The sequence below is a fragment of the Paenibacillus solanacearum genome (genome assembly GCF_910593845.1).
Taxonomy (GTDB): Bacteria; Bacillota; Bacilli; order Paenibacillales; family NBRC-103111; genus Paenibacillus_G; species Paenibacillus_G solanacearum.
In genome coordinates, this window is sequence record NZ_CAJVAS010000002.1 from 292,035 (window position 1) to 407,377 (window position 115,343).

General features: G+C 55.2%; 108 protein-coding genes, 3 tRNA genes and 1 other annotated feature (2 of these 112 cut by a window edge). Of the genes, 22 read left to right on the top strand and 89 right to left on the bottom strand.

Annotation, left to right across the window (positions count from 1 at the left end; genetic code table 11):
- The 3 genes from KXG62_RS03710 to KXG62_RS03720 all read left to right on the top strand — a co-directional run.
- On the top strand, positions 1-64 hold the final stretch of the coding sequence (locus tag KXG62_RS03710; protein WP_218090567.1) for a cation:proton antiporter regulatory subunit. It extends 431 nt beyond the left edge of the window; only the last 64 of its 495 coding nucleotides appear in the window; its start codon lies off the left edge, out of view; the stop codon is at positions 62-64.
- A 5-nt stretch (positions 65-69) separates the two neighbouring features.
- Complete coding sequence (locus KXG62_RS03715; protein WP_218090568.1) at positions 70-1,299, top strand: cation:proton antiporter; 1,230 nt, start codon at positions 70-72, stop codon at positions 1,297-1,299.
- Positions 1,300-1,369: 70 nt separating this feature from the next.
- Positions 1,370-2,236 carry a YitT family protein gene (locus KXG62_RS03720; protein ID WP_218090569.1) on the top strand — a complete coding sequence of 289 codons (867 nt, stop codon included), beginning with the start codon at positions 1,370-1,372 and terminating at the stop codon, positions 2,234-2,236.
- Positions 2,237-2,257: 21 nt separating this feature from the next.
- On the opposite strand, the gene KXG62_RS03725 is transcribed toward KXG62_RS03720, so the two are convergent.
- A complete protein-coding gene (locus tag KXG62_RS03725) occupies positions 2,258-3,175 on the bottom strand; it encodes an ATP-dependent DNA ligase (protein ID WP_246627275.1) in 918 nt (305 codons plus the stop codon).
- 243 nt (positions 3,176-3,418) lie between these two features.
- Between KXG62_RS03725 and KXG62_RS03730 the strand changes: the two genes are divergently transcribed.
- Positions 3,419-3,640, top strand: coding sequence for a DUF2905 domain-containing protein (locus KXG62_RS03730; RefSeq protein WP_218090570.1), 222 nt, complete (start codon positions 3,419-3,421; stop codon positions 3,638-3,640).
- A 56-nt stretch (positions 3,641-3,696) separates the two neighbouring features.
- On the opposite strand, the gene KXG62_RS03735 is transcribed toward KXG62_RS03730, so the two are convergent.
- The 7 genes from KXG62_RS03735 to KXG62_RS03765 all read right to left on the bottom strand — a co-directional run bounded on the left by KXG62_RS03735 (position 3,697) and on the right by KXG62_RS03765 (position 6,124).
- Positions 3,697-3,897 carry a uracil-DNA glycosylase gene (locus KXG62_RS03735; RefSeq protein ID WP_246627276.1) on the bottom strand — a complete coding sequence of 67 codons (201 nt, stop codon included), beginning with the start codon at positions 3,895-3,897 and terminating at the stop codon, positions 3,697-3,699.
- A 7-nt stretch (positions 3,898-3,904) separates the two neighbouring features.
- Complete coding sequence (locus KXG62_RS03740; protein ID WP_218090571.1) at positions 3,905-4,294, bottom strand: VOC family protein; 390 nt, start codon at positions 4,292-4,294, stop codon at positions 3,905-3,907.
- Positions 4,295-4,453: 159 nt separating this feature from the next.
- Positions 4,454-4,831 carry a spore germination protein GerPE gene (locus tag KXG62_RS03745; RefSeq protein WP_218090572.1) on the bottom strand — a complete coding sequence of 126 codons (378 nt, stop codon included), beginning with the start codon at positions 4,829-4,831 and terminating at the stop codon, positions 4,454-4,456.
- 7 nt (positions 4,832-4,838) lie between these two features.
- Positions 4,839-5,018 (bottom strand): spore gernimation protein GerPD, encoded by a 180-nt coding sequence (locus KXG62_RS03750; protein WP_218090573.1) that lies wholly within the window; start codon positions 5,016-5,018, stop codon positions 4,839-4,841.
- Positions 4,996-5,622, bottom strand: a complete 627-nt coding sequence (gerPC, locus tag KXG62_RS03755; RefSeq protein WP_218090574.1) for a spore germination protein GerPC — start codon at positions 5,620-5,622, stop codon at positions 4,996-4,998. Before gerPC ends, KXG62_RS03750 begins: the two co-directional genes overlap by 23 nt.
- Before the next feature lie 15 nt (positions 5,623-5,637).
- Positions 5,638-5,877, bottom strand: a complete 240-nt coding sequence (locus KXG62_RS03760; protein ID WP_218090723.1) for a spore germination protein GerPB — start codon at positions 5,875-5,877, stop codon at positions 5,638-5,640.
- 10 nt (positions 5,878-5,887) lie between these two features.
- Positions 5,888-6,124, bottom strand: coding sequence for a spore germination protein (locus KXG62_RS03765; protein ID WP_218090575.1), 237 nt, complete (start codon positions 6,122-6,124; stop codon positions 5,888-5,890).
- Between the two features lie 127 nt (positions 6,125-6,251).
- Here KXG62_RS03765 and KXG62_RS03770 point away from each other — a divergent pair, with 127 nt between their 5' ends.
- A complete protein-coding gene (locus tag KXG62_RS03770; RefSeq protein ID WP_246627277.1) occupies positions 6,252-6,734 on the top strand; it encodes an Hsp20/alpha crystallin family protein in 483 nt (160 codons plus the stop codon).
- A gap of 83 nt (positions 6,735-6,817) precedes the next feature.
- Here KXG62_RS03770 and KXG62_RS03775 read toward each other — a convergent pair whose 3' ends face one another.
- The 6 genes from KXG62_RS03775 to KXG62_RS03800 form a co-directional block, all read right to left on the bottom strand.
- The gene (locus KXG62_RS03775) at positions 6,818-7,036 is read right to left on the bottom strand and encodes a spore germination protein (protein WP_218090576.1); all 219 of its coding nucleotides are present in this window, start codon (positions 7,034-7,036) and stop codon (positions 6,818-6,820) included.
- A gap of 143 nt (positions 7,037-7,179) precedes the next feature.
- Positions 7,180-7,265: transfer RNA gene (locus tag KXG62_RS03780), tRNA-Leu, on the bottom strand.
- Between the two features lie 10 nt (positions 7,266-7,275).
- Positions 7,276-7,352, bottom strand: a tRNA-Ile gene (locus KXG62_RS03785).
- A 12-nt stretch (positions 7,353-7,364) separates the two neighbouring features.
- Positions 7,365-7,441, bottom strand: a tRNA-Met gene (locus KXG62_RS03790).
- A 79-nt stretch (positions 7,442-7,520) separates the two neighbouring features.
- Positions 7,521-7,685 carry a hypothetical protein gene (locus tag KXG62_RS03795; RefSeq protein WP_218090577.1) on the bottom strand — a complete coding sequence of 55 codons (165 nt, stop codon included), beginning with the start codon at positions 7,683-7,685 and terminating at the stop codon, positions 7,521-7,523.
- Between the two features lie 115 nt (positions 7,686-7,800).
- Positions 7,801-8,364, bottom strand: coding sequence for a phosphatidylglycerophosphatase A family protein (locus KXG62_RS03800; RefSeq protein WP_218090578.1), 564 nt, complete (start codon positions 8,362-8,364; stop codon positions 7,801-7,803).
- A gap of 156 nt (positions 8,365-8,520) precedes the next feature.
- Between KXG62_RS03800 and KXG62_RS03805 the strand changes: the two genes are divergently transcribed.
- Positions 8,521-9,036, top strand: a complete 516-nt coding sequence (locus tag KXG62_RS03805) for a 2'-5' RNA ligase family protein (RefSeq protein ID WP_218090579.1) — start codon at positions 8,521-8,523, stop codon at positions 9,034-9,036.
- 105 nt (positions 9,037-9,141) lie between these two features.
- Here KXG62_RS03805 and KXG62_RS03810 read toward each other — a convergent pair whose 3' ends face one another.
- From KXG62_RS03810 to leuC, 16 genes are all read right to left on the bottom strand, one after another.
- The gene (locus tag KXG62_RS03810; protein WP_218090580.1) at positions 9,142-10,866 is read right to left on the bottom strand and encodes a hypothetical protein; all 1,725 of its coding nucleotides are present in this window, start codon (positions 10,864-10,866) and stop codon (positions 9,142-9,144) included.
- Positions 10,867-10,902: 36 nt separating this feature from the next.
- Positions 10,903-12,159 (bottom strand): efflux RND transporter periplasmic adaptor subunit, encoded by a 1,257-nt coding sequence (locus KXG62_RS03815; RefSeq protein WP_218090581.1) that lies wholly within the window; start codon positions 12,157-12,159, stop codon positions 10,903-10,905.
- A 69-nt stretch (positions 12,160-12,228) separates the two neighbouring features.
- Positions 12,229-15,339, bottom strand: a complete 3,111-nt coding sequence (locus KXG62_RS03820) for an efflux RND transporter permease subunit (protein WP_218090582.1) — start codon at positions 15,337-15,339, stop codon at positions 12,229-12,231.
- 334 nt (positions 15,340-15,673) lie between these two features.
- Entirely contained in the window at positions 15,674-17,875 is a 2,202-nt protein-coding gene (locus KXG62_RS03825) for a hypothetical protein (RefSeq protein ID WP_218090583.1), read from the bottom strand.
- 45 nt (positions 17,876-17,920) lie between these two features.
- On the bottom strand, positions 17,921-19,399 hold the full coding sequence (locus tag KXG62_RS03830; protein WP_246627278.1) for an ABC transporter substrate-binding protein: 1,479 nt from the start codon (positions 19,397-19,399) through the stop codon (positions 17,921-17,923).
- 39 nt (positions 19,400-19,438) lie between these two features.
- Positions 19,439-20,326 carry an ABC transporter ATP-binding protein gene (locus KXG62_RS03835; RefSeq protein WP_218090585.1) on the bottom strand — a complete coding sequence of 296 codons (888 nt, stop codon included), beginning with the start codon at positions 20,324-20,326 and terminating at the stop codon, positions 19,439-19,441.
- A 4-nt stretch (positions 20,327-20,330) separates the two neighbouring features.
- Positions 20,331-23,252, bottom strand: a complete 2,922-nt coding sequence (locus KXG62_RS03840; RefSeq protein ID WP_218090587.1) for an ABC transporter permease — start codon at positions 23,250-23,252, stop codon at positions 20,331-20,333.
- The gene (locus KXG62_RS03845) at positions 23,252-24,358 is read right to left on the bottom strand and encodes an efflux RND transporter periplasmic adaptor subunit (protein ID WP_425517327.1); all 1,107 of its coding nucleotides are present in this window, start codon (positions 24,356-24,358) and stop codon (positions 23,252-23,254) included. Before KXG62_RS03845 ends, KXG62_RS03840 begins: the two co-directional genes overlap by 1 nt.
- The gene (locus tag KXG62_RS03850) at positions 24,318-25,151 is read right to left on the bottom strand and encodes an ABC transporter ATP-binding protein (protein WP_218090588.1); all 834 of its coding nucleotides are present in this window, start codon (positions 25,149-25,151) and stop codon (positions 24,318-24,320) included. Before KXG62_RS03850 ends, KXG62_RS03845 begins: the two co-directional genes overlap by 41 nt.
- A gap of 451 nt (positions 25,152-25,602) precedes the next feature.
- Entirely contained in the window at positions 25,603-26,283 is a 681-nt protein-coding gene (locus KXG62_RS03855) for a DnaD domain protein (RefSeq protein WP_218090589.1), read from the bottom strand.
- A gap of 129 nt (positions 26,284-26,412) precedes the next feature.
- Positions 26,413-27,711, bottom strand: a complete 1,299-nt coding sequence (gene asnS / locus KXG62_RS03860; protein ID WP_218090590.1) for an asparagine--tRNA ligase — start codon at positions 27,709-27,711, stop codon at positions 26,413-26,415.
- 92 nt (positions 27,712-27,803) lie between these two features.
- Positions 27,804-29,018, bottom strand: coding sequence for an acetate/propionate family kinase (locus KXG62_RS03865; protein WP_218090591.1), 1,215 nt, complete (start codon positions 29,016-29,018; stop codon positions 27,804-27,806).
- Complete coding sequence (locus tag KXG62_RS03870; protein ID WP_218090592.1) at positions 29,015-29,887, bottom strand: 3-hydroxyacyl-CoA dehydrogenase family protein; 873 nt, start codon at positions 29,885-29,887, stop codon at positions 29,015-29,017. The genes KXG62_RS03865 and KXG62_RS03870 overlap by 4 nt, the downstream gene beginning before the upstream one ends.
- A 217-nt stretch (positions 29,888-30,104) precedes the next feature.
- Entirely contained in the window at positions 30,105-31,487 is a 1,383-nt protein-coding gene (locus KXG62_RS03875) for a UDP-N-acetylmuramoyl-tripeptide--D-alanyl-D-alanine ligase (RefSeq protein ID WP_218090593.1), read from the bottom strand.
- Positions 31,488-31,616: 129 nt separating this feature from the next.
- On the bottom strand, positions 31,617-32,222 hold the full coding sequence (gene leuD, locus KXG62_RS03880; RefSeq protein ID WP_218090594.1) for a 3-isopropylmalate dehydratase small subunit: 606 nt from the start codon (positions 32,220-32,222) through the stop codon (positions 31,617-31,619).
- A 32-nt stretch (positions 32,223-32,254) separates the two neighbouring features.
- A complete protein-coding gene (gene leuC, locus KXG62_RS03885; protein ID WP_218090595.1) occupies positions 32,255-33,673 on the bottom strand; it encodes a 3-isopropylmalate dehydratase large subunit in 1,419 nt (472 codons plus the stop codon).
- A gap of 221 nt (positions 33,674-33,894) precedes the next feature.
- Between leuC and KXG62_RS03890 the strand changes: the two genes are divergently transcribed.
- Positions 33,895-34,782 (top strand): LysR family transcriptional regulator, encoded by an 888-nt coding sequence (locus tag KXG62_RS03890; protein ID WP_218090596.1) that lies wholly within the window; start codon positions 33,895-33,897, stop codon positions 34,780-34,782.
- A 99-nt stretch (positions 34,783-34,881) separates the two neighbouring features.
- Here KXG62_RS03890 and KXG62_RS03895 read toward each other — a convergent pair whose 3' ends face one another.
- Positions 34,882-35,682 carry a carbon-nitrogen family hydrolase gene (locus KXG62_RS03895; RefSeq protein ID WP_218090597.1) on the bottom strand — a complete coding sequence of 267 codons (801 nt, stop codon included), beginning with the start codon at positions 35,680-35,682 and terminating at the stop codon, positions 34,882-34,884.
- 274 nt (positions 35,683-35,956) lie between these two features.
- Between KXG62_RS03895 and KXG62_RS03900 the strand changes: the two genes are divergently transcribed.
- The 8 genes from KXG62_RS03900 (at position 35,957) to KXG62_RS03935 (ending at position 44,463) form a co-directional block, all read left to right on the top strand.
- Positions 35,957-37,162, top strand: coding sequence for a pyridoxal phosphate-dependent aminotransferase (locus KXG62_RS03900; RefSeq protein WP_218090598.1), 1,206 nt, complete (start codon positions 35,957-35,959; stop codon positions 37,160-37,162).
- Between the two features lie 388 nt (positions 37,163-37,550).
- Positions 37,551-38,681 carry a glutamate 5-kinase gene (gene proB, locus KXG62_RS03905; RefSeq protein ID WP_218090599.1) on the top strand — a complete coding sequence of 377 codons (1,131 nt, stop codon included), beginning with the start codon at positions 37,551-37,553 and terminating at the stop codon, positions 38,679-38,681.
- Between the two features lie 45 nt (positions 38,682-38,726).
- Positions 38,727-40,001 carry a glutamate-5-semialdehyde dehydrogenase gene (locus KXG62_RS03910; RefSeq protein WP_218090600.1) on the top strand — a complete coding sequence of 425 codons (1,275 nt, stop codon included), beginning with the start codon at positions 38,727-38,729 and terminating at the stop codon, positions 39,999-40,001.
- Positions 40,002-40,033: 32 nt separating this feature from the next.
- Complete coding sequence (proC, locus tag KXG62_RS03915) at positions 40,034-40,903, top strand: pyrroline-5-carboxylate reductase (RefSeq protein WP_218090601.1); 870 nt, start codon at positions 40,034-40,036, stop codon at positions 40,901-40,903.
- Between the two features lie 15 nt (positions 40,904-40,918).
- Complete coding sequence (locus KXG62_RS03920) at positions 40,919-42,169, top strand: 2,3-diketo-5-methylthiopentyl-1-phosphate enolase (protein WP_218090602.1); 1,251 nt, start codon at positions 40,919-40,921, stop codon at positions 42,167-42,169.
- Positions 42,166-42,822, top strand: a complete 657-nt coding sequence (locus KXG62_RS03925) for a 2-hydroxy-3-keto-5-methylthiopentenyl-1-phosphate phosphatase (RefSeq protein WP_218090603.1) — start codon at positions 42,166-42,168, stop codon at positions 42,820-42,822. Before KXG62_RS03920 ends, KXG62_RS03925 begins: the two co-directional genes overlap by 4 nt.
- A gap of 1 nt (position 42,823) precedes the next feature.
- Positions 42,824-43,468: a methylthioribulose 1-phosphate dehydratase gene (mtnB, locus tag KXG62_RS03930; RefSeq protein WP_218090604.1), complete on the top strand. Its 645-nt coding sequence runs from the start codon at positions 42,824-42,826 to the stop codon at positions 43,466-43,468.
- Between the two features lie 173 nt (positions 43,469-43,641).
- A complete protein-coding gene (locus KXG62_RS03935; RefSeq protein ID WP_218090605.1) occupies positions 43,642-44,463 on the top strand; it encodes an ion transporter in 822 nt (273 codons plus the stop codon).
- Between the two features lie 106 nt (positions 44,464-44,569).
- Here the strand turns inward: KXG62_RS03935 and pyrE are convergent, their stop codons facing one another.
- The 7 genes from pyrE to pyrR form a co-directional block, all read right to left on the bottom strand.
- Entirely contained in the window at positions 44,570-45,226 is a 657-nt protein-coding gene (pyrE, locus tag KXG62_RS03940; protein ID WP_218090606.1) for an orotate phosphoribosyltransferase, read from the bottom strand.
- Between the two features lie 16 nt (positions 45,227-45,242).
- Positions 45,243-45,995, bottom strand: a complete 753-nt coding sequence (gene pyrF / locus KXG62_RS03945) for an orotidine-5'-phosphate decarboxylase (RefSeq protein ID WP_218090607.1) — start codon at positions 45,993-45,995, stop codon at positions 45,243-45,245.
- A 113-nt stretch (positions 45,996-46,108) separates the two neighbouring features.
- On the bottom strand, positions 46,109-49,324 hold the full coding sequence (carB, locus tag KXG62_RS03950; protein WP_218090608.1) for a carbamoyl-phosphate synthase large subunit: 3,216 nt from the start codon (positions 49,322-49,324) through the stop codon (positions 46,109-46,111).
- Positions 49,311-50,489, bottom strand: coding sequence for a glutamine-hydrolyzing carbamoyl-phosphate synthase small subunit (carA, locus tag KXG62_RS03955; protein WP_218090609.1), 1,179 nt, complete (start codon positions 50,487-50,489; stop codon positions 49,311-49,313). The genes carB and carA overlap by 14 nt, the downstream gene beginning before the upstream one ends.
- Positions 50,490-50,597: 108 nt before the next feature.
- On the bottom strand, positions 50,598-51,875 hold the full coding sequence (locus KXG62_RS03960; protein ID WP_218090610.1) for a dihydroorotase: 1,278 nt from the start codon (positions 51,873-51,875) through the stop codon (positions 50,598-50,600).
- Between the two features lie 75 nt (positions 51,876-51,950).
- Complete coding sequence (locus KXG62_RS03965; protein WP_218090611.1) at positions 51,951-52,859, bottom strand: aspartate carbamoyltransferase catalytic subunit; 909 nt, start codon at positions 52,857-52,859, stop codon at positions 51,951-51,953.
- Entirely contained in the window at positions 52,856-53,422 is a 567-nt protein-coding gene (gene pyrR, locus KXG62_RS03970; RefSeq protein ID WP_218090612.1) for a bifunctional pyr operon transcriptional regulator/uracil phosphoribosyltransferase PyrR, read from the bottom strand. Before pyrR ends, KXG62_RS03965 begins: the two co-directional genes overlap by 4 nt.
- A 538-nt stretch (positions 53,423-53,960) precedes the next feature.
- On the opposite strand from pyrR, the gene dapD reads away from it, so the two are divergent.
- Positions 53,961-54,674 carry a 2,3,4,5-tetrahydropyridine-2,6-dicarboxylate N-acetyltransferase gene (gene dapD, locus KXG62_RS03975; RefSeq protein ID WP_218090613.1) on the top strand — a complete coding sequence of 238 codons (714 nt, stop codon included), beginning with the start codon at positions 53,961-53,963 and terminating at the stop codon, positions 54,672-54,674.
- A gap of 120 nt (positions 54,675-54,794) precedes the next feature.
- The gene (locus KXG62_RS03980; RefSeq protein ID WP_218090614.1) at positions 54,795-55,931 is read left to right on the top strand and encodes an N-acetyldiaminopimelate deacetylase; all 1,137 of its coding nucleotides are present in this window, start codon (positions 54,795-54,797) and stop codon (positions 55,929-55,931) included.
- Between the two features lie 184 nt (positions 55,932-56,115).
- Here the strand turns inward: KXG62_RS03980 and KXG62_RS03985 are convergent, their stop codons facing one another.
- The 3 genes from KXG62_RS03985 to lspA are packed head-to-tail and all read right to left on the bottom strand — an operon-like array spanning position 56,116 to position 58,792.
- Positions 56,116-57,285, bottom strand: a complete 1,170-nt coding sequence (locus KXG62_RS03985; protein ID WP_218090615.1) for an aminotransferase A — start codon at positions 57,283-57,285, stop codon at positions 56,116-56,118.
- 14 nt (positions 57,286-57,299) lie between these two features.
- A complete protein-coding gene (locus KXG62_RS03990) occupies positions 57,300-58,268 on the bottom strand; it encodes an RluA family pseudouridine synthase (protein WP_218090616.1) in 969 nt (322 codons plus the stop codon).
- The gene (lspA, locus tag KXG62_RS03995) at positions 58,265-58,792 is read right to left on the bottom strand and encodes a signal peptidase II (protein WP_218090617.1); all 528 of its coding nucleotides are present in this window, start codon (positions 58,790-58,792) and stop codon (positions 58,265-58,267) included. Before lspA ends, KXG62_RS03990 begins: the two co-directional genes overlap by 4 nt.
- A gap of 111 nt (positions 58,793-58,903) precedes the next feature.
- On the opposite strand from lspA, the gene KXG62_RS04000 reads away from it, so the two are divergent.
- On the top strand, positions 58,904-59,665 hold the full coding sequence (locus KXG62_RS04000) for a TraR/DksA C4-type zinc finger protein (protein ID WP_246627279.1): 762 nt from the start codon (positions 58,904-58,906) through the stop codon (positions 59,663-59,665).
- 78 nt (positions 59,666-59,743) lie between these two features.
- On the opposite strand, the gene ileS is transcribed toward KXG62_RS04000, so the two are convergent.
- The 38 genes from ileS to KXG62_RS04190 form a co-directional block, all read right to left on the bottom strand.
- Complete coding sequence (ileS, locus tag KXG62_RS04005) at positions 59,744-62,518, bottom strand: isoleucine--tRNA ligase (RefSeq protein WP_218090619.1); 2,775 nt, start codon at positions 62,516-62,518, stop codon at positions 59,744-59,746.
- Between the two features lie 64 nt (positions 62,519-62,582).
- Positions 62,583-62,873 (bottom strand) — a binding site (T-box leader).
- Between the two features lie 197 nt (positions 62,874-63,070).
- On the bottom strand, positions 63,071-63,550 hold the full coding sequence (locus tag KXG62_RS04010) for a DivIVA domain-containing protein (protein ID WP_218090620.1): 480 nt from the start codon (positions 63,548-63,550) through the stop codon (positions 63,071-63,073).
- Positions 63,551-63,665: 115 nt separating this feature from the next.
- Positions 63,666-64,448, bottom strand: coding sequence for a YlmH family RNA-binding protein (locus KXG62_RS04015; protein WP_218090621.1), 783 nt, complete (start codon positions 64,446-64,448; stop codon positions 63,666-63,668).
- Between the two features lie 26 nt (positions 64,449-64,474).
- Positions 64,475-64,744, bottom strand: a complete 270-nt coding sequence (locus KXG62_RS04020; RefSeq protein WP_218090622.1) for a YggT family protein — start codon at positions 64,742-64,744, stop codon at positions 64,475-64,477.
- A gap of 34 nt (positions 64,745-64,778) precedes the next feature.
- A complete protein-coding gene (locus KXG62_RS04025) occupies positions 64,779-65,213 on the bottom strand; it encodes a cell division protein SepF (protein WP_218090623.1) in 435 nt (144 codons plus the stop codon).
- Positions 65,214-65,277: 64 nt separating this feature from the next.
- On the bottom strand, positions 65,278-65,967 hold the full coding sequence (locus tag KXG62_RS04030; RefSeq protein WP_218090624.1) for a YggS family pyridoxal phosphate-dependent enzyme: 690 nt from the start codon (positions 65,965-65,967) through the stop codon (positions 65,278-65,280).
- Between the two features lie 52 nt (positions 65,968-66,019).
- Complete coding sequence (gene pgeF, locus KXG62_RS04035) at positions 66,020-66,880, bottom strand: peptidoglycan editing factor PgeF (RefSeq protein ID WP_218090625.1); 861 nt, start codon at positions 66,878-66,880, stop codon at positions 66,020-66,022.
- A gap of 106 nt (positions 66,881-66,986) precedes the next feature.
- Complete coding sequence (locus KXG62_RS04040; RefSeq protein WP_218090626.1) at positions 66,987-67,292, bottom strand: YlmC/YmxH family sporulation protein; 306 nt, start codon at positions 67,290-67,292, stop codon at positions 66,987-66,989.
- Between the two features lie 186 nt (positions 67,293-67,478).
- Positions 67,479-68,261 carry an RNA polymerase sporulation sigma factor SigG gene (gene sigG / locus KXG62_RS04045; RefSeq protein ID WP_218090627.1) on the bottom strand — a complete coding sequence of 261 codons (783 nt, stop codon included), beginning with the start codon at positions 68,259-68,261 and terminating at the stop codon, positions 67,479-67,481.
- 173 nt (positions 68,262-68,434) lie between these two features.
- Complete coding sequence (gene sigE / locus KXG62_RS04050; protein WP_218090628.1) at positions 68,435-69,157, bottom strand: RNA polymerase sporulation sigma factor SigE; 723 nt, start codon at positions 69,155-69,157, stop codon at positions 68,435-68,437.
- A 71-nt stretch (positions 69,158-69,228) separates the two neighbouring features.
- Complete coding sequence (gene spoIIGA, locus KXG62_RS04055) at positions 69,229-70,131, bottom strand: sigma-E processing peptidase SpoIIGA (protein WP_218090726.1); 903 nt, start codon at positions 70,129-70,131, stop codon at positions 69,229-69,231.
- Positions 70,132-70,367: 236 nt separating this feature from the next.
- Positions 70,368-71,510, bottom strand: coding sequence for a cell division protein FtsZ (gene ftsZ, locus KXG62_RS04060; RefSeq protein ID WP_218090629.1), 1,143 nt, complete (start codon positions 71,508-71,510; stop codon positions 70,368-70,370).
- A gap of 50 nt (positions 71,511-71,560) precedes the next feature.
- The gene (gene ftsA, locus KXG62_RS04065; protein ID WP_218090630.1) at positions 71,561-72,814 is read right to left on the bottom strand and encodes a cell division protein FtsA; all 1,254 of its coding nucleotides are present in this window, start codon (positions 72,812-72,814) and stop codon (positions 71,561-71,563) included.
- A gap of 190 nt (positions 72,815-73,004) precedes the next feature.
- A complete protein-coding gene (locus KXG62_RS04070) occupies positions 73,005-73,916 on the bottom strand; it encodes a cell division protein FtsQ/DivIB (protein WP_218090631.1) in 912 nt (303 codons plus the stop codon).
- Between the two features lie 207 nt (positions 73,917-74,123).
- Positions 74,124-75,392 (bottom strand): UDP-N-acetylglucosamine 1-carboxyvinyltransferase, encoded by a 1,269-nt coding sequence (gene murA / locus KXG62_RS04075; RefSeq protein ID WP_218090632.1) that lies wholly within the window; start codon positions 75,390-75,392, stop codon positions 74,124-74,126.
- 15 nt (positions 75,393-75,407) lie between these two features.
- A complete protein-coding gene (murB, locus tag KXG62_RS04080; RefSeq protein WP_218090633.1) occupies positions 75,408-76,313 on the bottom strand; it encodes a UDP-N-acetylmuramate dehydrogenase in 906 nt (301 codons plus the stop codon).
- A gap of 195 nt (positions 76,314-76,508) precedes the next feature.
- Positions 76,509-77,582, bottom strand: a complete 1,074-nt coding sequence (locus KXG62_RS04085; protein WP_218090634.1) for an undecaprenyldiphospho-muramoylpentapeptide beta-N-acetylglucosaminyltransferase — start codon at positions 77,580-77,582, stop codon at positions 76,509-76,511.
- Between the two features lie 7 nt (positions 77,583-77,589).
- Positions 77,590-78,687, bottom strand: coding sequence for a stage V sporulation protein E (spoVE, locus tag KXG62_RS04090; protein ID WP_218090635.1), 1,098 nt, complete (start codon positions 78,685-78,687; stop codon positions 77,590-77,592).
- A gap of 112 nt (positions 78,688-78,799) precedes the next feature.
- Positions 78,800-80,218, bottom strand: coding sequence for a UDP-N-acetylmuramoyl-L-alanine--D-glutamate ligase (gene murD / locus KXG62_RS04095; protein ID WP_218090636.1), 1,419 nt, complete (start codon positions 80,216-80,218; stop codon positions 78,800-78,802).
- A gap of 2 nt (positions 80,219-80,220) precedes the next feature.
- Positions 80,221-81,183 (bottom strand): phospho-N-acetylmuramoyl-pentapeptide-transferase, encoded by a 963-nt coding sequence (mraY, locus tag KXG62_RS04100; RefSeq protein WP_218090637.1) that lies wholly within the window; start codon positions 81,181-81,183, stop codon positions 80,221-80,223.
- 125 nt (positions 81,184-81,308) lie between these two features.
- Positions 81,309-82,718, bottom strand: coding sequence for a UDP-N-acetylmuramoyl-tripeptide--D-alanyl-D-alanine ligase (locus tag KXG62_RS04105; RefSeq protein WP_218090638.1), 1,410 nt, complete (start codon positions 82,716-82,718; stop codon positions 81,309-81,311).
- 1 nt (position 82,719) lies between these two features.
- A complete protein-coding gene (locus tag KXG62_RS04110; protein WP_218090639.1) occupies positions 82,720-84,207 on the bottom strand; it encodes a UDP-N-acetylmuramoyl-L-alanyl-D-glutamate--2,6-diaminopimelate ligase in 1,488 nt (495 codons plus the stop codon).
- A 114-nt stretch (positions 84,208-84,321) separates the two neighbouring features.
- A complete protein-coding gene (locus tag KXG62_RS04115; protein WP_218090640.1) occupies positions 84,322-86,268 on the bottom strand; it encodes a stage V sporulation protein D in 1,947 nt (648 codons plus the stop codon).
- A gap of 207 nt (positions 86,269-86,475) precedes the next feature.
- Positions 86,476-88,788, bottom strand: coding sequence for a penicillin-binding transpeptidase domain-containing protein (locus KXG62_RS04120; protein WP_218090641.1), 2,313 nt, complete (start codon positions 88,786-88,788; stop codon positions 86,476-86,478).
- A 29-nt stretch (positions 88,789-88,817) separates the two neighbouring features.
- Positions 88,818-89,279 (bottom strand): cell division protein FtsL, encoded by a 462-nt coding sequence (gene ftsL / locus KXG62_RS04125; RefSeq protein ID WP_218090642.1) that lies wholly within the window; start codon positions 89,277-89,279, stop codon positions 88,818-88,820.
- A 19-nt stretch (positions 89,280-89,298) separates the two neighbouring features.
- A complete protein-coding gene (gene rsmH, locus KXG62_RS04130) occupies positions 89,299-90,249 on the bottom strand; it encodes a 16S rRNA (cytosine(1402)-N(4))-methyltransferase RsmH (RefSeq protein ID WP_218090643.1) in 951 nt (316 codons plus the stop codon).
- Between the two features lie 20 nt (positions 90,250-90,269).
- Positions 90,270-90,707 carry a division/cell wall cluster transcriptional repressor MraZ gene (gene mraZ / locus KXG62_RS04135; protein WP_218090644.1) on the bottom strand — a complete coding sequence of 146 codons (438 nt, stop codon included), beginning with the start codon at positions 90,705-90,707 and terminating at the stop codon, positions 90,270-90,272.
- 127 nt (positions 90,708-90,834) lie between these two features.
- Entirely contained in the window at positions 90,835-91,995 is a 1,161-nt protein-coding gene (locus KXG62_RS04140; protein ID WP_218090645.1) for a DUF4349 domain-containing protein, read from the bottom strand.
- A 115-nt stretch (positions 91,996-92,110) separates the two neighbouring features.
- Positions 92,111-93,376 carry an adenosylhomocysteinase gene (locus tag KXG62_RS04145; RefSeq protein WP_218090646.1) on the bottom strand — a complete coding sequence of 422 codons (1,266 nt, stop codon included), beginning with the start codon at positions 93,374-93,376 and terminating at the stop codon, positions 92,111-92,113.
- Positions 93,377-93,437: 61 nt separating this feature from the next.
- Positions 93,438-95,075, bottom strand: coding sequence for a bacillithiol biosynthesis cysteine-adding enzyme BshC (bshC, locus tag KXG62_RS04150; RefSeq protein WP_218090647.1), 1,638 nt, complete (start codon positions 95,073-95,075; stop codon positions 93,438-93,440).
- A gap of 165 nt (positions 95,076-95,240) precedes the next feature.
- Complete coding sequence (locus KXG62_RS04155) at positions 95,241-96,203, bottom strand: ABC transporter ATP-binding protein (RefSeq protein WP_218090648.1); 963 nt, start codon at positions 96,201-96,203, stop codon at positions 95,241-95,243.
- Positions 96,200-97,225 carry an ABC transporter ATP-binding protein gene (locus KXG62_RS04160; protein WP_218090727.1) on the bottom strand — a complete coding sequence of 342 codons (1,026 nt, stop codon included), beginning with the start codon at positions 97,223-97,225 and terminating at the stop codon, positions 96,200-96,202. Before KXG62_RS04160 ends, KXG62_RS04155 begins: the two co-directional genes overlap by 4 nt.
- 35 nt (positions 97,226-97,260) lie before the next feature.
- Positions 97,261-98,178, bottom strand: coding sequence for an ABC transporter permease (locus KXG62_RS04165; RefSeq protein ID WP_218090649.1), 918 nt, complete (start codon positions 98,176-98,178; stop codon positions 97,261-97,263).
- On the bottom strand, positions 98,175-99,110 hold the full coding sequence (locus KXG62_RS04170) for an ABC transporter permease (protein ID WP_218090650.1): 936 nt from the start codon (positions 99,108-99,110) through the stop codon (positions 98,175-98,177). The genes KXG62_RS04165 and KXG62_RS04170 overlap by 4 nt, the downstream gene beginning before the upstream one ends.
- A gap of 279 nt (positions 99,111-99,389) precedes the next feature.
- Positions 99,390-101,051, bottom strand: coding sequence for a peptide ABC transporter substrate-binding protein (locus tag KXG62_RS04175; protein ID WP_218090651.1), 1,662 nt, complete (start codon positions 101,049-101,051; stop codon positions 99,390-99,392).
- A 339-nt stretch (positions 101,052-101,390) separates the two neighbouring features.
- Positions 101,391-101,786 (bottom strand): DUF3397 domain-containing protein, encoded by a 396-nt coding sequence (locus KXG62_RS04180; RefSeq protein ID WP_218090652.1) that lies wholly within the window; start codon positions 101,784-101,786, stop codon positions 101,391-101,393.
- Between the two features lie 18 nt (positions 101,787-101,804).
- Positions 101,805-102,809: a ketopantoate reductase family protein gene (locus KXG62_RS04185; RefSeq protein ID WP_218090653.1), complete on the bottom strand. Its 1,005-nt coding sequence runs from the start codon at positions 102,807-102,809 to the stop codon at positions 101,805-101,807.
- A 109-nt stretch (positions 102,810-102,918) separates the two neighbouring features.
- Entirely contained in the window at positions 102,919-103,566 is a 648-nt protein-coding gene (locus KXG62_RS04190) for an RsfA family transcriptional regulator (RefSeq protein WP_218090654.1), read from the bottom strand.
- A gap of 299 nt (positions 103,567-103,865) precedes the next feature.
- Between KXG62_RS04190 and KXG62_RS04195 the strand changes: the two genes are divergently transcribed.
- Positions 103,866-104,096: a DUF2626 domain-containing protein gene (locus KXG62_RS04195; RefSeq protein WP_218090655.1), complete on the top strand. Its 231-nt coding sequence runs from the start codon at positions 103,866-103,868 to the stop codon at positions 104,094-104,096.
- 62 nt (positions 104,097-104,158) lie between these two features.
- Here the strand turns inward: KXG62_RS04195 and KXG62_RS04200 are convergent, their stop codons facing one another.
- Positions 104,159-105,295, bottom strand: coding sequence for a class I SAM-dependent methyltransferase (locus KXG62_RS04200; protein WP_246627280.1), 1,137 nt, complete (start codon positions 105,293-105,295; stop codon positions 104,159-104,161).
- 317 nt (positions 105,296-105,612) lie between these two features.
- Here KXG62_RS04200 and KXG62_RS04205 point away from each other — a divergent pair, with 317 nt between their 5' ends.
- On the top strand, positions 105,613-106,719 hold the full coding sequence (locus KXG62_RS04205) for a hypothetical protein (protein WP_218090656.1): 1,107 nt from the start codon (positions 105,613-105,615) through the stop codon (positions 106,717-106,719).
- 65 nt (positions 106,720-106,784) lie between these two features.
- Positions 106,785-107,303 carry a hypothetical protein gene (locus tag KXG62_RS04210; protein WP_218090657.1) on the top strand — a complete coding sequence of 173 codons (519 nt, stop codon included), beginning with the start codon at positions 106,785-106,787 and terminating at the stop codon, positions 107,301-107,303.
- A gap of 101 nt (positions 107,304-107,404) precedes the next feature.
- Here KXG62_RS04210 and KXG62_RS04215 read toward each other — a convergent pair whose 3' ends face one another.
- On the bottom strand, positions 107,405-108,739 hold the full coding sequence (locus KXG62_RS04215) for a PhoH family protein (RefSeq protein WP_218090658.1): 1,335 nt from the start codon (positions 108,737-108,739) through the stop codon (positions 107,405-107,407).
- 112 nt (positions 108,740-108,851) lie between these two features.
- Here KXG62_RS04215 and KXG62_RS04220 point away from each other — a divergent pair, with 112 nt between their 5' ends.
- On the top strand, positions 108,852-109,403 hold the full coding sequence (locus tag KXG62_RS04220) for a YhcN/YlaJ family sporulation lipoprotein (RefSeq protein WP_343223430.1): 552 nt from the start codon (positions 108,852-108,854) through the stop codon (positions 109,401-109,403).
- A gap of 106 nt (positions 109,404-109,509) precedes the next feature.
- On the opposite strand, the gene KXG62_RS04225 is transcribed toward KXG62_RS04220, so the two are convergent.
- The 8 genes from KXG62_RS04225 to KXG62_RS04260 form a co-directional block, all read right to left on the bottom strand.
- Complete coding sequence (locus tag KXG62_RS04225) at positions 109,510-109,962, bottom strand: pyridoxamine 5'-phosphate oxidase family protein (protein ID WP_218090660.1); 453 nt, start codon at positions 109,960-109,962, stop codon at positions 109,510-109,512.
- Positions 109,963-110,096: 134 nt separating this feature from the next.
- The gene (locus KXG62_RS04230) at positions 110,097-110,369 is read right to left on the bottom strand and encodes a hypothetical protein (RefSeq protein ID WP_218090661.1); all 273 of its coding nucleotides are present in this window, start codon (positions 110,367-110,369) and stop codon (positions 110,097-110,099) included.
- The gene (locus KXG62_RS04235) at positions 110,366-110,839 is read right to left on the bottom strand and encodes a hypothetical protein (protein WP_218090662.1); all 474 of its coding nucleotides are present in this window, start codon (positions 110,837-110,839) and stop codon (positions 110,366-110,368) included. Before KXG62_RS04235 ends, KXG62_RS04230 begins: the two co-directional genes overlap by 4 nt.
- A 20-nt stretch (positions 110,840-110,859) precedes the next feature.
- Positions 110,860-111,129, bottom strand: a complete 270-nt coding sequence (locus KXG62_RS04240; protein ID WP_218090663.1) for a YlaH-like family protein — start codon at positions 111,127-111,129, stop codon at positions 110,860-110,862.
- Between the two features lie 104 nt (positions 111,130-111,233).
- Positions 111,234-113,075 carry a translational GTPase TypA gene (gene typA, locus KXG62_RS04245; protein ID WP_218090729.1) on the bottom strand — a complete coding sequence of 614 codons (1,842 nt, stop codon included), beginning with the start codon at positions 113,073-113,075 and terminating at the stop codon, positions 111,234-111,236.
- Positions 113,076-113,275: 200 nt separating this feature from the next.
- Entirely contained in the window at positions 113,276-113,944 is a 669-nt protein-coding gene (locus KXG62_RS04250; protein ID WP_218090664.1) for a TerC family protein, read from the bottom strand.
- A 33-nt stretch (positions 113,945-113,977) separates the two neighbouring features.
- Positions 113,978-115,189: a tRNA uracil 4-sulfurtransferase ThiI gene (gene thiI, locus KXG62_RS04255; protein WP_218090665.1), complete on the bottom strand. Its 1,212-nt coding sequence runs from the start codon at positions 115,187-115,189 to the stop codon at positions 113,978-113,980.
- Positions 115,190-115,192: 3 nt separating this feature from the next.
- Positions 115,193-115,343 carry the end of a cysteine desulfurase family protein gene (locus KXG62_RS04260; protein ID WP_218090666.1) on the bottom strand. It continues 1,022 nt past the right edge of the window, so only the last 151 of its 1,173 coding nucleotides appear in the window; its start codon lies beyond the right edge, outside the window; its stop codon occupies positions 115,193-115,195.

The following is a 115,343-nucleotide window of genomic DNA, read 5'->3' on the forward strand; positions in this document are numbered from 1 at the left end:
CGTCGCCGGCGAACGAAGACATCTGAAATTGCTTAAAGACATTTTGTTGAACGGTGGTGATTGAACCTTATGGACCATGTTGTACTTGAAGTAGGCCTTGCCATTATATTAATTGCCATCGCCGGGCTATTGTCCGCCAAGCTGAGGTTCTCCGTCATCCCTTTCTACATTTTGATGGGGATGGCTGTAGGGCCGCATGCGCCGAAAATATGGCATTTCGATTTTCGATTTATCGAGAGCGCGCCGCTCATCGAGTTCATGGGCCGCATCGGCGTATTGTTTTTATTGTTTTACCTGGGACTGGAATTTTCAGTCGGCCGTCTGATCAAGTCCGGGCGTTCGATCGTGGTGGGCGGAACGATCTATATTTTGATTAATTTTACGCTGGGCATCTTGTTCGGCCTGTTCGCTTCTCTTCCGATCAAGGAGATTCTCGTGGTCGCCGGCATCACAACGATTTCATCCAGCGCGATCGTGGCGAAGGTGCTTGTCGACTTGAAGCGCACGGCCAATCCCGAAACCGAGATGATCCTCGGGATCATCATGTTCGAGGACGTCTTTCTCGCCGTATATATCTCGATCTTGTCCGGACTGGTGTTGAGCGGGTCAACATCTGTCGGCGGGGTCATCCTGTCCGCACTCATCGCTTTAGGCTTCATGCTGGTTTTAATCTTATTAGGCAGAAAAGCGGTACCGCTGCTCAATCGGCTGCTCAACATCCGCTCGAATGAATTATTCGCCCTCGTCATCTTCGGAGCCTTGTTCACGGTTGCCGGATTTTCTGAAACGATTCATGTCGCCGAAGCGATCGGCGCGTTATTGGTCGGTCTGGTGCTCGCGGAAACGGAGCATATGAAGCGAATCGAGCATCTTATTTTACCGTTTCGCGATTTTTTCGGAGCGATCTTCTTCTTCAGCTTCGGTCTCACCATCGATCCGTTCTCGCTGGGCGGAGCCGTTTGGCTGTCGCTTGGAGCGGTCGTCATTACGCTCATCGGCAATTTTGTGGCCGGCATGCTGGCGGGTCGAAGCGCCGGATTGTCGCCCAAAGCTTCTTCGAACATCGGGCTGACGATCGTATCCCGCGGTGAATTTTCGATCATTATGGCAGGCCTCGGCAAAGCCGGAGGGCTTCTGCCCATGCTGCAGCCGTTCGCCGCTCTCTACGTGCTGATCCTGGCGATTCTCGGACCGTTGCTTACGAAAGAATCGAAGATGATTTACAAAGCGCTTGACGGGATTTTCAAGTTTAAGGCGCCTGTGAAAGAAACGAAGCTGAAGACGCAAGAGGAAGGGTAACGCAAACGCAGCAATCGTTTCGCATTAGGCGACACCCATAGCAACATCAAGAGGACAGGGAGGGTCGGATATGGAGAAAATCGAATCGCGGACACCGCGTCCCGACGATCTTCACGGTTACGGAACGGAGAGCGCAAGATGGAAAAATATATGGCTTACCGTGCTTGGCGCCTCGCTTGCCGCTTTCGCGCTCGAGATGTTTCTTACGCCGAACCGCATCATCATCGGCGGCATGAAAGGCATTTCCGGACTGCTCGCCCATATGACGGAAATGCAGATGGGAATATTTCTGATGCTGTTGAATCTTCCGTTCATCCTGTACAGCTGCAGGAAAAGAAAAAACAGCAGCTTCGTGAAAGCCGCTTGGGGGCTGATGCTGCTATCCGGGTTGACGATGCTCCTCCACCCTTACCCGCCTCTGATCGAAAATCCGCTCCCTGCCGCTGTATGCGGCGGCGTGATTCTAGGCTGCGGCGTCGGCTTGATTATACGATACGGGGGCTTGACCGACGGCATGCAGCACATTGCCGGGTATTTGGCCAAACTGCGCGTCTCTCTGACCATCGCGGAAATCGTAACGCTGCTCAATATCGTCATCTTCGGTTTGGCGGGATGGGCGTTCGGCTGGGATCAAGCCATGTACTCCGCCATCGCCTACTATGCGGCGTTTAAATCGACGGAATACACATTGAACCGGTTTCGCTACCGGGTTATCCGCATCCATTCAGTCCGCGCGGCTGCAATCGAGAAAACATTGGCGGCGACGTTCGCCAATGCCTCGAAGTGGATGCAAATGCATGCCTACGCCGTCGACGAACTATTCGTAATCGTCCCGCGACAATACGAAAAAGACATACTGAGCATCGTTATAAGTATCGATCAGGAGGCCGGCGTGACCAGCACCTCGATCATGCAGAGCCATGAATCGTTCTCTTAGCTGGAAGTTCGCAGACTTATGTCACTGTAATCCGTAGGTCCAGACGCAATCCTCCGCCCGTTTCTCCGGCAAAAACGATACAAACCGCGTATGCCGCAATTGATGCGTGTCCGACCGGTCCTTATACTCAACGCGGCAGCACAGCCGCGGCTTCACCCAATGCGTATCCCCTTCTTGCCTGATGCTATCCTGACAAATACGCTCAATAATCCATTCCCGGTGCTCTGCCTCAAGACCGTCTTGCACCGTGCCGACAAACTTGTTTTTGACCGTCCGGAACTGTAACCCGAGCATCAGCTGGAACGGATGGTTCCGGTAACCGAGTATCGCCGCATCGATCGTTTGCGCATGCTTGATTTTCAGCCAATCGGAGCTTCGCGCATGGAGCCGGTACACGGAATGTTTCCGCTTGGCGATGATCCCTTCCATGCGCTGCCTGGCGGTTAATTCGAACAAGGCGTTTCCTTGGTTCTCCAGAGTGACCGTTTTGAGTAGAGCCGGGCTTGGCTCCAGCAGCTCGTCAAGGCGCCTCTTACGCTCCAGCAGCGGTTCATGTCCGTGCTCGCCGTCCGAAGTAAGGAGAACGTCGAACGCGATCCAGGCTGCCGGATGCGAGTGGAGCGCCTGCTTGATGGTATCGGCCCGCCCGAGGCGAAGACGGTGCATAATATCGTCGAATACCGGACGTTCCCCTCGCACGCAGACGCCTTCGCAGTCCAGTATCGCCGTATGCGCCCGAATGGATTGCGCAGCCTCCGCCAGCTCAGGGAATAGATTCGTGACGCGCAGGCCGCTGCGCGTATAGGCTTCGATTCGCGGGCCCTGCTTGTGCAGCAGCATGCGGACGCCATCCCACTTGGGCTCGAAGACATAGGCGTCATCGTCGAATGGCGCGTCGCACCAAACCGGAAGCATGGGATTCAATGGCTTGAACAACAAAAGGCATTCCTCCTCCGGCCTGGAGCAAGACTCCTGCCGCTATGCGATATGTCAACTCTTGCGCCACTGCTCCATACGCCGCGCGGGTTGTTACCGACAGTATTCAGCATAACCAACGAAAGCCGTCCGCATAAGCGCGCGGCTTCTTCGTATCGCAACCGTTCGCTGCCCTCTTGCGTCAGGAACGGTATCGTGTACAATAGACTCAGGATCTGGGAGCAAGCGATAGAACGGAGGATGCGCATGGATTCGATACCGAAGCTGTTGATCGGGGGAGGCGTCATTTTGATTGTGGCCGGCCTTCTTTGGGGCGTGGGCGGAAAATATTTGCAGCTTGGCAAGCTGCCGGGTGACATTGTCATACAAAAGGAGAACGTACGGTTTTATTTTCCAGTCGTGACCTGCATCGTCATCAGCGTCGTGTTGTCGCTGGGCATGTATGTGATCCGATGGTTTACGAAGTAGCAGCAGCGGCCGACAAGGCAGCCCCTCCGCATGAAACGACGGATACCGGGCTGCCTTTACTTCGTTAACCGGTCTTTCAGCGCAAAAGCCATGCAAGACTTTCCCGAAGCGCTCAGCACGGCGGCTGACGGCAGGGCGCTTGTCTTGATGCCGTACGATTTGCAGCCCCGGGGAAAGCTTGGATCCCATGTCACGTAATAATGTTTGCAATGAAAGCAATTCACCTTCCCGCCCGATTCCGCAAGCCGGTTCATCATCGGCTCCTCAGCGCGTCGATTGGAAAAATTCGATCCACTCTTCATCCGGCCCATAAAAGAAAAAGTAGCGCGAGCCGTTCGGCAGCGTCGTGATGTCCGCATCGATCAGACGAACGTCCAGCTTGCGGATGCGACCCCATTCTTCCTCAATATCGTCTACGGTAAACGCGACATGATGAACTTTGCCCTCGGGCGACAGCGAACCGTTGTATCCCTGGATCAGCTCCAGCTCGGTCTCCCCGGCTTGGTCGAATCCGAGGAAGGCAAGTTGGATCACCCCATTCGTATGCTCAAGCTTTCCTTTCAGCTTCAGCCCTACGACCTCTTCGTAGAAGCGCACGGATGCGCCGATATCCTTCACCATGATGCCGACATGCTCGATCTTTCTGCGTGCCATTGCGTCCGAACCTCCCTTTTGTTAATGCATTGTTACTGCGTCTCTAAGCTTATCCCTATTCATCTTCTTATATTTCCCCGGTTTTGGCAATACAACGTTGTGTTGGCATAACATGAAAACCTTCTATCGCATGGAGCCATGCAATAGAAGGTTTCGGGATTACCGCAGCGGCCTGGTGCCGGTGAGCAGCTGGCGTATATGCTTCAGCCTCGACTCGCATTGAATGTAGTCTGTCGAGCCAACTTGATACAAGGAGGAGGTCGATACCGATAACACCTGAATCGCCCCTACACGGATATAGCCATTATCGTTGGTAATTTCGGCAGGCACCGTATTGTTTTCCGAAGGAATCGGAATCGGGCTGCGAAAAACAAGGTACGGAGATAGATCGCCTTCATTGCCGTAATAAGTCGGAATTTCGCGCTGCACCGCAAAAATGTTGGCGGTCGGCTGAAACTGTTTCATATCTCCGATAAAGACAGCGGAAGCGTCGACAACGGCATGGACCTTGGACACATCGACCACAGAGACCCGCATTGCTTCGTTACCCTTCGGCGGTAAGCGGTTCGATAGGTCCGATAATGAGCGATTCCGGCGGCGTATCGAACACGGAGGAAAGATTAATGACCTGCGTATCGCCGACGATGAACACTGACGAGCTCGCCACACCGGTCACGCGAATACTGCCGACCACAAGCTCTTTATTGGTTACGTGCAAGTCCATTCAGCTCATCTCCATTCGCTTGCTTTTTACTTATATACGCTTCCATCCCGGCGCGAATATCGGCCTCGACACGAGCCGTAATTTCCTGCTCCTGCTCCGGCGTCAACTCCAGCTGATTCGGGTCGACCAAATGCTGGATATAGTGCTTGATTCGCTCACCGGTCTGTCTGCGCAAATCTTCGATCATCAGTTTCCGGAACGAATCGCCGAGCTGAATTTGAAAGTAATTTTCAAACTGCTGCAGCTCTTCGGGGGCTTGCGTGTCCAAATATTGGTCCACAGTCGACCGAATTCTTGCAAAGGCTTCGGACTTGGCCGTATTCGTCCGAATCACCTGCTCCCCTACGCTTACGTCGTCGAGCGATTTATCGCCGAGGCCTGCGGGGGACAAGCCTACATTGAGCGTGCCCTCCAGCTTATCCACCTTCAATTGATCGAAATTGTATTCAATTCGATCGATATGGACCGCCCGCTGGCTTTTGAGCACTTCCACTTCTTGCGCCAGTTGATTCAGCCTGGATTCCAGCAACCGGATCCGCTCCGTCTGCCACGCCAGGTAGTCGTTCAGCTTCTGAAAGTACGATTGCGGGTAAAATGCAGGCATCGATCATTCCTCCGTTCATCGCGTCGGCGCGGGAAGCGGCACATAAGCCAGCGGCGACTGACCGGCAGCCGTCGCTTCTGCCGCTGCTTCCGCTCCCGCAAGCGTCGGTGCAGGTCCGGTAAAACCGCCGGTATTGTACAGGTTCGTTAACGATCGGACGGTTCCCGCCGTTCCGATCTGCAGCACGGATGAATTGCTGACAGCCCCGACTTTAAGCTGGTGAATCACGATATTTTGATGGATCACCCACTGCATCATAGCGATTCTATAGCACACCTGCCTTGTCCGCGGATACATTGTTCGCATCGTTCACATCATTGTCGATGGTGTTCGTGTTGCTGACGACGCTGTATGTCCGCACATAATCTCCCGTATTAAACGACCCGGCCCCCGCAAATGTTTTGGTTGTACTCGTAGGCGCGAGTTGAATCGAATCGCCGATGTGCACAATCGAGCTGGGGCCGACACTTAGAATCTTGATCGCACCTACAACCGCTGGCATCGGATGCACCCTATTCGTCGATAGATTTGCTTCATTATATGACGGCTACGTACAAAGTATGTGTTGTAGCAATCATGCTTTTGCCACTCAGCTCATATAATCGTACTATCGTAAGGGGGAATGCCGAGTGGCCGATTCGAAAAACAACAACAATTCGTTTTTTGATATGAATTGGAAAAACTTCGAGCAATTTTTCGGTGGCAAGCTGCCTTTTCCCGGCATGATGAACGGCAGCGGCGCAAGCGGGGACGATCAAATGGCATGGGTGGAAGGCTATGTGAAGGACGTACTCAAGCAATCGATACCGAATTTTAATCCGACGATGCTAAAGCATCATTTTCAAACCGAGCTGTTCGAGACGCATAATAACGTCATTGTGAAAGTGCATATTCCCGACCGGACGCAGGCGCGCAAAATTAGAGCGCTGATCAGCGCGAGCCAGGTGCGTCTGGAAGGACTTCCGGAAAAAAGCGCCCAGACGATTCGGCTGGCCAGTCCAGTCGCTCCCGAAAGCTGCAAAGCCGTCTACAAAAACGGGATCATGCAGTTTCATATGCGGAAACAATCCGCCGACGAAAATTATTACGAAATCGATGTACGGTATTTGTAACACAATAAACGCACCTCTCCGTTCTCCGCAAGAGAAGGAAGGTGCGTTTTTTAACTTGTTCGGCCGATCTGCGCGCAGCCTGGCTAATTATTGCCTTGATTGCTGGAATCGTTCAAGTCCGGATCAAGCGTGTTCGTCAAGCTGATCAGTGAAAAGTTGGCGCAAAAATCGCCGGTGCTTCCCCCGCTGGCGCCCGAATTCGATTTGCTTGTGCTTTTGGGGGTAATTTGCAGTACATCGCCGAACGTGACTTCGCCGCTGACATCGAGTATTTTGATCGGAGCTAAAATGATGGAAGGCATCCTTTCCCCTCCTCCTTTACATAGATAGTAACCTAATATATGAAGCCCGATCCGTAATAATCCCTATGCGCAAAACTTTCCTATAACTAAAAAAATCCCCGTCGCGGGGATTTTCATAATTGACCGTATATGTACCTAGGAAGTGCCGAAGACCGGACTCGAACCGGTACGATAGTCACCTATCGCAGGATTTTAAGTCCTGTGCGTCTGCCAATTCCGCCACTCCGGCAAGTTCGCTGTGGTGGGCCCTGAGGGACTCGAACCCCCGACCAATCGGTTATGAGCCGACCGCTCTAACCAACTGAGCTAAGGGCCCCTGTAAAATTTTTGGTTGCGGGGGCAGGATTTGAACCTGCGGCCTTCGGGTTATGAGCCCGACGAGCTACCGGGCTGCTCCACCCCGCGACGTCATTTACAGCGACAAAAATAAATATACACCAACTGAAACCATCCAGTCAAGAAGTAATTTTACACAAGGGGTACATTACACGATGTAACGTACCCCGAAGCGGCCTTTGCGCGAGCGGAACACTTCGACCTCGGACGGACACTCATATCCATAAATCCACCAGTCTTCTTCCATTCGCTTGGCCAGACAGCCCGCCTGAAACTTGCTTTCGTATAATTTACCCCAGTAAATCCATCTCATAATCCTCACTCCGCTTTAATAATGAAAAGGAAGTTTGTGCTGATTGTAGCATAACCAAAAAGAAGCCTCCTTATTTGATAAGGAAGCTCTCCATAATCTAACAAGCGGCTGCCGCTTATGGCTGTGGTGGGTTCGATGTAGCATTGCTCTGTACAGACGAAGACGTTAGGCCGAGAGCTTCTTGATCGTCTCTTTCGTGATGCGCGATTCGGCTGGACGCGGAAGCCGCGATGCTCGCGACCAAATCATCGAGAAACGTATGAATTCCTTTGCCCTTTTTGGTATCCAATCGCTTGATTATGCCAATCTTATGTTTATCGAGATGTCCGAATGTCGTTACTCCGATACTTCCGTAACCGAACACCGAACCGAGCGCCAACGTCTCGTCGCAGCCGAACAATCCTTCGTCCGACTCGATGATCGACTGAATCGGCTCGGAGAGCATACCTTTCTCGGCCAGCACATCAAGCTCGATGCCGACGAGGATGGCATGCTGCAGCTCGCGTTTTTTCAGCACTGCATGAACCGATTCAATGCATGTATCCAGCGTAAGCGTCTGATGATAGGGCTGCTGCATTTTTTGGACGATCAGGGCAATTTCCTTAATTTCTACGCCGCGTTCCTTTAATTTGCGATATACGGCTTCTTTCACTTCGTTGCTGTTCACTTGTCGTATCATGATGCATCGCCCCTATGCTGAGAAGTGACCCTGTAAATTATCGTATGCATGTTCTTGTCTGGATGTCCTTGGATTGGTATCATTTGTCCATGCCCTTTTTCCAGTTGGAATCGGGAACCGTGAGACGGTATAATATATAGAAAGGAGGAGATGGATATGAACTACGGTATCGCTGTTTTTCCGTCGGCGGAGATTCAGGAGTTTGCGAATCATTACCGCCGCAGATATGATCCGCACTTTGCATTGATCGAGCCTCATTTGACCGTTCGGGAGAAGGAAGAATGGAACGATCAGCAGGTTCATACCGCCATCCAGGAGCTGGAACGCGCCGCGGAAGCATTGGAGCCGCTGGAACTGCAATTCAATCGCTTCTCTACCTTTTATCCCGTCAATAACGTCATTTATATGGCTTTGGCCGATCCGGCTCCGCTAGTGCGTTTGCACCAGAAGCTGTGTGCCGGCCCATTGGCGGAAGCAAGCAAGCTGTATGCCTATACGCCGCATTTGACCATAGCGCAATCGATGAATGACGACGAGCTCCACGACGTACTGGCCAGCCTGAAGAATAAACCGCTGTCCTTTCAATGCACGATCGACCGTATCGTATTATTGAAGCAAGAAGAGGACGGCCGCTGGAGCCGTCATCGCGAATTTTTGCTGCAGAAGGCTTGAATTTCATATAAACACGGCGTGAGATGAGGCAGTGCGCGAACGCGACAAAGCCGGCTTCGGTACAATCCGAGGCCGGCTTTATTCGCGATGAATGACGGATGATGGCTACTGCTTGTAGGTTCCGAGCAGCCGCTTGGATTCGCCGGTTGCCGTTGTAAACACTTCATACAGCCGTACGGTGAGTGTATGCTCGAACTGTTCGGTCGTCGCGTCGAACGTGATATTGTTCTCGCCGGTGACGAGGCGATTCGCACCGAGGAATGATCCTTTCGCCGTACCGATGAGGCGGCCCGAGGAATCGTAAAGCTCGAACAGAAGATGGGGGAAGCTTCCATCCACCTGTACTTGATCCTCCCGCTGAAGATCAAGATGAAACTTTCCTTTGTACGTATAGGCAAGCTTCGCGTTCTGGTTGAACATGACGCCGACGGTCCAGCTGTCTATTTTGACCCTGAACGGATATACACTGAATTCGTTCTCGCTGCTTGCTGGCTGCTGCAGCGCTACGCTGTACGCCGCAATGGTCGATTTGAACGGCGCCGCCGTCGTCGCATCCTGGATTTTCAACGCAAGTTCCGTACCGGTCTCCGATAGCGGAACCGGGAACGCATAGTTAACGGTTATTGCCGCATTCGGCAGCACGTTCGCCGCAGCGGCGCTTTGGCGGCTGCCGCTGTACTCATTGCCGTCCGAGCCGACGAGGTCGGCCTGGAATACGGGAACGGCCATCGGACGATCCGACTTGTTATACAGCTTGAACTTGGCGGTAACGGTCTGCGAGCCTTCCTCTTCGTTCTTGTGCATGTACAGCTCCACAACCGACACTTCCAGATTCGGATGAATCAGCTCGCTGCGCTTGTCGAATGTCATCGGCATCCCCAACCGGTACGCTTCGTATGTCAGGTTCGCCGCGCGGGCAGGCAGTGCCACATTCAACCGGCCTACGTTATATTTCACCGCCGGGCCTCCGGCTTGCGCGAACAGCTCCGGCGTCAGCACATTGATGCTGTTCAACACCGTGTCCTGGTCGGTCGCAATGGCATAATGAATATATTTCTCCTCGTTTGCGTCCAGCGTGACCGGTTGCTGCTCCACTCGTTTGCCCGCGTATACTTTACCGTCGCTCTTGCCCTCCACAATGAATTCGGGCACCGTCTCGCGCTGTCCGGCCGGATTATGGGCCAGAAGCTGCACGACGTAAACCGTCCCTTCCGCGGTCGATTCCTTATTCACAACGGCCGGGGTATATCGGATCGGCGAAGTCAGCGCCGGAATTTGGAACGGCTCGCCCCATGGCTTGACGGCCGAGGGATCGGCAAAAGCGGAATCGCTGCCTCTCCACGCTTCTCCGGCAATGGGAGCCGTGGCAATCCGCGTCTCTTTCTTCGGGTATACGTACAGATCGACATCGGTCCAGCTCAGCTCCGTCAACGAAAGCTCATCCGTCCGGTCGATGACGGTCATGAAGCTTAGCTCGGTGCTCGCCTTCGGCTGGATCGATTTGACGTTCAGCCCACTGGGCTGCAGCGTATATTCGATGCCGCCGCTTGTTCGCGCCCGAAGCTCATATTCCGGCACACGGGCGATCGTCGCACTGTTGTTCTTTATCCGCACGACGGCGCCCAGACGCGTGCCGTCCGCGATATGCTCGTTCAGCACGCCCTTCACTTCGAAATCGAGCTGATCGGTCAGCCGGTATACCGTGCTCGCCCGGACGCCCGCCTCCGACACGGTTTCGTCAGCGGCCAGCACGATATACCCGGCACCGGAAGTTGCTATGGAGGCGGTAATAACCAGCGCTGCCGCCGTTTTTTTCCATGAATGGTTCATTCGGTTCTCCTCCTGTCATCACGGCAAGCTGCCACCTTATTTGGCAAGCTGCACCTTTTCTTTGTCCTTCAACTGGTTTTGCCCGTACACGATCAGTTGCTCGCCTTCCTTGACCCCGGAAATGACTTCCTGGTTCGTCTCGTTCAAGCGGCCCATTTCCACCTTGCGCTTCTCGGCTTGATCGCCAACCAGCACGTATACGAACGTATCCCCGCCTTCGCGCACGACGCTGAGTGTCGGCACGGTAATGACCTGCTGGTCGCTTTCCTCCGTCAGCAAAACTTGCGCTTTCATGCCCGGTCTGAGCTTGCGGTCCGCATTAGGGACTTCCAGCTCAAGCACATACGATTTGGATTGAGAGCTCATGACGTCGGCCAAATAACTGACGGTCCCTTTCGCTTTGTCCGTCGTTCCCGGCACATAGAACGCCAGCTCCGTCTTTCCTCGGACCAGCTTCGCCGATTCTTCGGTCAGCTCCGCTTTAATTTTGATCGGGTCGAGCTGCTGGACCATCGCCGCTTTGAAGCCGGCCGGAAGTGTCATGCCCACCTCGATCGGCAGTTCCGTCAGTACGCCGCTGACCGGCGCCTTCACTTCCATATGGTTCAGCGTGCGGTCGGATTCGCGAATCGTGACGGTGGACGTTTGCAGCGACTGCTCCATTTGAGCGAGCGAATTGGTGTTCTCGAGCGTCTTCAGCTTGCTGCGTGACGTTTCCAGGTCGAGCTTCATATTGCTCAGCGTCGTTTCCATTTGCTCCAATTGGATTTTGCTGGCCAGGCCAAGATCATAATCGTTGCGCAGCTTGGCATAGTTTTTCTCGGTATCCTTGATCGACTGCTCCAGCTTGGCGATGCCGTTCCTCAGCTCCTGCTTGTTGTTGGCCAAATCCTCGCGCGCCTTCACCATTTGCTGCTGCGTGCTGTTCAGGTTGATCTGCGCTTTTTCCTTTTCCAGGCGGACGTCGGTCGGATCGAGACGGAACAGCACCTCGCCCTTCTCCACCATATCGCCGCGCTTCTTCAAAATTTCCTGCACGTCGCCTCCGGCTTTGTTGACGATGTCAAGCTGAATGGAGGAAATGACATCCGCGACTTGCTCCAGCGGCTCGCCGATTTTTTTCTTCTCGATCTTGCTGACTTTCACGGTCTTCAGCTGCGGTTCCGCCGTGCTGCTTGCCGCAGGCTGCGCCGCCGGGCTGCCCGTGCAGCCCGTCACAAGCGCGGTGCTGATGACAACCGCACCGATCACTTTCGTTCCATGCTTGAAGGTTTGTGCTAAAGTATGGTTCATTGAAGTTTCTCCTCTTCCCTGTTGATTTCAATGTTTCGCCGGATTTGCGTCCGCATGCCGCTGCGGATATTACGGGGCGATCGGCGCGGCCGGCTGGTCGGCAACCGGCTTTTCTTTTTTGCGAAGCAAGCGGCCGATGCTATTCTTCATATTTTCGATCATTTCATATACGATCGGTACGATGATCAAGGTCAATAAAGTCGATGTCGTCAAGCCGCCGATAACAACGACCGCAAGACCTTTGGAAATGAGTGTTCCCTTGGACAGTCCCAGCGCCAACGGCAGCAGCGCGATGATGGTGGCGCCGGCCGTCATAATAATCGGACGCATCCGGGTTATCCCCGCTTCGATCAGCGCTTCGCGAACGGTAGAACCGGCTTCGCGCAGCTGCTGCACGCGGTCGACCAAGACGATCGCATTCGTGACGACGACACCGATCAGCATCAGGAAGCCGATCAAGGACGTAATGTTGACGGATTCCTTCGTAATCAGCAATCCGAGCAGACCGCCGATCGCCGCCAGCGGCAGCGAGAACAAGATCGCGAACGGCGCGCTGCCGTTGCCGAATGCGAGCACCATGACCAGGTACACGATGAAGATGGATGCCCCCATCGCTACGAACATTTGATTAAAGCTCTCCTGAATATCGTCGGTAACCCCTTTAACTTCCGTACGGACGCCGGAAGGCAGTTGGATCGTCTTGAGCGCTTCGGTTAACGCTTTGCTGACGCCGCCTTTATCGACCGAGTCAATCTTCGCGGTCACTCTGACGTACTGCTCCTGTTTCTCACGCGTGATGGCAACCGGCGCATCGATTTGGCGCACCTTGGCGATTTCGTTCAAGCTGACGGTCGCTCCCGTCGGCGCCTTGATCGTGAATCGGCCGATTTTGTCAACGGAGTTTTTAAAATTCGGATCGATCATCACCTTCGTCTCGAACGTGGTGTTATCGAATTTCAAATCACCCAGCTTCTCTTCCGCAAGCCAGCTGCGGACGGTATCCATAATTTGGGCGGAGGATAAGCCGAATAGGCGCGCTTTATTTTGATCGACGGCGATTTCAACCTCGGTCTTGGATTCGCTCAAGCTGTCTTTAATGTCGGAAATCTCGGGAAATTCCTTCAATTTGTTGCGGACGATCTCGGCGCCTTGCTTCAAATGATCCAGATCGTCGCCTTTCAGCATATAGGAGAAATCTGCTCCTCCGGATGGCGGACCGCCGGCGGTAATGAGCATCCCTTCGGACTCGGAGCCTTTCGGCAGCAAATATAACATTTTCTCCTTGAACTCTTTGGCGACTTGCTTGGCGTCGGAATGCGCCGAAGCGGAGGCGAAGAACATGGTCCGGTACGCCACCCGGTCCGTTCCTCCGTTATAGCCGATCAGCGATTCCACATAATCGAAGGTCGGCTCCCCGGCCGAATCTTTCGATTCGCGCATCATCGCTTCGATCTCTTTGATTTTCTCGTTCATCGTTTCTATGGTCGTTTCACGCGGCATTTTGATCGTGAACTGCATCATTTTATCGGATTCGCTCTCCGGCATGAAAGACGTCGCCAAGAACGGAACGGTGCCTGCAATCGTAACGACAAATAGCAAAATCGCGATGAGTGCTGTCTTTTTACGGTTATTCAGCGACCAAAGCAGCGCATTCTTATACGTCTCGGCTAATTTGCCGACGGATGCTTCATCATGTGTCTTGATGTTTTTGCTGCGAAGCACCAGCAGCTTCGCCAGCAGCGGAATGACCGTTACCGCAACGATAAGCGATGACAGAAGCGCCACGGACAGCGTAATCGCGAACGGACGGAACACTTCGCCGAGCACCCCGCTGACGAAGGAGATCGGTCCGAACACGCCCACCGTCGTAATCGTGGAAGACGTAATGGCCGAGGCCACCTGCGCGGTAGCGAGCTTGACGACCGACTCGTTGCGCTCCTGGGCTCTGACGAGCTGGCTGTATATGTTCTCAATCACGACAATACTGTCGTCAACGACCCGTCCGACGGCGATCGCCATCCCCCCGAGCGTCATTATGTTGAGCGATATGCCCAGCGGGGCCATAACGAGCAGCGTAATCATGATGGATAACGGAATCGAGATAAGGACGATAAACGTCATACGGACGTTTCGCAGGAAGAGCAAAATCATAATCGATGCGAGAATCGCTCCGAGTCCACCCTCCTTCACCATGCCGCTGATCGACGATTTAATATCCGTCGCCTGATTGTAGACCGCATGGAATGTAATGTTCGGGAATTCTTGCTTCCATACGTCCATCAGCCTGTCGGCTTCGGCGGCAAATTCGACGGTGTTGGCGTTTTTCGTTTTGTACAAATGAATGCCGATCGCCGGCTGACCGTTGAGCCTGGACATGAATTCCGACTCCATGATCGCCTCGACCTTGGCGATTTGCTTCAGAAGCAGCGTATCGCCGCCTGGCGTCATGATCTTCATGTTCTCCAAATTATAAATCGTGTTCAAATCGCTCTTGACCCGGACCATCTGGGTATTGCCGTTAAAATCGACAGATCCGGCCGGGCTGGTCGTCAGCGCCGACTTGATGCTCTGCGATACTTGCGACGGCGTCATATTGTAATTGCTGATCGCGTTCGCATCCAGCTTCATCTTCAGCACGGCTTCCTGGTTGCCGATTGAATCGATGTGATCGACGCCTTTAATGCCATTGAGGCCCGGTAAAATCACATCCTTGTAGATTTTGTCCAGATCTTGCTGCGTCATTCCGTTGGTCGCATAAGCGGACAAATAATAGACCGGCTCCGACGCGAAGCCGAAGGTCGACGCTTTCGGCTTTTCCGCGCTTTGCGGAAGCTTGACATTCGCAATAAGACTTTCCACGTCTTTTTTGACGTCATCCGGCTTTTTATCCTGCTCCAGCTCGATGACAATCGAGGAATAGTTATCGCTGGAAGTGGAGGTCAAATTTTTGATGCCCTCGATGCTGGCCACCGCTTTCTCCAGCGGCTTGGTCACGTCCTCGAGCACATCTTTGGGCGGCGCCATATACTGCGTCGAGATGACAACGACCGGGAACGAGATGTCCGGCATGTTCTCTACCTTCAGCGTCGTCGATGCATAGGCTCCCCCTGCGAACAACAGCATGACGATAATGATCACTGCTGTGATGTTCTTCATCGAAAAATCGGTTAATTTATTCATCTCTCTGACTCCTCCATTACGAATTGCTGACTACTTAGACGACACGCTTCCCTGTACCCCTTCATTTTCCATAAAAATCTTTCTTCCGTCTCATGATGCCAGTCGAATCGCGCCAATAGGAAAAGAGGATGTACGCATGAAAAGAGAGTTCTATGTATGTGCCGTTAACAATATTGTTAACGTTATGAACATATCGGGTATGTAAAAAAGTGTCAATATCTCTACCGCAAAATTAATCAATTGTTCAAATATCGGCGCAGCCGACAAAACCGCTTCGGCGCAGCAAGTGCAGCGCCGAAGCGGTTTCCTGTGAGAATAACGATGATTATTCCGTTTATTCCGTTCTTTCGAACCATTCTACCTTTTGAGAGCCTAACAATCTTTTTTGACCTTGGAACGAATCGTACACATTTAATTTATAAGCTTTCAGGAAGCGCAGATCATAGATCAAATTGCTGTCATTCACGTCAATTTTGAAATCTTTATAGCTGCCGAGCTTGAACTTTCCGTCGCTCACGGAGCCGATATTCGTAGAGCCGCCTTGCGTCCCGGTCCCTTCAAAGTCCTTGAACTCGAACTCCTTCGAAATATCGATTTTTTCCGCATCGTCTTCAAGCGCGATAATCAGCTTACGCCCTTCCGTGTTCGTCTCCGCCATCAAGTTTTTGATCAAGTTGTAATCGAAGGTCAGATGCACGCCCTGGCTGTCCAGCTGCGTATAAATCCGGTTGATCGTCAGCTTGTACGGATCAAGCTCCAGCTCCTTCAAGTTCGGTTTGACCTCTTGCAACACCTCAGGGAGCCAAAATGCAGCGGCATTCACATAAGCATCCGGCGTCTTGTCCTTTTCCGACAGCTTATCTTCCGTTACCGCTTCGCCGATCGTTACAATCATCCCGGACGTATCGAGGTCTTTCGGGATCGTGCTCGACAAGAACAGCAGCGCCGAATTTCCGGGATTGATCTTGTTCTTAATCTGTGAGACGGTCGCAGGGTACACATTTCCGTCGGGCGTTTTGAAATGGGCGACCAGCTTGGCCACGTCGGCAGAGCGCTTTTCCTGGTTGACCGACTCCAGTTCAACGGCAAAGGTATTGTTCGCATTGCCGGTGTAGGTCATGACGCGATGAATTTTAAAGTCGGCTTTTCTTCCTACGTTGGCCGTTTTGTACGTATCGCCCACGTTGACGTGCGGCACTTGCATCATCTCGGAGCGGTGAACAAATTCAAGCAAATCGCTCGCATCGGCGGACGTTCCGGTCGATCCCGTGCCGCTGCCGGTTGACGCTTTCTCCTGCAAAATAAGCTTCATTTTGGCAAATTCGTACGTGTACGGAATTTTACCGATGAATTGAAACTGTGCGGAAGCGTTCGGCGACAACCCGATCACCTTGTCGGTTCGCACCAGCTTGGCTTCCACCTTTACCGCATCGTCCAGTTCAAAGTAACCGGCCAGCTCCGGAATCGGCAGCGCTTCGGGTCCCCGGTTGGCGAGCGTTAAACCCGCCGCCAAAACATCCTGATCTTCCCAAGGCAGCCGCTGCACGCTGTTCAGCATTGCGGTATAGGAGCCGTCCTCGACGGTAAAACCGAATTCTTTGCCTAGATCGACGGCGTCCGGTTCGGAAATTTGCGGCAGCGCGTAGAACGCGATCGGCACATTCATTTTCAAATCGGCGGCGTTTTGCACGATGACCAGCTGCCACCCGTCCGTAGACACAGAGACGGGGACGGATCCCGTCAAATCGATGTCCTTTTTCACCTGCGGATTGATGCTCAAATCTTTGACACCTTTGGCATCGAGCGGGTACATGTATCCTTCGGACGTACGGAGCATGTACTGGTAGCCGGGAATCGCCACACTGCGGCTGCCCACATTTTCAAGCGTCAGAACGACGGTCGGAATGTAGTTTTTCTCGTTGCGGCTCATGTACACTTTTTTAATGGTCGTTCGAATCGGATTGGAGGCGATTTGAATCGTATTCGCCTCGCCGGGGGCTGTAACGATCGAGTAGTCGTCCGGCACTTTCACTTCGCCAATGGTGCGTTCGAAGTTCGGCTGGCTGAAATCCCATCGGATGAACTCGAAAATCAAGTCTTGGAGTTCCGTCTCCGCATTGACCGTCGCGTAGAACGATATATCCTGGTTCGATTTCGGCGTGATCCGGTTTTTGTCCTTGTCCTGCGGCAGCACATGCACCGAAATTTGATTGCCGGTCGTCGTCTTGAGCCGGACCCAGTAGTCGATAAAAAGCAGATCACTGCTGCTGCCGTTGTTCACGGTAACCGTGAAGGTGACCGTTTTGTTGCCTTGCGCCGGAAGCATTGAGACGTTCTTCAGCTCGAAGTAGCTCGAGTCATTCAGCTTGATCGTGCCGATCGTCGGCGCGGTCCCGGTCGAGACCGCTGCGCCGGTATCGGGAGTCGTTGTCCCCCCGCCGTCCGCCGCAAAGGCGGGAACGGCGGTACTGAGCGTAAGCATGGCTGCAAGCAGCAGGATACGTGCTTTGGATCGGTTGCGTTTCGTTCTGTTCATCTGGCTGTTACCTCCCTGCATTATTGAAAAAACGCCATGTTCGGTCTAATACATAATCATTCCATTCGGTCCGCTCGGCCCATTCGGATTTTCCTTCAACTGCTGCAGCATCGTATTGCCTTCGGTCTGCCATTGCTTCAATCCGTCGCGAACCGGAGTTTTCCCTTGGACGACCTCCTGCAGCACGCGCTGTCCGATGCTGTTCACCTGACGGAGGCCCGGCATATCGCGGTACAGCTTATAGTCCATTTGCGGAACGGGCAGCAGTGTCGTGAACGCCTTGATGTTGATGGACAAGCCGTCCTTCTGCTTGATGTATTTTTGTCTGGAGACGATTTGATACGAGCTGCTGGCTTTTAACCGGGCCCAATCTTCACCGTTAATGAATTTGATGAATTTCCATGCGGCATCCGGATTTTGCGATTTGGCGTTGATGCCCATAATGCCGTCCATGCTGATATAGCCGCCCAGATCCGGTGCTTCCTGATGAACCGGCAGCGTAACGACGTCCCATTCGAACGGCGAGAAGCCTTTGACGTTCTGCGCATTCTTCATCGCGTTGGACACTTGATTGATCTGACTGTAGTTAATAATCGCCATCGCGACGCGTCCCGACAAGAAATCGTCATACTGGAACGGGTTGTAGTCCTCCCCGCCCCCCTGCATCATTCTTCCCTTCATGGTAGACGGATCCTGCTGCTCCGGAGTGAGCTTCTCGGTCTTCAGCTGCAGCAGCGACTTCCAGGCTTTCTCCCACTGATCGGAGTCGACGGTCATCTTCTCCGCTTTCTCGTCGAACATTCTCAGCTGCAGCGGGGCCATGAATAATTGGCTCGCATAATACATGTCTCCGCCCATGTTGTGCGTGGAAAAAGAAAATCCGTATTTACGATTTTCCCCCTCTCCCTTGCTCAGACGGCGAGCCAGATCGAACGTTTCCTCCCAAGTCATCTTGTCTTTCGGATACGGAACGCCGGCCTCGTCGAACATTCTCTTATTATAAATGACGGCGGAAGAGCTGAATGTCGGCGCCATCGCGTACAGCTTGCCTTCGCCTACCTTCTTGAGGCCGTCGATGACGGCGGGCACGAAGTCCGACGTATCGAATTTGTCTTTCGTGATCATCGGATCGAGCTGAGTGAGCATATTGTTGGAAATGAGGTCGGTCAACTGCTCGTACTGCACCATCACGACATCCGGCGGGTTATCGCCCTGCATCACTTCTTTCAGCTTATCCATCGGATCTTTGGGTCGCTCGCCCTGCTTCGGCGGCACGTACATATACCGGTCGTCGTTCGTGGCGATCATCTCGATCTTAATATTCGGATTGGCGAACTCGAATAAATCGGTGAACCGCTGGCGGAACCACTCGTCCTCCGCGCTGTAGCCCATGCTTGTAGCGATGCGAAGCACTTGCTCTTTCTTGTCGTTGGCGTTGCCCGCCTTGTTGCAGGCTGCAAGCGTCGGCGCCATGAGCCCGATGCAAGCGGATAGTAACACTGCGCTTTTTAAAGGTTTGTTCACTTGACAATTCCCCCTTGGGTTATGAAAAATAGCCTGCATTTATCCTAATGCTTTGGGCGGTCGAATGATGATCTTTTCCCCGTCGAATTCCATGGACGCTTTGCCCTCGATGCCGAGCGCCTGCAAATAGGTTCGAGGAATTTGCAGTCGTCCGGCCCGGTCAAGCACGACATATTCCTCATGCACGTCATGAATGGTGCTTTTTCCGGCGGCCGCCTGCGCCTCCGCTTCGCTCTGATCCAGGTTCGGGTTCCGTTTGATGAATTCAGTGCTCGTCATGCCGTCGCGAATCGCCACGACCCGGTCCACCTTGCTCACGAGCGTCATATCGTGCGTGACGATGACGATCGTGACGCCAAGCTCCCGATTAAGACGGCGGAATATGTCCATGATCATATCGGATGTGCGCGTATCGACCGAGCCCGTCGGCTCGTCGGCGAGCAGCATCGAGGGACGGTTGGCGAGCGCAATCGCAATGGCGACACGCTGCTGCTCCCCCCCGGACAGCTGCTGCAGCTTGTTGTTCACCCGCTCCTTCAGACCGACCCATTCCAGCAGCTGCTTGGCGTACGGCCGGTCATACTTGCCGCTCAGCATCATCGGCATCTCGACATTTTCCAGCGCGGTCAAGTAAGGAACGAGATTTCGCGCGTTGTTTTGCCAGATGAAGCCGACCGTTTCGCGCTTGTAGCGAACCAGCTCTTCATCCGTAATTTTCAGCAGGTTCCACTCCCCGACCTGCACCTGCCCGGCCGAAGGCCGATCAAGGCCGCCTAGGATGTTCAGCAGCGTCGATTTGCCGCTGCCGCTGTTGCCGATAATCGCCATCATTTCGCCTTTAGCTACCGTAATATTGAGACCTTGCAGGGCGACCACTTCAATTTCTTCGGTTTTATATATTTTGACGAGTCCTTCGCAATGAATCACTGCATCACTTCTCCTCTCCCAGCTTCACGGCTTGATGGACGCGCAAACGCCGGATGTGAAGGAACAAGAGGGCGGCGCCGGTCAGCATCATGACCGCAACGACCGCATACAGCTGGTCCGTGTCCCTGGAATCGAATACGACGCGAAACGGCGGCACTTGCGTTTTTACGTTTTCCGCCGTTTGCAGAAACGGCAGGAATAAGTAGCTCGTCAGCTTGCCGATGCCGAGCCCCAGGGCGATCGCAAGCCCCGCGGTAAACGCCTGCTCCAGCAGCAGCATGCCAGTCAGCTGTTTTCGCGAAAGCCCCATGGCCCGCAAAACGCCGAACTGTACAACCCGGCTCGATAAATTGAAGAACCAATATAAGATATAGCCGATCAGCGAGATGAGCACCGATACGAGAAAGCCGAGGCTCAAAATCCCGAACACGCCTCCCCGGGCCGGATGCTTCTTCTGCGATATCAACTCGTTGCGCACGTCTTTCACCGTAGCGATGTCGATCTTCTTCTCCTGCAGCGTCTCGATTAGCGGTGCCACCTTCGCTCCGTCCTTCATCTTCAGCCACACCTCGTAAGGGGTGACCGGCGCCTGGTCGTAAATATATTCCAGATTCGCAATGAAAAACGGCGTCTGCTCTGGATATTGGCTCGGCCAGTACGGTACCGTTGCGACGACGATAAATTCCACCGACTGCTGGGCGATCGTAATATTCATCAAATCGCCGACCTTGACATGATTTCTCTCGGCAAAGGAACTAGGCACAATGACTGCTTGCTCGTATTGGCCGAGCAAGTTCAAATACGTATTCGGATGCACTTTGAACAAGTCTTTGCGGAACCAGGCTACCTTGGCGAAATCGACATTGTCGATCCCCATCAGCATCCCTTGGCCGAGCGACTTGCCGGACACGACGATGTTGCTCTTGGACAGCATGACCCTGGCGGCGCTTTCTACGCCTTCCAGCTCGCGAAAAATCACGAAGGGCGGCTCGATGAAGCGCATCTTCGGCGGCGCTTCCGGACCGCCGCCTCCCGGCTGGCCTGGATTTCCTCCGCCGGTGCCCTGGCCCTGCCCTTGACCTTGGCCTGGCCCCTGGCCTTGACCGCCGCCTTGGCCGCCGTCTCCTTGGCCTTGACCCGGATTTTGCTGCTGCGGCAGCTCATCGGACACGGCCTCCCAGTCCGCCTGCATGATGACGTCCGTACCGTAGGCATACAGGATGCGGTCGGTTGAATTCAAATCGATCGTTCTTGCCGCCGAAGCGTTGTATACGCCTAAGCCAAGCGTCAAAATAAGAAGCAGCATCAACGGATAATACGACGACGCGGAACGCGACAGCTGCGTCAGCGTCAAGTAGACCGGGACAGGCAAGAAGCGCTTGCCCAGCCAGTTGCCGAGCTTAAGCAGCCAAGGAAAAATACGTAAAAAAAACAATCCAAGCGCAATAATCGATAAGGCCGGTATAAAAAACAACAGCGGGTGCACCTGTAGTTGATCGGTGGTCAGTCCCGTTTTGCCGAATAAATCTTGCCTATCGCTGAACAAATAATAGCCGTAACCGGCAACCGCGATGAGGGCGACGTCCAGGTACCATTTTTGCCAAAACGGTTTTTTATCGCCGCGAGCCAGCTTCTGCTTATGGCTGACGATGGACGATTTGGCGTACACGACCGCCGGAATGACGCTTGCCATGATGGCGATGACGACGGCCGCCGCCCCGTAGAGCAGCGCTTCCGTGGAGACGCCGACCGGCACGGCCTTGCGGTCGACAAACGTCAGAAACCCGCTCGAGGAGCCGATGCTCTTCGCCATGAACCAGCCGAGCAGCGGACCGATCACCATCGCGGTCGCGCCCAGAATAAGCCCTTCCAGCAAATACACCCATATGATCTGCTTCGTGCTGCCGCCTCGGCTGCGCATCACCGCGATGACGGTCCGCTGCCGGTCAAGCGACTGCTGCGCGTTCATCACGATATAATAGAACACCATCGCGATCATCGGCGCCGCCAGCGTGAACAGCATAATTTGCAGCTGCAGGCTCTGCACTTTGAATTCCTGCAAAAGCGGGACGAACGAAATATCGACTCTTGTGTTTTTCAGCTTCTGATACAGCGTAATGTCGAGGCGTTCCAGCTTTCTCTCGAGCGGAGACAGTTGGCTCGTCTGAATATCCTTCAAATCGAAAGCATAGTACCAGTTGCCGAGATTGAGCGGGATCTTTTTATTTTTGAGCAGCTCGTCATGAAACACGTTCTCGCTCATAAAAAATGAGCCCGTTAATCCTTCAAGCCCTTGGAACCAGTACGGGCTTGCGTCGTTCTTCGGCTTGAACGTCCCGGTTACTTTAATTTTCAAGGGAGGAATGCCCATGCCGCCGGCGATCGGGTAATTGAACACGTCGCCGACATGAATATCGTTGCGGTACATCGCTTCCTCATGGATAACCGCTTCGAACACGCCGCCTTGCGGCTGATCCTTGTACCACGTCCCTTGCGTCAGCTCGACTTCGTCCTTCAAGCCGCTTTGCGCGAACAGCGTCATCTGCCGGCGTTTGCTCGGGTCGACCTTGGAAGGGTCATCCGGCGACAGCTGCGTTCCCCTGATCGACAAGCTGCGGACGTACGTTTGTGTCGGGAACAAAATTTCCTTCGGGATCTCTTCCCGTATGTATTGATCGGCTTCATTCAGCGCATCGAGCTCGGCCTGGTCGCTCCCGGCCGCCTGATAACGAATCAGCACCGAGCCGGCGGGAAGGCCGCTGCTCTTCTCCTCGAGCGATTTGGAAACTACGCGCTTGAGCGAGCCGTCCGAGTACATCGGAATGCTCGTCGTAAAGGCGACGGCCATAATCAATCCGGCCAGCGTGCTGAGCGTCAGCCAGCGCGTATTCCACATTTTGCGGGTCAAAAATCGCAGCATCGGCATTAGCGGCCCACTACTTTCTGGCCTGGCGTCAGCCCCTTGACAATTTCCACATCCGTCGGCGTCTGCTGCCCGACTTCGACGTCGACTTCCCGTTTGTTGCCCTGTTCGTCAACGACCTGCACATAGTTTCTCCCCGCATAGGAACGAAGTGCAGCAAGCGGAATGACGACCGCGTTCTCCTTGCGCTGGGTAATGACCGATATGCTCAGCGGCGTGCCGCGATTCAAGCTAGGGGGGAACGAATCCAGCTCGACAAGCAAGTAGTTATCGATCGAATCCGGCGTTTTTTGCCCGTTGTTCCCCGGGAACGTCCCGCCTCCGCCGCCCGTGCTGCCGTCCGTCTTCGGATTTGGCAATTGAAGCACCTTGCCTTTATGCTGTCCGGCCGCATTAATGTCGACGACGGTTTCCATCCCGATGGCTACCCGCTTGAGATCGTCTTGACTCAGCGTCGCCGCTACGGTCAATTTGGACAAGTCGGCGATCGTCACGATGGCATCGTACGCTTTGACCGTGTCGCCTTTTTGCAAATAAACGGACACAATTGTCCCCGCGAACGGCGCCTTCAGCTTGGCATCCGTTACGGTCTTCATCAGCTTGTTCAGTTCCTCCCGCTTCAGCTCGAAGTCGATCTTCGCCAGCTCGACCTGATCCGCGCCCATCTCGTCGGCTTTGCGCAGCGTCTCGATCATTTGCAGTTCATCCTTGCGGGTTTGCAACTGCTTCTGCTTCAGCTGGCTTTCCAGCTCCGTCACGTCGAGCTCGGCTATCAACTGGCCTTGCTCCACCTTGTCGCCGACTTTCACCGCGACATTCTTCAGCCGCCGGCTCGTTTCGTCGGTAAAATACAAATCCTCCTCGACCGTCGCCATTAACCGGCCCGCTCCGCGCACCTTCGTCTCGAGCGTATCGGTCTTCACGACATACTCCGGCTTCTTGGACAGTTTCGGCGCCGTAATGACCGGCACGGCCTCTTCCTCGTCCTCCTTCGGCAGTAAAGAGCAGCCGGAAGAGGCGAGCATCGCCGCAGCCACGCCAAGCAGCAGAACCGGCTTCCCTTTATTCTTAAGAATTGATAAATTTTCCATCCACCATTTCGAATACACGGTCGGCAACCTCCATTATTGTCGGATCATGTGTCGTCATGCAGATCGTCATCCGTTCGGTCCGGATAATATCGCGGAACACGGCCATCACCTGCGCGCCCATTTGCGAATCAAGCTCAGCCGTCGGCTCGTCGGCAAGCAGCAGGACGGGCCGGTGCGCAATCGCTTTGGCAATCGCCACGCGCTGCTGCTCGCCGCCCGACAGCTCGAACGGACGATGATGCATCCGCCGGCCGAGACCGACCAGCTCCAAGCAGTGCGTCACGCGCGACTTCCACTGCGACCGCGGCACTCCCGCCATCCGCAGCGATAATTCCACATTTTCCCAAGCGGACAAAAGAGGCATTAAAGCAAACGATTGAAATATAAATCCGATTTCTTTTCTTCTTATGTATGTCCGTTCGTCATCGCTGCAGCGGTGAAACGCATGCGTCTGGAAATAAATTTCCCCTTTGTTCGGCTGGTCCAGCCCGCCGATCATATTCAAAAGCGTCGTCTTGCCGGAACCGGACCGTCCCTTCAGCATCGCGAGCTGCGTCGGGTACAGCTCCATATGGATTCCCTTCAGCACGTGAAGCTGCTGGCCCCCTACCGGAAAGGAACGCTCCACGCCGCTGACGGTAAGCATCGGCTGGCTCGTGTCGATCTCCCGGTACGCCGCCGGTTCTGGCGCAATCCGGTCTATCGGCGGTTCTGTCGCCGCCGCGGCTTGCCCGGCTGCGGTCTCCGCTGTCGATTCGGCTGCGGCGGGCTGCGGCGCAGGCTCCTTATTTCTGCGCAGCCATAACTTCATAACGTTCCCCCTCTTTCCTGCTGCTACCTCTAGTAATCTGTATACTACATTCAACCATATCTATAGACGCTCCCGGTCAAAGAAAGGTTACAAAAAAACAATGAATTTATAAAAAATATTTCCAGTTCGGAAAAAAGGACGACGAACTGCGAAAATCTTTTTCTTCATGAAATATATGGAAATTATACTAAACGTTCGCATATTCGTCGACCCTTGTCCGCAGCACGATAACAAGCCGATTGTCTGCCCGAGCCGGCCGCCTGAATCGTGCGAAGTGCTCTTCGCTCCATCCAGTGGACGTCACAAACCTTTGAGGCAAGGAGAATGGCACCTCTATTTAAATATGACAGCGTTTCCAATTGTAACAAAAAAGCTCCATACCACGTAGGATCGTCATGTGGCATGAAGCGCTTCTGTATTATGAAATCCATATGTCACACCGATGCGTCCGTTAACGCGACCGGAACTTTTGCGAATGCTCTTTCGCCTGCTCGACGGTCGTAATCCGGTTGCGCTGCCATTCGAGCAGTATGCGGTCGATATAGCGGAAATGCACCTTCCCGGCGAATACCGCTTCTTTCAGTCCCGCCAGAATGAGCTCCTCCGGGTAACCGTCCTTGTCGATCCAGCCGGCGATCGATTCCAGCTCCATCGGCGTCAGCGGACGTCCGAATTCTTTTTCGAAGATGGAGAACACGTCTTTCCGCTCCGAACGACTGCCGGCTGCCTGTCTCTGCTGCGTCAGCCGCTCGCTCTCCAGCTCCTCGTACCGGAATTCGGCGAGCCGCTCCATCAGCGGCTTCCAGTTATACTTTTCCGAATGAACGCCCGTCGCCGGGTCCATCACTTCATCGATGAGCAGCAGCCCTTCCTTCAGCAGCTTCTGCAGCGAAGCGATTACTTTCTCCTGCGTTACGGACATCCGCGATTTAAGCTCCTCCAGCGTCGGGAAGTCCTTCCCTTCCTTCTGCTTGAAAGCCATAACATGCAAAATCAGCATCACGTCAAGCTCATGCAGCTTCAGCCGCGTGTAGTACTGGAACAGCCAGTACGGCACATCCACATGGCCATCCTGCCATCCCATGAGCAGCACGGACGGCAGCTCTACAGCCTGTTGCTCGCTACGTCTCATGCACATTGCCCCTTTCCTGCGTTACAAGCGATCGCGGTCGGCCTGCGGGGATGCTGCCCAAGCTCAAGTCCGAGCCCCCTTCGGCGGCACCTCCACCTGCTCCGGATCGAAAACAACAAGCGCGCTTGCTTACGGATACAAACGATACAGCAGCCGCGGGAACGGAATCGTCTCACGCACGTGATCGAGACCGCAAATCCATGCTACCGTACGCTCCAGACCAAGCCCGAAGCCGGAATGCGGCACCGTTCCGTATTTACGCAGATCGAGGTACCACTGGTACGCTTCCTTGGACAGCTCATGCTCCTGGAATCGCTCTTCCATCAGGTCCGGGTCGTCGATCCGCTGGCTGCCTCCGATAATTTCGCCATATCCTTCGGGCGCGATCATGTCGGCGCACAGCACCACCTCCGGACGGTTCGGATCCGGCTTCATGTAGAACGCCTTGATCCCCGTCGGATAATGGGTAATGAATACCGGCGTCTCGTATTTCTCGGCGATCACCGTCTCGTGCGGCGCGCCGAAATCTTCGCCCCACTCGAACTCGTGGCCTTCGGCCTTCAGAAACTTCACCGCTTCGTCGTATGAAATCCGCGGGAACGGCGCCTTGATTTTTTCCAGCTTCGCCACATCGCGCTCCAGCACTTCAAGCTCCTTGCGGCAGTGCTCCAGCACCGAGCCGACGATATGCGATATGAACTGCTCCTGCACTTCCAGATTTTGCTCGTGATCGACAAACGCCATCTCCGGCTCGATCATCCAGAACTCGATCAAATGCCGGCGCGTCTTCGACTTTTCCGCACGGAACGTCGGACCGAACGAATAAACACGCCCGAGCGCCATCGCCGCCGCCTCCATGTACAGCTGGCCGCTCTGCGTCAGGAACGCATCCTCGTCAAAATATTTGGTGTGAAACAAATTCGTCGTTCCTTCGCAAGAAGAAGGCGTCAAGATCGGCGGATCGACCAGCTGAAAGCCGCGCTCGTCGAAAAACTGCTGGATCGCCCGAATGATTTGCGCGCGAATCACGAGAATCGCCCGCTGCCGCGGCGAACGGATCCACAGATGGCGGTGATCCATCAGAAAATCGACGCCGTGCTCCTTCGGCGTAATCGGATAATCGCTCGTCACTTGAATCAGCTCGATCCCCGTCACCGTCAGTTCAAAGCCGCCTTTGCTGCGCGTGTCCTCGCGAACCGTGCCAGTGACATACAGGGAGCTTTCCTGCGTCAGCTTACCCGCATCCTCCCATACCTGCGCATCGACTTCGCTCTTGACGACGACGCCTTGCATGAAGCCCGACCCGTCGCGAAGCTGCAGGAAGCGGATTTTGCCGCTGGAACGCATGTTATGCAGCCAGCAGCCGATCGTCACCGTCTCGTTGATATGCCGACCCGCCTCGCGGATCATGACCAAATTACGCTTCATTGTCCCTTCCTCCCGGATGGAAATATGACTGCGGGAACCAGGGCCGCATATTTGTCCGACTGAACAAATGTTCGGGCTGATTCCCACTCTCATTATATTACACTACGCCGATTTAAAATCAACTGGTACGTATCTCTGGCAATAACAAGCTCTTCATTGGTCGGAATGACCAGCACCTGCACGCGGGAGGCCGGCGTCGTAATCAACCGTTCCGCCGACGAACGCTGCGCATTCACCGTTTCGTCCAGTTCGACTCCAAGGAAACTCAGATTGCGGCATACCGCCTCGCGCAAGGGCGCCGAATTCTCGCCCACCCCGGCCGTGAACACGATCGCATCCAGCCCGTTCATCGCCGCCGCATAGGCGCCGATATATTTGCGCAGACGGTATTCGTACATGTCGAACGCCAGCTTCGCGTTCGCGTCGCCGTCCGCCATCGCCTGTTGAATTTCGCGCATATCGCTGCCGAGCCGCGAAATCGCCAGCAGCCCGCTATGCTTGTTCAGCATGGAGTTGACTTCGCTGAGCGTCAAATCTTCTTTCCCCATGGCGAACGGCACGATCGCCGGGTCGATATCGCCGCTGCGCGTCCCCATCATGAGCCCTTCGAGCGGCGTCATGCCCATGCTCGTGTCCACAGAGCGGCCGCTTACGATCGCCGCGCAGCTGGCGCCGTTGCCGATATGGCATGTGATCAGCTTCAGCTCCTCGAGCGGCCGGCCAAGCAGCGCCGCCGCTCTCTCGCTGACGTAAGCGTGCGACGTGCCGTGAAAGCCGTAACGGCGAATTTTATGCCGCTTGTACAGCACCGATGGAATCGGATACAAATAAGCGACAGGCGGCATCGTCTGATGGAAAGCGGTGTCGAACACGACCGCCTGCGGCACGTCCGGCATATTCGCTTCCACCGCCAGGATGCCCTGCATGTGCGCCGGATTATGCAGCGGCGCCAGCTCGAACAGCCGCTTGATCTCCCGCTTCACCTCTTCGTCGACCAGAACGGAGCTGGCGAACGATTCGCCGCCGTGAACGACCCGGTGGCCTACGGCTTCAATCTCGCTTGACGATTTCAGCACGCCGTGCGCCGGATGCACGAGCAAGTCGAGCACCTTGCGGATCGCCGTCGTGTGCTCCAATATTTCCTCGACGGCATGTACCTCGGGCTTGCCGGCCGGTTCATACGTTACAATCGCCGAATCCATCCCGATCCGCTCAACTTTGCCTGCGGCAATGACCGTTTCCTCCCGCATATCGTACAGCTGAAATTTCACCGAAGAACTGCCGGCATTGATGACGAGAATGTTCATACCCGGTCACCGTCCCTGTCATAGCTGAAAAAGCCTTGTCCCGTCTTCGTACCGAGCTGTCCTGCGCGAACCATTTGCTTAAGCAGCACAGCCGGCCGGTATTTGACGTCGCCAAATTCGCGGAACATGCGCTCCATCGCGTCGAGGATCGAATCAAGCCCGAACCGGTCCGCCATCTCGAGCGGCCCGTAGCGGAAATCGTAGCCGAGCCGCATCGCGCTGTCGATATCTTCGGCGCTGGCGACGCGCTCCGACAACACGTGCATCGCTTCGTTGATCAATACGCAAATGAGCCGCGTCGTCACGAAGCCGGGCGACTCGTATACCTGAATGCCCCGCGACTGAATCGTTTCCTCGACAAAACGCCTTGTCCGGCCGAACGTGTCGTCGCTCGTTCGAAGCCCTCTTATAATTTCCACCAAATGTATTTTTGAAACGGGATAAATGAAATGAAGACCGATGACGCGTTCCGGGCGCGCTGTTACCGCTGCCATCTCAGTCAAGCTGAGCGTGGATGTATTGCTCGCCAGAATGACCGGTTCCGGACAAAGCGCATCAAGCTGCCGGAACACTTCCTTCTTCAACGCAAGCTCCTCGTTTACGGATTCAATGACCATATCGCAGCTCGACAGCAGCTGCCAGTCGGTCTCGAAATGAATTTTGCCCGTTATGATTTTTTTCTCCGCTGCGGTGATCGCCCATTTCTCCATCTGCTTGTCCAGGCTCATCCCGATGCCTTGGCTCGCCCGTTCCAGCTTCTCCGCATTTTTATCGATCAGGACGACCTCAAGGCCTCGGGCCGCGGTCATCTCCGCAATACCTTGTCCCATGGTACCGGCGCCTACGACGCCGATTCTGCTTACTGCCATTCGTGCTGCCCCCTTTTGCATGACTCTCCCGTTCTTATTATATACCGAACGCCGGCCGGATGCTGATACAAAGATCACAGGAAACGAACAACCCGTGGCGTTCGGCTTGCTCCATGTGCATGCAATCGCAAGGGCGTGGCCGGCCGTTCGAGCCACAAGCTCCGGGCCCGGGTTATCCGCCTGCCAATCGCCCATTCGCCCGGCACCAGGCCCGGACTTATTCCAGCATGCCGATCAGCCTCTCCATCTGCATCCCTCTCGAGCCCTTGATCAAAATGACATCATCCTCCGCTTGTGCCGCCGCTTTCAGCTGCTCCGCAAGCGATTCCATTCGGTCGAACGAGCATACGCGTTCGGCTGGAAATGAAGCGGCTACAGCCCCTTCGGCAATAGCCCGGCCGAGCCTCCCGAGCGTGAACACGAAGTCAACGGCGTCGCAAGAGATACCCTCGCCGACCTCGCGATGGTATTCCGTCTCCCGTTCGCCCAGCTCCAGCATGTCGCCGAGCACAAGAAACTTGCGGCGGTAGCCGTTCAGCTCGGCCAAGCTGCGGATCGCCGCTTTCATCGAAGCGGGCGAGGCATTCCATGCATCATTGATGATGTGATGGCCGCCTTGGGTGCGGATGCGCTCCATGCGCATCGGCGTTAAGGTCACCTGCCGCAGCCCTTCGGCGATCTGGCGGTGAGGCAGTCCGTACCGATCAGCAGCGGCATACGCGGCCAGCGCGTTGCCGACATGATGCAGGCCGAGCAGCGGCAGCTCCAGCCGATCCGGCCGGCCGTCGATCCGAAACGAAATGCCGCTGCCAGACTGCTCCTCATCCGTCGCAGCATACGTATTCCCGGCCTGCTGACCGAAGCGGATGACGTCCACTGTTCCTTCCAGCTGCCGGATCGTCTCGCTCCCGGTTAACAGCGGTTCATCCCCGTTGATGATCAGCGCCCCGCCCGGCATGAGCCCTGCCGCGATTTCAAGCTTCGCCGCCGCAATTTCCTCTCTGGTACCGAGGTCGGCCAAATGGGACAAGCCGATCATCGTAATGATCGCCGCATCGGGACGCGCAAGCAGCGACAAACGCTCGATCTGCCCCCGCTCGCTCATCCCCATCTCAATGATCGCGAAGTCGTCCGTTTCTTTCATATCCAGCAGCGTCAGCGGAACGCCGACCTGGCTGTTCAAGTTGCCCTGCGTTTTATGCACCCGGTAAGCCGTACGGAATATCGAATCCAGCATGTCTTTCGTCGATGTTTTGCCGTTGCTGCCCGTGACGGCGATGATCTTGACAGGCAGCTGGACGCGGTACGCGGCAGCCAGCCGTTGAAGCGCCGACAACGTATCGTCCACCATAATGAGCGGGATGTCTTCGGGAGGATGCGGACGGTCTTTTTGCCATAAGGACGCGGCAGCCCCTTTCCTCATCGCCTCTTCTACGTACCGGTGTCCGTCGTCCAGACGAACGATCGGAACGAACAACTGTCCCGGCACAATCGTCCTGGAATCAATGGAGACGCCTTGCGCGACAAGCCCCTCATACTCGAGCCTCAACCCTTCGCCCTGCGCCATCTGCTCGATATCTGCCAAAGATCGCTTGATCATGATTGGCTCCCTCCCCCGTTCTCCCCATTATAGCCGCTCTGCTCTTGTCTTTAAAAGCGACGGTTGATCGCGAGTAAAAAGAAAAGCCTGCCTGGTCCTTCCGGACCTGACAGGCTCGCGATATTGCGATTATTTGTACGCAAGACGCGCGTTATGCGCCGCTTCGTACTGCGTGATTTTATCCTCATGCTGAAGCGTCAGGCCGATATCGTCAAGCCCTTGCAGCAGAAACTGGCGGCGGTGCTCATCCAGATCGAAGCTGATGGAAAGGCCCTGATCGTCGGTGATCTTCTTGCTCTCGAGATCGACGTTCAGCTTGTAGCCTTCCGCAGCCGTCGTGCGCTGGAACAGCTCTTCCACTTGCTCTTCGCTCAGCTTGATCGGCAAAATGCCGTTTTTGAAGCAGTTGTTGTAAAAAATGTCGGCGTAGGACGGCGCGATGATGACGCGGAATCCATAATCCTGAATCGCCCAAGGCGCGTGCTCGCGGGAGGAGCCGCAGCCGAAGTTGGCGCGGGAGACCAGCACCGAAGCACCTTGATAGCGTGGCTGGTTCAAGCTGAAACTTGAAATTTCTTTGCCGCTTTGGTCAAAGCGCCATTCGAAGAACAAAAACTGGCCGAAGCCGGAGCGCTCGATCCGCTTCAAAAATTGTTTGGGGATAATGGCGTCCGTATCTACGTTGACGCGGTCCACCGGGCCCACAATACCGGTATGCTGTTTAAAAGCTTCCATGTCCGTTACTCCTCACATCGATAAAATTTATATTAAGCTTCCTGCTTTACTTTAAACTTCCAGTCGCGCACATCCGTGAAGCGCCCTTCGATAGCAGCAGCTGCAGCCATGGCCGGGGATACGAGATGCGTTCGTCCGTCGCGGCCTTGACGCCCTTCGAAGTTACGGTTCGACGTGGATGCGCAGCGCTCGCCCGGCTTCAGCACGTCCGGGTTCATCGCCAGACACATACTGCAGCCTGCATCGCGCCATTCGAAACCGGCTTCGGTGAAAATCTTGTCGAGCCCTTCTTTTTCCGCTTGAATTTTCACGCGGCCCGAACCGGGAACGACGATCGCCGTAACGTTCGGCGATACTTTATAGCCTTGCGCCACGGCTGCTGCTGCGCGAAGGTCTTCGATCCGGCCGTTCGTACAGGAACCGATAAATACGTAGTCGACCGGAATTTCCGTCATTGGCGTGCCCGGTTTCAGCCCCATGTACTCGATCGCTTTTTCCGCTGCCTTGCGCTCGTTGTCCGTGGTGAAGTCTGCCGGATTCGGTACGGTCGAAGTGACGTTCGTCCCCATGCCAGGGCTTGTACCCCAGGTCACTTGCGGGATCAGACTGTCGGCGTCGAACTCGACAATGCGGTCGTACACAGCGCCTTCGTCGGTCGTAAGCTTCTTCCACTCGGCTACCGCAGCGTCAAATGCAGCGCCTTGAGGCACATATTCGCGTCCGCGCAAATATTCGAACGTCGTTTCGTCCGGCGCGATCAGGCCCGCTCTTGCGCCCGCCTCGATGGACATGTTGCAGACGGTCATCCGCTCTTCCATGGACAGCCCGCGGATTGATTCGCCCGTGTACTCGATAACGTAGCCGGTTGCGAAGTCCGTGCCGTATTTCGCGATAACGCCGAGAATCAAGTCCTTCGCCGTTACGCCCGGGTTCAGCTTGCCGTTAATGCGCACTTCCAGCGTCTTGGCTTTCGATTGCTGCAAGCATTGCGTCGCGAGCACATGCTCCACTTCGCTCGTACCGATACCGAATGCCAGTGCGCCGAACGCGCCGTGCGTCGACGTATGGCTGTCGCCGCAAACGATCGTTTTGCCGGGATGCGTCAGGCCGAGCTCCGGTCCCATAACGTGCACGACACCTTGGTCGATGCTGTCGAGGTCAAATAATGTGACACCAAAATCGGCGCAGTTTTTGGACAGTGTGTCGATTTGCTGCTTGGAGATCGGGTCCGTAATGTTGAAACGGTCCTTCGTTGGTACGTTGTGGTCCATCGTTGCGTACGTCAGATCCGGACGGCGCACCTTGCGGCCGCTCATGCGAAGCCCTTCGAACGCTTGCGGGGACGTCACTTCATGCACGAGCTGCAAGTCGATATAAATGATGCTCGGCTTGCCTTCTTCCGATTGAATGACATGATTGTCCCAGATTTTCTCGAACATTGTTTTTGCCATCGTTTCCACCTCAATTAATTAGGTATGCCAAAAAGGATTGCATATTGGATAATTCATATGGTACCATTTCCATCTTCATTGTTCCAAGATATAATATCTATAACATTGATAGGTTTTTGCTATAATAATGGATAAAGAGCAGGCTTCAGTCAAACCATCGCTCTTCATCCCACTTCCGCCGCGTGAGGGAACGCGGTAATTATGCCAAGGAGAATAACCCGATGGAACTTCGTCAACTCCAGTACGCTTTGCAAATCGCCATTGAAAAAAATTTCTCGCGCGCTGCCGAGAAGCTGCACATCGCCCAGCCATCGCTCAGCCAGCAGCTGTCCAAGCTGGAAAAAGAAATCGGCGTTCTGCTGTTCCAGCGAACGACGAACTCGGTGGAGGTCACTCATGCCGGGGCGCTGTTCGTGGAAAAGGCGCAAAACATTCTCGATATGGTCGAGCAGCTCAAAATCGAGATGGACGACATCTCGCAAATGCGCAAGGGCAAGCTTGTCGTCGGCAGCCTGCCGATTACCGGGGCGCATGTGCTGCCGCGCGTGCTCCCGGTGTTCCAGGAGCGATACCCGGAAATCGAGATCGTGCTCGTCGAGGATACGTCGGCTAACCTGGAGAACTTAACGGCCAGCGGGGGAGCCGATATCAGCCTGCTGTCGCTGCCGCTCTCCGATGAGGCGCTGGACTTTGAAGCGGTCATTGAAGAGGAGATCGTGCTCGCCGTCCCTCCGAATCACGGACTGGCGCGCGCCGAGGCGCCGGCCGATCTCAGACTGCTGAAGGACGAGCCGTTTATCGCGCTCAAGAAAGGGCAGGGCTTCCGGCAAATTACGCTGCAGCTGTGCAGCAAAGCCGGCTTTACGCCGAGAATCGTGTTCGAGAGCAGCAATATCGAAACGGTGCAATCGCTCGTCGCCGCCGGCATGGGCATCGCGTTCGTGCCCCACATGGTATCGAGAGGACGGTGGAGCGAGATTGCCCCCGCCTACCTGCCGCTCTCGAACCGGCCGACGCGGACGCTGGTCGTTGCGTACCGCAAAGGACGCTACTTGTCCAAAGCCGTCGCCGCCTTCATGGATACGTTCCGCGAAGTGATGAAGCCGTAATGACGGCTGTAGCCGACTGGAACCACGAACACGCCGTTTGCCGGCTCCGGTGCGACTCGACCAGCGCCAATATCGTGCCCCCGCGATCCGCTCCGGCTTTTATTCGTACAGATGAGGTCTGCGGTCTTCGAATATCGGGATGCGGCTGCGCACCTCCGGCACCGTCCCCATGTCGACTTGGGCGCGAATGATTTGTTCCGTGCCGTCGCCTTCCGCCAGCACCTCGCCCCAAGGATCGATGACCATGGAATGGCCGAAAAACTCCGTCGTTCCGCTGATCCCCACCCGGTTGCAGGAGACGACGAACATTTGGTTCTCGATCGCCCGCGCCATCAGCAGCGTACGCCAATGATGCAGCCGCGGGTTCGGCCATTCCGCCGGCACGAACAAGATTTGCGCGCCGCCGAGCGCCAGCTTTCTTGTCAGCTCCGGGAAGCGGATGTCGTAGCAGATCATCATGCCCGCCGGCACGCCATCCAGCTCCAGCTGCCCCACCCGGTCGCCGCTTTGCAGAAACTTTTCCTCGTCCATCAGCCTGAACAAATGGATTTTGGAGTAATCCGCGATTTGCCGGCCTTCCCTGTCATAAGCATACATCGTATTGTATACGCCGCCGGCTTTCTTCTCCGCGATCGATCCGCCGATGATCATGACGCCGTGCTTCCGGCTAAAGGCCGACAGCAGCGCCTTCGTGCGCTCGCCGTTTACGTCGGACAGTTCGTGAATTCGCTCCAGCGCATAGCCGGTGTTCCACATTTCCGGGAACAGAATAACGTCCGGCTTCGTAGCATGCGCCACCGCCTGCTCCAGCATTTGTTCCAGCTTGGCGTAGTTGCGTTCCGGTTCGCCGATCGCGATATCCATCTGCAGCAGCGCCAAGTTCCATACTGTATGTGCCATTTGCATTCTTCACCTTTCTCCCTGCATGGTTGCAGCATTGCTTCCTATATATGATAGTGCAAGCGCGCAGCAACTTCAATGACAGGATGCGGCAAGGGACGCTGATGATTTCTCGCGTCCGGCTTTCCGGCTAATCACTCCCCTCCTGCCGCCTTCCAGCAAGGCGCCGCCCAGTATACACTGTCCAGTTTTCATGTTACATTAATCATATCCGCTTAAACGGTCTTTTTTTGTTGTTTCAAGCGATTCTACATAAAAATGGAGTGAACCATAGATGAATTCATCCAGTCCATCCCCGGTCAGCGCCTTCCCGATCCGTCCGGCCGACCGCCTCCAGTCCCTTCCGACCCAGTTCTTCGCCAAGCTGGTGAGCCGGGCGAACGAACAGATCGCCGCCGGTCACGACGTGATCAATCTCGGACAAGGCAACCCCGACCGCCCTACGCCGCCGCATATCGTGCGCGCCCTGCAGGAAGCGGCGGAAAACCCGCAGTACCACAAATACCCGCCGTTCAATGGCTTTTTGTTTTTAAAGCAAGCGGTCGCGCAGCGGTATAAAGAAGACTACGGCGTAGATCTCGACCCGGAGACGGAAGTTGCGATCTTGTTCGGCGGCAAAACCGGGCTCGTCGAAATCGCCCAATGCCTGCTCAATCCCGGCGATGTGTGCCTTGTACCCGACCCGGGATACCCGGACTACTGGTCCGGCGTTGCGCTGTCCGGCGCCCGCATGGCGTTCATGCCGCTTCGCGAGTCGAACCGCTTTTTGCCTGATTACAGCGAACTGTCGGCGGACGATCTCAACAAAGCGAAGCTCATGTTCATCAACTACCCGAACAATCCGACGGCGGTGTCCGCTCCCGCTTCATTCTACGACGAGACGATCCGCTTCGCGGCGAAGCATAATATCGTCGTCGCGAGCGACTTCGCGTACGGGGCGATCGGCTTCGACGGCCAGAAGCCCGTCAGCTTCCTGCAGCAGCCGGGAGCCAAGGAAGTCGGCGTCGAGTTTTATACGCTGTCCAAGACCTACAACATGGCAGGCTGGCGCGTCGGCTTCGCGCTCGGCAACCGGGAAGTCGTCCGCATGATCAACCTGATTCAGGATCATTACTACTGCAGCTTGTTCGGCGGCATTCAAGTCGCGGCGGCGGCAGCGCTGACCGGTCCGCAGGATTGCGTAAGCGAGCTCGTGTCGGTCTACCAGAGCCGGCGCGACGCCCTCTTCGCCTCCCTGGACCGGATCGGCTGGCAGGCGAACCGCTCACAGGGCTCCTTCTTCACCTGGCTGCCCGTGCCGAAGGGCTATACCTCGGCTTCGCTGGCCGATCAGCTGCTGACGGAAGCGAAGATCGTCGTCGCGCCCGGCATCGGCTTCGGGGAGAGCGGCGAAGGATATGTAAGGCTGGGACTGCTCAGCTCGGAGGCCAGATTGCAGGAAGCAGTAGAGCGGATCGCGAAGCTGAACCTGTTCGGATGACACCTTTACAAAGGCTAACCGGCGTGCTATCCTTATAGGAAAGTGAAACGTATTGATGGGAATAGTAGGAAGCGTCCACGCGTGCCAGAGAGTAAATTCCACCGGCTGAGAGAATTTACCGCGATGCCTTGCCGAACCCGCCCCTGAACGGTCAACGAAGAGTTGAACGGCGCCCTGCCGTTACTAGGGATGGAAGACGGATGAGCGCTGCTCATCAATTAAGGTGGTACCGCGGAAGTTAGAAGGCTTTCGTCCTTAGAGGACGGGGCCTTTTTCGTTTTTCCCCGGTCCTTGCTCCCGCTCGCGCGACACCCGGGGACTTTGTTGAATCGATACGCCGGGTAGCGCTGAATCGCACATTTATTGTCCAGAAAGAAGGTTGCATATCATGCAGCAGACGATCGTTGTCAAAATCGGCAGCAGCTCGCTAACGTCCGACGAAGGAGGACTGAATCGAGACAAAATCATGTTTTTCGCCGGAGAGCTTGCGGCGCTGCATCGTCAAGGCTACTCCGTGCTGCTCGTCACCTCCGGCGCCGTCGCCGCAGGCTTCCGCCAGCTGGGGTATACGTCCCGGCCGAAACTTTTGCACGAGAAGCAAGCCTCCGCGTCGGTCGGGCAGGCGCTGCTCATGCAGGCTTATCACGAAGCGTTCGCCCGGCACGATGTCCGCGTCGGCCAAATTTTGCTGACGCGGCCGGACTTTTCCAATCGCAAACGAATCCATAATGCGCTGATGACGATCGACGAACTGCTTCGCCGCCGCATCGTTCCGATCATTAACGAGAACGACACCGTCTCGGTCGACGAACTCAAGTTCAGCGAGAACGATACGCTGTCCGCCCTGGTCGCCAATCTCGTCCGCGCGCGCAGATTGCTGATCTTGACCGATACGGACGGCTTATACACCGCCGACCCGCGCAAGCATGCCGATGCGACGCGAATCGACCGCGTGCTGGAGCTGAGCGAAGACATCTTCCGGGTCGCCGGCGGGTCCGGCTCCATGGTCGGCACCGGCGGCATGCGCTCGAAGATCGAGGCGGCCCGCGTCGCGATGCGCGGCGGTGTGCCGGTGTTCATCGGCCAGGTGACGGAGCCGGGCGATTTGTCCGACGCCGTGGACGGCAGCGGGAAAGGGACGTATTTCGATACGGACGCCCACAACCTACCGATGAAGAAGCAATGGCTCGGCTTTCATTCCGAGCCGCAGGGCTTCGTCGCTGTGGACCACGGCGCCGAGGCAGCGCTTGTCACCGGCGGCAAAAGCTTGCTCCCGGCGGGCGTCAAGGAAGTACGCGGCGAATTCCACCCCGGCGATGTCATCGAGGTAACGAACACGAACGGCCAGACGATTGGCCGCGGCGTCGTCAATTACGCTTCGTGGCAGCTGCAGGCGGTCGCCGGCATGAGCACCGAGGAAGTGCAAAAGCGGATCGAAGTGATCCGCATCGAAGTCATTCACCGCGACGAATGGATTACGCTTGCCGAAAAACATAAGGTTCACGATATGACTCCATAAGCAAATGATGGAGGTTAACTACTTACGTATAGGGGGAGAAACCAGATGACGATGACAAGCCAAGCCCATACGGTCAGCGAAACCGTACAAAAGGCGACTCTTGCCAAAAAAGCAGCTCCAAGGCTGGGCCTGCTGACAACGGAACAAAAAAACAAGGCGCTCCTGCAGATGGCTGATGCACTCGTAGCCGAAGCCCCGTCGATTATCGCCGCCAACGGCGAGGATTTACAGCGCGGCCGGGAAAACGGCACCTCGGAAGCGCTGCTTGACCGGCTGGCGCTGAACCCGCAGCGGATCGAAGCGATGGCGGACGGTCTGCGTCAAGTGACGCATTTGACCGATCCGATCGGAGAAACGCTGGAATCGTTCGAACGCCCGAACGGTCTGCAGATCCGCAAAATCCGCGTGCCGCTCGGCGTCGTCGCTATGATCTACGAAGCGCGCCCGAACGTGACGGTGGACGCAGCGGGATTATGTCTCAAGACAGGCAACGCGGTTGTGCTGCGCGGCAGCTCCTCCGCCCTTTCTTCGAATAAGCGCATCGTGGAAGTGCTGCATGGCGCGCTCGCCGAAACCGACGTGCCGGCCGACGCGCTGCAACTGATCGTCGACCCAAGCCGTTCCTCCGTGGACGAATTGATGAAGCTGAACGGCCTGATCGACGTCATCATTCCGCGCGGCGGCGCAGCGCTGATCAACAACGTCGTGAAAAACGCTTCCGTGCCTGTCATCGAAACCGGCGCAGGCATTTGCCATACGTACATCGATGAGAGCGCGCAGCTCGAGATGGCGCTGCAAATCGCCGTCAACGCCAAAGTGCAGCGGCCTTCGGTGTGCAATTCGATGGAGACACTGCTCGTGCACCGCGCTTTTGCCGAACGCCATCTGGGTCTCGTTGCGGATCAGTTCGTTCAGCAGCGCGTCGAGCTTCGCGGCGATGCGAACGCCCGGAAGCTCGTGCCGGCGATCAATGAAGCATCGGCGCAAGACTGGGATACCGAATACAACGATTATATTTTGAACGTGCGCGTCGTCGATAGCCTGGATGACGCGCTCGAGCATATTCGAGCGCACAGCACGATGCATTCCGAATGCATCGTGACGGAAGACGCGGCGAACGCCGCCCGCTTCCTGCAGGAAGTCGATGCAGCCGCCGTCTACCATAACGCCTCCACCCGCTTCACCGACGGGTTCGAATTCGGATTCGGCGCGGAGATCGGCATCAGCACGCAGAAGCTGCACGCTCGCGGCCCGATGGGGCTGCCTGAATTGACTTCGATCAAATACTGCGTCACCGGCAGCGGCCAAATCCGCGGTTAATCCGCACATAGCGAAGAAAGGGGCTACATTCGATGACATCCTCTATATCTCAGGCGAGCATGGCCTTTATCGGCGCAGGCTCGATGGCCGAAGCGATTATCCGCGGCTTAACCGCGAAGGGCGAAGGGCCGGCAAGCCGCCTCTTCGTCATCAATCGTTCGGACACGGCCAAGCTGGAGTCGCTTCACGCGCGTTACGGCGTCAGCTATGCCGCGTCGCAAGGGCAAAAGGACGAAGCGATCTCTCACGCGGATATTATCGTACTCGCATTCAAGCCGAAGGACGCCGTGGATGGGCTGATCGGTATCCGTTCGCTTGTGCGTCCGGAGCAGCTGATCGTATCCGTTATCGCCGGCATGTCGATCGATACGATCAAAGGACTGCTCGGCAGCGACAGCCAGCCGGTCGTCCGCACGATGCCGAACACTTCGAGCACGATCGGGCTCGGCGCCACCGGCATCAGCTTCTCTTCCACCGTTAGCACCGATCAGCGTGAGCTGGCGCTCGCGATGTTCGGCGCGACCGGCATCGTCTCCGTTGTCGACGAACCGCTGCTGAATGCCGTAAACGGCGTTTCCGGCAGCGGTCCCGCTTATATTTATTATATGATGGAAGCGATGATCGCCGGCGGCGTCGAGCTCGGCCTCGATCCGGAAGAAGCGCGCCGCCTTACGGTGCAAACCGTGCTGGGCGCCGCGCACATGGTGCAGACGACCGGCGAAGATCCGGCGGAGCTGCGCCGCAAAGTAACGTCCCCGGGCGGAACGACGCAAGCGGCGATCGAAACGCTCGACAGCCACGGCTTTGCCGAAGGCGTCGCCAAGGCGATGGTCCGCTGCGCGGAACGCGCCGGCGAGATGGGCGCGGCGATCAGCGCATCCGTCACTTCCCAAACCAAATAAAGTAGGTGTATTTCATTGCCATCCGCTACTACTCATGCGGCCTGCTGCCTGGCCACATACCGTTGTTACGATGAGAAAGCCGATTTTCATAAAAAAGCGCTCGGCATTGCCGTCGGGCTGACCGTAGGCAGTTGGACAGACCTGCCCGATGCGCGTAAAGCCGAAATGGAAAAGCATCTCGGCCGCGTCGTTCAGGTAGACGTTCACGAGCCAGCGGCTAGTGAACCGGCATCCGCCCGATACGCGGATATCCAAATCGCTTATCCCGATGTCAATTTCAGCCGTGACATTCCCGCCCTGCTCGTCACCGTATTCGGAAAGCTGTCGATGGACGGACGCATCAAGCTGATTGACCTCGATGTCTCGGACGGCTTTCGCTCCGCCTTCCCGGGACCGCGCTTCGGCATTCAAGGCGTTCGCGACCTGCTTGGCGTCCACGACCGCCCGCTGCTGATGAGCATATTCAAGTCTGTCATCGGCCACGATCTGCCGGCGCTGCGCGAGCAGTTTTACCAGCAGGCCGCAGGCGGCGTCGATCTGATCAAGGACGACGAGATATTGTTCGAGAACCCGCAGACGCCGATTGAACAGCGCGTCGAAGTGTGTATGGAAGCGGCGGCGCAAGCTTCGCAAGTGACCGGTCAAAAGCTGCTGTATGCGGCGAACTTGACAGGTCCGACATTCGGGCTGATCGAGCAGGCGAGAAAAGCGATCCATGCCGGCGCGAATGCGCTGCTGTTCAATGTGCTCGCATATGGATTCGACGCCTTGAGCGAGCTGAGCCGCCACCCGGACATCCGCGTGCCGATTATGGCGCACCCTGCGCTGGCCGGCGCATATTATCCGTCTCCGTATCACGGGATCGCAGCGAACGTGCTGCTCGGCAAGCTGATGCGGCTGGCCGGTGCCGATCTCGTGCTGTTCCCTTCGCCTTACGGGTCGGTCGTCATGCCGCGCGAAGAGAACATGGCGATCAAGGAAGCGCTGCTGACCGATAGCGCCGCACCGCTGAAGCGCAGCTTCCCCGTTCCGTCTGCGGGCATTCACCCCGGCCTTGTGCCGCTCATTCTGAAAGACTTCGGCGGCGAAGTCGTCGTAAACGCCGGCGGCGGCGTACATGGTCATCCGATGGGAGCGGCAGCCGGCGGACGCGCGTTCCGCCAAGCGATTGACGGCTGTCTGGCAGGCACACCTCTCCGGCAATACGCCGCGGACGGTCATCCGGAGCTGCAGGCGGCGATCGACGCATGGGGGCTGAAAGAATGAGCAAGCAGCGCGTCATCTTTTGCGACTTTGACGGCACCATCACCGTCAACGATAACATCGTTGCGATCATGAAGCATTTTCAGCCGCCCGGTTGGGACGAGCTGGTTCAGCAAGTCATATCGAAGCAAATCTCGGTTCGCGAAGGCGTAGGGCGTATGTTCGCCCTGCTCCCTGCTTCCCGCAAGCAGGAAGTGATCGATTACGCGATCGGCAACGTAACGATCCGCGCCGGCTTTCAGGAACTGCTCGATTACTGCCGCCGGGAGAACATTATTTTCTACGTGACCAGCGGTGGGATCGACTTTTTCGTGTATCCGGTTTTATCGGCATTTCCGATTCCGAAAGATCACATTTATTGCAACGGGAGCGACTTTAGCGGCAGCCATATCCGTATTGTGTGGCCTCATGCGTGCGACGAGCACTGCCATAACGATTGCGGCATGTGCAAGACGGCCATTATCCGTTCGTTCCCTGCCGAAGCGCATGAGCGTATTTTGATCGGCGACAGCGTAACCGACTTCGAAGGAGCGAAGCTCGTCGACGTTGTGTTCGCCCGTTCCCATCTGGTGCAGCTGTGCGAGGATTTGAAGCTGAATTATTATCCCTTTGACGATTTCTTCGATGTCGTCAAGCGGCTAGAGGAGATGAAATAGCGTGAGTTTCAGCGATATTCGATTGGAAGAGAAGCAGCAGGCGTTTGCCGAGCTGCGCGAGATTAAGACGCTGCTGGCCTCGCGCGGCATGTTTCCGGGTACGAGCGGCAACCTGTCGATCCGTACAGGCGCCTTCGCGAAGGAACAGTTCGCCTTCGCCATTACAGCCAGCGGCAAAGACAAGTCCGTCAATACGCCGTCCGATTATTTGCTCGTCGATCAGGACGGGAAACCGATTGAAGCGACGGGCCTGAAGCCGTCGGCAGAAACGCTCATTCATTGCGAGATCTACAAGCATACCGGTTGCGGCGCGATTTTCCACGTCCATACGGTGTTCAACAATTTGGCATCCGAGCTGTTCTGGGAACGCGGCTCGATTCCGGTCGACGGCGTCGAGCTGATCAAAGCGTTCAACATCTGGGAAGAAGAGGCGCAGATCGAAATCCCGATCCTGCCCAACTACGCGGATATTCCGCGGATCGCCGAGCTGGTCGAAGGCGCGATCCAGCCGCGCATCCCCGGCATCATGCTGCGCAAGCACGGGATCTATGCCTGGGGCGCCAACGCCTTCGAAGCCAAACGTCATCTGGAAGCGTTCGAATTTTTGTTCGAGTACGTCTACCGCTGGGCTTTGCTGAACAAATAGAGCTTACGGGCCAACCGAAACCTAACTCCCGAACGCATAAAGTGTGTTACGGGAGTTTTTCTTGCGCTCCGATCTTGCCGCTCAGGCAACGCGCCCGGCCCAAGATACCGCTCAGAGATCGAACCAGTGCAATAAGCCATCGCTCAATTTTCCCATGTAAAAGAGGTATACGCATGCAGTTGGAGAAGCCCTTGCCTGCAAGAACGATTCGCGCCCGAGCGCTTGCAAGCCACCCTTTGTTTCATCATTTCGTCATCGTCCTCATTATCCTGAACGCCATTCTCGTTGGAATGGAGACGTATCCCGCGCTTTACGAGCCCCACGAGCGGTTGTTTTACTGGGCGGACCGCGTGCTGCTGTGGCTTTTTACGGTGGAGCTGGGGCTGCGGATTTGGGCCGCGCGCCCGCTTCATTCTTTTTTCAAGGACGGTTGGAACGTATTTGATCTTCTGATTGTGCTCAGCGGACATTTGTTTACCGATACAAGCCTGATAACCCTTCTGCGTATCCTGCGGATCTTGCGGGTGCTGCGGGCCATCTCAGCCATTCCTTCACTGCGGCGAATCGTGAACGCCCTTCTGCTCACGATACCGGCGCTCGGGAATATCACGCTGCTTCTCAGCCTGCTGTTCTACATTTTCGCCGTCATCGGAACGAACCTGTTCTCTGCGCTCGAACCGGAATATTTTGGCTCGCTGCATCAATCGCTGCTGACGCTGTTTCAGATCATTCTGGTCGATGGCGTAATGGACATTGTGCGTCCGCTGCTGGACGTGATGCCGTGGTCCTGGATTTATTTTGTCGTGTTTATACTGCTTGGCACCTTCGTGATTTTCAACTTGTTCGTCGGCGTCATCGTCAGCAATATAGAGAAGGTCGAACGTGAGGACCGGGAAGAAGACCATGCGGAATTGGCTGCACTGCGGACCGATCTGAAGTTCATGCGCGATGAGCTTCGCGAGATCAAACAGCTCTTGGAAAAGAATCGCGAATGATCGCCGCAATGATCTGCAATCCCCAGTTTTCATGAACGACCCCGACCACTTAAGCGGCAAAAAAGGCTTTGATCTATGCGATCAAAGCCTTTTCCATACTGCCTTATTATTTTCCGTATTCGCTCGGGCTTGCGCTCCACGCCTTGAGCGCACTCAAGTCTTTCTCCTGAATGCTGCCTTGCTGCAGCGCTACGTCCAGCAGCGAGCTGTAGTTCGTCAATGTGCCGTAAGGAATGCCCGCGCCTTCGAACGCTTCCTTCGCCTTTTGGAACTGGTACGAGAAGATCGCGAGGACGCTGAGCGCTTGTCCGCCTGCCTCGTTGACCGCTTGCGCCACTTTGAGGGAGCTTCCTCCCGTCGAGATCAGATCCTCGATCACGACGGTTTTCTGGCCTTTCAGCAGCATGCCTTCGATCAAATTTTCTTTGCCGTGCCCTTTCGCTTTGTCGCGCACGTAAATCATCGGCAATCCGAGCTTTTGCGCCACGAACGCAGCATGCGGAATGCCGCCCGTAGCGGCACCTGCGATCACTTCGGCATCCGGATGAAGCTCGCGGATCAAAGATACGAAGCCTTCCGCGATCCGGTCACGCACGTCGGGGTAAGAGATCGTCAGACGGTTGTCGCAGTAGATCGGCGATTTCAAGCCGGATGTCCATGTAAACGGCTGATCCGGACGAAGCGCCACGGCATTGATGCGCAGCAGGTCGGTTGCAATTTGCGCGGCAAGCTGCGGGCGGGTCGGAATAGTAATCGTGCTCATCTGTTTAGCAACTCCTTCATTCGTTCCTATATTCGTTCGATACGGTTACCGATGCGATGATCGACTCGAGCGCTTCCCGAGGATCGGGAGCTGCCGTAATCGGTCGCCCGATGACTACGTAGTCGGTTCCTTGCGCGAACGCTTCGGCCGGGGTCATGACCCGCGACTGGTCTCCGATAGCGGCACCGGCCGGACGAATGCCCGGCGTCACGGTAACAAACGACGTACCGCAGCTTTGTTTAATGCGGACCACTTCCAGCGGCGAAGCAACAACGCCGTCCAGACCGGCCGCTTTGGTGAGATCTGCATAGCGGAGTACCGCATCCTCTACCGTGCCGGCAATGCCGATTTCGTCGTTCATGACCGTTTGGCTTGTGCTTGTCAGCTGCGTCACTCCGATCACGATCGGCTTTCCTTTCGCCCCGGACGCAAGCCCTTTGTCTACGCCCTCCATCGCCGCTTCCATCATCTGTTTGCCGCCCGCCGCATGCACGTTGAACATATCGACACCCAGTCTTGTAATGCTTTCCGCGCCGCCTTTGACCGTATTCGGAATATCGTGCATTTTCAAATCCAGAAAGATGTTGTACCCCAGCTCTTTGAGCTTGCTTACAAACTGGGGACCGGCGCTGTAAAAAAGCTGCATGCCCACTTTGACATAGCAAGGGATGCCCTGCAGCGATCGTATGAGCGTTTCCGCCTGCTCGGCGTGAGCGTAATCGAGCGCGACCATCATGCGCTCCGCCACTTGCTTGTTTGTCGTCGTCATCTGTTTCGTGCGCCTCCTTCAACGTCTCATCCTGGAATTTTTCAAGCCCAATCAAGGGATTAGCACAGCATCACGCCCTTCTTGCGCGAGACACTGTGCTAATTCGGATGTTGTTATGCTTGATGCGCAGGCATCGGCGTCGATTGGAAGTAAATCGCTTCGAGCACGTGCAGCAGCGCATTGACCGTATCCAAGCTCGTCAAGCACACGACCCCGTTCTCCACCGCTTCACGGCGGATGCGGAATCCGTCACGCTCCGGCTTTTTGCCTTTGGTGAGCGTATTGACGACAAAGTGCGCTTCGCCGTTGCGGATGAGATCAAGGATGTTCGGCGAGCCTTCGCTCAGCTTGTTGACGCGGTTCACGCGCAAGCCTGCTTCTTCCAGCGCTGTCGCCGTTCCGCCCGTAGCGACGATGCGATAGCCCAGGCGGTCGAAGCCGCGCAAGATTTCCGTCGCTTCCGCTTTGTCCTTGTCTGCAACTGTCGCAATAATCGCACCGGTTGGCGGCACCTTCATGCCGGAGCCGATCAAGCCTTTGTACAGCGCCTTGGCGAACGTTTTGTCGCGGCCCATGACTTCGCCGGTCGATTTCATCTCCGGTCCGAGCGTCGTGTCTACACGGCGCAGCTTCGCGAAGGAGAATACCGGCACTTTTACGGACACATAATTGTCCTCAGGCCACAGCCCGGTTTCATAGCCCATGCCGGCCAGCGTTTCGCCCATGATGACACGCGTTGCCACATTGGCCATCGGAATTTTGGTCACTTTGCTCAGGAAAGGAACCGTACGCGAGGACCGCGGATTCACTTCGATGACATATACTTCGTCTTTATAAATAACGAACTGGATGTTGACCAGACCGACAACCTGCAGCCCTCTGGCGATTTTAACCGTAATGTCGATAATTTTTTGCTTGATCTCTTCGGATACGGTTTGCGGCGGATAGACCGCGATCGAGTCGCCGGAGTGAACGCCGGCTCTTTCGATATGCTCCATGATGCCCGGAATGAGCACCGTATCTTTGTCGCAAATCGCGTCGACTTCCACTTCTTTACCGAGCATGTAACGGTCGATCAGTACCGGATGCTCCGGATTGATTTTCACCGCATATTCCATGTAGCTCAGCAGCTCTTCATCGGAATATACGATTTCCATCGCGCGTCCGCCAAGCACGTAAGATGGACGCACCAGCACCGGATAACCGAAGTTCGCCGCCATGCCGACCGCTTGATCGACGGAAGTGACCGTGCCGCCCGGCGGCTGTGCAATATCGAGTGTGCGCAGCAGCACTTCGAACTTTTTGCGGTCTTCCGCGGCGTCAATGTTCTCCAGATCCGTTCCGAGAATGCGCACGCCGGCTTTGGCCAGCGGAGCTGCAAGGTTGATCGCCGTTTGGCCGCCGAACTGGACGATAACGCCGATCGGCTGCTCGCGTTCGATCACGTTCATGACATCTTCGAAGAACAGCGGCTCGAAGTACAGACGGTCCGATGTGTTGAAGTCCGTCGACACGGTCTCCGGGTTATTGTTGATGATAACCGCTTCGTACCCGGCCGCTTGAATCGCCCACACCGCATGTACGGTGGAGTAGTCGAACTCGATCCCTTGACCGATCCGGATTGGGCCGGAGCCAAGCACAACGACCTTTTGTTTGACCGTTTCTTTGACTTCGTCTTCCGTTTCGTACGTCGAGTAATAGTAAGGCGTCGTCGCTTCAAACTCGGCCGCGCACGTGTCTACCATTTTGTATACCGGCTTGAGTCCGAAGCTGAGACGGTAGGAACGCACGTCCGCTTCCTGCGTGAAGTTCAGTCCTTTATCGGCTGCGCGGCGCAGCTCGGCAATCGCGCGATCCGTGAAGCCTTTGCGTTTTGCCTGATACAGCAGTTCTTCCGTCAGCTCCGGCTGCTGCAGCTCGGCCTCGAACTTGATGAGTCCTTCCAGCTTGTGCAGGAACCACCAGTCGACCTTCGTCAAATCTTGTAGCTGCTGCACGGTATAACCGCGGCGGAGCGCTTCGGCGATCAGGAAAATCCGCTCGTCGTCCGGTTTGATCAGACGCTGCTCCAGCGTCTCTTGATCCAGCGCTTCAGCGTCTTTCAGGTACAGCCGGTTTACGCCGATTTCGAGGGAGCGAATCGCTTTATGGATCGATTCCTCGAACGTGCGGCCGATAGCCATCACTTCCCCGGTCGCTTTCATCTGTGTGCCGAGCTTCCGATTTGCCGCCGTAAATTTATCGAACGGCCAACGCGGAATTTTCGATACGATGTAATCCAGCGTAGGCTCGAAGCATGCGTACGTTTGACCCGTTACCGGGTTGACGATTTCGTCCAGTGTATAGCCGATAGCGATTTTGGCCGCCATCTTGGCGATCGGATACCCGGTCGCTTTGGAAGCGAGCGCAGAGGAGCGGCTCACCCGCGGGTTCACTTCGATAACATAATATTGATAGCTGTGCGGATCGAGCGCGAACTGGACGTTACAGCCGCCTTCGATGCTCAGCGCGCGAATAATTTTGAGCGAAGCCGAACGCAGCATTTGGTACTCGCGGTCGGAGAGCGTCTGGCTCGGCGCGACAACGATGCTGTCACCCGTATGTACGCCGACCGGATCGAAGTTCTCCATGTTACATACGACGATACAGTTGTCGTTGGCGTCGCGCATCACTTCGTATTCGACTTCTTTCATGCCGGCGATGCTTTTCTCAATCAAGCATTGACCGATCGGGCTGTAGCGAATACCGGACGATACGGTTTCCAGCAGCTCTTCCTCGTTCGCGCAAATACCGCCGCCGGTACCGCCGAGCGTATAGGCAGGACGGACGATGATCGGGTAGCCGATTTCGTTTGCAAAATCGACGGCTTCCTGTACGGTCGTCACGATCGTGCTGTCCGGTACCGGCTGCTCCAGCTCGCGCATCAGATCGCGGAACAAGTCGCGGTCTTCCGCCTTCTCGATTGCCGTCAGCTGCGTTCCGAGCAGCTTCACGTTCTCGCGCTCGAGCACGCCTGCGCGGGCAAGCTCAACCGCCATGTTCAGGCCGGTTTGGCCTCCAAGCGTCGGCAGCAAGCCGTCCGGGCGCTCCTGACGAATGATTTGCGTGACGAAATCGAGCGTAATCGGCTCGATATATACTTTGTCCGCCATGTTCGTATCGGTCATGATCGTGGCCGGGTTGCTGTTGATCAGTACGACTTCGAAGCCTTCTTCTTTCAATGCCTGGCAAGCCTGCGTTCCGGCATAATCGAACTCGGCCGCTTGTCCGATGACGATCGGACCGGAACCGATGACGAGAATCTTTTTGAGTGTATTATTTTTCGGCATAGTGCAATTCCCCTTTCGATGCGGATGCCGGCGTTCCGCCGCCTGCTTGGTAGGCTGCGGCGATTTGCGCCTGGCGCGGCTGAGCCGAGCTGTTCTGTTTGTGTTCGCGGATCATGCTCAGGAAATCGTCGAACAGGTAGCTTGAATCGAACGGTCCCGGTGCGGCTTCCGGATGATATTGAACCGAGAACGCCGGGTGTTGTTTATGTCGCAACCCTTCGATCGTGCGGTCGTTATTGTTGATGTGCGTAACTTCCAGTTGCGTACCCGCAATGGACTCTTCCTTTACCGTGTAGCCGTGGTTCTGGGAAGTGATGTAGCAGCGGCCGGTTTGCAAATCTTTCACCGGGTGGTTGCCGCCGCGGTGGCCGAATTTGAGCTTCTCCGTATCGGCGCCGCTCGCCAGCGCGAACAGCTGATGGCCGAGACAGATGCCGAAGATCGGAAATTCGCCGAGCAGCTCGGCGATCATGTTCGCCGCATGCGGTACATCTTTCGGGTCCCCAGGGCCGTTGGACAGCAGAATGCCGTCCGGCGCCAGGCGGCGGATTTGATCAGCCGTCGCATCCTGCGGCACGATCACGACATCGCAGCCCCGCTTGGTCAAGTCGCGGAGAATGCCGCTCTTGGAGCCGAAATCGACCAGGACGACGCGCTCCTTGCTGCCAGGGCTCGAATACACGCTCTTCGTGGAGACGCGGGATACTTGATCGATCATCAGCGGCGTCGCCTTCATCTGTTCCAACAGCTCTTCCACACGCACGTTCGATGTTGTCAAAATCCCCTTCATGACGCCATGATGACGAATGCGGCGCGTCAGCATCCGGGTGTCGATCCCGCTGATGCCGATGATGCCGTACTCTTTGAGCAGGCTGTCCAGCGAATATTCCGCTCTCCAGTTGCTCGGCACGATTTCGTGTTCGCGAACGACGAAGCCGTGAATGTAGGGGCGAATCGATTCGAAATCGTCGCGGGCAATGCCGTAATTCCCAATCAGCGGGTATGTCATCGTCACGATTTGTCCGCAATAGGACGGATCGGACAGTACCTCTTGATATCCTGTAATCCCTGTATTAAAAACGACCTCGCCTACCGAGCTACCTTCGCTCCCGAATGCTTTGCCGGTAAACAATGTACCGTCTTCCAACAACAATCTTGCCTGCATCGATTTCAACTCCCTTAGCTGTTAGTACAAACGCGTCTGCCGAACCAGTTTTTCTACCGTAGCCCTATGTCCGGCCTGCTTGATGCCTGATGATGAACGATTCCCGAATTATTCCGACCACACGACCTTGCCTTCCATTATCGTAAGAGCCGGCCAGCCTTTCAGCTTCCAGCCTGTGAATGGCGTGTTCCGCCCTTTGGATGCGAACTCGGCCGGATCGACCGCCTTTTCCGTCTCCAGATCGATGAGCGTCAAGTCCGCCGCCGCGCCAACCTCAAGCTTGCCCCAAGGCAGTCCGAACACTTCCGCCGGAAGCTTGGTCATTTTGTCGACGAGGAACTGCAGCGTCCATTGTCCTGTTGCCACGAACTTCGTGTACAGGAGCGGGAAGGCCGTCTCGAAGCCGACGATCCCGAACGGCGCGAGCGCCATGCCGCGCGCCTTCTCTTCTTCGCTATGCGGCGCATGATCGGTGACGACGATATCGATCGTGCCGTCGAGCAATCCTTCGATGCAAGCCTGCACGTCGCGCGGTGTGCGGAGCGGTGGGTTCATTTTCCAGTTGGCGTCCATTCCCGGAATGTCCTCATCGGACAAGATCAGATGATGCGGACACACTTCCGCAGTCACCTTAATACCGAACTGCTTCGCATGACGGATCAGCCGAACCGACTGTTCGGTGCTGACGTGGCACACATGATAATGGACGCCTGTCGCCTCCGCGAGCAATATGTCGCGTCCCACATGAATCGCTTCGGACTCGTTCGGAATCCCCTTGAGTCCGTTCTTACGGGCGAATTCGCCTTCGGATACCGCGGCGCCTTCCACCAGCGTATTGTCTTCGCAGTGCGCGATGATCGGCATACCGATCGACGCGGCTTTGGCCATCGCGTCTTTCATCATTTGCGCGCTTTGCACGCCGACGCCGTCGTCGGTATACCCGATGACTCCCGCCGCTTTGAGCGCGTCAAAATCGGTAAGCTCGCGGCCGAGCTCGTTTTTCGTAATGCAGCCGTAGGGCAGCACGCGAACGATGCCTTCCGTCTCGGCTTTGTCCAGCACGTATTTTACCGTTTCTACCGTATCGATGACCGGCCGTGTGTTCGGCATGCAGGCGATGGTCGTAAACCCGCCGCGCGCCGCAGAACGCGTCCCGGTCGCTATCGTTTCTTTATGCTCGAAGCCCGGCTCGCGCAAATGCACGTGCATATCGATCAGCCCCGGCGTCAGAAGCTTGCCTTGCGCGTCGATCGCGGTATGGCCTGCCGTATCGGGCGCGGCGCCTTCTGCGATTTTTTCGATGATGCCGCCTTCTACGAGTATATGCTTTGTCGTTTGCGTGTTATCTGCGGTTACAACTGCTGCGTTAAGAATCCAAATTCCCATGAGGCCCTCCGCTTCTTTTCTTCATCTATATCATTTTGCCGTTTTACCGTTTCTAACCGGATGCGCTAACGCTTCTTAGCTCAGCGCCCGTTCAATGACCGCCATCCGAATCGGAACGCCGTGTCCCATTTGCGGGAAAATTCTCGACTTCGGCGACTCCACCAGCTCATCGTCGATCTCCACGTCCCGGTTCACCGGTGCCGGGTGCATAATGATGGCATGCGGCGCCATCCGTTCAGCCCTTTCTACCGTGAGGCCGTACGACGCGCGGTATTCCTCCGCCGAGCCGAACAGCGTTCCTTCGTGTCGTTCGAGCTGCACGCGCAGCATCATGACGACGTCGGCTTTCAGCGCTTCCTCCATCGAAATGTAGGAGGCATACTCGGCCAGCTCCGGCGCCTGCATGCCCGGCGGCGAGCAGAAGCTTACTTTCGCGCCGAGCGTCCGCAGCGCCCACAGATTCGAGCGCGCTACGCGGCTGTGCTGCACATCGCCGATGATCACTACATGGAGCCCTCGAATATGTCCAAACTGCTTGCGCATCGTATACAAGTCGAGCAGCGCCTGCGTCGGGTGCTCGTTGTTGCCGTCGCCCGCGTTGATCAGCGGCACTTTGATCTTTTGCGCCAGTTCGGCCAGCAGGCCGTTCGGCTTCATACGGATCACACCGGCGTCGATACCCATCGACTCGAGCGTCCGCACCGTATCGTAAATCGATTCTCCTTTTTGTACGCTGGAGACGGCCGCCGAAAAGTTCAGCACTTCCGCGCCGAGCCGCTTTTCTGCGACTTCAAAGGAAAACCGCGTTCTTGTGCTGTTTTCAAAAAACATGTTTGCTACAAAACGCCCTTGCAGGTGGTTCGATACTTTTACCGGGTACTGCTCCCAATATGCCGCCCGATCCAAAATCGACGTAATTTCTTGTTCGCTCAAGTCTTTGGTGCCAAGCAAGTGTTTATCCGTATGAACTTGAAGTCCGCTCATTCGTTTGGCCTCCTCTGCCCTTTTATGATCACCTGGTCGGTCCCGTCCACTTCATCCAATTGAACCTCGATGCTTTCGAGCCGCGAAGTCGGAATGTTTTTGCCGACATAATCCGGCCGAATCGGCAATTCCCGATGTCCCCGGTCGATCAGCACCGCGAGCTGAATCATCTGCGGACGCCCGAGGTCCATCAGCGCATCCATGGCTGCCCGGACCGTTCTTCCGGTATATAGCACATCGTCGAACAAGATCAGCTTCTTGTTCTGCACCTGCAGTCTGTCTTCGAGGAGCCCGGCGGCCTCTTCCCCGCTTCCCGCAAGCGCCGCTTCCGCGCTGCGGTCATCCCGATACTTCGTAATGTCGATCTCGCCTACCGGGGCAGGCACGCCTTCGATGTCCTGAATGCGTTCGGCCACCCGATTCGCCAAGTAGATGCCCCGCGTTCGGATTCCGATTAGCATGCAGTTCTCGAAGCCTTTGTTGCGCTCCAATATTTCGTGAGCAATCCGGGTCAGCGCCCGCCGTATGGCGGTCTCATCCATTAATACATGCTCGGTTTGCATCTAGCGCAGCCTCCTATACGTTGGGGTCGCTTGCGTTCCGTGTTTTGGTCGTGAGGCATAAAAAAAACCTTGCCTGTTTAGACAAGGTTTGCGTACACGAGCAGAAGGTCACCTTACCTCAGATCCAGCTATGGCTTATCCTGCCACCAGCCTGAGGTAGACCTCCTCTACTCAACGTTCACCTTGCCAGCCTCACGGGACTGTTATTTAAAGGTGCTATGTAATTGAAATTATTATCCCACTTTCGACATAGTCTGTCAATAGGCGCGCTGGGGAACCGGACGAGGATTGCTAGAGGCGGTCGTTTTATGCTATAAAAGAGGTAACGTTTGATTCCAACTGATAACTCGGCTTTGCTGTTGTAACAGTTGCAATCCTTTGACAACTGACAACTTGGCTTCGCGTTGTAACAGTTGCAATATCTTTGACAACTGACAACTTGGCCCCGCGTTGAAACAGTTGCAATCTTATTGACAACTGACAACCGGGCTTCGCGTTGTAACAGTTGCAATATACATAAGGAGCTGGAATTTCTTTTATGTCGATCGAAATGAATACAGAAGAAGTTATTAATCTCATCAAAACAAGCAAGAAAAAAACCCCGGTTAAAGTATACGTGAAGGGCGATCTGGAATCGATCGCATTCGGCGATGCGATTCAAGCGTTCGTCTCCGGCAAAAGCGGCGTGCTGTTCGGCGAATGGACCGACGTGAAAGCGGCGCTCGACGCAAACTCCGCGAAAATCGAAGACTACGTTGTAGAGAACGACCGCCGCAACTCGGCGATCCCGCTGCTCGACCTCAAAGGCATTAACGCCCGCATCGAGCCAGGCGCGGTCATCCGCGAAATGGTCGGCATCGGCGACAATGCGATTATCATGATGGGCGCGGTCATCAACATCGGCGCTTCGATCGGCGCAGGCACGATGATCGACATGGGCGTCGTCATCGGCGGCCGCGTAAAAGTCGGCAGCATGTGCCACATCGGCGCAGGCGCTGTGCTGGCAGGCGTAATCGAGCCGCCTTCCGCACAGCCGGTAGTGATCGAAGACGACGTGCTTGTAGGCGCGAATGCCGTTATTCTTGAAGGCGTGCGCGTAGGCAAAGGCTCCGTTGTAGCCGCTGGCGCCGTCGTTGTGGAAGACGTGCCGGAATATACGGTTGTCGCAGGTACCCCTGCCCGCATCATCAAGAAGGTCGACGACAAGACGAAGTCCAAGACCGAAATTTTGAAAGACCTTCGTACCCTGTAATCGATACAGAAACGGCTCGGCGATCAGACGCCGAGCCTTTCTATTAGATTATGACCGTTAGCTTATGACCGTTAGCTTATTGCCATTAGCTTATTGCCATCAAGGAGGCTTATGTCACTTATGACCGCCGTTACATCCGACCGATTCGTGCAAATACGCCGGGATCTTCATCAAATTCCCGAGCCCGGTTTTGAAGAATTCAAGACGCAGCGTTACCTGCTTGATTACATCGCGTCTTTGCCGCAGACCCGCCTTGAGGTCCGCACCTGGCGCACCGGCATTCTCGTGAATGTCAAAGGAACCGCACCGCAGCGGCGGTATGGATATCGCGCCGATATGGACGGCCTTCCGATTGCCGAGGAAACCGGTTATTCGTTCCCATCGACGCACCCGGGATTTATGCATGCTTGCGGGCATGACCTTCACATGACGATCGGCCTTGGCATCTTGACCCACTTCGCCCATCATCCGATCCGCGACGATCTGACCTTCATCTTCCAACCGGCGGAAGAAGGGCCGGGCGGCGCCGAGCCGATGCTTCACAGCGAGGAATTGCAAGATTGGATGCCAGACGAAATATTCGGTCTACATATTGCACCGGAGTATCCGGTTGGCACGATCGCAACCAAGCCGGGCATTCTATTCGCCAATACGTCCGAGCTGTTCATCGATTTGAAAGGCAAAGGCGGACATGCCGCGTTCCCGCATCACGCCAATGATATGATTGTCGCCGCCTGCCAGCTCGTCGGTCAGCTGCAGACCGTTATTTCCCGCAATGTGAATCCGTTGGATTCCTCCGTCATTACCATCGGTAAAATAACGGGCGGCACGAAGCAGAACATTATCGCGGAAAAAGCGAGGCTCGAAGGGACAATCCGTACGCTATCATCCGATACCATGACGCTCGTCAAAACGCGGATCGAAGCGCTCGTTCAAGGGATCGAAGCAGGGTTCCAGTGCAAGGCGGAGATCGATTATGGGGCGAATTATCGCCAAGTCTACAACGCCCATGAAGTAACCGCGCAGTTTATGGATTGGGTCCGTTCGACGAATAACGTAACGCTGATCGAATGTACCGAAGCGATGACTGGCGAAGACTTCGGTTATTTTCTGGAGAAAGTGCCCGGGTTTATGTTCTGGCTTGGCGTGAATACGCCATACGGCTTGCATCATGCCAAGATCGAACCGGACGAAGCGGCCATCGAAGTCGCGATTTCGTTAATGACACAGTATATTGGCTTCAGGGCATCTGAGTAAGCCATAATGCCCGTTCGGCAATCGTACTGCCATTCCTACCGGCCTCTGTCCGCGGCTACACACTTCGGAATAACAATAACAATCACAAAAGCTCGCCGCTTCGATCCAAGCACCGATAAGTGCCGTTCAAAGCAGCGAGCCTTTTTTATCATTATATATGGCAACCCTTCACGAATATTGCATCCTACAGTGCTTTCACGAACGCTTCCATTTTATCCATCGCTCGCTCCAGCACGTCCATCCCGTAGGCATACGAGATGCGGATGTAGCCTTCGCCGTACGTAGAAAAGGCATCGCCCGGCACGACGGCGACCCGCTGCTGCTCCAGCAGCTTCATCGTAAATTCCATCGAAGAAAGGCCGAAGCGCTGAATCGAAGGGAACAAATAAAAGGCGCCTTCCGGTTTCGCAAGCTCAAACCCCATGCCGACCAGCCGATCGTAGACGAAATCTCTCCGCTTCACATATTCCGCTTTCATCGGAAGCGCGTCGTCGATCCCGTTCGTGAGTGCTTCGATTGCCGCATACTGGCTAATCGAGCTCGCGCATGTGACATTATACTGATGCACTTTGACCATATGCTCGGATATATAAGCCGGAGCGAGCGTAAAGCCGATGCGCCAGCCCGTCATCGAGTGGGATTTGGATAATCCGTTGATGACGATCGTCTTCTCCCGCATGCCCGGAAGCAAAGCGATCGATCGATGCGGCGCATCATAGATCAGCTCGCTATAAATTTCGTCGGAAATGACGAACACATCGCGGTGTTCCAGCAGCTGCGCCATATCGGCAAGCTCCGATTCTGTCATGACCCGGCCTGTCGGGTTGGACGGGTAGCACAAAATGATGCAGCGCGTGCGCTCCGTCAAGTGCGGCTCGAGCAGCTCCGCCGTCAGCTTGAAGCCGTTGTCCCGCGTATCGACATAGACCGGAACACCGCCGCAAAGCCGAACAAGCGGCTCATAACCCGGATAGATCGGGCCGGGAAGGATCACCTCGGCCCCTTCGGTCAAAATCGTCCGCAGCGTAATATCGAGCGCTTGGCTTGCCCCGGTCGTGACGATAATCTCATTGGCCGCGCTGTAAGTTTGACCGTATTTACGCTGCACGAATTCGGATACCGCCTGCCTGAGCTCAGGCAGTCCGGGATTCGGCGTATAGGTCGTCCGGTGATCGGCGACCGCCTGCTCCGCGGCGCGCAGAATATGGTCCGGCGTCGGAAAATCCGGCTGGCCAATCGTCAGCGTGATCGCATCCTTGTACGTGCTCACCAAATTGGAAATTTTGCGGATGCCCGAAATTTGAATGTCTTTCACCTGCGGATTGATCAAATGCGTAAGCGGCTCGTTCCCCATGGGTTTCATCGTCCTTATCTTGTTTTTAAAACTTCCAGCAGCCGCACCATATCGTCGGGCAGCGGCGCTTCGAACTGGAGGAGCTCGCCGGTCCGCGGATGCTCGAACCCGAGCGCGGCCGCGTGCAGTGCTTGTCCTTCCATCGCAACGCCTTTATTTTTAGCCGGACCGTATTGCGGATCGCCGACCAGCGGGTGGCCGATAAATTTCATGTGCACCCGGATTTGATGCGTTCTGCCGGTTTCCAGCTTCAGTTCCACCAGCGTATAATCGCCGAACCGTTCCAATACGACGAAGTGCGTAACCGCATGCTTGCTGTTTTTATCCGTTACCGTGAACAATTTACGGTCTTTCGGATCGCGTCCGATCGGCGCGTCGATCGTGCCGTTGTCATGCGGTACGTTTCCATGCACGAGTGCAATATATTTTCTGTTAACGGAATGTTCCTTCAACTGCTCGCTCAGCGATTGATGCGCCTTATCGTTCTTGGCAGCCATCAGCAGCCCCGACGTGTCTTTATCGATCCGATGCACGATGCCCGGCCGCACGACGCCGTTAATGCCCGATAAATCTTGGCAATGGTACATCAGCGCATTGACCAGCGTGCCGCTATAATGTCCGGGCGCCGGGTGAACGACGAGGCCGCGCGGCTTATTGACTACGATGACATCCGCATCTTCGTACACTACGTCAAGCGGGATCGGCTCCGCCGTCAGCTCCAACAGCTCGGGCTCCGGCATGTCCAGAATCAACCGATCCTCTTCGGACAGCTTGTAATTCGGCTTCACCGTACGATCGTTCACCGTAACGCATCCGTCTTTGATCCACTGCTGAATTTGTGTGCGGGAAATGGAGTCGTCGAGCGATTCGGCCATAAATTTATCGATCCGTTCCCCCGCTTCCTCCGCCGCGATCACCCACTCATAACGTTCTTGATTGTCCTGCTCATCCTGCAATTCCATTTCCCGATCTGTGAAACTCATGATTGTGCGTCCCCGCTTTCCAGCGTTGTTTGTTTATTTTGCCTAGTTTCGCGGCGCCAGCTGATGAACGAGTCAATGAAAATGAGCGCTACCCCGATACATATCGAGGCATCGGCCAGATTGAAGATGGCGAACGTGTAATCGACCGGCGTGCCGAACCAGTTGAATTGAAAGCGGAACTGCAGAAAGTCAACCACTTCGCCGAATAAGGCGCGATCGATAAAATTGCCAAGCGCTCCGCCCAGCAGCAGGCTCAAAGCGAAAGGAAGCAGCTTTTTGCGCTCTTTCATCGTCTTCTGCAAATACCAGATGATCCCGACCGCAACGGCAATCGTAACGACAATGAAAAACCATCGCTGGTTTTGCAAAATGCCGAAGGCGGCGCCGCGGTTCCGGTGAGACGTGATTTGAAAAAATTCGCCGATGACGGATCGCGACTCGCCGATCATCAGCCGGTTTACGATCATCCATTTGGTTACTTGATCCAGCACCAGAACGATCAAAGCGTAAATGTAATATCTCAAGCTAACAACTCCTTACGCGTTTCTACGATTCAAGGATTTTCCTCAGCTAAAAACAGTCGGATCCGTTAAAAATACAAGCACATGCGATTGACAAAAAGGAGGCGTCCGTTTTTGACGAACCGTCCGGTTAACCAAAGCACGCTTACACCCGAACAGCTTCAGCAGCTTGCCGGAAAGCTTCGCGATGAGAAGCAGTGGCTTGATGCCCACTTCGACTCCGGTAATAACGATGGATTGGAACAATCACTGCGCGACACCACAGGCGAACTGTCCGCCTATGATAACCACCCCGCCGATCTCGGCTCCGAGATGTTCGAACGGGAAAAAGATATTGCCTTGAACGAAAACGCGGAACGCCATCTGACCGACATCAACGAAGCGCTTCAGCGCATCGAATCCGGCGATTACGGGGTTTGCCGCACCTGCGGCAAGGCTATCTCGTTCGAGCGGCTCGAAGCGATGCCGACGGCCGCTTATTGCGTGGAGCATGTGCCGGATCCGCATGTATCGGAACGGCGTCCGGTCGAAGAAACCATCCTGGCCCCTCCGTTCGGCCGCACCAGCCTGGACGAGCTTCCGGAGCAAAATCAGTTCGACGGCGAAGATGCCTGGCAAATCGTCGAAAGCTGGGGGACGTCCAACTCCCCGGCGATGGCCGAGAACCCGAACAAGTCGAGCAACTACAACGAAATGGAAATTGAACCGGATGAGAACGAAGGCTATGTGGAAGCCTACGAGAGCTTCCTGGCCACCGACATTTACGGCCAGCAGGTAACCGTCGTACGTAATCAAGCGTATAAGCATTATATGCAAAACGGCGAAGGCGACGGACTGCTGGAGCCTGACATGCTAGCCGAAGACAGCTACGATTAAAGCAGCAACAACGAGCGGCTCCGGACGGTTGATCCGGACGGAACGGCTCGTTGTTTTTTTTGAACGTTATTGCCTTCGTTATGCCCCCGCAACGGCTCCCGACTTGATCACGCCGGCACAGCGTTTGCACAAGGTCGAATGCGCTTCGTCATGCCCGACTTCCGGCGTAACAATCCAGCAGCGCTCGCACTTCTCGCCTTCTGCGACGGTCACTTTCACGGAAGCGCCCTTGAACTTGCTTGCGCCTTCCGGTGCCGCAGCACCCGCTTCATGAACGGTCACCGCCGACACGATGAACAGCTGGTCGAGCTGCTCAAAGCCTTTGAGCAGTTCCGCCGTATCCGCGTTTGGATACAGATGGACGGCGGCGCTCAGCGAGTTGCCGATCAGCTTCTCTTTGCGCGCTTCCTCAAGCGCCTTCAGCACATCGTCGCGAAGCTCGATAAATTGCTCCCACTTCGCTTCCAGCTTCTCGTCGAACAGCGAAGCATCGACGGCAGGCAGTTCCGCTACTTGCACGGTCGGCAGCTGCACGCCCGGAATGTATTTCCACACTTCGTCGGCTGTATGCGGCAATATCGGAGCAATCAGCTTCGTGATCGCCGTCAGCGCATCGTACAGTACCGTTTGCGCCGCGCGGCGGGCCGGGTCGTTCGGTACGCTTGCGTACAAGCGGTCTTTCAGTATATCCAGATAAAACGCGCTCATCTCTACGGCGCAGAAATGATGCACCGCTTGATAGACGACATGGAATTCATAGTTGTCGTACGCTTTCCCGACCCGATCGATCATCCGATGCAGACGCAGCAGCGCAAACCGGTCAAGCTCGCTCATCTGCGCAGCCGCTACACGATCTTGAGCCGGATCGAAGTCGGACAAGTTGCCGAGCAAAAAGCGCAGCGTGTTGCGGATTTTCCGGTATACTTCCGTAATCTGGCTCAAAATGTTATCCGAAATCCGCACGTCGGACTGATAATCCACCGAAGATACCCACAGGCGAAGAATGTCGGCGCCAAGCTTATCGCATACTTGATTCGGATCGACCGTATTGCCCAGCGATTTGGACATTTTGCGGCCTTCGCCGTCCAAGGTGAAGCCGTGACTCAAAATGCCTTTGTACGGCGAAGTTCCTTTTACCGCTACGCCTGTAATAAGCGAAGAGTTATACCAGCCGCGGTATTGGTCGGAGCCTTCCAGGTACAGATCGGCCGGCCATTGCAGCTCGTCGCGCGTTTCCAGCACAGCCACATGGCTGGAGCCTGAATCGAACCAGACGTCCATGATGTCCGTTTCTTTTCGGAAATGGTCATGTCCGCATTTCGGACAAACCGTATTCGCCGGCAGCAGGTCCTTCGCGTCTTTTTCAAACCAGGCATTGGACCCTTCCTGCTCAAAAATCGAAGCGACATGCTCAATCGTTTCCTGCGTGGCAACCGGCTCGTTGCAGCTGCGGCAGTAGAAGATCGGAATCGGCACGCCCCATGCCCGCTGACGTGAAATACACCAGTCTCCGCGATCGGCGATCATATTGTGCAGACGAATTTCGCCCCACTCCGGCGTCCAGTTGATGCGTTTGATTTCGTCCAGCATCTCTTGTCTGAATTTATCGACCGAAGCGAACCATTGCTCTGTCGCCCGGAAAATAACCGGCTTCTTCGTCCGCCAGTCGTGCGGATATTGGTGCTGAATGAAGCTCATGTGCAGCAGATGGCCGGACTCCGTCAGTTTTTCCGTAATCACTTTATTCGCTTTGTCGTAGAACATGCCTTCGAAGCCAGGGGCTTCCGCCGTGAAATGGCCCTGATTGTCCACTGGGCACAGCACGCCGAGATTGTACTTCTGTCCCACGATAAAGTCGTCTTCCCCGTGTCCCGGCGCGGTGTGAACGCAGCCCGTACCAGCTTCGAGCGTCACGTGCTCGCCGACCATAACCAGCGATGTGCGGTCGTAGAACGGGTGGCGGCACAATACATGCTCCAGCTCGCTCCCTTTGAGCGTCGACAGCACCTTCACGTCGGTCCAGCCGATTTCCTTCGAAGCCGCTTCGAGCAGCCCTTGCGCCAGCACATACTTCTTCCCTGCCGCTTCGACAAGCGCATAATCGAAGTCCGGATGCACGCTGATCCCGAGATTCGCCGGCAGCGTCCAAGGCGTCGTCGTCCAGATCACGATCGAAGCGTCCTCAGGCAGCTTGCCTTTGCCGTCCTGCACCTGGAAAGCGACATAGATCGATGCGGACGTCTTGTCCTTGTACTCGATCTCCGCTTCCGCCAGCGCGCTCTCCGAGGAAGGAGACCAGTACACCGGCTTCAGCCCTTTATAAATGTACCCCTTGTTCACCATGCCGCCAAATACGCGAATTTGCTGCGCTTCGTACTTCGGCAGCAGCGTAATGTACGGGTTGTTCCAATCGCCGCGGATGCCCAGACGCTTGAACTGCTTCTTCTGCTTCTCCACCCACTGCAGTGCGTACTCCTTACAGTAATCGCGGAACTCGGTGACGCTCATTTTTTTACGGTCGACTTTGCCGCCATTGGCGATCGCCTGCTCGATCGGCAGCCCGTGCGTGTCCCAGCCCGGAACGTAAGGCGCGTCGTAGCCCTGCATCGTTTTATGGCGAACGATAATATCTTTCAATATTTTATTCAGCGCGTGACCGATATGAATGTCGCCGTTGGCGTAAGGGGGGCCGTCATGCAAAATAAATTTCGGCTTGCCTTTCCGGCTCTCCTGCACAAGTTTGTAAATATCCTGTTCTTCCCATTGCAGCTGCATTTTCGGTTCCGCCTGCGGCAAGTTGCCGCGCATCGGAAAATCCGTCTGCAGCAGGTTCAATGTTTTGCCATAATCCATGTTCATCGCACTCCCTGTCTTCATCCTGATCCATTCAAACATCAAAAAAGACCTCTTATCCCTAAGTAGGGACGAGAAGTCTCGCGGTACCACCCTGATTAAGACAATGGACGCCGGCGTCCTGTACGCCGCTCCAGATGTCTTCGCTCTGGCGATCGATAACGGGATCAACCGATCTGCTTTACTGCCTTCATGTCGACAACTGACAGCTTCCATACCTCTGTCCCCGTTGCGACCAGGTTCGAGCGATGCTCCCGGGTGATTTTCCTTCGCCGCCACAGCCCGGGCTCGCACCAAATCCCCGGTTCGCTGACAATAGCCGTTGCAAAGTACTCTTCCCAATCATCGTTTTCATCATGTGAACTTATACAGGAGTATAGCGAAAATTATGCTTTGCGTCAACTCTGCGCGGCTGCGGCGGCGCTCGGTTAATCGCATTCCCCTGTCCGAATCGGACGGACGGCTCGTCCGAAAGCATCACTGTCTCTTTCAAAGCATAATGCAGCGGTTACTGATCGAACCCGTGCTCTGAATCGTCCGCCTCCTGCAAGCTTAAGGCTGCTCCACTTCTACCCGTTCCAGCGAGCTCCAGTCTTCATTGCCGAGCAGTTCGAGCTGCGCTTCGATCAGCGTGCGGAAGCGCGTGCGATAAATCGAAGCCTGCTTCTTAAGCTCCTCGATCTCCAAGGCGATTTTGCGCGATTTGGCCAGCGACTCGTTGATGATCCGATCGGCGTTCTTCTCGGCTTCCTTCAGAATCAGCTGCGCTTCCTTCTTCGCATTCGACCTCACTTCATCTGCCGCTTCCTGAGCGATAATGATCGTCTTGCTCAGCGTTTCCTCGATATTGGAAAAGTGGTCCAACCGCTCTTGGATTGCAGCAAGCTGATTTTGTTGCTCTTTATTCTCGCGGATCAGCGATTCGTAGTCTTTGATGACCTGATCGAGAAATTCGTTCACGTCATCTTCGTCGTATCCCCGAAACGATCTGCTGAATTCTTTGTTATGTATATCGAGCGGTGTTAATGCCATTGCTGCACCTCCTGCAAATTTGACAAACGAGCTGGCGTTTTTCTCCAAGATATGTAATTGCTATATTCGACAAGGCCGCTTATATTCCTGCAATGCCAAACAAAAAAATCGGCAATTACGCATATTTGCCGATTTTCAGTCGATATCTCCCTTTTTTTGTCAACCCTTCGATCTCCAGCACTTTAAAACGGCCGAACCCTTGCAGCGATACGACGTCGCCTTCTTTCAGCGGCTTGCTGGGGTCCTCTTCCTGCTTCCAGTTGACCTTGCAGCGTCCGGCCTTGATCGGAACAAGCACTTTGGCCCGGCTCAACCGGTACGCATCGCTCGCGATTCCATCCAATCGCAGCGAAGCCACCGTCAAATGCAATTCCTCCAGCTTCGTCTCCGTCGCTTCCAGTCCGCTCAGCGGCAACTGCTCCGTCTGCACATGCACCCGATGCACCTGATTCAGATGGAGCCGCATATAATCGGCAACCTCGTTCGCCACTAGAAAGTGGCAGCCATCCTCGCGCGGGTAAATGTCCCCGATCTTGTCCCGCTTGATACCGAGCGCAAGAATCGCTCCCATATAATCGCCATGATCCAGATCTTTCAGCTTATCGTCCAGCGAAGTGACGTTAATCAGGGAGATGCCCATGTCTTCTTCGTCCAGCACCCGGTAATCCGGCGCAATGAGCGCTCTTCTGCGTTCCGCCTGCGGATGCCCGCCCTCCAGCCGAACCTGCACATCCTGGCTCCGATTGATGATCGTCGCGAGAATGTGCGCTTGCCGCGGGTCCAGGAAATCCGTAAGCTTGACCGTGTGCTGCTCCGCCCGCTCCACCCATTCGACCGCCTTATCGACAAACCGGCTCTCATCCGGGTGGAAGTGCGCGTAAATATGCTCGTTCGTCAAAACGGTTCACCTGCATTCAGCTTAACTTAAGGGATAAAAAACTCAAGCACTGCAATAATACCCATGCCCACAAAACGCAGCGCGATCAGCGCAACGATCGGCGAAATGTCGATCATGCCCGCGATCGGCGGGATAAACCGGCGGAATACGCCAAGATACGGTTCGCACAGCTTGCCCAGCATTTCGCCGATAAAGCTCTCTCTTGCGCTCGGCAGCCATGACAGCAGAACATAGGCAATAATCACATATTGATAAATGTTGACCAGTGTAAGGATATAACTTTCGATGGAGTACAAGCTGAAGCTCACCTCGTTCTCAAAGTAATAGTCGCTAGCTCTCTTGATTCATTATTTCCGAGATCGAGCCGTGAATTTCAACGGTATCCGGGGTACACAAAAAAATATTCGGACCGATCTTGGAAATCGAACCGTTCAAAGCGTAGACGGTGCCGCTCAAAAAATCGACAATTCGCGTCGCGTGATCGGGACGCACCCGGTGAAGATTGACCACGACGGGCCGGCGCGAACGCAAATGGTCGGCAATTTCCTGCGTTTCGTCGTACGAACGCGGTTCGTTTAGCACGACTCGGACATTCTTTTGTGAATGTATGCTAACGATGTTTCCCTTATTCTTACGCGTCTCCGCGAATGGGGTTTCAAATTCCTCCTGCGGCTCGGCTGCGCGCTCGCGATCTCGTTCGCGCTCGACGACCTCTTCTTCTTCCTGCAAGCCCAAAAAATTCATGAATTTATTCATGACGCCCATTCCCTCTCCTCCTCTGCAGCTTTCCAATTCATATCGTAAAAAGACATGCCGAGAGCTTTCCTGCTTATTCTTTACCCACCAATATCGAGCCTAGACGCGCCCACGTTGCGCCCTCTTCGATCGCCACTTCAAAATCGTTCGACATGCCCATCGATAAATGCGGCACTTTATAGTCCAGAATCGCCGCTTCGTTCAATCGGTCACGCCACTCGCGCAGCCCCCGGAACACCGGCCGTGTCGATTCCGGCTCCGCTTCGTAAGGCGCCATCGTCATTAAGCCGACGACGCGAATATGCTTCAGATCGCGGATCGATTCGGCAAACGGCAGCAGCGCTTCCGGCGCCAATCCGTATTTCGACTCTTCCCCGGACACGTTGAGCTGGATGAAGCAGTTCACGGCGAGTCCGAGCTGAGCGGCCTTTTTATCGATTTCCTTTGCAAGCGACAGCCTGTCCAACGAATGAATGTAGGCGAATTTGCCTACGACGTCCTTTACTTTATTCGTCTGAAGATGGCCGATAAAGTGCCATGTCCCTTCGCTGCCGAACGTCTCCCATTTGGGCTGCGCATCCTGCCAGCGGTTCTCTCCGACATGCGAGAGCCCTTGCCTGAACACTTCTCCGGTCGTTGCCAGCGATACGTATTTCGTGACGGCGATCAGCTCGACTTCGTCGCGGCTGCGGCCCGCCCGGCGGCATGCATCCGCCACCTTCGTTTCAACCTCTTGTATGCGTTCTTTCAGCGTTGTAGCCAATCTTACGTTCACCTCATCATGCGGCACGGCCGAGTATCGTACCGGCCGTTCCCTACTGTTCCTTCAATCCGATCCAGGCAGCCATCCGCCCGGTTTTGCCGTTTTCTTTACGATGCGAAAAAAACAAATCGGTCCGGCAGCTTGTGCATAAACCTGTTATTTCGATATGCGACGGCAAAATTCCTGCTTTTATCATAATTTGTCGGTTTAATTGTTGCAAGTTCAAGTTGTATTTTCCTTCCGATTTGCGCTCGTAGACAGCCACCACTCCTTCCGCTCCGCCTCCGAGGCCATGAAGCTCAGGCAGCAGCTTGTCGACACGGGAAATGACCGCATCGTCCACTTCGTAGCAGCATGCCCCGATCGATGGCCCGATCGCCGCAATCACATCCCTCGGTTTCGTACCATACGCCGCGCCCATCGTCTCCAGCGTCGCTTGAGCGATTTGCAGCACCGTCCCCTTCCAGCCGGCATGGGCCAGCCCCACCGCACGTCGAATCGGGTCGTAAAAATACAGCGGCACGCAATCGGCGAACTGCGCAAACAAAAATACGCCCGGCTCGTTCGTGACGAATCCGTCCTTCGCCTGCAGCGCCTTGTCGCGCGAATCATTGCCTGCCCCGCGCAGCGAACGGCTGACAACTTGAATCTCTTTGCCGTGCACTTGCTCGGCATAGGTCGAAGCAGCGAACGGGATGCCCAGCGCATCCGCCAATCGCCGCCGGTTGGTTACCACCGCTGCGGGATCGTCGCCGACGTGGAGGCCGCAGTTGAGGCTGCCGAACGGCTCGCCGCTGACGCCGCCGATCCGGCTCGTAAATCCGGCGGACAGCTGCGGGTACCGTTCCGACCATAATGCTATAGGTAACGTAACGCTGCCGTTCCCGGCTGCTTGCTTCGCGAATGGTTCCATCGTTTGCGCTCCCCTCCCGGTATCATCCTTTAAGTATACACTAAGCGAAAAAAAAGAGCATCCGCGTCCGTCACGGGCTGCTCTCGTTGTCTCCGGCCGGCGCTGCTTAAGCGCGGTAAGGCCGGTTGTTGTTGTATTCATAAGACGGGTCGTTTTCATCTTGCGGACGATACGTTCGCAAATCATCCAGTTTGACAAGGACGACGTCCATTCCGATTTTGACGATATTTTTCCAAGGAATAACGACTTCGGTCGTCCCCCCGAACAGCCCGAAGAAGCGGGTCGAATTCGGCACCACGATCGCTTCGATCCGGCCGCCCCGCAAATCCAGCTCCAGATCGCTCACTTGCCCCAATTTTTTGCCGTCCACGATATTGATCACGTCTTTGGTTTGAAAATCCGATATTTTCACGCTGCAACCACCACGTATTCTCATGGATTGGGCGTTCCTGCCTGCGCCCTTTTTTATACTATATGTGGGAGCCCAGCAAAATGTCCATGCAGCGGAAGAAACTTTCCTAATGATTTAAAAAGACCTGTCCGCTTCTGGCGGTTCAGGTCTTCGTCATCATACCGTATATGCCCGTCAGCACAAGGCTTAATTTTTTACATGCTTCTGCATTTGCGAGATGGCCGACTTCTCCAGCCGGGATACTTGCGCTTGCGAAATGCCGATCTCGTCCGCCACTTCCATCTGCGTCTTCCCGTCGAAAAAACGCATCGACAATATCATTTTCTCCCGGTCATTGAGCTTGCGCATTGCCTCCCGAAGGGCAATGCCTTCGATCCACGAGACGTCCTTGTTACGGTCGTCGCTGATTTGATCCATCACATAGATCGGATCGCCGCCGTCATGATAGATCGGCTCGAACAGCGAAACCGGATCCTGAATCGCATCAAGCGCGAATACGACGTCTTCTTTCGGTACGTTCAGCGCTTCGGAAATTTCATAAATCGTCGGCTCGCGCGAGTTCTGGTTCGTCAGTTGATCCCGCACCTGCAGCGCCTTGTAGGCGATATCGCGAAGCGAACGGGAAACGCGAATCGGGTTGTTGTCGCGCAAATACCGGCGGATCTCCCCGATAATCATCGGCACGGCGTACGTGGAGAATTTCACGTTTTGGCTTAAATCAAAATTATCTATGGCCTTCATCAGTCCGATACATCCGACTTGAAACAGGTCGTCGACAAATTCCCCGCGGTTGTTGAACCGCTGAATGACGCTCAGGACGAGCCTGAGGTTGCCGTTGACTAATTTCTCTCTTGCAGACCGCTCATTCTTCGTTTGCAAATCAACGAACAGTTCACGCATTTCCGCATTGGTCAAAACCGGTAGCTTTGCCGTATCGACGCCGCATATTTCGACTTTGTTTCGGGTCACCGTGATTACCTCCCAAGGAGAAACATTACTGTTAATTATCTCCTCGGAATGTTTTTTTATGCGCGTCGCTGTCGAGCGGGTACGACCCCAACCGACATAAAAAACGGGCTAAATCCAGTCAGGACAAGCCCGTTTTCGCTTACATTCGACATAAAAAAAGATTTTTTACCATTTCATACCATTTTATTGAATTCCTTGCGGAGTCGCTTGATAATGCGTTTTTCCAGCCGGGAGATGTAGGATTGCGAGATCCCGAGCATATCGGCGACGTCCTTCTGCGTCTTCTCCTCGCCATCCTGCAGCCCGAAGCGCAGCTCCATAATGATCCGCTCCCGCTCAGACAGCTTATCCAATGCCTTATGCAGCAGCTTCCGGTCCACCTGCTCCTCAATATTACGGTAGATTGTATCATTCTCGGTGCCGAGCACGTCGGAGAGCAACAGCTCGTTGCCGTCCCAGTCGATATTGAGCGGCTCATCGAAGGATACTTCGGTACGGATTTTGCTGTTGCGGCGCAGGTACATGAGAATTTCGTTCTCGATGCAGCGCGAGGCATACGTCGCCAGCTTGATTTTTTTCTCGGGATCGAACGTATTGACTGCTTTAATGAGCCCGATCGCGCCGATCGAGACGAGATCCTCGATGTTGATACCAGTGTTCTCGAATTTACGGGCGATATAGACGACCAGACGCAGATTGCGCTCAATCAATATGGCGCGGATCGCCGCGTCTCCCGACGGAAGCTTCTCCAGCAAATATTCTTCCTCTTCGCGGGTGAGCGGGGGCGGCAGCGCTTCGCTTCCTCCGATGTAGTAAATCTCTTCTCCTTTGAGCCCGAGCAGCAGCAAAAGACGGAAATAATAAATTTGCAGTATGAGCTTCCATTTCACTAGCATATTGAGCATCCTCCCGTTCACCAATGAGATTTATGCTGGATCGCCTGTCCGTGCCATGTGCCGACAGACCCTTATTCCAATTGCAGCAATGACGGATGAATAATTGCCTGGTAAGCGTTATCAGAGCTAAGCCGGCCGCCGTCGAGCCCGATCAGCACTTTACTCGCTTCGATCTGTTTGCCGTCCGTCGTAATGACGACCCGATCCGGTTTGATCGCCAGCATAAATTGCGTACTCCGGTTCACCCCCCGATAAGGAACCAGCCTCAGCCGGTCCTGCCATATAAAAGGCTCCGTCCCGATCGCAGACACCAGCTGATCCACCTCGGAACGGCGTATTTTGTTCATCCATGCTTCCGGGATGTGTTCTCCCCACTGACCGGCCTCCATCACCATGACGGGCGTTCGGGTCAGCGGATCGTACAGCTGATTGCCGGTATCGATCAAGCCTACGCAGCTCGAAGCGAATGCGTCGATATGCACGTCCACTTTTGCCATGAAGACTGACAGCTCCTGCTTGCGCTTCAGCCCGGATATGACTTGGCGGTATACCCATACGGCAAAAGGAATCGAGAATACGAGCATCGGCAGCGTCACCTTCATATCCCGGCTGAACAATATGCCGCTTACGACTTCACCGGATGACTGCCAGAAATACGCGACGCTGAGCACAGCGCCGGCCGCAATGAAATTAATGAGGTAAAACACGCCCACATTCCGCAAAAAGTGCTGCAGTCCTCCGTAGCCGAATGCCGTTAGCAGCATGAGCAGCGAAAGCAGAAATTTGACGGCAAACGTGTACAGAAAGGAAAGCGGCGGAAAAAAAAGAAAAATGGCGTAGCTGCCGCCTATGATTGCGGATAGCGCGAGCCGCCAATAGCGGTAGCGGATTTTTCGCGACCAGGCGGTCGTCCACAGCAGCATCCCGTCGATCAGCACGTTGAACAGGAAAATGATATCGAGATAGACGACCATTTTCCGTTCCACCCGCCTCTCTCTCGTCTCGCTCGGCTTGATTGAGACAAGTATATAGCAAATATATTTCAAAGTCTGTCTAAACATGCCGATTACAAGAGACTATTTTTGTCGGATGGGGGTAGTTGGAAGAAAGGCTCCACAAGCTTCCCTCCGGTCTTGGAGCAGCATGGGAACGCGAAAAAACCGCCTCCTTTGCGAGAAAGGAGGCGGCTCAGTTGATTGTAGCGGAGAAATTACTTGTCGAAGTTGTTGCGGTTGCGATTGCGCAAAAACGCCGGAATGTCGAGCTGATCATTCGAGCTTTGCCCGCCAAAAGGGCGAAGGTTGTTCAACCGCGAATCGGAAGAATCGTTCTGTGGATGCGCAGCGTTTGTAGGGGTACTGTTGCCTCCCGGCTTGCGCGCTCCCGGTTGCGGAGCTGCTTTATATTCGAAGCCCGTCGCGATGACGGTCACTTGAATTTCGTCTTTCAGCGATTCGTCGATGACCGCGCCGAAGATCATGTTCACTTCGAGATCGCAAGCAGACGCGACAATATCGGCCGCTTCGTTCACTTCATAGAGGGACAGGTTAATGCCGCCTGTAATGTTCATCAGTACGCCGCGCGCTCCGTCGATGGACGTCTCCAGCAGCGGGGACGAAATCGCCTTCTTCGCCGCTTCCGCCGCGCGATTCTCTCCCGTCGCGATGCCAATGCCCATCAGGGCCGAGCCGCGCTCGGTCATAATCGTCTTGACGTCGGCGAAGTCGAGGTTAATGAGACCCGGCACCGCAATAAGGTCGGAAATGCCTTGAACGCCTTGACGCAGCACGTTGTCCGCTTCGCGGAACGCTTCCAGCATCGGCGTTTTCTTGTCGACGATTTCGAGCAATCGGTCGTTGGGAATAACGATCAGCGTGTCCACTTTCTCTTTGAGCGCAGCAATCCCCTGCTCAGCCTGCATTTGACGCTTGCGGCCTTCGAATGTGAACGGACGGGTGACAACCCCTACCGTCAGTGCGCCGCATTCTTTGGCGATCTCCGCGATGACCGGAGCCGCTCCCGTTCCCGTACCGCCGCCCATACCGGCCGTAACGAAAACCATGTCGGAGCCTTTGAGCGTATTTACGATCAGGTCGCGGGATTCTTCCGCCGCTTTCTTGCCTACCTCCGGATTGGCTCCGGCGCCGAGACCGCGCGTCATTTTGTCGCCGATCTGCAGCTTTTGTTCCGCTTTGGCATAGTGCAGCGCCTGGGCATCCGTGTTCACCGTAATGAACTCTACGCCCTTCACGCCGTTGTCGATCATCCGGTTGACGGCATTGCTGCCGCCCCCGCCTACGCCAATGACTTTTATTTTTGCTAAATGGTCCATGTCCATATCGATTTCAAACATTTGAGCGTCTTCCCCCTCATTCGGCTATGCCTAAAGCAGCCTGACTGTTCTTAAATGAATTCACTTAACCAGTTTTTGAATCGTTCCATAGCCGAGGGCTTTTGCTCTTGACTGTAGGCCGCCTTTTTGCTTGCTGGGCCGGTTGTCTTCTTCACGGATGATCCACTCTTGGCGCTGCGCAAATATTTCGAAGCGTATTGAATGATGCCTACGCCGCCCGTAAAAGCGGGGTCGCGCACGCCAATATAGTCCGGCACCGCAATCCGTACGGACGAGGCCAGCTCCGCTTGCGCGATGGCGAGCATGCCCGGCATCGAAACGGTCCCGCCGGTCAGCACATATCCGCCAGGCAGTTCCGTAAAGCCGAGACGCTGCACTTCGAGCCCAATCAAATGGAATATTTCCTGAACCCGTGGTTCGATAATGTTTGCCAGATCGACCTGGGAAAATTCCTTGTCGACATTGCTGCCGATTCGGTTCACTTTAAACACCTGATCGGCCGCCGCATGTTCGACGATGGCGCAGCCGAACTTGAGCTTGATCTTCTCGGCCACATCGGCTTGCGTTCTCAAGCCGTATGCAATATCGTTCGTAATGAACTCTCCCCCGATCGGAAGGGTTGTGGTCGCCACCATATTGTTTTCATCAAAAATAGCAATCGTCGTGGCGCCCGCGCCGATATCGACCAGCACGGTACCGATTGCCTTCTCGTCTTTGGACAAGGCCAGGTGACCTGCAGCCAGCGACATCAAAATAAGGCCGGCTACCTTCAATCCCGATTTCTCTACTACGCGGAGCAAATTATGTATCGCCGTCTTCGTGCCCGTGACAATCGTGGCTTCCACTTCAAGCCTGACGCCGATCATGCTTCGCGGATCGTGAATTTGATCCGTTCCGTCTACAACGTACTGATTCGGTACGACTCCGATAATTTCCCGTTCCGGTGCTAATGGAATCACTTTGGCCGCTTGAATGACACGCTCAATGTCGTCGTCCCCGATCTCCCGGTCTTCGTTCGAAACGGCGACGACGCCGTGGCTCGACTGCAGTGCGATATGATTGCCGGAGATACCAACGTATACTTCGGCAATTTGGATACCTACCATTCTTTCCGCGTGATCAACTGCGTTTCGAATGGACTGCACCGTTTGATCGATATCTACAATGGCTCCCTTGCGAATTCCCTGGGAGTCGGCAGATCCAACTCCAATTATATTAATGGCGCCGTTTACGACTTCCCCAATAATAGCACGAACTTTGGATGTACCGATGTCCAAACTAACAATGATGTCATTGCTGCTCAACCCGTGGCACCTCCTGTAACAAGTGTAATATATGAGCCTTGGTCAGCAAACCTCCTGTATTAATTCCACACAGCTCACGAATTCCCTTTTTTTTTTACAAACTTTTTGATCGCATTTTCATACAAAATCTACAAATATCCCATAATTTCAATTCTATCATTTATTTGGATAATTGAGTAGAGGAAACTATTTAATTTCGCGTCGTTTCTTTGGCCGGCGGTTTGGCATCTTTGCCGCTGCTTGCGCCGGATGCCGCGTTGTTCTGAGCAGCCGGCTGGGAAGCTTTGGAAGCGTCCTTGGTTGAACCGGCAGGAACGGCGGCTCCAGTGTCATTCGCGCCGCTTTTGGCCGGCGGTTCCGCTTCGAACGGAATATGGGAATCCGCTTCGAGCAGCTTGATAATGCCGCTCGTAATCTTGTTTTCTCGCAAAGAAGCGATATAGGAATCGAGATATTTGATTTTCTCCGGCAGCTTGCCGATCGTCGTCTGCACCTCGAACGAAGACCTCGTGTACATTTTGATCCGGTCGGGAAACGAATCGCTGGGGAACGGCTTGATCTCGGAAATATCGGAGAAGTAGGACAAAGGCACTTTCGACATCGCCAGGCACAGCTTCGTTTTGAGCGGATCGTCATTCGCCCAGCCGGATAATATCGGCATATCGAGCGCGACGCCCTGTATTTTGACCGGAACGACGCTGGCGTCGGCGAGCAGCGCCTCCACCTGCCCGCTATCGCTGATCTGGTAGGCGACTTTGGCATATTCCTTCACTTCGATCAAGATCTTTCCCGGGAAATGCTTCGACGCGTTGACGGATTCGACCATGCGCAGCGCTCGTACCTGGTCTTCGATGCGGCTGGTGGAGACGGAGAAGAAGTGGTCTCCCGCCTTGACTCCGGCGGCTTGTCCGATTTCATCCGGCGCTACGAGCTCTTGACCTTCGATCTCGATCACCGTAATTTTACTCAAGGACGATTGGAAAAATAATACCAGCAGCAACGTGATGAAAAACACAAACAGGAAAAGAAGCAGCTTCCTGCTGCTGCGTGCTCGTCTTTTCGGGCTTGGATTTTTAATAACCGGCAACCGCTCTGCTGGCATGGGGAGTCCTCCTGAAATCTAGGGTACGTCGGTAACGGTACCCAAAAATATGTAAACCGCCTAGTATCCCTCTCCGGGCAACCGACAGCGATATACGCAGTAACGGTTGCAACGTTCTTGACAACTGACAGCGCCGACTGCGCGGTAACAGTTGCAACGTGGAAAAGGGATATTTCAGCGGCAGCTAGCATAAGGATAAATAAGTGCTTACTCTGTCTTTACGGGGAACGTGCGCTGTATGGCGGCTCCAAGTCGGCCGAGCATCAGCTCGATCCGCTCATAGCCCCGGTCGATATGATGAATCTGCTCGATCACCGTCGAGCCTTGCGCAGCCAGACCGGCAATCACGAGTGCGGCTCCCGCCCGCAAATCGGTAGCTTCCACCGTAGCGCCGTACAGCCTCGGCACGCCTCGTATAAACGCCGAGTTCAAATCGACCCGAATATCCGCGCCCATGCGCGATAGTTCATCCACATGTCTGAATCTGCCTTCGAATACCGTTTCTTTCACAACGCTGAGCCCGTCTGCCAAACTGAACAGCACCATGATCTGCGATTGCAAATCGGTCGGAAACGACGGGTATGGCGAGGTCACGACACGCTCGATGGACTTTGGCCTTGCCAAAGCGCATACGTTCATTATATCACCGTGGATCGTGATTTGAACACCCGCCCTTTTGAGGACGTGAATGGCCGAGGTCAAATGCGCCGGACATATTTGCTCCAGCGTCACGTTGCCTCTCGTGACGGCTGCGGCAATCATCAATGTGCCTGCGACGATTCGGTCGGGTATAATCCGATAAGTACAAGGGGTTAACTCGGAAACGCCTTCGATTGTAATCGTATCCGTCCCTGCCCCGATAATTTTGGCGCCCATCGCGTTCAAGAAATTTTGCAAATCTTGAATTTCCGGCTCCCGGGCTGCGCCCGTGATCGTGGTCATGCCTTTGGCCATGACCGCCGCCATCATAATATTTTCCGTAGCGCCTACGCTCGGATAATCGAGCACGATTTCGGCGCCTCGAAGCTCTTCCGCCGTACATACGACCTTATTGCCGCTCTCTTCGATGACTGCCCCCAGTGCCGCAAGGCCGCGCAGGTGCAGATCGATCTTTCGTTCGCCGATGGCGCATCCGCCTGGTTGATACAGCTCTACCCGACCCACACGGCTAAGCAGCGGGCCCATCAGGAAGATCGACGATCGCATCTGGCTCATCAAACTTTCGGGAATATGGAATTCATGCACTCCTGTCGTGTTTACGGTTACCGTATCGCCTGTGTGCCCGGCTTCGCAGCCCAGCGCGCGCAGAATATCCAGCATGACATGGATGTCGGAAAGATTCGGCACGTTCTGAATGTGTACTGCACCTTCCGCCATAATGCTTGCCGCCATAATCGGCAGCGCTGCATTTTTGGCGCCGTGAATCCTGATGGTTCCCGCAAGAGGTCTCCCACCTTCGATCACCAACTTTTCCAAAGTCCCACCTCCGATTTACCGCTCACCCACCGCCATTACTTCCGGTACAAGTCGTACACCGTATTTCTGGAATACCGTGTCCTGCACTTGTTCGATCAAGGCGAGCACATCCTGAGCTGTAGCCTGCCCGGTGTTGATCATAAAGTTGGCATGCATCGGCGAGACCACCGCACCGCCTACCTTAAGCCCCTTCAAACCGGCGTCTTCGATCAGCTTGGCGGAGAAATGCCCCTCCGGGTTGCGGAAGACGCTTCCCGCGCAAGCCAGCGTCAGCGGCTGCGTCTGCAGTCTCCGCTCCTTGAACGCGTTCAGCGCCGCCACGATTTCCTTGCGGTCGCCGCGTTTCAGCTGGAAGACCGCTTCCGTCACGATTCCCGGTTTGGCATGCAAAACCGAGTGCCGGTAAGCGTATGCGAAATCGTCCTTCTCCAGCGTGACCAACTCTCCTGTCGGCAGCAGCACTTCAGCTCGCGATAGAATGCGTGACACATCAGACCCGTGCGCCCCGGCGTTCATATAAACGGCACCTCCCACCGTTCCCGGAATACCTCCGCCGAACTCCAACCCGGACAAACCTTCGCGTGCGACCCTTTGGCATAAGACGATGAACGAAACGGCGCCTCCGGCGTATACCCGTTCCCCCTCGATGCGCACCTTATCCAGCGCTTCCCCCAGCTTGATCACGACGCCTCGTATGCCTTTGTCGGAAACGAGCAGGTTCGAGCCTCTGCCGATCACAAACCAGGGCGTTTGATGCGCATGAAAAAGCTTCACCGCGCGGACGAGTTGTTCTTTCGTCTGCGGCACCAGCAGAATGTCGGCGGGACCGCCGATTTTCCACGTCGTGTAGGGAGCGAGCGGTTCGTTCAATCGAACTTCACCGTAGGAGCCGCTCAAGAGCTCAAGTTTGACCTGTTGCATGGGAATCCTCCTTTACAGAACAGCCGGAGCGCCGATTTCGATATAAGCTCGATAATCGGAAGCGGCAGCAGCCGTACGCGCGTTTTCTTTCGTTCTCTTGCGCTGGCGGCCTGCCGCTTCGCCGGGCGTCTGTCACGGTTATAGTGTAGTTTATGTGAAATCGGAAATAGTGTGACAATCGCCTATTCATTTTCCTTAGCGTCCGGGAAGCCGGTGCTTCTCGATCAGCTGCACGATCATATCAGTACCGCTGGCGAACGGACTGGACGCCATCCGCTCTTTCAGCTCCGAGCGTTGCTCCTGTACCTCGCCAAGACGCTGAAGCAGCGTATCGGCGTTCAAATCTTCTTCATGCAGCACACGGGCGTAGCCCATCTTCTCAAACGATTCCGCATTCAAAATTTGATCGCCCCGGCTCGCCTGTCGTGACAGCGGAATCAGCAGCATCGGCTTGCGCAGCGCCAGAAACTCAAAGATCGACGTGGAGCCCGCCCGCGATACGACAATGTCAGCGCTGGCCAGAAGGTCCGGAAGCTCATCCTTGACGTACTCGAACTGGCGGTATCCCCTCACCTGCGACAGCGAGGAATCGACGTGCCCCTTGCCGCAAATATGTATAATTTGAAATTGGTGCAGCAGCGCGTCGAGCGATTCGCGAATCGCCTGATTGATGCGCTGCGCTCCAAGGCTGCCGCCCATCACGAACAGAACCGGCTTCTGCGAGTGAAAATCGCAAAGCGACAACCCGCGCAGCGGCTTTCCCTGCAGCATCGTTTCGCGAATCGGCAATCCCGTACACTCCGCCTTGTCGCTGCGGACGAACTTCATCGTCTCCGGGAACGTGACGCAGATCCGGGATACGAACGGCATCGTAATTTTGTTCGCGAGGCCGGGCGTCAGGTCGGATTCATGCGAAATGACCGGGATGCCGTTCAAGCGGCTGGCCAAAATGACCGGGACAGCAACAAAGCCCCCCTTCGAAAAGACGATGTGGGGCTTGATTCGGCGGAGCAGCTTATGGGCTTCGGCAATGCCCTGCAGCACCTTGAACGGATCCTTGAAATTTTTCAAATCGAAATACCGCCGTAATTTGCCGGACGACACATGGTGGAACGGAATGCCTTCGTGACGAATGATTTCGTGCTCGATTCCGTCGCGGGAGCCGATATATTCCATTTCCCAGCCTTGGGAACGAAGCCGGGCCATCAGCGCCAAATTCGGCGTTACATGGCCGGCCGTTCCTCCGCCGGTAAAAACGATTTTTTTCATAAGGACATCACCTCGAATAACGGGAAATATTAAGCAGCACGCCGATGGAGGTCAGCATCAAGGTGAGCGAGGAGCCTCCGGCGCTGATGAGAGGAAGCGTGATGCCAGTGACCGGAAACATGCCGATGACGACGCCGATGTTGATAATGACCTGAACGGCGATCATCCCGACGATCCCTGTGGCAAGCAGGCTGCCGAATGTGTCGGGCGCCGTAATGGCGGTCCGCATGCCGCGCCAAAGCAGCAGTGTAAACAAGATGAGAACGAATGTCCCGCCAATAAAGCCCAGCTCTTCCGCGATGATCGAAAAAATGAAATCCGTCTGCGGTTCGGGAAGATAGCTGTACTTTTGACGGCTCATGCCGAGGCCAAGACCGACAAGCCCGCCCGGACCGATTGCATACAGCGACTGAATCGCCTGGTAGCCCGCGCCGAGCGGATCCTGCCACGGGTCGAGAAAGGCCGTAATCCGCTTGAGCCGGTACGGAGCGGCAATGATGAGGCCGACGAAGCCCGCTAGGCCGACCAGACCGAGGTATGACAGATGTCTCAGCCGGGCTCCCGCCGTGTAGATGATCAGCAGCGAAGCGCCGACCAGCACGGCGCCGGTACCGAGGTCGGGCTGAAGCATAATGAGGCCGAAGGCTAGGCCGACAAGGCCGAGCGGCGGCAGCAAGCCCCGTTTGAACAACGTGATCGTCCCCTGCTCCTCGGACAGCCACTTGGACATGAAGATGATCATGCCCATCTTCATGAACTCTGACGGCTGAATGCCGAAAGCGCCGATCCCGAGCCAGCTGCGGGCGCCTCCGCGCACGACGCCGATGCCCGGAATGAGCACCGCCGCGAGCAGCACGAAGCAGACGAGCAGCGCCAGCTTGGCGTACTTTTTCCAAATCCAGTAGTCGGCGTTCATCGTGAACATCATGGCCAGGACGCCCAGTACGGCAAACAGCGCTTGGCGCTTCAAGTAATAGAAGGAATCTCCGAACTCGCGAAAAGCAAGCACGGCGCTCGCGCTGTACACCATCACGATGCCGATCACGAGCAGCATCATCGTGGAACCTAACAACAACATATCCGGAGTCGATCGCGCTTTAACCATACCGCCCACACCTCTAACCTTAAGACTTAAGGCGGGCATCAGCCGTTATTCCGCAGCCGTCAGCCGGCATGCATCGCCGACAACCGGACGGATAGGCTTGTTTACCCTCCTCTTAAAGGTTATGCACGGACTGCCTAAACATTCGTCCCCTTTCCTCATAGGAAGGAAACATGTCCCAGCTGGCGCAAGCCGGCGATAAAAGCACGACGCTGCCCGGCTTTGCCATCGCCACAGCCGCTCTTACCGCCTCGTCGACCGTATCCTGCACATTGTTAGCAGTATCGACCGTTTTCACTTGACTCAATCCTGCCAGGCGCGCGACGCGGGCGATTTTTTCCTTTGTTTCGCCAATCGCAACCAGCCCCTTCACCTGACGCTGAAATACCGGAAGCAGATCCATATAGTCGGAGCCGCGGTCCAGCCCTCCCGCAATCAAAATGATGTCCTGCTTGAACGCTTCGATCGTCTTGACCGTCGCCGTCGGATTCGTAGCCTTGGAATTGTTGTAAAAATGCACGCCGTCCCGCTCGGCGACCAATTCGAGCCGATGCTCCACGCCGCGGAACGACCGCAGCACCCCGGCAATGACATCCAACGGAACGCCGGCCGTATGAGCGATCGCGCTCGCAGCCAGCGCATTCTCCATGTTGAAGGTACCGGGAATGCCCAGTTCATCGACCGGCATAAACGGATTGACTTGCCCATGCGCATCGCGGTACACCATCGTTCTAGCGATGTCATCTTGAACATTCGCGAGTGGAGGCTGCAGATAAAAGCCGTAATCCAGCTCCGCTTTCGTAGAAAACGGAAGCACGGAAGCCCTCACCTTCTGCATGAGATCCCGGCACACCGGGTCGTCCCAGTTCAGTACGGCGGTGTCGCTCTCCGTTTGATTGGCGAAAAGCTTCACTTTGGAATCGATATAATCTTCCATTGTATCGTGGTAATCGAGATGCGTTTCATAGATATTAAGCAGGCAGCCGATCTGCGGACGAAACGCGGACGTTCCTTTCAGCTGGAAGCTGCTCAGCTCTACAACCATCCGGTTGTCGCTTGTCGCAGTCAGCGCCGCTTCCGTGAGCGCCCGGCCGATATTGCCGGCCACGATGGGCTGAAGCCCGCCCGCCGCCAGCATCAGACCCGTCCACGTGGTCGTCGTCGTTTTGCCGTTCGAGCCGGTAATCCCGATGATCGGCGCCTTGCAGATGTGATACGCCACTTCCACTTCCGTTATGATTTCAATCTTGAAGTGCAGCGCGCGCTGAATCGGCTCGATGGTATACGGAATGCCCGGGTTTTTCACGACCAGCGCAATGCCCTCGTGAATAAGCCCCGACGGGTGACTGCCGCAAACAACAGAAATACCCAGAGCCGATAGTTCGTCGGCCTCAGGGCATAAGTGGCGTTCCTTCTTATCGTTAACCGTGACAAGCGCACCCGCATCGTGAAACAGTTTGGCCACGGCGACGCCGCTGCGGGCTAAGCCCAGAATGACGACTTGGCGGCCCCGGTATGCATTTGGATGCTCCATGCTTACAACACCTCATTAATATATAATCCGATTCCGGCAAGTATCAGCCCAGCGGTCCAGAACGTAATGACGACGCGCCATTCCGACCAGCCGACCAGCTCGAAATGATGATGAATCGGGCTCATTTTGAACACACGCTTGCCTCTGGTCTTGAAGGAAACGACTTGAATGATGACCGACAAAATTTCCACGACGAACACGCCGCCGATCAAGGCCAGCAATATTTCCGACTTGGTCAGCATCGCGACGACCGCAAGCCCCCCGCCGATGCCCAGCGACCCGGTATCGCCCATGAACACTTTGGCCGGATGCGCATTGAACACCAGAAAGCCGAGTACGGCGCCGACCATCGCTGCCGAGAAGATCGCGATATTCGGCTGCGAATTATTCAGTGCAATAACTGCATACGCGCCGAAGGCAATGGCGCTGGTGCCGGCAAGAAGTCCGTCGAGACCGTCCGTAAAATTGACGGCATTGGACGTGCCCATCATCAGCAGGACGACAAACGGAAAGTACAGCCAGCTGAGGTCGAACGAAAAACCGACGTACGGAATCCGAATCTCCGTGCTGTGGTCCATTTGCACGAGCAGCACGCACACGATGATCGATACGATCAATTGGCCGAGCAGCTTCTGCTTGGCGGTCAGTCCGAGGGAGCGCTTGAACAAAATTTTGATGTAATCGTCCAAAAATCCGATAAATCCGTAGCCTAGCGACGCCACGAGCAGCGTCATCGTCTCCAGGTTCTTCTCCCCGAAGCGAAGCACAGCCAGCGCGAGCGCCAGCATGATGATAATGCCGCCCATGGTCGGGGTGCCGGCTTTTTTCAAATGGCCCTGCGGCCCGTCGGTGCGAATCTGCTGGCCGAACTTCAGACGGCGCAGCAGCGGTATAAACAGCGGTCCCATAATAAGGGCCAGCAAAAAAGCCGCGCCCAGCGTAATCATGACAATTTTAAAATCCACGGATGATCCCCCCTAATTGCATAAGAAAACCCGGATCGGAGCCGTTCAAGGATGAACGGCCTCGACTTCACGGCAGGTTTTCCTGGTTCAGCATTTCGCGGTTCGCCTTCTTGCTCCGGCGAACGTCAAAATCCCGAATCGTTCAAAAAGGCCGCAACTTGCTCCATCTTCATTCCGCGCGAACCTTTGATGAGGACAAGGTCCTGCGCTGCGGTCTGGGATGCCAATGCCCGTGCAAGCTCTTCTTTGTCTGTGAAATGCAGCACCCGGTCCGCTCCGAAACGCGACCTGGCGCCTTCCGCCATATCGTTTGCCAGCGGACCGTACAGGTACACCGCCTCCACCTCGGCGGGATCGAGCATCGCCCCGACGGCGCGGTGAAATTCGGCCTCTTGCGCGCCGAGCTCGAGCATGTCGCCGAGCACCGCGAATTTACTGCGGTAGCCCTTCATTTCATGCAGCAGATCGATCGCCGCCCGCATGGACGCCGGACTCGCGTTATACGCGTCATTCAGCAGCGTAAGCCCACTCGGCAAATGCATCACTTCGATCCGCATGCCGGTCATGACCGCATGCTCCAGCCCGGCCGCAATTTGCTCCGAGCTCAGTCCGAAATGACGGCCGACGGCGATGGCCGCAAGCGCGTTGATGGCGTTATGTCCGCCAAGCGCCGGGATGCGGTACTGCGTCTGTGCGTCGACGTTTACCTTGAAACGGGTTCCGCCTGCATCCGCCGCAATCTCGAGCGGATACAAATCGTTGCCGCAGCCTTTCCCGAACCGGGTGACGGTATATTCGCCGTTCTGCATGCGTCCCGCCTCCGCCATCTCCGGAAGCACCTCCGGAATCAGCGGCTCGTCTCCGTTGTATACGAGCAAGCCGCCAGCCTGCAGTCCCGCCAAAATTTCAGTCTTGGCGCGCGCAATTTCTTGGCGAGAGCCGAGCTGAAGCAGATGCGCTTCTCCGATATTCGTAATGACCGCAACTTCCGGTTCGGCAAGTCTGGACAACAGGTCGATTTCCCATCGTCCGCTCATGCCCATCTCCAGCACGGCTAGCTCCGTGCTCGGCGACATTTGAAGCAGCGTCATCGGCAAGCCAATATGATTGTTGTAATTTCCCTCCGTCTTATGCACTTCGAATGCGGTTGACAGAACGGCCGCCGTCATGTCCTTGACCGTCGTCTTCCCGTTGCTGCCCGTAATGCCGACGATGCGCACCGGCAGCTCCCTGCGGTACGCTTTGGCTAATCGCTGCAGTGCCGCAAGCGTGTCGTCCACAATGACGAGCGGCGTTCCCACAGGCGGCGCGGCGTGGTCGATCTGCCACAGGGCGGCGGCTGCGCCTTGCGCCAGTGCCGCATCGACAAAGTCATGGCCGTCGAACGATTCGCCGATCAGCGGCACATACAAGCTGCCTTCGCCAAGCGTGCGCGTGTCTTTCGACACCCCGCGGATTATCCTGTCCGCCGGAGCGCCTTCCGCTAACCGGCCTCCGGCCATAGCGGCGATTTCCGCCAACGTCTTCTTGATCACTTCATCGTCCCCTTATCGCATCCTCGGCGACCCTTCGGTCATCAAAATCATGCTTGATCCCCATGATCTCCTGGTAAGTTTCATGTCCTTTTCCCGCAATCAATACTACATCCCCGGGGCCGGCCATGGCAACCGCTTTTTCGATCGCTTGCCTGCGGTCGACAATCAGCTCGTAGCCGCCCTGCTCACAACCCACTTCGATCAGTCCCGGCACGATATCGCGGATGATCGCTTCCGGCTCTTCGGTACGCGGATTATCCGAGGTGACGATGACGTAATCGCTGTATTCCGCCGCCAGTCTGCCCATCACCGGCCGCTTCGTCCGGTCGCGATCGCCGCCGCAGCCGAAAACGCAAATCATGTTGCCCTCGGCAAACTGGCTGATCGTCGACAGCGCGTTTTCAAGTCCGTCCGGCGTATGCGCGTAATCCACCAGCACAAGGAACGGCTGTCCGGCGTCGACGATCTCCATCCGGCCTTCCACGGAGCGAACCCGGCTCAGGCTCTCGGCGATGCTGTCCAGCGGCAGCCCTTCCGCCAAGGCGGCGGTAATAGCGCCCAGCGCGTTATAGACGTTAAAACGGCCCACCAAGCGAAGCTGCATCTCCGCCGTGCCTCGGAAGGTGACGCAGCGAAACCGCGTGCCGCCGGACGTCATCTCGATGTCCTCCGCCCGTACGTCGGCGGAAGTGTCGTCGATGCCGTACGTGATCACATGCGCGGACGTTTGGTCGGCGAAGTCGCCTGATGCCGCATCGTCCGCATTCAGCACGGCAAACCGGCGGCGGTCCGGATCGGCGTCATATTCGTTGCCCATCCGCGAGAACAGCAGCGCCTTGGCCGCCTGATACCGCTCCATCGTCTTATGATAATCCAGATGATCCTGGGTTAAATTCGTAAAGATGCCGGTGCGGAAGCCGCAGCCCTTGACCCGCCCCCGTTCCAATCCATGCGACGAAACTTCCATCAGACAATAGTCGGTCCCCGCGTTCACCATCTCGCGAAGTATTCTTTGCAGCTCAAGCGCTTCCTGCGTATTGGTCGCGTGATTCGGATGAAACTGCGTGCCGATTTTCACATGAATATTCCCCATCAGTCCGGTACGAAAGCCGTGGTCGCTCAATATGCTTTCCAGCAAATACGTCGTCGTCGTCTTGCCGTTCGTTCCGGTTACGCCGATCACTTTCAGCTCCCGGCTCGGGTAGCCGTAAAAATGAGCGGCAATGACAGCCATCGCGTATCTCGTATCCTTGACAATGAGCGTAGGGACCGCGGCCTGCAAGTCCCGCTCCGCCACAAGCGCCGCAGCCCCCTGTCCGATCACGCGTTCGGCAAAGTGATGGCCGTCAAACGCCGCGCCGGCAATGCAAATGAACAGATCGCCCGGCTTCACTTTGCGGGAATCCATTTGCACTCCGGTAATTTCGATGCTCCCTTCGCCGACAATCCGGCTGACAGGCAGCAACGAAGCGAGTTCTTTCAGTTGCATTCCGGGTCCCCTCCATTTTTACACATGGTATCTATTATGGACAAAAAAATGCACGCTGAAAAGCCTAAATTTCGAAAAGTAAGTGAACTGTCGGTTTCCCGTCAGCCCCGTTCGTTACGGCTTCGACGGTGTCTCCGGCGGAGGCGCCGCATCCGACAAATAAATGCGGATCGTAGAGCCTTGCTCTACCCGGGAGCCCGGCTTAGGCACCTGATTGACAACGTTCTTCCCGGCGCCCGACTTGGCGAGCTGGAAGTTCATGTTCAAGTCCTCGTAAATGTCCGTGATCGTCATGCCGATCAAATTCGGCACTTCGACAATTTTCGTATCGCCGTAGACGTATTTGCGGTCGAGCTGATCTTGGCGCTGCGGCACTTTCATATATCGCAGCGAATCTTCCATAATACTCTTGACGAGCGGCGCAGCGATGAGCCCGCCGAATTGAATACCCTGCGGATCGTCAACTGCCGCATATACGACGATCTTCGGATCGTCGGCCGGCGCGAAGCCGATGAAGGACACGATGTGCTCGTCGGCCGAGTAACGCCCGTTGATGACTTTCTGCGCGGTACCTGTCTTGCCGCCGACGCGGTAGCCGTCGATAAACGCATTGCGTCCGGTCCCGTTGGCTACGACGCTCTCCAGCGTCTCGCGCACCTGCTTGGAGGTCGCCTCCGAGATGACACGCCGCACCAGCTCCGGCTGAACGGTCTCCACGATCTCTCCGCTGTCCGGCTTATACCAGGCTTTCGCCACATGCGGCTTGAACAGATTGCCGCCGTTCACCGCAGCGGACACCGCAGTGATCTGCTGAATCGGCGTCACGGATACGCCTTGGCCGAACGATGTTGTTGCAAGTTCCACCGGACCTACGCGGGATGGCTTGAACATAATCCCGTTTTCTTCACCGCCCAGGTCAATGCCCGTTTTTTTGCCGAAGCCGAATTTGTAAATGTAGTCGAACAGCGTATCTTTGCCCAGCCGCTGCCCCATCACGACAAAGCCCGGGTTGCATGAATTTTCCACCACGCCAAGGAACGTTTCGCTTCCATGCCCTCCGCGCTTCCAGCAGCGGAGCCGGGCGCCAGACACTTCGATCGCGCCGTCGTCGTAGAAGCTCTCGTTCAGATTGACCTTCTTCTCTTCCAATGCTGCGGCAAGCGTGATGATCTTGAACGTAGAACCCGGCTCGTAGGTCATCCAGATCGGCAGGTTCCGGTTATAATTCTCGACCGGATATTGCGTATAATTGCCAGGCTCGTAGCCCGGGCGCGATCCCATGGCCAAGATTTCCCCATTGTTTGGGTCCATCGCGATGGCAATGACATGCTTCGGCTGGTACTTCACCATCGCTTGATCCAGCTCACGCTCCATAATGGACTGAATGTGGCCGTCAATCGTCAGCTGCAAATTCATTCCGTCCAGCGGCGGCTTGAATTCGTCGTTGGAACCCGGCATCTCCTTGCCGTTGGCTGCTGCCAGGTACGATATGCTGCCGTTGATGCCGGTTAAATTTTTATCATACTTCAACTCTATGCCTGTTAAGCCTTGATTATCAATTCCGGTAAAACCAAGCACATGCGCGGCGAGCCCGCCGAACGGATAGTACCGCTTGTTGTCTTCCGCCACCCGAATGCCCGGCAAAAACAAATTGCGGACTTCCACCGCTTTCTCCATCGTCATCTTCCGGCCGGCCGGGTTAATGTAGACGCTCTTCTCGCGCTTCGTAATCAGCTTATAGACGGTCTCCTCGCTCATCTCGAGCACCGCGGCCAGCTTGGCTGCCGTCTGCTGCGGGTCCCTGATCTGCGCAGGAATCGCCAGCACAGTCGGCGTGCTGATATTGTACGCCAGGCGCATGCCGTTACGATCCAATATTTCCCCTCGCTTGGCGGTAACGCGAATGTCGCGCCGCCATGATTCCTCCGCTTTATCCGACAGCTCGGGACCGGCCCACAGCTGTACATATGCGAGCCGCACGACAAGTGCAAAAAATAAAATCGTTCCTACAACAAGTGCGGCGAATAGCCTGCGGCGAACCGTTACGTTCGATGCCCTCATGCCCGCTTCTTCTCCTCCCTGAACAGAGATTCGTTCATATCATCCCTATTCGGGACAACCCGGGGTTAGAACAAGCTATCGATGAAGCTTGCGGGCGATGTACAGACAACCGTCACAGCCCGGAAGGCGTGACGGTTGCACTGGATCATGCTGCGTGCTTGCGGCATGCGATATAGAAGAGACAGCGAGGGCACCCGCAGTCCGCCGTCAGCGCTGCGCGGTCTTTTTATCCGTACCGGTCGGGGCATTCTTCTTCGGCGGCGGCGCAGCCGGCGCTTTGGCCGGAGGCGCATCCGATTTGGCATTTTTATCCGACTTGTCGGAAACGGCAAGCTGGCTGTACGGTTTCAACTGCAGCGTCACCACGCGCGCATCCCCTTCACCTTCCAGCGATTGCGCAGCGACGTAGCCTTCGCCGGTCGACGTGCAGCGGGTTTTGATGAACGAACACACTTCCATGGCATCGCGGAGCGATTTGCCGGTCAAATCCGGCACGGCGATTTCTCCGCTATCCTGAAGTAATACATACATTCGCTGCGCGCCGCCGATTTCAGTACCTGGCGTCGGAGATTGGGCGATAATCTCATTTCCTCTGCCGATTGTTTCCACATTGATGCCGAATGAGTTCATCGTCGTACGCGCCTGCTCGGCGGATACACCCGTAAAGTCGGGAACCGTAGTGCGGATCTCCCGATCGGACGCCTGAATGGGCGGCTTCGTCACTGTCGACGGCGCCACGCCCAGATAACGCAGCGATTGGGACATAATTTCCTTGAACGCGGGCGTGAGCACATCGCCGCCCAGATGATAATTGCCGCCCAGGTCCGGCTGATCGGCAATGAGCGTAATCAAGATACGCGGGTTTTCAATCGGCGCATAGCCGATGAAGGAGATAACCCATTTGCCTTCCGCGTACCCTTTTTCCCCAGGCTCCACGAGGTTTGCGGTTCCGGTTTTGCCTGCGATCCGGTACCCTTCGATATAAGCTTTGCGGCCCGTACCGACCTGCTGGTCGGAGACGACCGTTTCCAGATATTCGCTGACCTGCTTCGCGGTTTTCTCCGACACCACCTCGCGGATCACTTTCGGTTCGTTCTTCTGAATGACCTCTTCGGTTTCCGGGTTGTAAATTTCCTTGATCAGATGCGGCCACATCAGCTTCCCGCCGTTGGCGATGGCGGCGTAAGCGGCCGTCTGCTGAATCGCTGTCGCCGTCATCCCTTGCCCGTAGGTGGCGGTCGCGAATTCAGCCGGATATTTCATCTTGACGATACCAGGCACTTCCCCTGGAATATCTACGTTCGTTTTCACGCCGAAGCCGAACTTGTCGATATACTGCTTCAGTTTTTCCTGTCCCAGCTTCTCCAGTCCCAGCTTGACGAACGCGACGTTGCTGGAGCGCTTGAGGCCTTCCAAATATGTAATTTTCCCCCATCCCACGATGTTATGGTCATGCAGCGTACGCCCGGGAACTTGAATGGAGCCCGATTGATACAAATCCGTCGGATTGAATAAATTTTCTTCGACCGCACCGGCGAGCGTAACGATCTTGAATGTCGAACCTGGCTCGTACTGGGATACGATCGCATGATTTTGAAAATCGCTCATCTGCTTGGTCTCCCAATAACGGTTCGGGTTAAAGGCCGGCGTATTGGCTACCCCAAGAATTTCCATCGTCATCGGATCGACGGCAATCGCCGTCAAACTTTTCGGATGCCATTTCTCATTCACTTTATCCAGCGCGTTCTCAAGATAAAACTGAATGTTTTTATCCAGCGTCAATGTGACGTTACTGCCGTTAATCGCCTTCTTGTATTCCGCCTTGGAATTCGGCAATTCCACGCCGAAGCGGTCCGACTCATAGCTCAGCGATCCGGGAACGCCTTTCAGGTATGTATCGAGCTGCGATTCCAGCCCCATCTTGGGCACGCCTTCCTTATCGCTGTAGCCGAGCAGATGAGCCGCCAGCTTGCCGCCGGGATAAAAACGTTTGCTCTCCGGTCTCAGCAATATGCCGACGCTCTTGTTCTTTCCTTCAATGCTTTGCTGCAGCCGCTCGATCAGCTTCTTGATCTGATCGGCCACTTCCACGTCGATCTTCCAGCCGTCGTTGCCGAGCTCCACCTGCGCGTAATAATCGCCGTTCGCTCTTTTTTTATTGAGCCGCTCCCGGATCCGGTCCGCGAGTGTATCAGCGGCGGCTGGATCTTCGGTAGGCTTCAGAATCGCCGCCAGCTCAGTTGCGATGACGTTCTCCAGCCCTTTATCATGAATCGTTTTGGGTACGAGCGCGAGCGTGTAGGCCGGAGCGTCTTCAGCCAGCACTTTGCCGTTGCGGTCCATAATGGCGCCGCGAATCGGCAGCAGTTCCTTGTCTGTCGCCCATTTCTCCTTGGCCATCGTAAGCAGTTCTTCCCCATGAACCACCTGGACCCAATACAAGCGCGTTACAAGGACAAGAAAAAGGAGGGTAAATATCCCTCCGATCAGCAGCGAACGCAATTTCACTTTTTTCGTCATGTCGTTCTCCCCCTATTCCCGCTAACAGATCAGGGTTGATCCTTTGTTTTTTTGGCCGCGGCCGAGCCGGACGGCCCATTGCCCGCAGGCGGTTTGGACGAAGCGGAGCCAACGCTTTTCGAGCTGCCTGCCGATTTGATCTGGTTTTCGTCGGGAACGACAAGACCGAGCTTCTTCGCTTCTTCCCCAAGCCGCTCCGGCGACGACAGCGCATCCACTTTATGCTTCAGCACGCTGTTCTCCGCCTCCAGCTGCTTGATTTTTTGCTCGATTTTATTAATGTTCGTGTTCATTTCATAGATTTGGGCATAACGCCAAATAATAAGGCCCGCCACCACCACGCAGATCGCTACCGTGAACAAATACAGGAGCTTCTCCTGCACCGGCAGAGACTTGTTGTTGCGGTTAACCGATTTTTTCGGTTCCTTCGCTTGTACTTTGTTCTCCGAGCGCTGCTCCACCGCTAAACTCCCATGAATATAAGCCGGCAAGATGGTTCCCCCTTTGATTTCAAAGTTTTTCCGCTATGCGAAGCTTCGCCGAACGTGCCCGCGGATTTGCTTCCAATTCATCCGCTCCGGCTTCGATCGGCTTACGATTGACAAGTTTGACGATCCCTTTATTGCCGCACACGCACATCGGAAAATCCGGCGGGCATGTGCATCTAGCCACGTATTTGTTAAACGTCTGCTTGCAGATGCGGTCCTCCAGCGAGTGGAACGTAATGACAGATGCGCGCCCGCCGGGAGCGAGACAGCGAATGGTCTGCTCCAGCGCTTCTTCAAAAGCGCCCAATTCGTCATTGACCGCGATGCGCAGCGCCTGAAAGCTTCGCTTAGCCGGATGCGGTCCCGTTCTCCGCGCCGCGGCGGGTATCGCTTGCTTGATCAGCTCCGCCAGCTCGGCTGTCGTCTCGATCGGCTTCTTCTCCCGGGCGGCTGCAATATGGGCGGCAATGCGTCTAGAAAACTTTTCCTCACTGTATTTGAACAAAATTTCTGCGATTTCCTGCTCCGACCAGTCGTTCACAATATCCCGGGCGGTCAGCGGCGCTGTCTGGTCCATCCGCATGTCCAGCTCAGCATCCTGGTTGTAGCTGAAGCCGCGGTCCGCCTCGTCCAGCTGCGGGGATGAAACACCAAGATCGAACAGCACGCCGTCAACCTGCGGCTTGCCGTCCTTCATCGCCCGCGGAATACGGGACAGCTCCCGTTCCAAAAAGCGGAAATTGCTGCGTACCAGCTTCACCCGATCCGCGACCGGGGCCAAACGCTCCTGCGCGTTCGCCAGCGCGGCATCGTCCTGATCGAATGCGATCAGCAGGCCGTCTTCATTCAGCTGGTTTGCAACCAGCAAACTGTGACCGGCTCCTCCGAGCGTACAGTCAACATATACTCCGTCCGGCTTAATATGCAGTCCGTGAACTGCTTCTTCTTTCAATACGGTAATATGATGAAACATGCCATTATCCTCCTGAGCGTTTACAAGTCGAAGTTGAAGTCAACCAATTTCTCGGCAATCTCGTTGAACGATTCTTCCGATTGCTCGGCATAGTTTTCCCAGATTGCCTTACTCCAAATCTCCACCCGATTGGAAACGCCGATCACGACGCAATCTTTCTCCAGCTTGGCATGTTCGATCAGATTGTTCGGCAGATTGACTCTGCCCTGCTTGTCCAGCTCGCACTCGGTCGCTCCGGAGAAGAAAAATCGGGTAAAGGCACGAGCGTCCGACTTCATCAGCGGCAGCGCTTTGAGCTTCTGCTCCAGCACCGCCCATTCATCCATGGGGTAAACAAATAAGCATTGGTCCAGGCCGCGAGTGACGATAAACGATGTTCCGAGGGCTTCGCGAAATTTCGCAGGCACGATCATCCGGCCTTTTTCATCAACGGTATGTTGATATTCCCCCATAAACATCCCACTCGCCACCCCCTTTCCACCACTTTAACCCACTTTCCTCCACCTGTAAACTATAATTCGCTGTATGAAACAAAAAATCCTGCTTTCGTCTCAGGGACGAAGCAGGATTTTTCATAGGCCATAGCTATTCCGTTTCTTTCTTGGCGCCGTCCGCCGGTTCCGGCTGCTGCCTGTTATGTTCGGCGAGCTGCTTGCGTATACCCGACAGCTTCTTCTTTCGATTCGTTCGCGCGAACCACAGCGGCACGCCGATCACGACGAGCAGCGCCAGCACCGGCAGCGCGCTGGCTACAAATACGACAACCCACTGAATCATAACCGACAATACGGTCATGCTGCCGTTCAGCGCGGCTGCGGCCCGGTTCAACAGCGGCCCCCGGTCTTTCGATCCGATGACCTCGGCGGAGCCGATCTTTTGCGCTAACCTCAGCTCAATGGTAGAGAAAGCGACATTTTGTTCCAAATAGCGCATTCTGCCCTTGATGCGCTCGATTTCTTCCTGCACTTTTCCGAGTTCGGCGGAAAATGCGACAAGCTCGTCGGTTTTCGTCGCTTTCTCCATGAAGGAAATCAACCGCTCTTCCACCACTTGTTTGGCCTTTAGCCGCGATGACAAATCAACGTATTCTTCCGTGACGTCCTGTCCCTGCATGTTTTTTTGCATCGCCGGGTGGATTTGCTCCAGCCTCGACAACAGCGATTGAAACCCGTTCGCGGGAACTTTGATGACGAATGTACCGCTTTTTTCGGCAGTTGCCACATTTTCGCTGAACTGTAAAATGTACGCGCCAGACTGGGTGACCGCCTCCTGTATTTTGGCCGCGGTCTCCTGGTACTTCTCCACCTGCATCATCAGATTCGCCTTGTAAATAATTTTGCGGCCGAACGGATCAGCCGCCTCCGGTGCGGTCTCTCCCATAAAGCTGCCGCCGGCCGCGGCATTCGAAACCGCCTTGGCGTCGGTCGTCTCCACCGCTCGGTCCGCAGCCCCTCCGCCGTTCGCCTGCTGCGGACTCGGCGCAGCCAGGCTCATCTCCGAGCTCTTCGATGCCGCCGATTCGCCGGCGCCGCAGCCCGTCAGCATCACGGCAACCGCAAACAGCGTCGCCAGCGCCGCGCCCATCCCTTTCCTCAGACCCCGATAGCCCCGGGAATGCCGCCTGAGGCCGTTTCTTGATTTGTCTCGCATCGCTAATCCCCCTTGATTGTCGCGAATACTTGCCGCGAACCGCTTCGCAAGCAGCCCGCTACCCCATAGACGGTACCCGCTTCGGCATTGTTGCATGATACTGGCAGCCTAACCAAGGATTTTCAACTGCGGAACAACAAAAAAACTCTCCCGATGACTGATCATCGAGAGAGTCGGATGAACGCCCGCCTGTTAAGCGAAGCGCAGTATATTAATGCTCGGCCCAGCTGTCGAGGTAAGCTTGCTGCTCCGACGTCAGCGCGTCGATGCCCATGCCCATAGCGGCCAGCTTGAAGCGTGCAACTTGCTCGTCCAGCTCGTAAGGAACGTTGACGACTTTGTTGCCGATTTGCTTGTAGTTGTCGTTCACGTACTTGAGCGACATTGCCTGCAATGCAAACGTCATGTCCATGATTTCTGCCGGATGACCGTCGCCGGCTGCCAGGTTCACGAGGCGGCCTTCGGCCAAAATGTAAAACTTGCGGCCGTCCTGCAGCTTGTATTCTTCAATGTTACGGCGAACGGTGCGTTTCGATACGGACATCGCTTCGAGCTCCGGCTTGTTCACTTCCACGTCGAAGTGACCTGCATTGGACAAGATCGCGCCGTCCTTCATCACTTTGTAGTGCTCGCCGCGGATGACGTCACGGTTGCCGGTTACCGTTACGAAGAAGTCGCCCAGCTTGGCCGCTTCCGTCATCGGCATTACCGCAAAACCGTCCATATAAGCTTCGACGGCCTTGATTGCATCGATTTCGGTTACGATGACGTTCGCACCGAGTCCTTTGGCGCGCATGGCTACGCCTTTGCCGCACCAGCCGTAGCCGACGACAACGACGGTTTTACCCGCAACAACCAGGTTGGTCGTCCGGTTGATGCCGTCCCACACGGATTGCCCCGTGCCGTAGCGGTTGTCGAACAAGTATTTGCAGAATGCGTCGTTTACGGCCACCATCGGGAATTGCAGCTGGTTTTCTTTCTCCAGAGATTTCAGACGCAGGATTCCTGTCGTCGTTTCTTCCGCGCCGCCGCGTACTTTTTTCAGCAAATCTCTGCGCTCGGAGTGAAGAACCGTGACGAGGTCGCCGCCGTCGTCGATGATGAGGTCCGGCTCGGTTTCCAGCGTTTTGACCAGCAGGTCCTTGTATTCTTGAGGGTCCGGATTGTACTTCGCAAACACGGTGATGCCGTCTTCCACCAGCGCCGCGCATACATCATCCTGCGTGGACAGCGGGTTGGAGCCGCAGATCGCCACTTCGGCGCCGCCGGCTTGTACGACTTTGGCGAGATATGCCGTTTTCGCTTCGAGGTGAAGCGAAATCGCGACTTTCAGCCCTTTGAACGGCTGCTCTTTCTCGAATTGTTCGCGGATGCGGTTCAGCACCGGCATGTGAGCGTTAACCCAGTCAATCTTCAAATGCCCTTCCGGGGCGAGCTTGATATCGCGAATAATGCTTTGGTTCACTGTGCTTGCCATGAATAAAATTCCTCCCTGAGTCGTTAAAATAATGGTCTCTCTATTATGCCTGATCTTGCGTTTATATGTAACATACCCTGTGCTTGCCGTCCGGTACCAAGGGAAGCTCAAGCAATTCCTTCAGCCACCCTTCGCCGTATTTGTTCATGTACGAGGCTATGTTAAATACCCTTTCCTGCGGTTTGCCGCCGGGAACCAGCGACATGCCGATCCGTTCGAACTGACGAATGCCGGCATCGAATTGCGATCGCAGGCCATCCTCCGACTTCTGCTGCAAAAAGTCGATCTGCTCGATAATTTTGCCGAGATTCGTCTCGCCCAGCTTGCGAAGCCCCGGATTAATGGCGCCGATCGCCTCGACCAGCGGCTCATAGCTGTCTTTGAACCGCGACTTGACTTCGCCGAAGCGTTCCTCCAGATGAAATTGATCCTGCTCCTTGAGCCAGTCCTGCTGCCGCTCTTCCAGCCGGAACAGCGCATCCTCCAGACTCAGATCGAACTTCCTCATATTCTTCTGCACGGTGCCTTCCAGCAGCGTGAATTCAAGTCTGGGAAGCAGCAGCGGCATCCGCATGCCGAGCAGGTGAAACGCTTCACGGGTCAGCCCCCAATAAGCGATCTCCGCCCGTCCAAGAACGGCGCCCAGCACGGGGAACAAGTAATCCTGCATCAGCGGCCGCGTCATCACGTTGTTACTCAGACGCTCCGGCGAAGATTCGGCCAGCTCGGCCAGCTGTTCGCGGGAATAGCGCCGCTCGCCTCTTCTGTCCGTGAAACCGTTCCCGTCCTCCGCCGGGTAGAGCAAGATACGTTCTCCGCCGTCGTATACGAACAAGTTCGCCCCGCGGTCGTGAAGCTCCGCCTGCGGCTGGTAGCTGCCGGAGAGTATGCGCGCCTTGCCCTTCAGCAGCTCGCCGTGAATCTCGTCGCTCCGCTCGACAAGCTGGCGGAACATCGGTGCTTCCAGCCTGCGAATGTGCGGATCGTCCGAATCAACGAACACGAGACCGTACGCGCCGAACAGCTTGGCCATGATGCGGGCGAAATATTCGACCAGCGTGGCCGACGCGTCCGCCATTCCGCGAAGCGAAGCCATCAGCTCTGCGCGAAACTCCGTCGGCATGAGCGCCTGCTCCATGCTCGCAAGCGCTTCCTCCCACTGTTCGCGCGAAATTGCGGTCTGGCTCACAGACGTGCGCAGCCCTGTCGGGTGGTCCAGCTTCACCTTCTCTACCTTCATGTCCGATGACAGGTAATGGAAGTGATTCACTTCGTCAAAATCATGGTCTTCTCCCGCGATCCAGAACACCGGAATCACGGGACGCTGCAGCTCGCTTGACGCATGCCTTGCCGCCTGAATGAGCGTGATCGCCTTGTATACGACGAGCAGCGGGCCCGTGAACAAACTTGCCTGCTGTCCCCCGACGATACAAAGCGTACGCCGGTCCTTCAGCAGCTCCGCATGGCGGATCGTCGCCTCCGAACCGCCGATCGCGCTGTTGAACCGGATTAGCGCCTCCGACAGGGCTTCCCGATCGGCTCCGTCCGGACGCTCCTTGTCCAGCCAAGCAGCCCGCTGCTTCCAATCGTCCGCCTTCCACGGATTGTAGTCGAACAACCCGCTCACTTGATCAAACCGGTGAATATAGTCCTCCGTCAAAGGCTGGCCGGACTTCCACTGAATCGCCTCTACTTGCAAAGCTCTCCGCCACCCTCCGTATGTATTGAGATGCGCCCCGGGTCAACAGCCCGAATACGCTCCATTGTCGAATAATTGAAGCTGAATCTATTGTACACATGTTCCCGGTAATCGTCAAAGTAAAAACAGCCCTTCGCTGCGAAACGGAGGGCTGTTTCCTCTATATTATTTGTGCAGGTGGCAAGCGACGAAATGACCGGGCTCGACTTCCTTGAATTCAGGCATCGCCGCGGCGCATTCAGGCATTGCCATCGGACAGCGCGTACGGAACGGACAGCCGCTTGGCGGATTGAGCGGGCTCGGAATTTCACCTTCCAGAATAATGCGCTCCCTGTTCCGCTCCACCTCCGGATCCGGAATCGGAATAGCAGACAGCAGCGACTGCGTATACGGGTGCAGCGGCTTGGCGTACAACGCGTCCGACGTCGTCACCTCGACAAGCTTGCCGAGGTACATAACGCCGATTCGGTCGGAAATATGCTTTACCATCGCAAGATCGTGGGCGATGAACAAGTAGGTCAGCCCCCGCTCCTTCTGCAGCTTCTTGAACAGGTTGACGACCTGCGCCTGTACGGATACGTCCAGCGCCGAAATCGGCTCGTCGGCGATAATGAACTTCGGTTCGATCGCCAGCGCCCGTGCGATGCCGATCCGCTGGCGCTGACCGCCGGAAAACTCATGCGGGAAACGGCTTGCATGCTCTTCATTCAAGCCGACGTCGCGCAGCAGCTGGAACACGCGCTCCTTGCGCTTGCTGCCGGACAGCGTCCCATGAATGTCGATTCCCTCGGCAATAATGTTACCCACGGTCATCCGGGGATTCAGCGAAGCGTACGGATCCTGGAACACCATCTGCATGTTCCGGCGGAAATCGAGCAGCTTCTTCCCGCGTAGCTTGTGCACGTCCTCGCCGTCGAACAGCACTTCCCCGCTCGTTGATTCATACAGCCGGATGATCGTGCGTCCCGTGGTCGACTTGCCGCAGCCGGATTCCCCGACAAGGCCGAATGTCTCGCCTCGCTCGATAGCGAAGCTGATATTATCGACAGCTTTCAGCGTTTTGCCGCTGCCTAGTTGAAAATGCTTCTGTAAATTGCGTACTTCCAGCAATGGTTGTCGTTTGCTCATCGCGCGGCACCTCCCGCTTCCACTGGACGCTCTACTTTCGGCGCGCCTTCATGCAGCAGCCAGCAAGCCGCCGAATGCGTCTCCGACAATACGGTGTGCTCCGGATCGATCTGCCCACACACGCTCATCGCATAAGGACAGCGGGCCGCGAACGCGCAGCCTTTCGGAGGAGAGAACAAATCCGGCGGCGTGCCGGGAATCGGCACCAGCTCGTTGTCCTTGTCCTGATCGAGCCGCGGAACGGAACGAAGCAGTCCCCACGTATACGGATGCTTCGATTCGTAGAAAATTTCGTCGACCGTCCCTTGCTCCACCACTTTGCCGGCGTACATGACAATGACGCGCTGCGCCATCTCGGCCACGACGCCGAGGTCGTGCGTAATGACGATAATGGACGCTTCCGTCTTCTCGGACAACTTCTTCATCAGCTCGATAATTTGCGCCTGAATCGTGACGTCGAGCGCCGTCGTCGGCTCGTCCGCAATGAGCAGCTTCGGGCTGCAGGCGAGCGCGATCGCAATCATGACGCGCTGGCGCATCCCGCCGGAAAATTCATGCGGATATTGCTGCATGCGCCCTTCCGGGTTCGACATGCCGACAAGCTTCAAGATTTCGAGCGCTCGCTTGTTCGCTTCCTCGCCGCTCACCTTGTGATGCTTGACGATACCTTCCGTAATCTGCTTGCCTACGGTCATCGTCGGATTCAAGGAAGTCATCGGATCCTGGAAGATCATCCCCATCTCGGAGCCGCGAATTTTTTCCATTTCTCTATTCGATAAACGGGTAATTTCCGTCTTCCCGTTAAATTTGATCGATCCGTTCTTGATGATGCTCGGCGGCGAAGGAATCAGTCGCATGATCGTTTGCGCGGTTACGGATTTTCCGCAGCCGGATTCCCCTACGATCGCCAGCACTTCCCCTTTTTTCAGATCAAAGGAGACGCCCCTTACCGCCTGAACTTCTCCCGCATACGTGCGGAAAGATACTTTCAGATCGCGAACTTCCAATATATTGTTATTCATCATGTGCAGCACCTCCCCATGAACTGATTGCTTGGTTACTTGCGCATCTTCGGATCAAGCGCGTCGCGCAGACCGTCGCCAAGCAGGTTGAAGCTGAGCAAAATCCAGCTGAAGACGATCGTCGGGAAAATGACCCGGTGCGGGTACAACCGGATATTGTTGGCTCCGTCGGAAAGCAGCGAGCCCAGCGAAGCCAGCGGCACGCGAATGCCGAGACCGATAAAGCTGAGGAACGCCTCGACGAAAATCGCCGACGGTACGATAAACGTAATTTGCACGATAATCAAGCCCAGCGCGTTCGGCACGAGATGCTTCAATATAATGCGAGCTCCCCCGGCGCCGAGCGTCTTGGCGGCAAGCACGTATTCCTGTTCTTTGAGCGTCAAGATTTGACCGCGCACGAGCCGCGCCATCGGCACCCAGCCCGTAATCGCGTAAGCGATAATGATCGTTTTGAAGCCGGGACCGATAACGACGATGAGCAAAATCGAAATAAGCAAAAACGGAATGGAGTAAATGATTTCGATAATGCGCTGCATGATGTCGTCGACCCGCCCGCCGTAGTAGGCGGAAATGCCGCCGTACAGCACGCCGAATACGAGATCGAGCGCCGCGGCGGTAATGCCGATCAGCAGTGAAATCCGGGTGCCCCACCAAACCCGCACCCACAGGTCGCGGCCGAAATCGTCCGTCCCGAACCAGTGCGCGGCCGAAGGCGGCTGATTTTTGATCGCGTAATCCTGTGTCGCGTAGTCGAAGTGGGAAAAGATCGGCCCGAAGATTGCAAAGACGGTCAGCAAAATCAAGCTGCACAAGCCGAACATCGCGAGCTTGTTCTTCTTCAGCCTTCTCCACGCATCCTGCCAGTATGTCAGGGAAGGGCGCACAATGGACTCGCTGCCGACGGCTTCTTTGTTCATCGGCTGAAACATATCTTTGGACAATTCCATCATTTGCTGCCTCCTCTAGCCAGACGTATGCGCGGATCAACCAAGCCGTAAATGATGTCGGTAATAAACAGAACGACAACAAGGATAAAGGCATAGAAGATGGTGAGTCCGGTAATCATCGTGTAATCATTCGAATAAATCGACTGGACGAAGTGCTTGCCGAGGCCCGGCACGACAAAAATTTGCTCGACGATGAGCGTACCGGTAATCAAGTTGACGAAAACCGGTCCAAGTACGGTAATGACCGGTAAAATCGCGTTGCGAAGCGTATGCCTGACGACAATCGCGCGCTGGGACAATCCTTTGGACATGGCGGTTTTAATATAATCATGGTTCAATACGTCAAGCATCGACGTTCGCATCAGCCTCGCCAATATCGCAATCGTCCCGAAGGACAATGCAATGGCGGGCAGTACCCTGGACGAAGGCCCCGTCCACATCCCCGGCGGAAGCCAGCCTAACTTGACTCCGACAAAATACGACAAAAGCGGGCCGAGCACGAACGACGGAATCGAAATACCGGCCACAGCGGTGAACATCGCGGTAATGTCGAGCCCCTTGTTATGATTCAAAGCAGCAATAATCCCCAAGATAAGTCCGACGGCAATCGCAATACCGAGCGCCCATAATCCGAGCTCCAGCGAAGCGGGAAAGCCCTGCTTAATAATGTCGGTAACTTTCCGCGTCGGAAACGCGAAAGAAACGCCGAGATCGCCATGAATGACGTTGTTCATATACTGCAAGTACTGATCCCAAATCGGCTTATCCAGGCCGTACTGGGCGTACAAAATCTTTTTCTGCTCGATCGTCATCTTCTGCGAATCTTCGCCGAACGGATCTCCCGGCAAGTTTTTCATCAGAACGAAAGTGAACGTGACGATGAGCCATAATGTCATGACCATATAAACCAGCCGGCGCAATAAGAAGCGAAGCATGGCACACCTCCTGAGCTTGTTCGGTAAAACGTCAAACAGTTGCGGCGTTGCATAAGTCGCAGGCAGAACTGTTTCGCAAGCATAGACTTGTAGCACGGCTATGTTTGCGAAGCAGTTCCGAACGGTTTCCTCGATTTTGAAAAAATCGGAGCCGTTCCATGATGGGAACGGCCCCCGTTGCAACTGAGCGCCGAAGATTATAGCGGGCAGTTGTCAACCCTTGCAACTGCAAGCCGATTCACGCGGCGCGCAGTAATCCGGCAAGCTGCGTATCCTGAATTATTTCAGGTAAGTCCAGCGAAGCTCCCACTCTTTGGACATGGCAGGCAGAATCAAGCCTTCCACGTTCGGTTTCTTCGCATACGGTCTCGTACGGAAGTAGAGCGGGGAAATCGAAGCGTCGGACATCAGCACTTTTTCGGCATCGACCATCATCTTGGAACGCTTCGCGAGGTCAACCTCTTTCTCCGCGCCTTTCACCAGATCGTCGTACTGCTTGTTGCTGTACTGCATGTAGTTAAACGACTTATTATCGGTCACCCACATATCAAGGAACGTCATCGGGTCGTTGTAATCCGCGCCCCACAGGCCGATCAGCGCATCAAAGTTCGACTCCTGCATGTTCTTCACGCGCAGCGCGAACGGCAGCGGTTCGCCGTCAACGTCGATCCCCAGATTTTGCTTCCATTGCGCCTGGATGAACTCGATCGATTTCTTCGAAGTTTCCGTGTCGTCGGAAGTCAGCTTGAACTTCGGCAGCGAAGCCATGTTCAGCTCCTTCAAGCCTTCAGCCAGCAGTTGCTTGGCTTTGGCCGGATCATAAGTAGGCTGCGTATCGCCGGCCACTTTGCGGAATTCCTGCTTGTTGCCGTCCAGCACCGTTCCCGGAACAAGGCCAGTCGACGGAATCGAAGTGCCGCCAAGGATGACTTCGTTAAACGTTTTGCGGTCAATCGCCATGCCGAGCGCTTGCTTGATCTTCGCATTGGCGAATGCCGGCACTTTCTTGTTTTGGAACAACACATACGCCGTAACGAATTCTTTCTTAAATACCAGATCAGGCTTGCCTTGGTACATTTTCGGCTGATCGCCCTTAAGCTCCGTCAAATCGACCTGATTCGTCTCATACATATTGAGTGACGTGTTCGGGTCTTTCACGACGTTAACCGTTACTTTGGTCAGCTTGATGTTGGCTGCATCCCAATAATTTTCGTTTTTGACCATAACCAGCTGCTGTTCATGATCCCATTTCTCCATTTTGAACGGACCGGCGCCCATAATCTTGTCGGCATCGGCGCCGTTCTTATCCCCTTGCTTCTTCACGAAATCGGGATTTTGCGGGAAGAACAACGGCATCGCGAGCTGATCCGTAAAGAAAGCTACCGGCTTCTCCAGCGTAATTTCCAGCGTCTTGTCGTCCTTCGCCTTTACGCCGAGCTCCGCTTTCTTCGCTTCCAATTCTTCCGTCTTGGCTGTATTCAAAGCGGCGCCGCCTTTAATCCAGGCGAGCATCGTCGCATATTTCGCTTTTGTCGCAGGATCCAGCGTCCGTTGGTATGCCCAGACGAAGTCGCTGGCTTTGAGCGGCGAACCGTCAGCCCATTTCAATCCGTCGCGAAGGGTGATCGTATAGACGAGCCCATCGGCCGAAACTTTCGGAAGCTCCTTAGCCAGTGCAGGCTGCGGCTTTCCGTCAGCGTCCAAACGGTACAAACCTTCGTTAACGGCGTTCAAAATAGTGAAAGACGGGTTCGTCGTCGCGATCGAACTGTCGATCGCAGGCGGCTCAGCCGACAAGTTGATCCGCAGCTCCTGCGCTGGAGCTTTCGTCTCTCCGGCAGCTCCCCCTGCATCTTTCTTGCCGCTATCCGCGCATCCGGTAGCCACAGCTCCGAGCATGGCCGTTACCGTAGCGTAAACCAGAAGCTTTTGAAACTTCATAAATCCATCCCCTTTTTCGATTATGTAATTATATGGTAACTATATATCATGTTATTTTTAATGACATATAGGTAACACAAATAATCCATTACTGATAATATAAGAATTCAGACAAAATGTAAATACATTGAAACCGTTACCAATAAATAATTATACAACCAACGGTCAATAAAATCTAGCAACATATTTTTACAGATGTCAAAATATGCTTCCATTTTCATTCGATTATTCCAGTAATTTGAACAAAAAGAAAAAGAGCCTAATCCTTAGGCTCCCATTTCTGCATGAAAATTATTCATTATCCTTAAAGATTTCCAGACCGCACGTTTCTGCGACCTTCTACAACTTAAACATAAATTTTCCGATACCGACAAACAGCAGCAGTACGTAACAAGCCGTCAGCACGATAAATCCGAATCGACTGAGCGTCCTTGCGATTTTGAGCAGATCGACGCGCCCCTTAACCCGGGTCTGAAGATTGCCGAGCATCCCTGCCGCTACGAGAAACAGCAGCACGATCGTCCAAACCAGCATGCCCGATCCGAAAATGCTGCGGCTCATGTAAGCGACCGATCCGACCAGAAACAGCGTTGTAATATCCATACTGAGATGCGTCGCTTTCCGTTTATCGCGGCTTATGCCATACGTAATGAACCAGGTGATGAAAAAGGCCACGAAAGGAGCGAGCGCTAGCGCGGTATAAAGCTTGTGAAGCCAATCAAGCAGCATATTCATGCATTTCCCACCGTTTCGTTACAGTACTTGAGTTCGGCCGTCGGCTTCCGCCCCCGCTTCCATCGCCTTCACCAGCAAATAAACCGTTTGATGCGAAGGTACGGCCAGACCGGCCCGTTCCGCTTCTCTTATAATGCCGCCCGTAATGTAATCGATCTCGGTCGTCCTGCCGGCCAGCACATCCTGCAGCATCGACGAACGGTTGCCGGCCGTCTTGCGGCAAACGTCGAGCAGCTGCTCCCACAAGTCGGAATCGACAGCAAGCCCCAGCTTGACGGCCGTCGCCACTGCTTCGTCATACAGCGTCCGCATCAGCTTCAGCGCTTCTCGCCGCTTCAGCAGTTCGCCGTTATGCACCCGCAGAATCGCAGTCAGTGGGTTGATCGCGGAATTCATAATCAATTTTTGCCAAACTCTGCTAGTGATGTCTTTCGACAAAAATGTATGGAATCCTGCAAGATTTAGCAGTTCCACCAGTTTTTTTTGCGCCTCGTCCTGCGCCTTGCCGCCTTCTGAACGAACGGCTCCGATCCAGGTTGTTCCTACTCCCGTATGTACCACTTCATTGCCGGCCGGTTTCAAGGCGCCTTCGGTCGTGACGGCGGCAAATATACGGTGCGCAGGCACCCGCCGCGACAGCGCTTCGACATGGCCGATGCCGTTCTGCAGGCAAACGACCCAGCTTGACGGCCCGCTCAGCCGCGCGACCTGCTCTACGAGATCCGCTGTAACGGCCGCCTGCTTCACAGCAAGCAGAATAAAATGCACGTCTGCCTTGTCACCGCTCTCGCTTCTAACAGCAGCCTCTTCCAGCGTGCGTATGGACGGGCGCACGATCGTTTCACGCGCATTCGCCGAGCTCTCGGGACCGCTGCGAAAGCGCACGCCGTCGTTCAGCAGCAAGCGCCCCTGCTCGTCCGTTCTTGCGCACAGCTCAACCGGCAAGCCGGCCATGCCCAGCTTCGCGGCAAACAGCAGGCCGATCGCGCCTGCCCCGATGACCGTTATGCGGTGCGATTCCATCCGGTTCCCCCATTCCAATCTTTCTTTCTCTCTATCATAGCAGATCCCCGAACACGAACAAGCCCCGGATCTCCTGCAAGAAGGATTCCCGGGGCGTCACGCCGCACGTCTATTCGATTCGTTCCAAATTGCCATTCTCATCCATCTTAAACCGCGTCTTCGCTTCCTCGTCCTCTTCGGCCAAAAATGCGAGTTTGCGCGCCCGGTCCATAATCTGGATCAGCGCTTTGTAGTCGTCGTTTACGACGCGGTAGTCCGTCGACACTTCGTTTACCTGGCTCTTAAGCACATCGTTCTCGCCGCGAATCTTCTCCAGCTCATCCTGCTTGTCGTTCAATTCCTTCTCAAGCTGGCGAATATGCCGCACCATCTCTTGATAGCTTCCTTTCCACTGCCTTAAAAAGCGTATGACTGCATCGATCGATATTTCTTCTACGATTCCGTCACTTCGCACAGCACTTTCGGCTCCGATGGACCCGGACACGCTGCCCGCCACCGAAGCAAATGAAGGCGATTGCTTCTTTTGCTGGCTTCTTTTTTGACGCTGCGCCTTTGCGATTTGAATGGAGGCTTCGTATTTTTTCCTTACAAAGCTATTCCAGCGAAATCCGCACGCAGCCGCGGTTCGGCCTATTTTTTCCCCAACCTCCTCGAATGCGGATAGCTGTGTGCTGCCTTCGCGGATATGCCGTAATGTCACGTCCGCCAATATCAAATCGTCTTCCTCGCTCCATGCATCTTGTCTGATTGCCGTCATCGAAGCAGTCCTCCCAACCCAAAAGGTTTCATCCACATCTATAAATGGTGGTTCGCAAATTATGTGATGCTTTACTTTATCTCTATGCCCATGGTAGAGTTCATAGAATACTTTTCTAGTATTTTGTATTGCCATTTTTTCAGGGCGCCATACATGTTTGGCGCTGAACAGGGAACGATATGTCATAGAAGAGCAAATTGACTTAAATTCGTCACGGATTTGACGTTTACACTTGCAGGTGGAAAAGTTATAATGTTGGATAGTAACTTTAGATGTGACCGTAGAAAGGGGGATGCAGGATGGATCGCATGTTTCGAGTTCTAGGCTTTTGGACGCTGGCTATCGGGCTCATGGCGCTTGCCGGTGACTTTATTCCGATGGCTTTGATCTTTTTTGCCCAGACAGCGATTTTCGTGCTTTTAGGATACATGAAACTATCCGAACGCGCCTACATATTGATTTTTTGGGGGTACATGATCGTATCGTTTACCGGTTTCACGTACTGGTCTTTCTTCAAGATGACGGTGTAACCATTCCCCCGGCAACCCAATGCCATCAAGTGAACGTACGGCAAAAAGAACCGCGCTTCCGCTCAGGAAGACGGTTCTTTTTTTTGAATCAGCACCTTGAACAGCTCGCTCATCTGGTCGGTGAGCAGCAGCTGACGGATCGCTCTGTTGCGCCGGGCTTCCGGCGAGAACGGATCGCGCGCGTCATGCGACTGCAGCCGCTGCAGCAGCCCGTTCCGGACGAGAAACTGCTTCTGCGTCATCAGCTCGGCCTGTCCTAAGCCGCCCCGCTCTCCCGCCCGAATCAGCGCCCCGAAGTTAACGTGGGCGGTCATATCCTGCTCTCCCGGATGTTGGAGCGGGGTATCGGAAGCCAGGTGCTTCCGGTAGCACAGCAGCGTTCCGTTCATACGATGCGGCGCGTAGAGCTCCTCGCCGACATCGCCATAATCGATCGTAAGCACCGCCCCTTGCCCTAGCGCCGCGGCAACCGATCGCATCCAATCCGATGCGGCGAGGTTCACTTCGAACTGCTGGCCTTCCCGGCACGGCAGCTGTTCTTCATTGATATAAGCCAACACCGCTTCGTCCGACAGCGGACGCTCCGTTTCCGCCGGCTTGTCCCTCTGTTCATCCCAGCTCACAAGCTTCTCGACCCATCGGCCGTCCCGCACTGCGATCCGATGCACCGGGAAGGCGTCGGGCAGCTCATTCGATAGAACAAGCGTATTGTCCCAGGGCCCCGCTCCATACCACGCTTCCGCCGTAAGAAAGCGCAGCCGCTTCGCATGCGCCGCAAGCGCGGCAGACTGCAGTTCGCGATGATAGCCGCTCGCTTCCACGCTGATGTAGTCCAGCCGTGCATACAGCTCCGGCGCTGTGGTCTGCAGCGCATCAAGCAGCTGCTGCGCCAGCTTCCCGCTGCCGCCGCCCCATTCGACGATGCGAATGCCATCCGCCGAGCCAGCATCCCAGAACGGCTCCTTCACGATCCATTCGGCAATCGTCTCGGCAAGGAGACTGCCGATCGACGCAGACGTATAGAAATCGCCCTCGCGGCCAATCTTCTCTTCCGGTCTCATATAGTAGCCGAAGAAGGGATGATACAAGCATAATTCCATATAACGGCGAAACGAGATCGCCCGCTCCGGCGTGGCTGCGATTTCCTGTTCGATCGCTTCTCGCAAGCCGAGGCCTTTGTCCTTCATCGCGCTGTTCACAATCTCACCCTACCCTTTGTTTTATTGCAAATGTAAACGATGTATATAATGAACCCTTTCCCTTTTCCGGGCTGCGGCCGTAAGAAAGGCAGCAAGCATGTGAATCTGTTATAAAGATAACAGAGTGCGCGACCGCTTGCCAAGCGTCCACCTTATATGCGCGAATTGCAAACTGACTATCGGTTATGCAGGCAGGCGTTCCAAAATAGTTTTCACCTACGAAAGCGTGAGAACTATTTTTTTGGCATTTTTTTAAGAAAATCATGATATTCTTTAGTTGAGAGATTTGTTTCCAACCGAAGGAGGACAAGCGGGAAATGAAGCGGTTTGGGACAGTGCTGCTGCTGATGTGGTTATGCTTCGTTACAGCCTTCCCGCGGTCAGCGGTTTGGGCGGAAACGACGGAAGCGAATCGGGAGCTTTTGCAAAAAGGGCTGAACGTCTATGAAATCGACCGGGAGCTTGGGCGGATCTCCGACCGGCAATCCGCTCTATCGGCACAGTTGAAAGACACAGAGCAGAAGCTGCAAGCGGCGCGAACCGCTTCCGCCGAGGCCAGGCAGCATGCGGCCAAAGTCATCCGTGCTTACTACCAGGGGGACCGGGATTCGCTGTGGATGGTTTTGTTCAGTATTCATTCTTTATCCGACGCCTTGTCGGTGATGGAATATTTGCAGATGATTCTCCGTACGGACCGGCAGGCGCTCCAGCGCCACGATACGGCATGGAAGCAGTTGACGGCGCTGCAATCGGAGCAGACGCAAGCACAAGCCGCGCTGAACGACCTGAAAGAACGGTACACGAGCGAACGGACGCGCCTGGTCAGCCTGCAAAAGGAAGTGGAGGCGCTGCTGGCCAAAAATATAGAAGCGGTCAAGGTGCAGCAGCAAATGACCGAGCTAAACCGCCAGTGGCAGGACAAAGGCGTGCCGCTGTTCAAAACGTATTTTCACGCTTTGGCGAAAGCCATGAACGATCTGCCTGAAATCATCACATCCGGAAGCTCGGGAACGAGCGGTAAAACGACCCATCTCATAATGAACGGCTTCAACTACACGTTTCAGATGACCGATCAAGAGCTGAACGCCTTTTTGCAAAAGAAAAACGCGCTATTCCGCAATATGGACTTTCGCTTCGCGGAAGATGCCGTGATCGCTACCGGCAAGCAGGACGACATTGCGCTGACCATCAAGGGCCGCTACGAGATGGCTTCCAAAGACGACAGCAAATCGAAATCATACATTCGTTATACCATTCAAGAGCTGCTCTTCAACGGCTATACGCTGCCGGCGGCAACGGTGGAAGACTTGCAGAAACAATTCGATCTTGGCATTTACCCGCAAAATATCGCCTCGTTCCTTCAAGTATCGGGGCTCAAGCTGGAAGAAGGCAAGCTAAGCATCTACTTGAAGCTGGCGTTGTGACGAAGGTTGCGGCGGCCGGCTTTTTTCCGGATAATAGAGCTATACCAAGGAGCGTGATCAGTCAAATGGAGTATTCGCACAAATGGGCGCTTGCCATGGATCTCCCCGAAGGCAAGCGGGCCGGTTATTATGCGCAGGTCGTCAAAGCATTGGCCGGAAAGGCGTCGCTGTTCGACCGGGAGAAAGAACTGCTTATCTTTTCTTCCGAAGCGGAGCGCAGCGAGGCGGTACCTGTGATGGAGCAGTACGCCATTCCGTGGGACGAGCTGCCGCTGCTGCAGTTGCCCGCCCCGGTGACGCTGTACCGGACGTTCAGCGATTTCGGATTTACGAGCCGGATGGAGAACGTCTATGTATATGCCGATCTCGTCAGCTTGTTTTATCTGGAAGCCGCTTCGGCGAGTAACGAAGCATCCCTGCCCCCTGCCGAGCTGTCCGCCGCTCTTGCGCAGCTGGAGGAGCATCTGCTGGCGGCAAGCGCAGCCGATTCCGGTCATACGCTGTATGCGATCGAATCGCAGCATAGGCCGCTGGCGGAAGGTATCGCCAAAGCGTACGGCTGCTCGGTCCGCTGGGTAGCATAGTCGGCGCATCCGAAAGAACCGCACAAAAAACGCATCAGCTTAACGGCGAACTGGTCGCCGCGGCCGATGCGTTTTTCTTATAGCTCATCTTTGACTTTCGTTTAGAGCAGATCCGCGGCCAGCTGCGCCAAATGGGAACGCTCGCCGCGCTCCAGCATAATGTGTCCGCTGATGGTTTGCTCCTTGAACCGTTCTACGACATACGTGAGGCCGTTGCTTGAGGCGTCCAGATACGGGTGGTCAATCTGCTCCGGATCGCCCAGCAGCACAATTTTGCTGCCCTCCCCTACACGGGACACGATTGTCTTCACTTCATGCTTCGATAAGTTTTGCGCCTCGTCGATGATGATGAACTGCCCCGGAATCGACCGCCCGCGTATATATGTGAGCGCCTCCACCTGGATACTGCCGAGACCATGCAATATTTTATCGATGTCGCCAGGCTTCTTCGTATCGAACAAAAATTCCAGGTTATCGTAAATCGGCTGCATCCAGGGCCGCAGCTTTTCCTCTTTTTCCCCAGGCAGATAGCCGATATCTTTGCCCATCGGTACGACGGGACGGGCGATCAACAGCTTCTTGTACTTCCGTTCGTCCTCCACCTTCATCAGACCGGCCGCCAGCGTCAGCAGCGTTTTCCCCGTTCCCGCTTTCCCCGTCAAGGTCACCAGCGGAATATCGTCGTTGAGCAGCAGCTCCAGCGCCATTCGCTGCTGTGCATTACGTGCCGCGATGCCCCAGATCGGATCATTGCTAAGATACAGCGGCTCCAGCTTCTTGCCGTCGGCATTCACCTTGAGCAGCGCGGATTTGCTCGTTCCCATCTCGTCCCGCAAAATTATAAATTCATGCGGATGAAGCGGATAGCCGAGATTGAGCGACTGAACGCCGAGGAATCGGTACGTATAAAATTCGTCGATCACCGATGGATGCACCCGAATGGTCATATGGCCGCTATAAATATCATCGGCCACGCTCACGATGCGGTCCGACAAATAGTCCTGTGCGGTAATCCCGAGCACGTCTGCCTTGATACGGACCAGCACGTCCTTACTGACTAGAATGACCGGTCTCGGCAAATCGGTACTTTTTTCTTCCAAATGATAATTGAGCGCGACTGCCAAGATCCGGTTGTCGTTCGTCACGTCAGCGAATACTTCCTGCAGCTTGGCGAAGCTCCGGTGGTTCAATTCCACCTTCAACGAACCGCCGCCCGGCAGCTCAATGCCTTCGAACAATCGTCCTTCGCTCCGCAGTCCGTCAAGCATCCGGGAGATTTGGCGCGCATTGCGCCCGAGCTCATCCGCGTTGCGTTTCTTCGTATCAATTTCTTCAAGCACAACGGCTGGAATGATCACTTCATTATCCTCAAAAGCAAATATGGCGTTCGGATCCTGCAATAACACATTGGTATCCAGCACATAAATTTTTTTCATTTGAGTTCCCTCCCAGGCTTGGTGTTTGGCGTGAGTCTACATAGGAACCGCCTTGTGCGGACAAACTAACCAAAACTGATACTGCAAATGAAAGGATGATGAATTTATGCGGATGTTTGTCTTCATAATCTTGTTGTTGTCCGTCGTTATGGCAGGTTGTGCCCAATCACCAAAAAATGGAGCCTCTCCCCTCCAGACAGCTGATCAAAATCGACAAGTGAAAGTCAATCAAACGGCTCCTCAGAAGAAACAAATTCAAGATCCGCGCGCCGTCTCCGACCGTTTGGAGCAAATCGCAACGAGCATTCCGAATGTGGAAAGCGCCAATTGCGTCGTGTTCGGCAATACGGCGGTCGTCGGGATCAATGTGCCTCCCGGTATGGACCGGGCTAAAGTCGGTACCATCAAGCTGTCTGTCGCCGAAGCGTTGAAGAAAGATCCTTACGGTGTGGACGCACTGGTAACTGCGGATATGGATTTGGCCGAACGCTTGAGAAATATTCGAACGAATATGCGGAATGGCCGTCCGGTGCATGGATTGGCGGAGGAAATGGCGGCGATTATCGGAAGAATCGTCCCTCAGATGCCCCGAGACATTCAGACACCGCCGCAAGGAAATCAACCGCAACATGCAGCCCCGAACCGACCTGTCAACCATCCGTAACCGTTAGTAGAACATCTTCCGGCAGAAACCTTCTATACAAATGAAGCGAATCTGCGCGTTATAGCAAAATGCTTGTATTGTTGAAAAAAAGCCTAGAACGAAATTTCTAGGCTTTTTTCATGGCAGTAAACACCTGCGTGTCCAACTTTTCAGCCGCACGCTTGTCATATGTTTTTTCGTATTCAGGCGCGACGGAGATGCGCGATCCGTAAAACATGGCGTCGCGAACCGTCGTGATTTCAATGTCGAAACACGCCAATTTGAACGGAACCTCTTCCAGCGCGTCGACGACCAGCCGGGCATGACCATAAATTGCATGCACGGAACCTGCGCCGATGACCGTCAAGGCGACATTCGGATTTTGCTTTATATTCGTGACGATGCGCGAGCGCTGATCCACGGCAAACCGTACGGTGCTCACGTCTTTGGCGTATACCCAAGAGATTGCATTCATTGCGGTCGCGCTGTTTTCGTGGTCAATCGTGCTCAGCAAGGCAAATGCTTCGGTCTGTAAGAGTTCGTACTGTTGCTCCGATAGAGCTGTGACTAATTCGGCCATGGATTCCCCTCCTGCAAGCATGGTGAAACACTTTCATTATAGCATAGGAACCGTCTTGCAACCACAAACAGATATCATGGACACTCCCTTCGAACCTTGATAACTTATTGTATCAAGAGGAGACGGGTTATATGTCATTCATTGTATTTTGGATTTGAATTTATATCGCTTAACAGCTGCTCCGCCGATTCGCGGTCGTACATTTGCAGTTTCAGCTGCCCGGCGCTGCCGTATTGAATCCGGTACATCGTCTCGTCCGAAGTTACGGCAAATTGCTCCAGATGATGATCTTCCCGCAAAATCTCCTCAAAAAACTGCATCGTTTCCTGCGCCGCCCGGTCGTCGGGTCTAGCTTCGGCCACGATCTTGATCTGAAGCCAGTTGAACAGCGCGTCCTGCAAAGTCATAGGCTCCCATCCTCTCTCAGCATAATGACGTGCAGCCCTTGCTCGTACCAATTCCGCATCGCCCGGATCCAAGGCTCCATATCCAGCTCCGCGATGATGCTGTCCATCCGCTGCGCCGCTTCCGCTGGAGCGATCAGCCGGTGCAGGTAAGCTTCCGCACAATGAGACAGCGGCCATAGCGGTTCGGTATTCGCATCGACATGTGTAAGCGCATCCGATTCTGCCGCGGCCAAGCGAATGACGCCTTCGCGCTCCAGCGCAAACGGCAGCTCGTCCGCGCCGCAAGCCTCAGCTGCTTCATCACCGAGCAGCAGCGCCGCCTTGAACATCAACAGCAGGTGGGGATGCACCTGCTGCACGGCTTGCAGCAGCTGCGCTTTGCGCTCCTCCGGCTCGAGAAGCAGTCTTTCCGGATAAAGCTCCAGCGTCATGCCGTCCCACCGTGCCGGAACGAGCCACCATTTAGCCATAGCAACCGCCTCTTCCCGCGTTATTTTTTGGCCGAACGTTCCTGGATAAAGTAGCGAATACGCACCATGAGCATCAGTGCGACGGCCACGGTAAGCGAAGGGACGATCGGCAGCCCCGCGATCTGGAAAAACATTAGCATAAACGATCCCAGAGCCAGCAGCAAATAAATAATGGCACTCTTCAATACCGGCAGCTTGCGTGTACGAAACACTTTATTGTACACATATGTAATTAAAATAAAAATCAAAAGAAACGTAATCCAAGGATGTTCACCAAACCATTCCGTCAATCGGTCCACCTCCGAAATACATCATACCTATATAGTAATGCGAAATGCCCGCAAGCTGCAAAGAAAAGCTCTGAGCACTCAGAGCTTTTCCCGCATACCTTGCGTTACGCGCCGGCTTCGGCCATCTTGCGATGCTTCTCTGCACGTTCCCGTTCGCTTTTATTCAATATTTTTTTGCGCAGGCGAATCGACTTCGGCGTAATTTCGCAATACTCGTCGTCGTTCAAATATTCCAGTGCCTGTTCCAGCGAGTACAGACGCGGCGTCTTCATCTTCACCGTGTCTTCCTTCGTCGCCGAACGCACGTTCGTAAGCTGTTTCTCTTTGCAAATATTGACGATGATGTCGTTATCCCGCGTATGCTCGCCGACGATCATGCCTTCGTAAATTTCCGTACCCGGCTCGACGAACAGCGTCCCCCGGTCTTCTACGGATAAGATGCCGTACAAGGTCGAATTGCCTGTCTCGCTCGAGACGAGCACACCTTCGTGGCGTCCGCCGACGCCGCTGCCGGCGTAAGGGCCGTAGCTGTCGAAGGCGTGGTTCAAGATGCCGTATCCCCGCGTCAGCGTCAGGAAGTACGTGCGGTATCCGATCAAGCCGCGGGCCGGGATCAGGAACTCCAACCGCACGTTGCCGTTACCGTTGTTGATCATGTTGACCATCTCCGCTTTGCGCGTGCCCAGGCTCTCCATGACCGAACCCATGCTTTCTTCCGGCAGGTCGATGATCAGACGTTCGATCGGCTCCATCTTTTGACCGTCGATCTCTTTAATGATGACTTCCGGCTTCGATACTTGCAGCTCGAACCCTTCGCGGCGCATGTTTTCAATCAGAATGCCGAGGTGTAGCTCGCCGCGTCCCGCTACGATGAACGCATCCGGGCTATCCGTCTCGTCCACGCGAAGGCTCACGTCGGTTTCGATCTCTTTCATCAGACGCTCGCGCAGCTTGCGGGAGGTAACCCATTTGCCTTCACGTCCTGCAAACGGGCTGTTGTTGACCAAGAACGTCATCTGCAAGGTTGGCTCATCGATCTTGAGCACCGGCAGCGCCTCCGGACGGGCCGGATCGGCCAATGTCTCGCCGATATTGATATCTTTGATGCCGGAGATCGCGACGATATCGCCCGCTCCCGCTTCTTCGATCTCCAAGCGCTTCAGCCCTTGGAAGCCGAACAGCTTCTCCACGCGGGCTTGCTTCACTTGCCCTTCGCGGTTAATGACGGCGATCGGTTGCCCTTGGCGTACAATACCGCGGTTCACCCGGCCGATGGCAATACGGCCAAGATATTCGTTGTAATCCATCAATGTCACGAGGAATTGCAGCGGCTCGTCAACGCGCTCCGTCGGATGCGGAATTTTCTCCACGATCGTATCGTACAGCGCCTGCATGTTGCTGTCCTGCTTTTCCGGATCCAGGCTCGACGTTCCCATTAACCCCGATCCGTAGACGACAGGGAATTCGAGCTGATCGTCGTTCGCGCCAAGCTCGATGAACAAGTCAAGCACTTCGTCGATGACCTCGGCCGGACGCGCGTTCGGACGGTCGATCTTGTTGACAACAACAACCGGCGTCAGGTTTTGCTCCAGCGCCTTGCGCAGTACGAACTTCGTCTGCGGCATCGTGCCTTCGAACGCATCGACGACAAGCAGTACGCCGTCGACCATCTTCATGATCCGCTCCACTTCGCCGCCGAAATCGGCGTGCCCCGGTGTATCTACGATATTAATAAGATACTCTTTGTATTTGATTGCCGTGTTTTTTGCCAGAATGGTAATGCCGCGCTCGCGCTCCAAATCATTGGAGTCCATCGCTCTCTCCTGAACCGCCTCGTGCTCGCGGAATGTGCCGGATTGCTGAAGCAATTGGTCGACGAGCGTTGTTTTTCCGTGGTCAACGTGTGCAATGATAGCAATATTACGAATTTTGTCTCTGGAATGCATTTGTCCCAAAACCCTCTCTTAGAAAATAACTTGGTATCCGCATGCTGCTCTTTGGATGAATAAAGCGGAAGCCCGTTCACAAAAGAAGCGTCGGACGTAAGCGCCGACGCTACAATTCACACTTCATTATACGGAGTTTCACTATAAAACGCAAGAAACTGACAATATTTTTAACTTTGCGCTTACAAATCCCGCTTATATTACGAATGCTTCGGCTTCGGTTTGAACACGTATCGCTTCAGCAGACCGGCGCCAATGACGATGACCGTCGTAACGACAGGCACGATGTAATGCGGAACGCCGTGCAAAATCGCTTCAGATACTCTCGTGTCGGCAAGAAACATTTCGCCGGACGTATAGCCGAGAATGCCCGCTCCGATGTAGACGAGAATCGGGAATTTTTTCAACATATTTACGACCAAATTGCTGCCCCAAATGATGATCGGAATACTGAGCCCGATCCCGAGAATGATGACGCCGATCTCGCCTTCGGCTTTAGCGGCGATTGCCAGCACGTTGTCAAGACTCATGACGAAGTCGGCTACAATGATCGTCCAGATCGCTTTGCCCAGCGTAGAAGCTTCTTTGACGTCGGCATGCCCCTCATCGTCGATCAGCAGCTTGACGGCGATCCATAGCAGCAACAACGATCCGGCGGATTGAATAAACGGGATGTCCAATATGTAAACGGCGATGATCGTCAGCACGACGCGCAGACCGATCGCTCCGAAAGCGCCCCACCAAATCGCCTGCTTCCGTTGGCTCACAGGCAGGTTCCGGCTGGCGAGCGCAATGACGACTGCGTTATCGCCGCTTAAAACGATATTAATAAGCATAATTTCCAAAAAAAGCACAAACCAATCCCACATCGATAATACCCTCCTGATATCGTAAACGCATAGTTAAAATAGCGAAGCAAACGGGTCGTTTGTTTTGTTGCGATCGTCCCCGATCCATACCGTTTCCGTGCGGCGCACCGCTTCATCCAATTCAGCTTCCAGCCACGGCATGCTTTGTTCGATGCTCTCGATGACGTTCACATTCGGATTGGTGCTCGGACTCGGCGGCAAAAACAATGTGCAGCAATCTTCGTATGGCAAGATCGACAACGCATACGTATCGATCGATTCGGCAATGTCGATGATCGACTGCTTATCCATGCATACGAGCGGCCGAATCAGCGGCAGCTGGACCACTTGTCCGATGGCGTTCATGCTTCCCAGCGTCTGACTGGCCACTTGTCCCAAGCTTTCTCCGGTGACGATCGCACCGGCCTCCGACGATGCCGCCAGTTTCGCGGCAATGCGCATCATCGCCCTGCGCAGCAGCGTGATGAGCAAGTTTTTATGATAGGCCTGATGAATTTTCGTCTGAACCTCGGTGAACGGCACCATATGCAGCTTGATCGGTCCCGAATAAGCGCTTAGCTTCTCCGTCAAATCTTTCACTTTCTGCTGCGATCTCTCGCTTGTGAACGGATAGCTGTGAAAATGCACCGCTTCCAGCCGCAGCCCTTGCCGCATGGCCAAATAGCCGGCAACCGGGCTATCGATCCCGCCCGAAAGCATAAGCATCGCCTTCCCGTTCGAGCCGACCGGAAAACCGCCTGCTCCTTCCACTCGCGAACAATAGATCAGCGCTTCCTCTTCGCGAAGCTCGATCTTGAGCTCCACTTCCGGCTCCCGGACATCCACTTTCAAATCGGCAAATGCCCGCAGCACATGCCCGCCGATACGACGGTTCATCTCCTGCGAATCGAGGGGAAAGCGCTTGTTCGCTCTGCGCACGTTCACTTTAAACGTACGCGGCGGCGCGGGCAGCGCCTGCATCACTTGCAATGCCGTACGCTCGATCGCCTCCTGCTCCAGCGCAGACGCAAACACCGGGCTGAGCGACGTGATCCCGAACACTTTGCGGAGCGGGTCCATTAACGCTTCCACATCCTGGCCCCCGGTCAGCAGGACGATTCGACCGAATTCCTTGCGGTAAGCAATGGAAGGAAACGGACGCAGCACCCGCTTGACTTGCTCCATTACTTGCTTCTCGAACCGATGCCGGTTGCGTCCCTTGAGCGTCAGTTCCCCTAAACGGAGAACGATTCGATCCGGTCTCATCCGCTACCTCCTTCCGCGCAGCGATGCGGAAGGCTTCAGTCGATCGACCGTTTCCTTCAGCATGCGGCATACATAATCGGCATCCTCCAGCGTCTGCATGAGCGAATAGCTCAGCCTGATACCGCTTACCGCGTTCTCTCGGGGACAACCCATC

Coding starts and splice junctions, on each gene's coding strand:
- KXG62_RS03715 (WP_218090568.1), top strand. CDS start 70: ATGGACCATGTTGTACTTGAAGTAGGCCTTGCCATTATATTAATTGCC.
- KXG62_RS03720 (WP_218090569.1), top strand. CDS start 1,370: ATGGAGAAAATCGAATCGCGGACACCGCGTCCCGACGATCTTCACGGT.
- KXG62_RS03730 (WP_218090570.1), top strand. CDS start 3,419: ATGGATTCGATACCGAAGCTGTTGATCGGGGGAGGCGTCATTTTGATT.
- KXG62_RS03735 (WP_246627276.1), bottom strand. CDS start 3,897: ATGATGAACCGGCTTGCGGAATCGGGCGGGAAGGTGAATTGCTTTCAT.
- KXG62_RS03740 (WP_218090571.1), bottom strand. CDS start 4,294: ATGGCACGCAGAAAGATCGAGCATGTCGGCATCATGGTGAAGGATATC.
- KXG62_RS03745 (WP_218090572.1), bottom strand. CDS start 4,831: ATGCGGGTCTCTGTGGTCGATGTGTCCAAGGTCCATGCCGTTGTCGAC.
- KXG62_RS03750 (WP_218090573.1), bottom strand. CDS start 5,018: ATGGACTTGCACGTAACCAATAAAGAGCTTGTGGTCGGCAGTATTCGC.
- gerPC (WP_218090574.1), bottom strand. CDS start 5,622: ATGCCTGCATTTTACCCGCAATCGTACTTTCAGAAGCTGAACGACTAC.
- KXG62_RS03760 (WP_218090723.1), bottom strand. CDS start 5,877: ATGCAGTGGGTGATCCATCAAAATATCGTGATTCACCAGCTTAAAGTC.
- KXG62_RS03765 (WP_218090575.1), bottom strand. CDS start 6,124: ATGCCAGCGGTTGTAGGTGCGATCAAGATTCTAAGTGTCGGCCCCAGC.
- KXG62_RS03775 (WP_218090576.1), bottom strand. CDS start 7,036: ATGCCTTCCATCATTTTAGCTCCGATCAAAATACTCGATGTCAGCGGC.
- KXG62_RS03795 (WP_218090577.1), bottom strand. CDS start 7,685: ATGAGATGGATTTACTGGGGTAAATTATACGAAAGCAAGTTTCAGGCG.
- KXG62_RS03800 (WP_218090578.1), bottom strand. CDS start 8,364: ATGATACGACAAGTGAACAGCAACGAAGTGAAAGAAGCCGTATATCGC.
- KXG62_RS03805 (WP_218090579.1), top strand. CDS start 8,521: ATGAACTACGGTATCGCTGTTTTTCCGTCGGCGGAGATTCAGGAGTTT.
- KXG62_RS03810 (WP_218090580.1), bottom strand. CDS start 10,866: ATGAACCATTCATGGAAAAAAACGGCGGCAGCGCTGGTTATTACCGCC.
- KXG62_RS03815 (WP_218090581.1), bottom strand. CDS start 12,159: ATGAACCATACTTTAGCACAAACCTTCAAGCATGGAACGAAAGTGATC.
- KXG62_RS03820 (WP_218090582.1), bottom strand. CDS start 15,339: ATGAATAAATTAACCGATTTTTCGATGAAGAACATCACAGCAGTGATC.
- KXG62_RS03825 (WP_218090583.1), bottom strand. CDS start 17,875: ATGAACAGAACGAAACGCAACCGATCCAAAGCACGTATCCTGCTGCTT.
- KXG62_RS03840 (WP_218090587.1), bottom strand. CDS start 23,252: ATGCCGATGCTGCGATTTTTGACCCGCAAAATGTGGAATACGCGCTGG.
- KXG62_RS03850 (WP_218090588.1), bottom strand. CDS start 25,151: ATGAAGTTATGGCTGCGCAGAAATAAGGAGCCTGCGCCGCAGCCCGCC.
- KXG62_RS03855 (WP_218090589.1), bottom strand. CDS start 26,283: ATGAGACGTAGCGAGCAACAGGCTGTAGAGCTGCCGTCCGTGCTGCTC.
- asnS (WP_218090590.1), bottom strand. CDS start 27,711: ATGAAGCGTAATTTGGTCATGATCCGCGAGGCGGGTCGGCATATCAAC.
- KXG62_RS03865 (WP_218090591.1), bottom strand. CDS start 29,018: ATGAACATTCTCGTCATCAATGCCGGCAGTTCTTCGGTGAAATTTCAG.
- KXG62_RS03870 (WP_218090592.1), bottom strand. CDS start 29,887: ATGGCAGTAAGCAGAATCGGCGTCGTAGGCGCCGGTACCATGGGACAA.
- KXG62_RS03875 (WP_218090593.1), bottom strand. CDS start 31,487: ATGATCAAGCGATCTTTGGCAGATATCGAGCAGATGGCGCAGGGCGAA.
- leuD (WP_218090594.1), bottom strand. CDS start 32,222: ATGGAAGCTTTTAAACAGCATACCGGTATTGTGGGCCCGGTGGACCGC.
- leuC (WP_218090595.1), bottom strand. CDS start 33,673: ATGGCAAAAACAATGTTCGAGAAAATCTGGGACAATCATGTCATTCAA.
- KXG62_RS03890 (WP_218090596.1), top strand. CDS start 33,895: ATGGAACTTCGTCAACTCCAGTACGCTTTGCAAATCGCCATTGAAAAA.
- KXG62_RS03895 (WP_218090597.1), bottom strand. CDS start 35,682: ATGGCACATACAGTATGGAACTTGGCGCTGCTGCAGATGGATATCGCG.
- KXG62_RS03900 (WP_218090598.1), top strand. CDS start 35,957: ATGAATTCATCCAGTCCATCCCCGGTCAGCGCCTTCCCGATCCGTCCG.
- proB (WP_218090599.1), top strand. CDS start 37,551: ATGCAGCAGACGATCGTTGTCAAAATCGGCAGCAGCTCGCTAACGTCC.
- KXG62_RS03910 (WP_218090600.1), top strand. CDS start 38,727: ATGACGATGACAAGCCAAGCCCATACGGTCAGCGAAACCGTACAAAAG.
- proC (WP_218090601.1), top strand. CDS start 40,034: ATGACATCCTCTATATCTCAGGCGAGCATGGCCTTTATCGGCGCAGGC.
- KXG62_RS03925 (WP_218090603.1), top strand. CDS start 42,166: ATGAGCAAGCAGCGCGTCATCTTTTGCGACTTTGACGGCACCATCACC.
- KXG62_RS03935 (WP_218090605.1), top strand. CDS start 43,642: ATGCAGTTGGAGAAGCCCTTGCCTGCAAGAACGATTCGCGCCCGAGCG.
- pyrE (WP_218090606.1), bottom strand. CDS start 45,226: ATGAGCACGATTACTATTCCGACCCGCCCGCAGCTTGCCGCGCAAATT.
- pyrF (WP_218090607.1), bottom strand. CDS start 45,995: ATGACGACGACAAACAAGCAAGTGGCGGAGCGCATGATGGTCGCGCTC.
- carB (WP_218090608.1), bottom strand. CDS start 49,324: ATGCCGAAAAATAATACACTCAAAAAGATTCTCGTCATCGGTTCCGGT.
- carA (WP_218090609.1), bottom strand. CDS start 50,489: ATGCAGGCAAGATTGTTGTTGGAAGACGGTACATTGTTTACCGGCAAA.
- KXG62_RS03960 (WP_218090610.1), bottom strand. CDS start 51,875: ATGGGAATTTGGATTCTTAACGCAGCAGTTGTAACCGCAGATAACACG.
- KXG62_RS03965 (WP_218090611.1), bottom strand. CDS start 52,859: ATGAGCGGACTTCAAGTTCATACGGATAAACACTTGCTTGGCACCAAA.
- pyrR (WP_218090612.1), bottom strand. CDS start 53,422: ATGCAAACCGAGCATGTATTAATGGATGAGACCGCCATACGGCGGGCG.
- dapD (WP_218090613.1), top strand. CDS start 53,961: ATGTCGATCGAAATGAATACAGAAGAAGTTATTAATCTCATCAAAACA.
- KXG62_RS03980 (WP_218090614.1), top strand. CDS start 54,795: ATGACCGCCGTTACATCCGACCGATTCGTGCAAATACGCCGGGATCTT.
- KXG62_RS03985 (WP_218090615.1), bottom strand. CDS start 57,285: ATGGGGAACGAGCCGCTTACGCATTTGATCAATCCGCAGGTGAAAGAC.
- KXG62_RS03990 (WP_218090616.1), bottom strand. CDS start 58,268: ATGAGTTTCACAGATCGGGAAATGGAATTGCAGGATGAGCAGGACAAT.
- ileS (WP_218090619.1), bottom strand. CDS start 62,518: ATGGATTATGGCAAAACATTGAACCTGCTGCAGACGGATTTTCCGATG.
- KXG62_RS04010 (WP_218090620.1), bottom strand. CDS start 63,550: ATGGCATTAACACCGCTCGATATACATAACAAAGAATTCAGCAGATCG.
- KXG62_RS04025 (WP_218090623.1), bottom strand. CDS start 65,213: ATGGGCGTCATGAATAAATTCATGAATTTTTTGGGCTTGCAGGAAGAA.
- pgeF (WP_218090625.1), bottom strand. CDS start 66,880: ATGGAACCATTCGCGAAGCAAGCAGCCGGGAACGGCAGCGTTACGTTA.
- sigE (WP_218090628.1), bottom strand. CDS start 69,157: ATGCTAGTGAAATGGAAGCTCATACTGCAAATTTATTATTTCCGTCTT.
- spoIIGA (WP_218090726.1), bottom strand. CDS start 70,131: ATGGTCGTCTATCTCGATATCATTTTCCTGTTCAACGTGCTGATCGAC.
- ftsZ (WP_218090629.1), bottom strand. CDS start 71,510: ATGTTTGAAATCGATATGGACATGGACCATTTAGCAAAAATAAAAGTC.
- KXG62_RS04070 (WP_218090631.1), bottom strand. CDS start 73,916: ATGCCAGCAGAGCGGTTGCCGGTTATTAAAAATCCAAGCCCGAAAAGA.
- murB (WP_218090633.1), bottom strand. CDS start 76,313: ATGCAACAGGTCAAACTTGAGCTCTTGAGCGGCTCCTACGGTGAAGTT.
- KXG62_RS04085 (WP_218090634.1), bottom strand. CDS start 77,582: ATGAAAAAAATCGTTTTTACCGGCGGAGGAACGGCCGGCCATGTAACG.
- spoVE (WP_218090635.1), bottom strand. CDS start 78,687: ATGGTTAAAGCGCGATCGACTCCGGATATGTTGTTGTTAGGTTCCACG.
- murD (WP_218090636.1), bottom strand. CDS start 80,218: ATGGAGCATCCAAATGCATACCGGGGCCGCCAAGTCGTCATTCTGGGC.
- KXG62_RS04110 (WP_218090639.1), bottom strand. CDS start 84,207: ATGCAACTGAAAGAACTCGCTTCGTTGCTGCCTGTCAGCCGGATTGTC.
- KXG62_RS04115 (WP_218090640.1), bottom strand. CDS start 86,268: ATGAGGGCATCGAACGTAACGGTTCGCCGCAGGCTATTCGCCGCACTT.
- KXG62_RS04120 (WP_218090641.1), bottom strand. CDS start 88,788: ATGACGAAAAAAGTGAAATTGCGTTCGCTGCTGATCGGAGGGATATTT.
- rsmH (WP_218090643.1), bottom strand. CDS start 90,249: ATGTTTCATCATATTACCGTATTGAAAGAAGAAGCAGTTCACGGACTG.
- mraZ (WP_218090644.1), bottom strand. CDS start 90,707: ATGTTTATGGGGGAATATCAACATACCGTTGATGAAAAAGGCCGGATG.
- KXG62_RS04140 (WP_218090645.1), bottom strand. CDS start 91,995: ATGCAACAATGCCGAAGCGGGTACCGTCTATGGGGTAGCGGGCTGCTT.
- KXG62_RS04145 (WP_218090646.1), bottom strand. CDS start 93,376: ATGGCAAGCACAGTGAACCAAAGCATTATTCGCGATATCAAGCTCGCC.
- KXG62_RS04155 (WP_218090648.1), bottom strand. CDS start 96,203: ATGAGCAAACGACAACCATTGCTGGAAGTACGCAATTTACAGAAGCAT.
- KXG62_RS04160 (WP_218090727.1), bottom strand. CDS start 97,225: ATGAATAACAATATATTGGAAGTTCGCGATCTGAAAGTATCTTTCCGC.
- KXG62_RS04165 (WP_218090649.1), bottom strand. CDS start 98,178: ATGATGGAATTGTCCAAAGATATGTTTCAGCCGATGAACAAAGAAGCC.
- KXG62_RS04170 (WP_218090650.1), bottom strand. CDS start 99,110: ATGCTTCGCTTCTTATTGCGCCGGCTGGTTTATATGGTCATGACATTA.
- KXG62_RS04175 (WP_218090651.1), bottom strand. CDS start 101,051: ATGAAGTTTCAAAAGCTTCTGGTTTACGCTACGGTAACGGCCATGCTC.
- KXG62_RS04180 (WP_218090652.1), bottom strand. CDS start 101,786: ATGAATATGCTGCTTGATTGGCTTCACAAGCTTTATACCGCGCTAGCG.
- KXG62_RS04185 (WP_218090653.1), bottom strand. CDS start 102,809: ATGGAATCGCACCGCATAACGGTCATCGGGGCAGGCGCGATCGGCCTG.
- KXG62_RS04190 (WP_218090654.1), bottom strand. CDS start 103,566: ATGACGGCAATCAGACAAGATGCATGGAGCGAGGAAGACGATTTGATA.
- KXG62_RS04195 (WP_218090655.1), top strand. CDS start 103,866: ATGGATCGCATGTTTCGAGTTCTAGGCTTTTGGACGCTGGCTATCGGG.
- KXG62_RS04205 (WP_218090656.1), top strand. CDS start 105,613: ATGAAGCGGTTTGGGACAGTGCTGCTGCTGATGTGGTTATGCTTCGTT.
- KXG62_RS04210 (WP_218090657.1), top strand. CDS start 106,785: ATGGAGTATTCGCACAAATGGGCGCTTGCCATGGATCTCCCCGAAGGC.
- KXG62_RS04215 (WP_218090658.1), bottom strand. CDS start 108,739: ATGAAAAAAATTTATGTGCTGGATACCAATGTGTTATTGCAGGATCCG.
- KXG62_RS04220 (WP_343223430.1), top strand. CDS start 108,852: ATGTTTGTCTTCATAATCTTGTTGTTGTCCGTCGTTATGGCAGGTTGT.
- KXG62_RS04225 (WP_218090660.1), bottom strand. CDS start 109,962: ATGGCCGAATTAGTCACAGCTCTATCGGAGCAACAGTACGAACTCTTA.
- KXG62_RS04230 (WP_218090661.1), bottom strand. CDS start 110,369: ATGACTTTGCAGGACGCGCTGTTCAACTGGCTTCAGATCAAGATCGTG.
- KXG62_RS04235 (WP_218090662.1), bottom strand. CDS start 110,839: ATGGCTAAATGGTGGCTCGTTCCGGCACGGTGGGACGGCATGACGCTG.
- typA (WP_218090729.1), bottom strand. CDS start 113,075: ATGCATTCCAGAGACAAAATTCGTAATATTGCTATCATTGCACACGTT.
- KXG62_RS04250 (WP_218090664.1), bottom strand. CDS start 113,944: ATGTGGGATTGGTTTGTGCTTTTTTTGGAAATTATGCTTATTAATATC.
- thiI (WP_218090665.1), bottom strand. CDS start 115,189: ATGAGACCGGATCGAATCGTTCTCCGTTTAGGGGAACTGACGCTCAAG.